This window comes from Litorivita pollutaquae (assembly GCF_003205515.1).
GTDB classification, from domain to species: Bacteria; Pseudomonadota; Alphaproteobacteria; order Rhodobacterales; family Rhodobacteraceae; genus Litorivita; species Litorivita pollutaquae.
Window position 1 is genome coordinate 1 of sequence record NZ_KZ826483.1, and the last position, 113,132, is coordinate 113,132.

At 58.4% G+C, this 113,132-nt stretch carries 114 protein-coding genes and 1 CRISPR repeat array (1 of these 115 running past the window's edge); of the genes, 61 read left to right on the forward strand and 53 right to left on the reverse strand.

The features are described 5' to 3' along the window. Positions 1-139 precede the first annotated feature (139 nt). Complete coding sequence (locus tag DI396_RS06565; protein WP_110795416.1) at positions 140-781, forward strand: hypothetical protein; 642 nt, start codon at positions 140-142, stop codon at positions 779-781. A 77-nt stretch (positions 782-858) separates the two neighbouring features. Here DI396_RS06565 and DI396_RS06570 read toward each other — a convergent pair whose 3' ends face one another. The 7 genes from DI396_RS06570 to DI396_RS06600 all read right to left on the reverse strand — a co-directional run bounded on the left by DI396_RS06570 (position 859) and on the right by DI396_RS06600 (position 6,491). Continuing rightward, positions 859-1,962 carry an AAA family ATPase gene (locus DI396_RS06570; RefSeq protein WP_110795417.1) on the reverse strand — a complete coding sequence of 368 codons (1,104 nt, stop codon included), beginning with the start codon at positions 1,960-1,962 and terminating at the stop codon, positions 859-861. Next, positions 1,959-2,489, reverse strand: a complete 531-nt coding sequence (locus DI396_RS06575) for a hypothetical protein (protein ID WP_162617171.1) — start codon at positions 2,487-2,489, stop codon at positions 1,959-1,961. The genes DI396_RS06570 and DI396_RS06575 overlap by 4 nt, the downstream gene beginning before the upstream one ends. Before the next feature lie 100 nt (positions 2,490-2,589). Next, positions 2,590-3,531, reverse strand: a complete 942-nt coding sequence (locus DI396_RS06580) for a tyrosine-type recombinase/integrase (RefSeq protein WP_162617172.1) — start codon at positions 3,529-3,531, stop codon at positions 2,590-2,592. Positions 3,532-3,728: 197 nt separating this feature from the next. Beyond that, positions 3,729-4,154 (reverse strand): helix-turn-helix domain-containing protein, encoded by a 426-nt coding sequence (locus DI396_RS06585; protein ID WP_110795420.1) that lies wholly within the window; start codon positions 4,152-4,154, stop codon positions 3,729-3,731. Between the two features lie 6 nt (positions 4,155-4,160). After that, positions 4,161-4,370: a helix-turn-helix domain-containing protein gene (locus DI396_RS06590; protein ID WP_110795421.1), complete on the reverse strand. Its 210-nt coding sequence runs from the start codon at positions 4,368-4,370 to the stop codon at positions 4,161-4,163. 81 nt (positions 4,371-4,451) lie between these two features. Next, the gene (locus DI396_RS06595) at positions 4,452-5,270 is read right to left on the reverse strand and encodes a hypothetical protein (protein WP_110795422.1); all 819 of its coding nucleotides are present in this window, start codon (positions 5,268-5,270) and stop codon (positions 4,452-4,454) included. Continuing rightward, entirely contained in the window at positions 5,271-6,491 is a 1,221-nt protein-coding gene (locus DI396_RS06600; protein WP_110795423.1) for a hypothetical protein, read from the reverse strand. It lies immediately after the preceding gene. Between the two features lie 750 nt (positions 6,492-7,241). Between DI396_RS06600 and cas9 the strand changes: the two genes are divergently transcribed. The 3 genes from cas9 to cas2 all read left to right on the forward strand — a co-directional run bounded on the left by cas9 (position 7,242) and on the right by cas2 (position 11,811). After that, the gene (cas9, locus tag DI396_RS06605; RefSeq protein WP_110795424.1) at positions 7,242-10,496 is read left to right on the forward strand and encodes a type II CRISPR RNA-guided endonuclease Cas9; all 3,255 of its coding nucleotides are present in this window, start codon (positions 7,242-7,244) and stop codon (positions 10,494-10,496) included. Positions 10,497-10,558: 62 nt separating this feature from the next. Beyond that, positions 10,559-11,470: a type II CRISPR-associated endonuclease Cas1 gene (gene cas1, locus DI396_RS06610; protein ID WP_110795425.1), complete on the forward strand. Its 912-nt coding sequence runs from the start codon at positions 10,559-10,561 to the stop codon at positions 11,468-11,470. Next, positions 11,467-11,811 (forward strand): CRISPR-associated endonuclease Cas2, encoded by a 345-nt coding sequence (gene cas2, locus DI396_RS06615; protein WP_235851772.1) that lies wholly within the window; start codon positions 11,467-11,469, stop codon positions 11,809-11,811. Before cas1 ends, cas2 begins: the two co-directional genes overlap by 4 nt. Positions 11,812-11,884: 73 nt before the next feature. Beyond that, positions 11,885-12,250: a CRISPR direct-repeat array (repeat unit 36 nt; unit sequence ATTGTAGCTGTTCAAAATTCGCGGTCCAGCCGCAAC). An 84-nt stretch (positions 12,251-12,334) separates the two neighbouring features. On the opposite strand, the gene DI396_RS06620 is transcribed toward cas2, so the two are convergent. The 4 genes from DI396_RS06620 to DI396_RS16875 form a co-directional block, all read right to left on the reverse strand. Beyond that, complete coding sequence (locus DI396_RS06620) at positions 12,335-13,510, reverse strand: tyrosine-type recombinase/integrase (RefSeq protein WP_110795426.1); 1,176 nt, start codon at positions 13,508-13,510, stop codon at positions 12,335-12,337. Positions 13,511-14,179: 669 nt separating this feature from the next. Then, positions 14,180-14,359, reverse strand: a complete 180-nt coding sequence (locus tag DI396_RS16865) for a CBS domain-containing protein (protein ID WP_328588334.1) — start codon at positions 14,357-14,359, stop codon at positions 14,180-14,182. A gap of 22 nt (positions 14,360-14,381) precedes the next feature. Further along, positions 14,382-15,101: an HPP family protein gene (locus DI396_RS16870; RefSeq protein WP_328588335.1), complete on the reverse strand. Its 720-nt coding sequence runs from the start codon at positions 15,099-15,101 to the stop codon at positions 14,382-14,384. After that, on the reverse strand, positions 15,061-15,342 hold the full coding sequence (locus DI396_RS16875) for an HPP family protein (RefSeq protein ID WP_328588336.1): 282 nt from the start codon (positions 15,340-15,342) through the stop codon (positions 15,061-15,063). The genes DI396_RS16870 and DI396_RS16875 overlap by 41 nt, the downstream gene beginning before the upstream one ends. A 352-nt stretch (positions 15,343-15,694) precedes the next feature. Here DI396_RS16875 and DI396_RS06630 point away from each other — a divergent pair, with 352 nt between their 5' ends. The 11 genes from DI396_RS06630 to DI396_RS06680 all read left to right on the forward strand — a co-directional run bounded on the left by DI396_RS06630 (position 15,695) and on the right by DI396_RS06680 (position 24,791). Beyond that, entirely contained in the window at positions 15,695-16,225 is a 531-nt protein-coding gene (locus DI396_RS06630) for an SRPBCC family protein (protein WP_110795427.1), read from the forward strand. Positions 16,226-16,421: 196 nt separating this feature from the next. Next, positions 16,422-17,354, forward strand: coding sequence for an ABC transporter ATP-binding protein (locus DI396_RS06635; RefSeq protein ID WP_110795759.1), 933 nt, complete (start codon positions 16,422-16,424; stop codon positions 17,352-17,354). After that, positions 17,351-18,112, forward strand: a complete 762-nt coding sequence (locus DI396_RS06640) for an ABC transporter permease (protein ID WP_110795428.1) — start codon at positions 17,351-17,353, stop codon at positions 18,110-18,112. Before DI396_RS06635 ends, DI396_RS06640 begins: the two co-directional genes overlap by 4 nt. 92 nt (positions 18,113-18,204) lie before the next feature. Beyond that, positions 18,205-19,002 carry a S49 family peptidase gene (locus DI396_RS06645; RefSeq protein ID WP_110795760.1) on the forward strand — a complete coding sequence of 266 codons (798 nt, stop codon included), beginning with the start codon at positions 18,205-18,207 and terminating at the stop codon, positions 19,000-19,002. Between the two features lies 1 nt (position 19,003). Continuing rightward, positions 19,004-19,171, forward strand: coding sequence for a hypothetical protein (locus DI396_RS06650; RefSeq protein ID WP_204362808.1), 168 nt, complete (start codon positions 19,004-19,006; stop codon positions 19,169-19,171). A 2-nt stretch (positions 19,172-19,173) separates the two neighbouring features. Continuing rightward, complete coding sequence (locus tag DI396_RS06655) at positions 19,174-20,136, forward strand: calcium/sodium antiporter (RefSeq protein ID WP_110795430.1); 963 nt, start codon at positions 19,174-19,176, stop codon at positions 20,134-20,136. A gap of 20 nt (positions 20,137-20,156) precedes the next feature. Further along, the gene (locus DI396_RS06660) at positions 20,157-20,951 is read left to right on the forward strand and encodes an SDR family oxidoreductase (protein ID WP_110795431.1); all 795 of its coding nucleotides are present in this window, start codon (positions 20,157-20,159) and stop codon (positions 20,949-20,951) included. A 301-nt stretch (positions 20,952-21,252) separates the two neighbouring features. Then, positions 21,253-23,127 carry an excinuclease ABC subunit UvrC gene (gene uvrC / locus DI396_RS06665; protein ID WP_110795432.1) on the forward strand — a complete coding sequence of 625 codons (1,875 nt, stop codon included), beginning with the start codon at positions 21,253-21,255 and terminating at the stop codon, positions 23,125-23,127. Positions 23,128-23,425: 298 nt separating this feature from the next. Beyond that, positions 23,426-24,085 carry a CDP-diacylglycerol--glycerol-3-phosphate 3-phosphatidyltransferase gene (gene pgsA, locus DI396_RS06670; protein ID WP_110795433.1) on the forward strand — a complete coding sequence of 220 codons (660 nt, stop codon included), beginning with the start codon at positions 23,426-23,428 and terminating at the stop codon, positions 24,083-24,085. Between the two features lie 4 nt (positions 24,086-24,089). Then, entirely contained in the window at positions 24,090-24,335 is a 246-nt protein-coding gene (gene moaD, locus DI396_RS06675; protein ID WP_110795434.1) for a molybdopterin converting factor subunit 1, read from the forward strand. 3 nt (positions 24,336-24,338) lie between these two features. Next, a complete protein-coding gene (locus DI396_RS06680; protein WP_235851773.1) occupies positions 24,339-24,791 on the forward strand; it encodes a molybdenum cofactor biosynthesis protein MoaE in 453 nt (150 codons plus the stop codon). A gap of 158 nt (positions 24,792-24,949) precedes the next feature. On the opposite strand, the gene DI396_RS06685 is transcribed toward DI396_RS06680, so the two are convergent. The 3 genes from DI396_RS06685 to ubiA form a co-directional block, all read right to left on the reverse strand. Next, positions 24,950-25,276, reverse strand: a complete 327-nt coding sequence (locus DI396_RS06685; protein ID WP_110795435.1) for a hypothetical protein — start codon at positions 25,274-25,276, stop codon at positions 24,950-24,952. 96 nt (positions 25,277-25,372) lie between these two features. Further along, the gene (locus tag DI396_RS06690) at positions 25,373-27,355 is read right to left on the reverse strand and encodes an OmpA family protein (RefSeq protein WP_110795436.1); all 1,983 of its coding nucleotides are present in this window, start codon (positions 27,353-27,355) and stop codon (positions 25,373-25,375) included. A 60-nt stretch (positions 27,356-27,415) separates the two neighbouring features. Beyond that, positions 27,416-28,429 carry a 4-hydroxybenzoate octaprenyltransferase gene (gene ubiA / locus DI396_RS06695; RefSeq protein WP_235851774.1) on the reverse strand — a complete coding sequence of 338 codons (1,014 nt, stop codon included), beginning with the start codon at positions 28,427-28,429 and terminating at the stop codon, positions 27,416-27,418. A 30-nt stretch (positions 28,430-28,459) separates the two neighbouring features. On the opposite strand from ubiA, the gene DI396_RS06700 reads away from it, so the two are divergent. The 3 genes from DI396_RS06700 (at position 28,460) to DI396_RS06710 (ending at position 31,305) form a co-directional block, all read left to right on the forward strand. Then, a complete protein-coding gene (locus DI396_RS06700) occupies positions 28,460-29,191 on the forward strand; it encodes a 16S rRNA (uracil(1498)-N(3))-methyltransferase (protein WP_110795763.1) in 732 nt (243 codons plus the stop codon). Next, positions 29,188-29,763, forward strand: coding sequence for a hypothetical protein (locus DI396_RS06705; RefSeq protein WP_110795437.1), 576 nt, complete (start codon positions 29,188-29,190; stop codon positions 29,761-29,763). The genes DI396_RS06700 and DI396_RS06705 overlap by 4 nt, the downstream gene beginning before the upstream one ends. Before the next feature lie 171 nt (positions 29,764-29,934). Then, the gene (locus tag DI396_RS06710; protein WP_110795438.1) at positions 29,935-31,305 is read left to right on the forward strand and encodes a glutamate--cysteine ligase; all 1,371 of its coding nucleotides are present in this window, start codon (positions 29,935-29,937) and stop codon (positions 31,303-31,305) included. 153 nt (positions 31,306-31,458) lie between these two features. On the opposite strand, the gene plsY is transcribed toward DI396_RS06710, so the two are convergent. The 4 genes from plsY to DI396_RS06730 form a co-directional block, all read right to left on the reverse strand. Beyond that, entirely contained in the window at positions 31,459-32,067 is a 609-nt protein-coding gene (plsY, locus tag DI396_RS06715) for a glycerol-3-phosphate 1-O-acyltransferase PlsY (RefSeq protein ID WP_407936299.1), read from the reverse strand. Next, positions 32,067-33,356: a dihydroorotase gene (pyrC, locus tag DI396_RS06720; RefSeq protein WP_110795439.1), complete on the reverse strand. Its 1,290-nt coding sequence runs from the start codon at positions 33,354-33,356 to the stop codon at positions 32,067-32,069. Before pyrC ends, plsY begins: the two co-directional genes overlap by 1 nt. 61 nt (positions 33,357-33,417) lie before the next feature. After that, positions 33,418-33,981, reverse strand: coding sequence for a hypothetical protein (locus DI396_RS06725; RefSeq protein WP_110795440.1), 564 nt, complete (start codon positions 33,979-33,981; stop codon positions 33,418-33,420). After that, positions 33,981-34,949 carry an aspartate carbamoyltransferase catalytic subunit gene (locus DI396_RS06730; protein ID WP_110795441.1) on the reverse strand — a complete coding sequence of 323 codons (969 nt, stop codon included), beginning with the start codon at positions 34,947-34,949 and terminating at the stop codon, positions 33,981-33,983. The genes DI396_RS06725 and DI396_RS06730 overlap by 1 nt, the downstream gene beginning before the upstream one ends. Positions 34,950-35,085: 136 nt before the next feature. On the opposite strand from DI396_RS06730, the gene DI396_RS06735 reads away from it, so the two are divergent. The 5 genes from DI396_RS06735 to DI396_RS06755 all read left to right on the forward strand — a co-directional run bounded on the left by DI396_RS06735 (position 35,086) and on the right by DI396_RS06755 (position 42,154). Further along, positions 35,086-35,901, forward strand: a complete 816-nt coding sequence (locus tag DI396_RS06735; RefSeq protein ID WP_110795765.1) for a uracil-DNA glycosylase — start codon at positions 35,086-35,088, stop codon at positions 35,899-35,901. 17 nt (positions 35,902-35,918) lie between these two features. Next, positions 35,919-36,488: a hypothetical protein gene (locus DI396_RS06740; RefSeq protein ID WP_162617173.1), complete on the forward strand. Its 570-nt coding sequence runs from the start codon at positions 35,919-35,921 to the stop codon at positions 36,486-36,488. Between the two features lie 74 nt (positions 36,489-36,562). Then, the gene (moaB, locus tag DI396_RS06745) at positions 36,563-37,105 is read left to right on the forward strand and encodes a molybdenum cofactor biosynthesis protein B (RefSeq protein ID WP_110795443.1); all 543 of its coding nucleotides are present in this window, start codon (positions 36,563-36,565) and stop codon (positions 37,103-37,105) included. Positions 37,106-37,288: 183 nt separating this feature from the next. Further along, positions 37,289-38,761, forward strand: a complete 1,473-nt coding sequence (locus DI396_RS06750; RefSeq protein ID WP_110795444.1) for an efflux RND transporter periplasmic adaptor subunit — start codon at positions 37,289-37,291, stop codon at positions 38,759-38,761. A gap of 3 nt (positions 38,762-38,764) precedes the next feature. Then, positions 38,765-42,154, forward strand: a complete 3,390-nt coding sequence (locus tag DI396_RS06755) for an efflux RND transporter permease subunit (RefSeq protein WP_110795445.1) — start codon at positions 38,765-38,767, stop codon at positions 42,152-42,154. A 61-nt stretch (positions 42,155-42,215) separates the two neighbouring features. Here DI396_RS06755 and DI396_RS06760 read toward each other — a convergent pair whose 3' ends face one another. After that, the gene (locus DI396_RS06760) at positions 42,216-43,034 is read right to left on the reverse strand and encodes a protein-disulfide reductase DsbD domain-containing protein (RefSeq protein WP_110795446.1); all 819 of its coding nucleotides are present in this window, start codon (positions 43,032-43,034) and stop codon (positions 42,216-42,218) included. A gap of 238 nt (positions 43,035-43,272) precedes the next feature. Here DI396_RS06760 and DI396_RS06765 point away from each other — a divergent pair, with 238 nt between their 5' ends. Then, the gene (locus DI396_RS06765) at positions 43,273-43,860 is read left to right on the forward strand and encodes a YqgE/AlgH family protein (protein WP_110795447.1); all 588 of its coding nucleotides are present in this window, start codon (positions 43,273-43,275) and stop codon (positions 43,858-43,860) included. Between the two features lie 91 nt (positions 43,861-43,951). Here DI396_RS06765 and DI396_RS06770 read toward each other — a convergent pair whose 3' ends face one another. Beyond that, positions 43,952-44,920 carry an L-threonylcarbamoyladenylate synthase gene (locus tag DI396_RS06770; RefSeq protein ID WP_110795448.1) on the reverse strand — a complete coding sequence of 323 codons (969 nt, stop codon included), beginning with the start codon at positions 44,918-44,920 and terminating at the stop codon, positions 43,952-43,954. Positions 44,921-45,040: 120 nt separating this feature from the next. Between DI396_RS06770 and DI396_RS06775 the strand changes: the two genes are divergently transcribed. The 5 genes from DI396_RS06775 to DI396_RS06795 all read left to right on the forward strand — a co-directional run bounded on the left by DI396_RS06775 (position 45,041) and on the right by DI396_RS06795 (position 49,317). Then, positions 45,041-46,759, forward strand: coding sequence for an acyl-CoA dehydrogenase (locus DI396_RS06775; protein WP_110795449.1), 1,719 nt, complete (start codon positions 45,041-45,043; stop codon positions 46,757-46,759). A gap of 20 nt (positions 46,760-46,779) precedes the next feature. Then, positions 46,780-47,802: an MBL fold metallo-hydrolase gene (locus DI396_RS06780; protein ID WP_110795450.1), complete on the forward strand. Its 1,023-nt coding sequence runs from the start codon at positions 46,780-46,782 to the stop codon at positions 47,800-47,802. Between the two features lie 70 nt (positions 47,803-47,872). Then, positions 47,873-48,325 carry a DUF6173 family protein gene (locus DI396_RS06785; protein ID WP_110795451.1) on the forward strand — a complete coding sequence of 151 codons (453 nt, stop codon included), beginning with the start codon at positions 47,873-47,875 and terminating at the stop codon, positions 48,323-48,325. A gap of 126 nt (positions 48,326-48,451) precedes the next feature. Further along, a complete protein-coding gene (locus tag DI396_RS06790; protein ID WP_110795452.1) occupies positions 48,452-48,586 on the forward strand; it encodes an aa3-type cytochrome c oxidase subunit IV in 135 nt (44 codons plus the stop codon). 68 nt (positions 48,587-48,654) lie between these two features. Continuing rightward, positions 48,655-49,317: a hypothetical protein gene (locus DI396_RS06795; RefSeq protein ID WP_235851775.1), complete on the forward strand. Its 663-nt coding sequence runs from the start codon at positions 48,655-48,657 to the stop codon at positions 49,315-49,317. A gap of 4 nt (positions 49,318-49,321) precedes the next feature. Here DI396_RS06795 and DI396_RS06800 read toward each other — a convergent pair whose 3' ends face one another. Beyond that, on the reverse strand, positions 49,322-49,675 hold the full coding sequence (locus DI396_RS06800) for an AzlD domain-containing protein (protein ID WP_110795453.1): 354 nt from the start codon (positions 49,673-49,675) through the stop codon (positions 49,322-49,324). Beyond that, positions 49,672-50,400 carry an AzlC family ABC transporter permease gene (locus DI396_RS06805; RefSeq protein ID WP_110795454.1) on the reverse strand — a complete coding sequence of 243 codons (729 nt, stop codon included), beginning with the start codon at positions 50,398-50,400 and terminating at the stop codon, positions 49,672-49,674. The genes DI396_RS06800 and DI396_RS06805 overlap by 4 nt, the downstream gene beginning before the upstream one ends. Positions 50,401-50,548: 148 nt before the next feature. On the opposite strand from DI396_RS06805, the gene mobA reads away from it, so the two are divergent. Continuing rightward, positions 50,549-51,160, forward strand: a complete 612-nt coding sequence (gene mobA, locus DI396_RS06810) for a molybdenum cofactor guanylyltransferase MobA (RefSeq protein WP_235851776.1) — start codon at positions 50,549-50,551, stop codon at positions 51,158-51,160. Positions 51,161-51,239: 79 nt separating this feature from the next. Here mobA and DI396_RS06815 read toward each other — a convergent pair whose 3' ends face one another. Beyond that, positions 51,240-52,274 (reverse strand): hypothetical protein, encoded by a 1,035-nt coding sequence (locus tag DI396_RS06815; RefSeq protein WP_110795455.1) that lies wholly within the window; start codon positions 52,272-52,274, stop codon positions 51,240-51,242. A 52-nt stretch (positions 52,275-52,326) separates the two neighbouring features. Further along, complete coding sequence (greA, locus tag DI396_RS06820; protein ID WP_110795456.1) at positions 52,327-52,797, reverse strand: transcription elongation factor GreA; 471 nt, start codon at positions 52,795-52,797, stop codon at positions 52,327-52,329. A gap of 278 nt (positions 52,798-53,075) precedes the next feature. Here greA and DI396_RS06825 point away from each other — a divergent pair, with 278 nt between their 5' ends. From DI396_RS06825 to DI396_RS06835, 3 genes are all read left to right on the forward strand, one after another. Beyond that, the gene (locus DI396_RS06825; RefSeq protein WP_110795457.1) at positions 53,076-54,725 is read left to right on the forward strand and encodes an electron transfer flavoprotein-ubiquinone oxidoreductase; all 1,650 of its coding nucleotides are present in this window, start codon (positions 53,076-53,078) and stop codon (positions 54,723-54,725) included. 351 nt (positions 54,726-55,076) lie between these two features. Further along, positions 55,077-56,753 (forward strand): tetratricopeptide repeat protein, encoded by a 1,677-nt coding sequence (locus DI396_RS06830; protein ID WP_235851791.1) that lies wholly within the window; start codon positions 55,077-55,079, stop codon positions 56,751-56,753. After that, positions 56,740-57,633, forward strand: coding sequence for a 4-(cytidine 5'-diphospho)-2-C-methyl-D-erythritol kinase (locus DI396_RS06835; RefSeq protein ID WP_110795458.1), 894 nt, complete (start codon positions 56,740-56,742; stop codon positions 57,631-57,633). Before DI396_RS06830 ends, DI396_RS06835 begins: the two co-directional genes overlap by 14 nt. On the opposite strand, the gene DI396_RS06840 is transcribed toward DI396_RS06835, so the two are convergent. Beyond that, positions 57,609-58,607 (reverse strand): polyprenyl synthetase family protein, encoded by a 999-nt coding sequence (locus DI396_RS06840; protein ID WP_110795459.1) that lies wholly within the window; start codon positions 58,605-58,607, stop codon positions 57,609-57,611. The genes DI396_RS06835 and DI396_RS06840 overlap by 25 nt on opposite strands. An 83-nt stretch (positions 58,608-58,690) precedes the next feature. Between DI396_RS06840 and DI396_RS06845 the strand changes: the two genes are divergently transcribed. The 3 genes from DI396_RS06845 (at position 58,691) to DI396_RS06855 (ending at position 59,990) form a co-directional block, all read left to right on the forward strand. Beyond that, positions 58,691-58,909, forward strand: a complete 219-nt coding sequence (locus DI396_RS06845) for a putative signal transducing protein (RefSeq protein WP_110795769.1) — start codon at positions 58,691-58,693, stop codon at positions 58,907-58,909. A gap of 10 nt (positions 58,910-58,919) precedes the next feature. After that, entirely contained in the window at positions 58,920-59,711 is a 792-nt protein-coding gene (locus DI396_RS06850) for a tRNA1(Val) (adenine(37)-N6)-methyltransferase (protein ID WP_204362809.1), read from the forward strand. 108 nt (positions 59,712-59,819) lie between these two features. After that, positions 59,820-59,990, forward strand: a complete 171-nt coding sequence (locus tag DI396_RS06855; protein ID WP_110795460.1) for a YdcH family protein — start codon at positions 59,820-59,822, stop codon at positions 59,988-59,990. Here the strand turns inward: DI396_RS06855 and yddG are convergent. The 4 genes from yddG to DI396_RS06875 form a co-directional block, all read right to left on the reverse strand. Further along, complete coding sequence (gene yddG, locus DI396_RS06860; protein WP_110795771.1) at positions 59,987-60,874, reverse strand: aromatic amino acid exporter YddG; 888 nt, start codon at positions 60,872-60,874, stop codon at positions 59,987-59,989. The two genes, DI396_RS06855 and yddG, sit on opposite strands and share 4 nt — an antisense overlap. Positions 60,875-60,989: 115 nt before the next feature. Continuing rightward, positions 60,990-61,712, reverse strand: a complete 723-nt coding sequence (gene phbB / locus DI396_RS06865; protein ID WP_110795461.1) for an acetoacetyl-CoA reductase — start codon at positions 61,710-61,712, stop codon at positions 60,990-60,992. Between the two features lie 217 nt (positions 61,713-61,929). Further along, positions 61,930-63,105: an acetyl-CoA C-acetyltransferase gene (locus tag DI396_RS06870; protein WP_110795772.1), complete on the reverse strand. Its 1,176-nt coding sequence runs from the start codon at positions 63,103-63,105 to the stop codon at positions 61,930-61,932. A gap of 174 nt (positions 63,106-63,279) precedes the next feature. Further along, complete coding sequence (locus DI396_RS06875; RefSeq protein WP_110795462.1) at positions 63,280-64,179, reverse strand: EAL domain-containing protein; 900 nt, start codon at positions 64,177-64,179, stop codon at positions 63,280-63,282. A 119-nt stretch (positions 64,180-64,298) separates the two neighbouring features. Here DI396_RS06875 and DI396_RS06880 point away from each other — a divergent pair, with 119 nt between their 5' ends. Then, a complete protein-coding gene (locus DI396_RS06880; RefSeq protein ID WP_110795463.1) occupies positions 64,299-64,895 on the forward strand; it encodes a DNA-3-methyladenine glycosylase I in 597 nt (198 codons plus the stop codon). A gap of 5 nt (positions 64,896-64,900) precedes the next feature. Here the strand turns inward: DI396_RS06880 and DI396_RS06885 are convergent, their stop codons facing one another. After that, positions 64,901-65,506 carry a TlpA family protein disulfide reductase gene (locus DI396_RS06885; protein WP_110795464.1) on the reverse strand — a complete coding sequence of 202 codons (606 nt, stop codon included), beginning with the start codon at positions 65,504-65,506 and terminating at the stop codon, positions 64,901-64,903. Positions 65,507-65,532: 26 nt separating this feature from the next. Here DI396_RS06885 and argH point away from each other — a divergent pair, with 26 nt between their 5' ends. The 5 genes from argH (at position 65,533) to DI396_RS06905 (ending at position 71,420) form a co-directional block, all read left to right on the forward strand. Further along, on the forward strand, positions 65,533-66,924 hold the full coding sequence (gene argH, locus DI396_RS06890; protein WP_110795465.1) for an argininosuccinate lyase: 1,392 nt from the start codon (positions 65,533-65,535) through the stop codon (positions 66,922-66,924). Next, positions 66,921-67,097, forward strand: coding sequence for a hypothetical protein (locus DI396_RS16595; RefSeq protein WP_204362810.1), 177 nt, complete (start codon positions 66,921-66,923; stop codon positions 67,095-67,097). Before argH ends, DI396_RS16595 begins: the two co-directional genes overlap by 4 nt. Next, positions 67,098-67,412: a DUF2834 domain-containing protein gene (locus DI396_RS06895; RefSeq protein ID WP_110795466.1), complete on the forward strand. Its 315-nt coding sequence runs from the start codon at positions 67,098-67,100 to the stop codon at positions 67,410-67,412. A gap of 32 nt (positions 67,413-67,444) precedes the next feature. Next, the gene (lysA, locus tag DI396_RS06900; protein ID WP_110795467.1) at positions 67,445-68,710 is read left to right on the forward strand and encodes a diaminopimelate decarboxylase; all 1,266 of its coding nucleotides are present in this window, start codon (positions 67,445-67,447) and stop codon (positions 68,708-68,710) included. Positions 68,711-68,819: 109 nt separating this feature from the next. Then, positions 68,820-71,420, forward strand: coding sequence for a TIGR02302 family protein (locus DI396_RS06905; RefSeq protein WP_110795468.1), 2,601 nt, complete (start codon positions 68,820-68,822; stop codon positions 71,418-71,420). A gap of 217 nt (positions 71,421-71,637) precedes the next feature. Here DI396_RS06905 and DI396_RS16695 read toward each other — a convergent pair whose 3' ends face one another. After that, entirely contained in the window at positions 71,638-72,792 is a 1,155-nt protein-coding gene (locus DI396_RS16695) for a zinc-ribbon domain-containing protein (RefSeq protein ID WP_235851777.1), read from the reverse strand. Between the two features lie 203 nt (positions 72,793-72,995). Between DI396_RS16695 and DI396_RS06915 the strand changes: the two genes are divergently transcribed. The 4 genes from DI396_RS06915 to DI396_RS06930 are packed head-to-tail and all read left to right on the forward strand — an operon-like array spanning position 72,996 to position 75,906. Beyond that, the gene (locus tag DI396_RS06915; protein ID WP_110795773.1) at positions 72,996-73,673 is read left to right on the forward strand and encodes a cell division ATP-binding protein FtsE; all 678 of its coding nucleotides are present in this window, start codon (positions 72,996-72,998) and stop codon (positions 73,671-73,673) included. A gap of 2 nt (positions 73,674-73,675) precedes the next feature. Further along, entirely contained in the window at positions 73,676-74,572 is an 897-nt protein-coding gene (locus DI396_RS06920; RefSeq protein WP_110795469.1) for a cell division protein FtsX, read from the forward strand. Between the two features lies 1 nt (position 74,573). Beyond that, positions 74,574-75,317, forward strand: coding sequence for a lysophospholipid acyltransferase family protein (locus DI396_RS06925; protein WP_110795470.1), 744 nt, complete (start codon positions 74,574-74,576; stop codon positions 75,315-75,317). Next, a complete protein-coding gene (locus DI396_RS06930) occupies positions 75,304-75,906 on the forward strand; it encodes a pyridoxamine 5'-phosphate oxidase family protein (protein WP_110795471.1) in 603 nt (200 codons plus the stop codon). The genes DI396_RS06925 and DI396_RS06930 overlap by 14 nt, the downstream gene beginning before the upstream one ends. Before the next feature lie 92 nt (positions 75,907-75,998). Here the strand turns inward: DI396_RS06930 and lpdA are convergent, their stop codons facing one another. The 10 genes from lpdA to DI396_RS06975 form a co-directional block, all read right to left on the reverse strand. Next, complete coding sequence (lpdA, locus tag DI396_RS06935; RefSeq protein ID WP_110795472.1) at positions 75,999-77,387, reverse strand: dihydrolipoyl dehydrogenase; 1,389 nt, start codon at positions 77,385-77,387, stop codon at positions 75,999-76,001. A 110-nt stretch (positions 77,388-77,497) separates the two neighbouring features. Next, the gene (locus DI396_RS06940) at positions 77,498-77,893 is read right to left on the reverse strand and encodes an MAPEG family protein (RefSeq protein ID WP_110795473.1); all 396 of its coding nucleotides are present in this window, start codon (positions 77,891-77,893) and stop codon (positions 77,498-77,500) included. Next, positions 77,890-78,741 carry a class I SAM-dependent methyltransferase gene (locus DI396_RS06945; protein ID WP_110795474.1) on the reverse strand — a complete coding sequence of 284 codons (852 nt, stop codon included), beginning with the start codon at positions 78,739-78,741 and terminating at the stop codon, positions 77,890-77,892. The genes DI396_RS06940 and DI396_RS06945 overlap by 4 nt, the downstream gene beginning before the upstream one ends. Beyond that, on the reverse strand, positions 78,738-79,142 hold the full coding sequence (locus tag DI396_RS16415) for a hypothetical protein (RefSeq protein ID WP_162617174.1): 405 nt from the start codon (positions 79,140-79,142) through the stop codon (positions 78,738-78,740). Before DI396_RS16415 ends, DI396_RS06945 begins: the two co-directional genes overlap by 4 nt. A gap of 116 nt (positions 79,143-79,258) precedes the next feature. Continuing rightward, positions 79,259-80,764 (reverse strand): 2-oxoglutarate dehydrogenase complex dihydrolipoyllysine-residue succinyltransferase, encoded by a 1,506-nt coding sequence (odhB, locus tag DI396_RS06950; RefSeq protein ID WP_110795475.1) that lies wholly within the window; start codon positions 80,762-80,764, stop codon positions 79,259-79,261. 3 nt (positions 80,765-80,767) lie between these two features. Beyond that, positions 80,768-83,728, reverse strand: a complete 2,961-nt coding sequence (locus tag DI396_RS06955; protein ID WP_110795476.1) for a 2-oxoglutarate dehydrogenase E1 component — start codon at positions 83,726-83,728, stop codon at positions 80,768-80,770. Positions 83,729-83,878: 150 nt separating this feature from the next. Then, a complete protein-coding gene (gene sucD / locus DI396_RS06960; RefSeq protein ID WP_110795477.1) occupies positions 83,879-84,766 on the reverse strand; it encodes a succinate--CoA ligase subunit alpha in 888 nt (295 codons plus the stop codon). A gap of 4 nt (positions 84,767-84,770) precedes the next feature. Further along, entirely contained in the window at positions 84,771-85,967 is a 1,197-nt protein-coding gene (gene sucC / locus DI396_RS06965) for an ADP-forming succinate--CoA ligase subunit beta (RefSeq protein ID WP_110795478.1), read from the reverse strand. Between the two features lie 291 nt (positions 85,968-86,258). Then, a complete protein-coding gene (mdh, locus tag DI396_RS06970) occupies positions 86,259-87,221 on the reverse strand; it encodes a malate dehydrogenase (protein ID WP_110795479.1) in 963 nt (320 codons plus the stop codon). A gap of 496 nt (positions 87,222-87,717) precedes the next feature. Beyond that, positions 87,718-88,029 carry a hypothetical protein gene (locus DI396_RS06975; protein ID WP_204362811.1) on the reverse strand — a complete coding sequence of 104 codons (312 nt, stop codon included), beginning with the start codon at positions 88,027-88,029 and terminating at the stop codon, positions 87,718-87,720. A 363-nt stretch (positions 88,030-88,392) separates the two neighbouring features. On the opposite strand from DI396_RS06975, the gene DI396_RS06980 reads away from it, so the two are divergent. The 10 genes from DI396_RS06980 to DI396_RS07025 all read left to right on the forward strand — a co-directional run bounded on the left by DI396_RS06980 (position 88,393) and on the right by DI396_RS07025 (position 95,722). Further along, the gene (locus DI396_RS06980) at positions 88,393-89,250 is read left to right on the forward strand and encodes an HpcH/HpaI aldolase/citrate lyase family protein (RefSeq protein ID WP_110795480.1); all 858 of its coding nucleotides are present in this window, start codon (positions 88,393-88,395) and stop codon (positions 89,248-89,250) included. Between the two features lie 77 nt (positions 89,251-89,327). Beyond that, positions 89,328-89,873 carry an NnrU family protein gene (locus tag DI396_RS06985; RefSeq protein WP_110795481.1) on the forward strand — a complete coding sequence of 182 codons (546 nt, stop codon included), beginning with the start codon at positions 89,328-89,330 and terminating at the stop codon, positions 89,871-89,873. 27 nt (positions 89,874-89,900) lie between these two features. Continuing rightward, the gene (locus DI396_RS06990) at positions 89,901-90,107 is read left to right on the forward strand and encodes a DUF1737 domain-containing protein (protein WP_110795482.1); all 207 of its coding nucleotides are present in this window, start codon (positions 89,901-89,903) and stop codon (positions 90,105-90,107) included. Further along, positions 90,107-91,138 (forward strand): MaoC family dehydratase, encoded by a 1,032-nt coding sequence (locus DI396_RS06995; protein ID WP_110795483.1) that lies wholly within the window; start codon positions 90,107-90,109, stop codon positions 91,136-91,138. The genes DI396_RS06990 and DI396_RS06995 overlap by 1 nt, the downstream gene beginning before the upstream one ends. Positions 91,139-91,428: 290 nt before the next feature. Next, complete coding sequence (sdhC, locus tag DI396_RS07000; RefSeq protein ID WP_110795775.1) at positions 91,429-91,812, forward strand: succinate dehydrogenase, cytochrome b556 subunit; 384 nt, start codon at positions 91,429-91,431, stop codon at positions 91,810-91,812. Positions 91,813-91,823: 11 nt separating this feature from the next. After that, entirely contained in the window at positions 91,824-92,195 is a 372-nt protein-coding gene (gene sdhD, locus DI396_RS07005) for a succinate dehydrogenase, hydrophobic membrane anchor protein (protein ID WP_110795484.1), read from the forward strand. A 16-nt stretch (positions 92,196-92,211) separates the two neighbouring features. Then, positions 92,212-94,017 carry a succinate dehydrogenase flavoprotein subunit gene (gene sdhA / locus DI396_RS07010; RefSeq protein ID WP_110795485.1) on the forward strand — a complete coding sequence of 602 codons (1,806 nt, stop codon included), beginning with the start codon at positions 92,212-92,214 and terminating at the stop codon, positions 94,015-94,017. 23 nt (positions 94,018-94,040) lie between these two features. Continuing rightward, complete coding sequence (locus DI396_RS07015; RefSeq protein WP_110795486.1) at positions 94,041-94,424, forward strand: hypothetical protein; 384 nt, start codon at positions 94,041-94,043, stop codon at positions 94,422-94,424. 91 nt (positions 94,425-94,515) lie between these two features. Continuing rightward, the gene (locus DI396_RS07020) at positions 94,516-95,295 is read left to right on the forward strand and encodes a succinate dehydrogenase iron-sulfur subunit (protein ID WP_110795487.1); all 780 of its coding nucleotides are present in this window, start codon (positions 94,516-94,518) and stop codon (positions 95,293-95,295) included. Positions 95,296-95,527: 232 nt separating this feature from the next. After that, entirely contained in the window at positions 95,528-95,722 is a 195-nt protein-coding gene (locus DI396_RS07025) for a hypothetical protein (RefSeq protein WP_110795488.1), read from the forward strand. A gap of 537 nt (positions 95,723-96,259) precedes the next feature. Here the strand turns inward: DI396_RS07025 and DI396_RS07030 are convergent. The 5 genes from DI396_RS07030 to DI396_RS07050 all read right to left on the reverse strand — a co-directional run bounded on the left by DI396_RS07030 (position 96,260) and on the right by DI396_RS07050 (position 101,077). Then, positions 96,260-97,249 (reverse strand): aldo/keto reductase, encoded by a 990-nt coding sequence (locus tag DI396_RS07030; RefSeq protein ID WP_110795776.1) that lies wholly within the window; start codon positions 97,247-97,249, stop codon positions 96,260-96,262. A gap of 44 nt (positions 97,250-97,293) precedes the next feature. Further along, positions 97,294-97,755 (reverse strand): hypothetical protein, encoded by a 462-nt coding sequence (locus tag DI396_RS07035; protein WP_162617175.1) that lies wholly within the window; start codon positions 97,753-97,755, stop codon positions 97,294-97,296. Between the two features lie 58 nt (positions 97,756-97,813). Beyond that, entirely contained in the window at positions 97,814-98,518 is a 705-nt protein-coding gene (gene deoD / locus DI396_RS07040; protein WP_110795490.1) for a purine-nucleoside phosphorylase, read from the reverse strand. 33 nt (positions 98,519-98,551) lie between these two features. Further along, on the reverse strand, positions 98,552-98,992 hold the full coding sequence (locus tag DI396_RS07045) for a GNAT family N-acetyltransferase (RefSeq protein WP_110795491.1): 441 nt from the start codon (positions 98,990-98,992) through the stop codon (positions 98,552-98,554). A gap of 108 nt (positions 98,993-99,100) precedes the next feature. Beyond that, entirely contained in the window at positions 99,101-101,077 is a 1,977-nt protein-coding gene (locus DI396_RS07050; RefSeq protein WP_110795492.1) for a protein meaA, read from the reverse strand. 335 nt (positions 101,078-101,412) lie between these two features. On the opposite strand from DI396_RS07050, the gene ccrA reads away from it, so the two are divergent. The 5 genes from ccrA to DI396_RS16845 all read left to right on the forward strand — a co-directional run bounded on the left by ccrA (position 101,413) and on the right by DI396_RS16845 (position 106,476). After that, entirely contained in the window at positions 101,413-102,684 is a 1,272-nt protein-coding gene (ccrA, locus tag DI396_RS07055; RefSeq protein WP_110795493.1) for a crotonyl-CoA carboxylase/reductase, read from the forward strand. Positions 102,685-103,069: 385 nt separating this feature from the next. Next, entirely contained in the window at positions 103,070-103,795 is a 726-nt protein-coding gene (locus DI396_RS07065; RefSeq protein ID WP_110795495.1) for a helix-turn-helix transcriptional regulator, read from the forward strand. 161 nt (positions 103,796-103,956) lie between these two features. Then, positions 103,957-104,595 carry an acyl-homoserine-lactone synthase gene (locus DI396_RS07070; RefSeq protein ID WP_110795496.1) on the forward strand — a complete coding sequence of 213 codons (639 nt, stop codon included), beginning with the start codon at positions 103,957-103,959 and terminating at the stop codon, positions 104,593-104,595. 95 nt (positions 104,596-104,690) lie between these two features. After that, a complete protein-coding gene (locus DI396_RS07075; RefSeq protein WP_110795497.1) occupies positions 104,691-106,229 on the forward strand; it encodes an AAA family ATPase in 1,539 nt (512 codons plus the stop codon). Between the two features lie 112 nt (positions 106,230-106,341). Then, entirely contained in the window at positions 106,342-106,476 is a 135-nt protein-coding gene (locus tag DI396_RS16845) for a hypothetical protein (RefSeq protein ID WP_268876836.1), read from the forward strand. Positions 106,477-106,835: 359 nt separating this feature from the next. On the opposite strand, the gene DI396_RS07085 is transcribed toward DI396_RS16845, so the two are convergent. The 7 genes from DI396_RS07085 to DI396_RS07115 all read right to left on the reverse strand — a co-directional run. Next, the gene (locus tag DI396_RS07085) at positions 106,836-107,615 is read right to left on the reverse strand and encodes a TIGR02186 family protein (protein ID WP_110795499.1); all 780 of its coding nucleotides are present in this window, start codon (positions 107,613-107,615) and stop codon (positions 106,836-106,838) included. Further along, the gene (locus tag DI396_RS07090) at positions 107,612-108,526 is read right to left on the reverse strand and encodes a sulfite exporter TauE/SafE family protein (RefSeq protein ID WP_110795500.1); all 915 of its coding nucleotides are present in this window, start codon (positions 108,524-108,526) and stop codon (positions 107,612-107,614) included. The genes DI396_RS07085 and DI396_RS07090 overlap by 4 nt, the downstream gene beginning before the upstream one ends. A 115-nt stretch (positions 108,527-108,641) precedes the next feature. After that, complete coding sequence (locus tag DI396_RS07095) at positions 108,642-109,649, reverse strand: ABC transporter permease (protein WP_110795501.1); 1,008 nt, start codon at positions 109,647-109,649, stop codon at positions 108,642-108,644. Between the two features lie 4 nt (positions 109,650-109,653). Then, on the reverse strand, positions 109,654-110,283 hold the full coding sequence (locus DI396_RS07100; RefSeq protein ID WP_110795502.1) for a LysE family translocator: 630 nt from the start codon (positions 110,281-110,283) through the stop codon (positions 109,654-109,656). A gap of 1 nt (position 110,284) precedes the next feature. After that, positions 110,285-111,379 carry an ABC transporter permease gene (locus tag DI396_RS07105; RefSeq protein WP_110795503.1) on the reverse strand — a complete coding sequence of 365 codons (1,095 nt, stop codon included), beginning with the start codon at positions 111,377-111,379 and terminating at the stop codon, positions 110,285-110,287. Beyond that, positions 111,380-113,032, reverse strand: coding sequence for an ABC transporter ATP-binding protein (locus DI396_RS07110; RefSeq protein ID WP_110795504.1), 1,653 nt, complete (start codon positions 113,030-113,032; stop codon positions 111,380-111,382). Between the two features lie 3 nt (positions 113,033-113,035). Further along, positions 113,036-113,132: the final stretch of a BMP family lipoprotein gene (locus tag DI396_RS07115; RefSeq protein ID WP_110795505.1), read on the reverse strand. The gene runs 893 nt beyond the window's last position; 97 of the gene's 990 nt are visible here — the last part of the coding sequence; its start codon lies off the right edge, out of view; the stop codon is at positions 113,036-113,038.

A 113,132-nucleotide genomic window follows, 5' to 3' on the forward strand; every position in this document is an offset into this window, starting at 1 on the left:
GAAGCGCCTCAAGCGCTACCGTGGCCTTAAAATTATCTGAAAAACTGCGTCTCTTGGTCATTTGTGTATCCTGTCTTCAAGGTTGGATACATCTTAGCACGCTGTCCTGTTTTGCCGGACCACTTCACATAGGTTTGGTGTGAGAGAACTGGATGAGCTTTACCTTGAAAAATTCGTAGACCTCCGCCTCAAGCTAAAATCTTCAGCGCAGAAGGAAGGTCTGGCAGCAAAATCATTGGTAGGTGCGCTGAGTGTGTCTGTGCCATTTGGAGAAAGCGAAGCATTCTCGAGCGAGCGCGCGGGTGAGGTCGCATCGAAAATCGTTGAACAAAGCGGCATCACATTCCGGCAGGTCAAGAGGACAGTAGAGCATATCGACCTAACGCTACGGTGCTATCGTGATCAGCCGATAGACCTACCTCTACTAACCTATGTAGCATTCTCGCGAGTGGCAATAGATGCTGAGGGGAGATTTAGGTTTGACGAAAGCGTGTTACCTCGCGCGGCACTTTCTCATGAGATTGCGGCAAGTCTTCTTTCTAGCAGAGAAAAAAGCCCAGTAAGCATCGCTGATGAGGAAAGGGCGGCAAGGTCTTGCATCGAGTTTGTTCGAGATAATTGTCATGAGCTGATAGAGCTCCCAGAAGACAGGTACAATCTAGATCCGCCGATGAATAATCGAAAATACTACGACTGGTATAAGGTGTTGGCTGGGTTAGGCCCGACATATATTTCGTCACATGAAAAAATGCTTAATGGTAGCCATCAACTGCTGGAATAGGAACTTGGTATAATGATTGTGGTGCCCTTGCTCCGGAACACTCTTAGCTTCACTGCGACGTAAAGCTTGAGTGTCAGCTATTGACTGGGTTGCCGGAGGAGCCAAACTAAGCCGTTTCTAACCGAGATCAGCCCGCCATTTTTTAAATTCTCCACTTCCCGATTGAATACCCTACGATGGCTTTCGCGCTTATTGGAACTCGATAGGCGATCCGTGGCGATACTTCTTTCCATCCATTCCTTTTGGTCAACGCAAGGAGTGTTTGGATAGCGAGGGTCATGCAGACATTTCCCGCATTCTTGGAGTAATGCTTCCAAGGTTGAAAGAGCGATGGACGTTGGGCCAGTAATTTTTTCCGGCATGTCTGCAGCGGTATCGACGGGTTCAACTAGGCAAGTCGTGACGGGATCATCGTCCTGATCGCGCCCCAACTCGACCTGCCGCAAGGCGTAGATGAACTTGTATCCGGTTGGCCCGTCTCTTTGTTTGGTCACTTCCGCTGAGATCACCCCAAACTCATCCCGGGTTAGCTCAATTTCAGTGTCTATTGCGGCCCGAAGTGATGAGTGCCCACGCGCGCCGCGCGCAACATCCTTGCCGGAATGGTGGATCAACATAATGTTCGAACCAGTCCCTCGACGCAGAACATCAAGATTTTTGACGAGATCGGCAATATCCGGTGCCGTATTTTCATCTCCGTCCCCCATGACCCGCGAAAGGGTATCGACGACGATGAGATCGAAACGGCCTGTTTGAGAGGCTAGATGTTGCACCATTTCGACAATAGCGGGTGCATCTGTGGCCTTGCCTGCAAATGTAACCGGTGCCGCGATGACCCAGAACTGAGGATCATCCAACGCAGAGACACGGTTCGGGAAGGAGCTGCCACCTTCAGCGGCTATGTAGAGAACATTTCCCTTAGTCACCCGGCGATTTCCCCATTTCTCGCCCTTAGAGATATGGTGGGCCAGATCGAGAGCAAAAAACGATTTCCCGACATTGGAGGGCCCGAAAACAACCGCAAGTGTTCCCTTGTCGAGCCAGCCTTTCACCAGATACTCCCGATCCAGAGCGGCTTCAAAATTCCCCGCCCATGTTGCCGCCGCTAACAGTTCCTTTGCCTTCGGCCTTAATAGTGCCGGGTCACTCCGGATCGGCGTGACTTTGTCGAAATCATTCATATTGCATTCTGCCTAAAAGCACCGTTTGGGTCGATGCGGGACAAAAATGCCCTTTGATCATCTGTCGTGAAGCTTTCCCACAAACGGATAAACAGTCGCTTCCGATCCGGAGTTGAAGCGCTATCGGTGTGAAGTTTGACCAAGAAATCCGGATCATCAAAATCAGGAAGATCGCACTCCAATTCCGGATGCGTATCAATCGAATGACTGCGGCGATACTCTTCTGCAACCTCTGCAAACAGTGATCCGGTGCCATAGACCTCTTGGACAATAATAGCTTGGTCACTAAGCTTTTGCGCGAGTTCGGGGTCTACTTCTCTTGAAATTTCATTGGCAAGTTCTGCTATCTCGTACTCATCTAGGGCAGCGATACATTTCAGAATGAATTCCACCGCATCCGAGAGCAGGGAAACTTGGTTCGACAAGGCTGTGTTTTCTGTTGATTGCTCAATGGCTGTTTTGTGTGGGGTTCGACAGGTTAACTCGTTGGTAGGAAATACAATACCTTCTCCTCCCCAGTCCGCCACTAACGACCTGTAAGTGTATGATTTTACACGATAAATCTGCGTTGTTCAGTTTTCGATCCCACATTTGTTCCCACACTTGCGGTTCGGTTGAATTATACATTCAGTCTAAATCAGACGTGTTTCCGGTAATCAGCCTACGTTGTTCATCGCGGCTGATTTGCCCGTAGCTACGCAATGTCGTCAAAACGTCGGTGTGGCCAAGGTTTTGCGATGTGGCCACCAGTTCAGCAACTGACGTGCAATGCTTGGCGGCGTGACGCGCGAGCATATGCCGGAATGCGTGGGGGCCGTAGTTGGGAACGCCCGCAGCCTCAAACGCGATGCGAACAATCTTGCGCACGGGTTCGGTTGTTTTCCAATGCTGCCGCGTGAATCCGTTCGCTGTAAAGCCTGAGTTGGAATTTGCTGTGATCGCGGTTGCGGGGAACAATGGATCATCGGGGCCATAGAGCACGATGTCGTCACAATAGGCGATCCACTCGGTTAGCGCGGCCTCGGCTTCCTCGAATCCTTTTGCAAAGAACGTATCAATCGCCTTACCAAACTTGGTTGCCACTTCGCGCGGGTTTTGCGTCACGGACTGCTCGTGCAAATCGACGTGCTTAATTTTGAGCGAAACCAAAGCGGCCACCCGAATACCTGTGAGGCAAAGAAGGGCAAAGACGGCCTTGTCGCGCTTTTGCTGGGGCGTGGTGCTTGGCATACGCGCTAAGGCGTGTTTGGCTTGCTTTAGGCTAGGTGCAGGACGTGGCGGGGCCGCGCGTGCCTCTGCCTCATCGCGTCGAGACAAGTTGAAATAATCTGCATCCGCCGCTTTTATCCGGCTGCGAAATCCGTCTTGCTGGGAAAGCCACAGAACAAACTCACGCAAGGTTGCCAAGATAGACCGCATTGTTGATTTGCCCAAGGGTGTTCCCGCCGTCGTTTTGCTGTCTTCCAAGTGAGTGCGAAACCCCATCGCCTGTTCAATATGAAAACGTGCAAAGTCCTTGCGCCCGTTCCAGGCGTCGAACCGTTCAAGTGCTGCGATTTCGCGATCCAACGTCTTTTCAGAAAGTTGGCGGGCGAATTTGCGATATTCCAGAAAGCGGCGTTTCAGGCGTTCGTTCTTTTCATTGGGTCGTTTGGTCATCTTTATATCCTGTATTTATGAGGGTTGTCGGGATGGTTTTCAGGTGCGTTTGAAGGCAACGCGATGCAGGGTCTGAGGTGGAAATACAGGGGGGATTGTGTCCACCATTATAATGCCAACTCATCCCGTTTTATTGTGAGGTCGAGTTTGGCGCGGATCGCGGAAAGGCTGGTCAAAGAGACGGGCTTGCACATGAGCGTTTCGCAGACGTCACAAATCGCTGTGAGCATCGCTTTGTTGCCCGTGATCTCGTAATCGGCCATCGCGCCAGCGGGGCCACGACACGCACGGCATCGCAGGCAATAAAACTCACACAGACCTGTTTTCACTTTACGACCTTCGCGCTGGGCGTTGATGTGGGCGCGTAGATCATCACCACGAATAAGCGGGGGGTATGACGCATCCAAAAGCTGCAACCCATCTCGGATCCAGTTTCGTATCGTGCGAGGGGAAACGCCGACAAGTGCCGCCGCTTCCTTTAGTGTATAACAGCGATAGGATTTGATCCCGCTTAGACGGGCCTGTTTGGGCACGGCGAATTACTCCGTGCCTGATTGATGCGTTGCCAGCCATTCGTGAATGGCTTCAATCTTGATCAGGCGGCGCGTGCCGATCTTGATGCTTTTTAGGTCACCTTTGGCTAACGCGGCGTAGAGAGTTGTCCGGCCAATGCCAGCAAGTCGTGCAGCCTCGTCTGGCGAAACGGCAATTGGGGGTGTTGGTTGGGTCGTTTTCGGCGAATGTACCATCGTTCATACTCCATCATTTGACGATGAATGAACTTTGGCGGACGCAGGGTGGATCAAAACAGATCGTGCGTTTCGATCCAGTTATGATCCACGTCTAGCCTCTGAAACATAACGGTTTATTGAGGATAGTGCAGGCGATGTCTTGTTTGGAAAATTGGCCTTGTAGACAGCAAGGACCGCCTTGGCTTCTTCGTTCCGTCCTTTTAGAGCAGTTCCGTTCTCGGCGCGGTTCGCAATGATTTGGGTCAACGCCTCTTTGTAGGCACTCGGTCGCCCGCCCGTCCGATTCACGGGAACGCCAGCAAGCGCATGAAGGTCGGCATTTACAGCCAATGTGCCAGATTTTGGGTCAAAGCGAAGAACGTCTTGCAGTTGAATAGTGACATAGGGCGGCACAGACAAAGTGCCTGTCGATGTCAGGATAATCCCAAAAGTAGACCTCATTTCACCGATCATAGCGCCTTTAAAATCTTTGATATCATTTTCACCTTGCATCATCGGTTGGAAATACAATGCAATGTCACCCGCAGGGCTATCCAAGGCCCCAATTCGCCATGTTTCGCCATTTAGGGGTGTTGATTTCCTCCGTTTGCAATTCAGCTGGTCTGCCATCTGTGCGGTGAAGGCAATCAGGTTTGGTTGTGTCGAGATGAGGTCCAACCGGGCTTTCGTGACAAATCCTACATCAGGGCAATAGTACCCATATGATCCGGTCTCATAGACGATTGCGGCGTCATGGGGTTGGTCACACGCATCGCAAACAAGCGAAGAAACGACGCCTGTTTCTTCGATCACCCCAGCTTTTAGAAGAAGATCATATGCCGGATATTTGGAATACTTGTTCGCCAAGACGCTGCAGCGCTGGGCGATGAGTGAGGCGAAGAGGTTTACCGTTTCCACTTAGACTGCCTCGATAACGTCAAACCGTTCAGGGCGCTTTGCCAGTAACTTCCATCGTTCCAAGAGATTGATCACAAACTGCCGTTCCGCTTCGGTCTTGTTTGGGATGGTTGTCGTATTGGGGGTGCGCAATGTAACCGTAAGGGTCTTGGCGCGTTTGCCAACTTGCGGTGCGAGCGCGATCCGCAAGGTTGTGCCGATAATCGTCCAGCCTGCTGCATGGATCGGGGAGCGTTCACCGAACTGACGTTCAAGAAACTGATAGATGGTTTCATCATCCCCCCGCCGTTCAAATCGCGCAAAACCGCCACCCGTGGAATAAAACTCAAGAGAAGATACTTCGACGCTGGCCACCCCATCGGCAGGTTCGGTGGGAAAGCTGGGATTTGACGCTATATTGCCCAACAAAACGTCGCGGCGCGGTGTCTCAATAGGTGGTGCGGATTGCGGAGCAAAATGCTGGGAAAAGGATGTTGCGTATTCGTCGCGTATCTTTTTGCCGCCACGGGCGCAAATTTCTACGATCCGTTCTTTGGCATTGCATGCAATTCCGACTTCAAGAACCCTTTGCACAACTTGTCGTTCCAACCCCTCAGATGATCCAAAGGTAAGTTCGCTTTCTGCGTTGGATTCGACGTAGATCGTCGCCTGTAAAATTTCCGTTTCTTCCGCCGTGATGGGGTGAACCCGAATTGACGTGTACCAGTCAGCTTCGCGCTTGCGGTGTTCCGGCAGATCAAGAATGGCAATCGCGTCGGCGACAAAGCCTGCACGGGCTACCTCGTCGCCTAGCGCCCAAGGTTTGCCATCGTCGTCGAATTGGAAGGCAGACCAGTTTTTTCCACCAGTGCGTTGCATCAAAGAGGCCTGCACCGAAACCCGTTCCAGCGTCTTTGGATGATCTATGGCCAGCATCAGGAGAACGTCCTGGATGCCCTGCAACCCTTCTAAATCAATGCGCTGGGCACTGCAGATTTGCTCAGCAGCGGTCATGCCTTGCGGGGTAGCCAAACTGGCAAGGTGATCAAGTTCGGCTTTGACCTTATCTTGTCGCAGGTCAGGTAAATCGGCGATTAGCGTGGCAATGTCATTCACAAGCGCTGTCCCGCGCCCTTGGCCTTGCCAATTAAAATCATCAGGGGCATCCACCCCGAACGCCTTTAGGAAAGCTGCCAATCTCTCGTCGGGGGATTTACGGATAAAGCCGCTAAATGAAGCCATGAATAGTGCCTTCGGTTGTTACAAAGGCTATATTTGGTGTTCACGGGAGTGTGATACAAGCCGTGGTTGCGTAAAAATATCAGTGCAGGGGGCTATGGCGCGGCAGCTGGTTTGTGGTGCGATGGGAGAGGGGTGACGGAATGGGTGTTGGGGAGCAGGTGCTGGAGTTATGTGTCCATTCAGGATGTGGCTCCGCCTTAGAATTTGCGTAAATGCATTCAGTGTGTTGGACGAGTGGGGCTCGTCCAAAGTCAAGCTGAGGCTGTCTTGGTTGGCCTTTATAAATCTGTATTCCCCGCCTTCGTGCGTCGTCTTCAGCGGTTTACTGCTGGGGTCTAAGCGGATGCTGAAACTAGCGCGTGGTTAACGGGCCTTGGATCCCGCTCAGGAAGGGCGTGGCCAAGCGCAGGGCGCAGATCCACGTTCGAGGCGTTGCTACCCTAACTCAGATTTTGGCGCGACATGATGCGGGCAAGTGGACGTCGTAGTCTGCGATCTGCAAACCACAGGGAACTGGATATTTGAAGTTTGGTAAAATAGTTTGGTTTTGCCGCCAGGCATTTGAAAGAGAAAAAGGCACAGGCCGTAGCCTGTGCCTCAATGTGGTGCAATCGAATGCTTGTTAACGGCTCGACCGCGAATTTTGAACGCCCCCATTTTTCACGGGTTGTTCGCAAAGGTCAAGTGCCCTTTATGGTTGAAATGAACTAGGCTCGATGCGATCTTGGCGCACTACTTGGAGGTTGAGTGATGCGGTTGGGATTGGACGTTGGGACGAATTCGATTGGTTGGTGGTTATATGCGAGCGAGAACAATACGATTACCGATGTGATCGACGGCGGCGTGAGGATTTTTTCAGACGGGCGGGACCCCAAATCCAAAAAGTCGCTTGCGGTGGATCGGCGCGCGGCGCGCGCGCAGCGGCGGCGGCGGGACCGCTATCTGCGTCGTAAGGCGGCGTTGATGAAACATATGGCCACAGCGGGGCTGATGCCATCGGATCCCACCGAGGCAAAGGCGCTTGAAGTGCTGGATCCCTACCGACTTCGCTCCGAGGGGCTGGATCGGGAACTCCCAATTGCCCATTTCGGGCGGGCCTTGTTTCACCTGAACCAACGACGAGGTTTCAAATCCAATCGCAAGACTGATCGCGGTGACAATGAAAACGGCAAGATAAAAGACGCGACCAAGCGTCTGGATGAGGAAATGGCAATTAAGCAGGCCCGCACTTATGGCGAGTTTTTGCATATGCGTCGTTCGGAAAAATGCGAGAAACCCGCGTCGGAGCCGGCTCTGAACATGGACGGCACTCGCAACGATGACCGGCGGACCAAACCTGTCCGCACGCGCTTGTCGGTTGCGCGCCGTGACAACGCTGAAAAAGCCGAGGCGGGGTATGATTTTTATCCCGACCGACGACACTTATCCGATGAATTTGAACAGCTCTGGGCCGCGCAAGCGCAATTTGCGCCCGAAGTCTTGACCGATGATTTGCGCGATGAAATTGCGATGATCATCTTTCATCAGCGCCCCCTGAAAACGCCAGAAGTCGGTTTGTGCCTGTTTACTAACGAGCGGCGTATCGCAAGCGCCCACCCGCTGAACCAAAGGCGGATCCTTGTAGAGACAATCAATGGGTTGCGTATTGCGGCACGGGGAGAGGCGGCTCGCGGGTTGACCCGCGAGGAGCGCGATCAAATTCTCCATGCGCTTGACAATAAAGCGCATACAAAATCTATGTCGGGCATGGCCATGACGCTCAAGGCGCTCGGCAAGACGATCAAGCTGCGCCCAGATCAATCCTTTACTTTGGAGACTGCGAACCGCGACGCCATTGCCTGCGATCCGGTGCGGGCCAGCCTGTCGCATCCGGATCGTTTCGGCCCGCGTTGGTCAATGTTGGATTGCGACCGCCAATGGCACGTGATTGAGCGCTTGCGCGCGGTGCAGAGTGAAGCGGAATATGTCGAATTGGTGAACTGGTTGATTTCGGCGCATGGTTTGGATCGAGACCATGCGGAGGCGGTTGCCAATGCACCGCTGCCGGAGGGGTATGGGCGGCTTGGCCTGACAGCGACGCGCAATATTCTTGCGGCTCTAGAGGCTGACGTGATCCCGTATAGCGCCGCAGTGGCAGCCTGCGGGTGGCACCATTCCGACGGCAGAACCGGTGAGGTTTTGACCGAACTTCCTTATTATGGGCAGATCCTTGATCGCCATGTGATCCCCGGCACCTACGCAGAGACCGACGATGATGTGACCCGCTACGGTCGCATCACTAATCCGACCGTCCATATCGGGTTGAACCAGTTGCGGCGGTTGGTGAACCGGATCATCACGGTTTACGGCCGCCCTGACGAAATAGTCGTCGAACTGGCCCGTGATCTCAAGCTGTCGGAAGATCAAAAGCGCGAGGTGCAGCGGGACATCAAAAAGAATACTGATGCGGCGATTGCGCGCGGGAAAAAGCTCGAAGAGATGGGCGTGCGGAACACAGGCGCAAATCGGATGAAGTTTCGACTGTGGGAGGAGCTTGGCCCGACGATCGGCCCGCGATGCTGCCCGTATTCGGGTGAGGTGATCAGCGCGGCGATGATCTTTGACGGCTCTTGCGATATCGATCACATCCTCCCCTATTCGCGCACCCTTGATGACGGCTTTGCCAATCGCACGCTTTGCTTGACGGCCTTCAATCGCGCCAAATCGAACAAGACCCCTTGGGAGGCGTGGGGCGGCACTCCCGCTTGGGAAAATATTGCCGCCAACCTCAAAAATTTGAAGGACAACAAGGCATGGCGTTTCGCGCCGGATGCGATGGAGCGGTTTGAAGGGGAAAAGGATTTCACTGAGCGCGCCCTGAAAGACACGCAATATCTGGCGCGCATAGCTTGTAGGTATCTCGAGGCATTGTATGATGGTGGCGATGAGCGTCGCCATGTCTATGCGGTGCCTGGGCGAATGACCGAAATGCTGCGGCGACACTGGGGTCTGAATAGGCTGCTGCCTGATCGGGACGGTGCCGTGAAGGCCAAAAACCGTACCGACCATCGCCATCATGCAATCGATGCTGCCGTTGTGGCGGCGACCGATCATGCGCTTATCAATCGTATCAGTAAGGCCGCAGGCCGCGATGAAGAGGGCGGGAAGGGCGCGGAAGACGTCGCCCGAACTACATTGCCGCCTTGGGAGGGGTTCCGCGATGATATTGCAAGGCAGGTTGACACGATCATAGTCTCGCACCGTGCAGATCATGGGCGTATAGACCGCGAAGGGCGAAAAAGCGGCCAAGACAGCACCGCCGGACAGCTTCACAATGATACCGCCTACGGCATTATTGATGATCACACTGTGGTCAGCCGTGCGCCGTTGTTATCGCTTAAGCCCGCCGATATTGCCGTGACGACTAAAGGCAAGAACATTCGCGATCCGCAGTTGCAGCACGCTTTGGCTGTCGCGACTAAAGGCTGCGAGGGCAAAGCACTCGAAGAGGCGCTTATAGCATTCTCTGCCAAGCCCGGCCCCTATCAGGGGATCAGCCGGCTCCGGTTGACCGAAAGCCTACAGTCCTCGGCGAGGGTGGAAATCACAGGCCCATCGGGACAACCACTGAAAGCTTATAAGGGAGACAGCAACCACTGCTATGAGATCTGGCGCATGCCCGATGGCAAACCCAAGGCGCAGGTGATTACTACCTTCGAGGCGCATGGCGAAGCGATTCGCCGCCCGCATCCGGCGGCCAAACGTCTGTTGCGCGTGTTCAAACGGGATATGGTTGCGATAGAGAGGGAAGGGGAGCGGTTGATTTGTTATGTGCAGAGGTTTGATCCCGCCAATGGTATTTTTCTTGCGCCGCATGTCGAAGCAAATGCCGATGCAAGGTCGCGTGCAAAGGGCGACCCTTTTCGAATTCTGCAAATGGGTCTTGGCCCAGCTATCAAAGCCAGAATACGCCGAGTTCACGTCGATGAAATGGGCCGTCTTCGCGATCCCGGACCGGTGGGATAAGCTGCGGATTCGCGCGAATCGGAAAAATATGTCACACTTCCAAGGGTGTAGGAGTGTGATGAGTGGATCAAATTATAGACATCGCGACCGATGGGCGGCATTTGTCCCGCGATCGCGGTTTTCTCAAAGTGTCGGAAAACGGTTTGGAAAACGGCCGAACGCCGCTCGATCAGATCGCAGGCGTCATCGTTCATGCACATGGGACAACGTGGTCCACATCGCTTTTGACTGAACTGGCTGATCGCGGCGCACCTGTGGTGCTTTGCGCTTCCAATCATGCTCCTAAATCTGTGCTGATGCCGCTTCAAGGCCACCATGCACAAGGTGCGCGCATGCGGGCGCAATGGCAGGCAAGGTCATCGCTGACCAAACAAGCATGGAAGCAGGTCGTGGGGGCGAAACTCCATATGCAGGCGGCAGTGCTCGCAGCCCATGGCAAAGCTCCTGCGCCGCTTTTGATGATGGTCCGGAAAATCACATCGGGTGATAGCACCAACATAGAGGCGCAGGCGGCGCGCCATTATTGGCCGCGCATGATGGGCCGTGATTTTCGCCGAGACAGCGCTGCGACAGATGCAAATGCTTTATTAAACTATGGCTATACTGTCCTGCGTGCTGCTGCCGCCCGTGCTGTTGTTGCCGCAGGGCTGCACCCGACAATCGGATTGTTTCACTCGAATCGAGGTAATGCTTTTGCACTCGCAGACGATTTGATGGAGCCGTTCCGCCCCTTGGTGGATTGCGCCGTGCGGTCGTTGATAGCGCAGCAAGGCACAGACGTGGACACATCAGCGAAACAAGTATTGGCCGGATTGATCGCTCTCGACCTACCGCTCGGCGAGGGGATCACGCCGGTTTCCGTCGCACTGTCGAAGCTTGCAATCTCGCTTGGACAAAGTTTCGAAGCAGGAAAGCTGTCGCTGGCCCTTCCTGCTCCGCCCGATCCCTTGACACTTAAGGGGCTCGGAAAATGACAAAAACTGTGACCCAACTATCGGGATATCGCCTCATGTGGATTCTTGTGATGTTCGACCTGCCGACCGATACCAAGCGCCAACGCAAAGACGCGGGATCTTTTCGAAACTTCTTGCTTGATGAAGGCTTTGAGCGCAGCCAATTCTCGGTCTACGCCCGTTTCGTGAATGGGAAAGAGGCATTCGCGACGCGAATCGCCAGAATTGAGCGACATCTTCCGGAAGCAGGTGATGTGCAGATCTTGAATTTTACTGATCGGCAATATCGTGATATTGTTCATTTTTCAGATCAAGGCCGTAGGCAGAGACGTGAAAACCCGCAGCAACTGGTGATGTTTTGATGCGATTCGTTTTGAAAATTCGCGATAGAGTTCTGGAAAAGCCTTTGCGTTACATAGGCTTAACCAGATATCTATTGTAGCTGTTCAAAATTCGCGGTCCAGCCGCAACCTTGCTGAATATCCACCAGCGCGGGCATGGATTGTAGCTGTTCAAAATTCGCGGTCCAGCCGCAACCTTGTAAAAAAGGCTTTCAACGTCGGGCGTATTGTAGCTGTTCAAAATTCGCGGTCCAGCCGCAACCGGCTCGCGAGGTATGACCGTTGCGGAGGCATTGTAGCTGTTCAAAATTCGCGGTCCAGCCGCAACGCCGATATATGACGGCCGCTTGTGACGCTGATTGTAGCTGTTCAAAATTCGCGGTCCAGCCGCAACAGCAATTGCCGCGTTGACGGCAGAGGCCTTATTGTAGCTGTTCAAAATTCGCGGTCCAGCCGCAACGATGGGGGGCTAGGGGCTAAGTATTCCCACTATCTTGTTGGCATCTGCATTTGGATCAAGCGGTTCGCGTTTGAAAACGCAAATTCAGGAAAGCGCAATCACATTTTCGCCCAAGGTTTCGGGGGTCGTAACCTGTGCCCATGTTGCCATAAGATCACGGCGCTTTTCGAAAAGATCAGACCGCGCATAGGCCGCTTCGGCCTTGTCTTTGATCCCGTGCGCCAGCGCCGCCTCGATCACTTCGCGCGGGAAGCTGGTGGTCTCGCCCGCCCAATCGCGGAACGTGGACCGGAACCCGTGAACAGTGATGTCGTTGTAGTCCATCCGGCGCAAAAGCGCGGTCATGCTCATATCGGATATGGGTTTGCCCGCTTTTGTTTCGCTGCCAAAGATCAGGTCAGTGTCTCGGCCGCGCGGTCCAAGTTGGGCAATGGCGGCGGGTGCCAGGGGGACACGGTGTTCCTTGGCCGCTTTCATGCGCTGGGCGGGAATGGTCCACACGCCGTTTGCAAGATCAACCTCTGCCCACGTCATGCCACGGGTTTCCCCAGATCGTGCCGCCGTGAGAATGGTAAAGGTCAACGCACGCGCTGAAACGCCACTGCGGCTTGAAAGGGCGTTCATAAAGTCAGCGATATCGGCATGAGGCAGGGCAGGGTGATGTTTGACGGCCCTTACCTTTGTCGGCTTAGGTAAGAGGTTGTCCAAGTGCCCACGCCACCGCGCGGGGTTGTCACCTTCTCGAATGCCCAGCGCCGATGCATAGTCCAGAACCGCTTCGATCCGTTGGCGAACACGGTTTGCGGTTTCGGGTTTCTGGGACCATATCGGTTTGAGCGCCCCGATCACGTCGGCGGTGGCAATCTTGGTAACTTGCATGGTGCCAAGGCTGGGGAAGACATACGCCTCTAGCGTGGACGTCCATTGCGCGGCGTGTTTCGCGTTCTTCCAGCCGGATCGTTTGTTTTCGATCAGTTCTAGGGCGGCGTCCTTGAATGTCTTGGGTTGAGATTGCCGACGTTTGGCTATCGGATCATCCCCGGCTAAGATCAAACGCCTTGCCTCTGTCGCTTTATCCCGCGCCATTGCCAAGGTCACATCTGGATAAGCGCCCAATCCCAGGTCGTGGCGGCGTCCTTGGACCTGATACCTCAGAACCCAAGAACGCGCCCCCGTCGGTTTTACATACAGAAAAAGCCCGCGCCCGTCGCCATGACGTCCAGTCCCTGCCGTTTCAACTTTTCGAGCGCTTAACTTCATGTCGTTCCCACATTTGTTCCCACACTTGATCTAGGTTTAGGGCGAACGGATTTGAACGTCAATGGCGGGGAGTGAATTTAAGGTATTGAAAGTAAACGGTTAAGATGGGTGGTGGCGAATGTGGGTGAACCCCTGAAAACAGGGGGTATACGGTTCCCCAGTCCGCCACTTCTGCCTTAAAGGCGTTGTTCCCCTTATAAAACTCACTCATTTTGACGAACCTTTCGTGTGTGTTAGCACTTTGAGCCCGTTTGGTTCTTAAAAAGCTTGGCAAAACCTCGATCTGCCATGAGGCCATGCCTCGCTTTTCCTGCATGAAAATGAACTATTTGCGGTGACGCATGGCCCGGCATCGTCATGATCTCACGCTCAGATGCCCTTGCCTCTGCCAACTGAGTTGCCAGACCTTTCTCAATCCGTGCGAGGTGCCGTGCGGCGGCGCCGCTTCATTGCACCGCTAACCTAGCGCATTGCATTGCCCGATCCGTTCGGAGAGCGGCCGCGATCTCCAGCGGTTTCAGGAAACGTCATTTTGACGATGGTAGCAGCTCAAGGACTTCTTGGAGGTTGCGGGTGTCTTAGGGCGGGAACTGGAAACCGAAGTTGTTCATGGAACAAACATAGCCGATAGACTGTCGGATGTATCTTTCAGGGGTGCGAGTGGGGCGGCTAGGTGTCGTGATGTAAGATGCGCTGCGCGAGGGCTGCAATGATGTCGGTTTGAGTGACGATGCCCGTCACGTTACCATTCTCTAGAACAGGCAGGGCTTCTGTGCCGCCGCCGACCATCATCGGAAGCAAAGCCCCGATGGGGGTCGTGATCGTGGCACGTGGACCGGCGACACTCATAATGTTCTCGGCACATACGGTTTTATCCCGATTGCGATCCAGTAACCGGATCAATGCGGATCGAAAGCCACGGTTGAGGCGCAACGAATCTTCGCGCGCACGGCTGACGCGCACGGCTGATCAGGTCGATTTGAAAGATAATGCCCATGAATTTCGCGTCGCGGCCGGCCACCGGCAAGGAGGTGAAGCGATGGCGTCTGAATAAATCTGCGATCGTGGCCAAAGAGGTGTCTGGCGTCACAGTCACCGGGTTGCGGGACATGATGTCAGCGGCGGTCAATGTGCCGGTATGATGGGTGGCCGCCTGAAGTTCGGCGGCACCGATCAACCGGGCAAGGTCTTCGACCCCGACGTTGAATGATTGCCTGTGGCGCTCCAGCAGATTGGTCAACTCTTCTTCGGAGAGGCCGAGCCGCTCCATCGGATCGGGGCCTTTGCCGCTTTGATGATCGGCATCCTCGAATTGGCGAAAGGGATAACGGCACCCGGTCAGCCGTGCATAGCCTGTCGCAAATATCACCAAAATCACCGTGCCCAACGCGATCGGAGACAGCGCGAACCAAAAGCCAAGATCCTGCACAGCGGCGGGGCTCATCGCGGCGGTCATGGCCACCGCACCGGCTGGTGGATGGATCGCGCGGCACAAGATCGTGACAGAGATCGCGCCGCCGACAGCCACAGCGATACGAAGCGCCGGATCGTCAATCCACAGGCAGGCCGACACCCCGGACCAGGGCCGCAAGCGTGTTGCCCACCACGGCCGACCACGGCTGCGCAAGCGGGCTGTTGGGCACGGCGAACAAAAGCACCGACGTCGCGCCAAAGGGCGCAACGAGATACATTCCGAGCCTGTGATCCATCGATGGAGAAAGTAAAAACAACCCCGTCAGTGCCAAGGCAAGGCACGCGCCAATTCCGGCGCGGGCGGCTTCGATGGACGAGGTTCGGGCGACGGCCGGACCAAGTGAACGCAAGATGTGCAAGATGCGGCTCCCCGATGTGTTCTGCGTAAATTTTCAGCAAAATGTGAAAAGTTCAAGCGGTGTGTCGGGTTTGCCGAACCGCATTTGATTTGAAAATGGTAGTGAGGTTAATTACCTGAAAATGATGACTTAAATTGGTTTGCTGGCAAGGGCGCAGAGCATGCGTCAAAACCCAACTTTCCCCGAGGGTTGCGAAAACGGTGCCGTCGCCGCGCCGCGACCGGAGAATAGGGCATTGCGCCCGGATGTCGCCCGGGCGGGATTTGCGGTGCTCTTCGACCTTTCGGTAGCTATCGCTGCAGGGGCGACTGCAATATGTTTTGGGGAAATATGGGAAGTGAGGACCGATTCCATGCAAATGAATGACCAAAGAGATATCCGTGCCGATCGCGCGACGGTTTGGGCGGCGTTGCTCGACCCCGAAGTTCTGGCGCAATGTGTGCCGGGCACGCAAAGCCTGACCGGATCCCCCGAAGACGGGTTCGAGGCAACCGTTGTGCAAAAGGTCGGTCCCGTGAAGGCAACGTTCAAAGGCGTTGTCAGCCTGTCAGATATGGTGCCATTGGAAAGCCTGACGCTGTCCGGCGAAGGCAAAGGCGGCGCGGCGGGTTTTGCCAAGGGCGGTGCCAATGTCCGTTTGGAGGAAATTCCCGAAGGCACGCGGTTGATCTATGATGTCGAGGCCAAAGTTGGCGGCAAGTTGGCGCAATTGGGCAGCCGTTTGATTGACGGGTTTGCCAAGAAAATGGCCGATCAGTTCTTCAGCGATTTTCAATCTGCCATCGAGGGGGACAGCGCCGTCGATGACAAGGCCGAGGATGATGCCACAGACGACGCAGAAAAAGGCACCAAAAAAGGATGGGTCAAACGCTTGATCAGCTGATGGCCGTATTGCGCAACCGTATCTGAGAGGGCCGCCTTTTGGGGCGGCCTTTTTGTCTTTGCCTGTGCTTTGGGGCTTTTGCGGCGGGCGGCTGGTCCTGTGCGTTGGCGCAGGGCGGGGTGCGCAGTTGATTTTCTGGTGCTCCGGCGCTCTGCGCTGTAGCTTGCGTCTCTGGGAAAAGACAAAAGGCGCGCAGATGACAGCAATTGTATCAGTGAAAGACCTTCGCAAGGTCTATGATGGCGGCTTCGAGGCGCTCAAAGGCGTGACGTTGGAGATTGAAGAGGGCGAGATTCTGGCCCTGCTTGGTCCCAATGGTGCGGGGAAAACCACTTTGATCTCCGCACTATGCGGAATCACTGTGCCGACGGGCGGTTCGGCGACGGTGGGGGGCTATGATATCATAGAAAGCTACCGCGATACGCGGCGGCTCATTGGGTTGGTGCCGCAAGATTTATCTCTGGAACCGTTTGAAAAGGTGATCACTTCGGTGCGGTTGAGCCGCGGGCTGTTTGGTTTGCGGCGCGATGAGGCCTTGATCGAGGATATCCTGCGTAGACTGTCCTTGTGGGACAAGCGGAACGATCAAATCAAAACTCTGTCCGGCGGGATGAAGCGGCGGGTGCTTATCGCCAAGGCGCTGAGCCACGAACCACGGGTTTTGTTTCTTGATGAGCCGACCGCAGGCGTCGATGTCGAATTGCGCCGCGATATGTGGGAGATCGTTGCGGATCTTAAAACTCAAGGCGTGACGATCATTTTGACCACGCATTACATTGAAGAGGCCGAAGCCATTGCCGACCGCATCGGCGTCATCACAGATGGCCAGATTTTGTTGGTGCAAGATACGGCAACCTTGATGCGGCAAATGGGGCGCAAGGAATTGCGCATTGATCTGAAAACGCCGGTGGAGGCGGTACCGCCTGTGCTGGGCGGTTATGATCTGCAACTGACGGCTGACGGCGCGGCGTTGAGCTACAGCTATGACACCAATGCCGATGGCACGGGGATCACCGCGCTGTTGGGGGATCTGGCCAAGGCCGGTTTGGCATTGGCCGATATCCACACCAAACAATCCAGCCTCGAAGAAATTTTCGTCGGCCTCGTTCACAAGGAGGATGCGTCATGAATGTGAACGCCGTCCGCGCAATCTATTTGTATGAAATGTCTCGGTTTTTTCGCACCATTTTACAGAGCTTCATTTCGCCGGTGATCTCGACCTCGTTGTATTTCGTGGTCTTCGGTGCCGCGATTGGCAGTCGCATCGATCAGGTCGAAGGGGTGTCCTACGGGGCCTTTATCGTGCCGGGGTTGATCATGCTTTCGGTGATGACCCAAGCCATATCCAACGCCTCGTTCGGGATCTATTTTCCAAAATTCATCGGCACGATCTATGAGTTGCTCTCCGCGCCGGTGAATTTCCTCGAGATCGTTTTGGGATACGTCGGGGCGGCGGCGACCAAGGCCTTGTTCATTGGGATGGTGATACTTGGCACCGCGAGCCTGTTCGTCGATCTGGAAATTCAGCACCCGATTGCGATGATGGCCTTTATGGTGCTCACTTGCGTCTCCTTTGCACTATTTGGCTTCATCATCGGGATATGGGCGCAGAACTTTGAGCAACTGCAATTGATCCCGCTTTTGGTGATCACGCCGCTGGTTTTCCTCGGGGGCTCGTTCTATTCGATCAAAATGTTGCCGCCGATTTGGCAGACCATCACGCTGTTCAATCCTGTGGTGTATTTGATCTCTGGGTTTCGATGGGCGTTTTTCGGCGTGCAGGACGTCGATGTCGGGCTGAGCCTATTGGCGATCCTCGGCTTCACGTCGATCTGTCTTGGACTGATCTGGTGGATTTTCAAAACCGGCTACCGTATCCGTAGCTAAATGATGCGAATGCGCGATGGGCGGCGGGTTTCTTTGGTCCGCCGCTTGCGCGTGACTTGTTTGTGGCGCAGATGCGCTCTACATCCGATGACATGAAGCGATTTATCCCATTTGTAAAAACACCGCCGACCGTGTCGGTCATGCGCCTGTCCGGGTCCATCGGCACAGGCAACCGCAGCGCTTTGTCGGATGAGGCATTGGCCCCGATGATCGAACGTGCGTTCCGGCGCGGCAAACCCAGCGCTGTGGCCCTGTTGATCAATTCGCCCGGCGGATCGCCGGTGCAATCATCGTTGATCGGCGCACGTATCCGGCGGCTTGCCGAGGAAAAAAAGGTGCCGGTTCTGGCCTTTGTCGAAGATGTCGCGGCGTCGGGCGGGTATTGGCTCGCTGCTGCCGCAGATGAGATTTACGCCGATGACAGCTCGATCCTCGGGTCCATTGGCGTTATCTCCGCCGGTTTTGGCGCGCATGTTTTCTTGGCCCGGCAAGGGGTCGAGCGGCGGGTTTATACGGCAGGGACCAGCAAATCCATGCTAGACCCGTTCCGCCCCGAGAATCCCGAGGATGTCGAACGTCTCAAAGAAATGCTTACGCAGATACACGGCAATTTTATTGCCCAAGTCAAAACGCGCCGTGGCGGGAAACTTCAAGATGGCGTTGATCTGTTTAATGGCGATATTTGGGTTGGAGCCAAAGCGGTCGAGGTCGGATTGGCCGATGGGATCGCCCATATGATGCCGCATCTCAAAGAGCGGTTCGGCAAAGATGTGCGTATTCGCCGGTATGGACCGCGCCGCTCTGTGTTGCAGCGCTTCGGGGCGCGGATCGTTGGGGATGCGCTCGGTGCCGTGGAAGAACGCGCCGATTTTGCGCGCTTCGGTCTGTGACGTGATTTTCAAGATTGTCACTCTGTTTTTGGTGGGCATGGGTGTGTTAGCCATGTTCGGCAAGGCGCGCTTTCCCGGCCAGAAACGGTTGGCGGCGGCACGCTGTTCGAAATGCGGGCGCTACCGGATCGGCAAGGGGCCGTGCGGTTGCGGCAAGAATAAGGGCTGAACGTGATGGAATGGCTTTTGGCCGGTTTAGGTTTGGTGATCTTGCTGCTGGCAGGGGACGCGTTGGTCAAAGGCGCGGTGAACCTTGCATTGCGGGTGGGTATTCCGGCCTTGATTGTCTCTTTGACGATTGTGGCCTTTGGCACGTCGGCGCCGGAGTTGTTGATTGCGATCAGCGCGGTCAGTGAGGGAAAGCCGGGGCTGGCTCTTGGCAATGTGGTCGGATCGAACACCGCCAATATTTTGCTGGTTTTGGGCATTCCCGCATTGCTCGCGGTCATGCATACATCGCAATGCAACACACGAAAATCCTATATTTTCATGATTGTGGCGACGCTTTTGTTCATTGGACTGGCCTTTACGGGGACCTTCACGGCGGTGTCGGGCTTGATCCTTCTGGGGGCTTTGGCTCTGGTTTTAGCCGATGCGTTTCGTGATGCGGGTGCCCACCGCAAGGCGGGGGCGGCGGCGGCTTTGCTGGCCGATCCCGAAGAGGAGGTCGAAGGCGCGGATCCGGATATGCCATGGTGGAAGATCGGCGTTTTTCTCGGGCTCGGGCTGATCGGTTTGCCGTTGGGTGCGGATATCCTGGTTGAAAATGCCTCGATCATCGCGCGCGATTTTGGTGTCTCGGATACGGTGATCGGCCTGACGCTGGTGGCATTGGGGACCTCGTTGCCGGAGCTGGCGACCACGGTGATGGCAGCGCTGCGCAGGCAAGCGGATGTCGCGCTTGGCAACGTCATCGGCTCGAATATGTTCAATCTTCTGGCCATCATCGGCATTGCCAGTTTGGTTGGCCCGATCCCGGTTGATCCGGAATTCTTGCGGTTTGATCTTTGGGTGATGTTGGGTGCGTCCTTGTTGCTCGTGCCCTTTGTGTTCTTGGCGCGCGATATCACCCGCATCTGGGGGATTTTTCTGACGGCGCTTTATTTAGGTTATGTTGTGATTATTCTGATTTAGGCACCAAAACGGAGGCCCATATGATGCAAGAGATCCAACCACGCGCTTTGATTACCGGAGCGGGAAAACGGCTTGGCCGGGCGATGGCGATATATGTGGCGCATCGCGGATTTGATGTGGCCGTGCATTACGCCCGCTCAAAGGCCGAGGCCGAAGATGTGGTGCGCGAAATTCGCGATCTGGGGCGTCATGCTATTGCAATCAAGGCCGATGTTCTTAACGAGGGCGAGGTGCAGCATTTGTTGCCTGCGGCGGCTGCCGCGTTGGGCGGGCCGATCACGTGCCTTGTGAACAATGCGTCGATTTTTGAATATGACAACATCGAAAGCACCACGCGAACCACATGGGACCGGCATTTCGAGAGCAATCTGCGCGCGCCCTTTGTCTTGACGCAGGCGATGGCCGATGCGATCCCCGCGCCGGGTATGGATGCCCATGGCGAACCGGTGGCCCAAGGGTTGGTGATCAACATGGTGGATCAGCGGGTGCGCAAGCTGACGCCGGAATTTATGTCCTATACCTTGGCGAAGGCGGGGCTTTGGACATTGACACAGACGGCGGCGCAGGCGCTGGCGCCGCGTGTGCGGGTGAATGCGATCGGGCCGGGCCCGACCTTGCGGGGCGCGCGGCAAACCAAGGCACATTTCGATGACCAGCGGGCCGCAACGGTGCTACACCGGGGGGCAAATCCGGCGGATATTACGGCGGCTTTGGGCTATTTCCTTGATGCGCCTGCCGTCACGGGGCAGCTGCTGTGCGTCGATGGCGGGCAGCATTTGGGCTGGCAGACGCCTGATGTTTTGGGCGTGGAATAGCCTGCGTCACAGCCCCCCGCGTCAAGTTGTGCACCTAGGCCGGCCGCGTAACGTTAGTGTTACAAAAACTTCAATGTTTTCAGTATTTTGGCAAGAGTATAAAAATATATTTATATATTTCAAATGCTTATCTATCCGCCTGTTTTTTGTGCAATTCCGCAAGGCCGCCTAAAATGAAGGGAAAATTCCACGTCACGCAGGACTACGCACAGAGTTATCCACAGAAAAGGTGGACAGGTTTTCTGTTGCTCTTCTGGTGAGGAGATTGCAGGGGGCGGATAAGAATCATATCTAGGGCCTTATGAGCGAAGCATCTGAACATACGCCTGCGCAGCCTTTGACCGGCCATGCGTTGATTGCGGACTACCTGAAGCGGCTGGACAGTTCGCCGGGGGTTTACCGCATGCTCGATGCGCAGGCGCGGGTGCTTTATGTTGGCAAGGCGCGTAACCTGCGGGCGCGGGTGTCAAGTTACGCGCGGCGGACCGGTCATTCGGCGCGCATTGCGCGGATGATTTCCGAAACCGCGTCGATGATGTTCCTGACCACCAAAACGGAAACCGAGGCGCTTTTGCTTGAGCAGAACCTGATCAAGCAGTTGAAACCGCATTACAATGTGCTGTTGCGCGACGACAAAAGTTTCCCCAATATTATGCTATCGGCGCATGAATATCCGCGGATCAGCAAGCATCGCGGCGCCAAAAAGGGCAAAGGCACGTTTTTCGGACCCTTCGCCAGCGCCGGTGCCGTCAACCGGACCTTGACGCAATTGCAGCGGGTGTTCTTGTTGCGCAATTGTTCTGATAGCGATTTTGCCGGACGGACGCGGCCGTGCTTGCAATATCAAATCAAACGTTGCTCCGGTCCGTGCACCGGGATGATTGCGAACGCCGATTACGCGCAAAGCGTAGCGGATGCGAAAGATTTTTTGTCGGGGCGTTCGACACAGATTCAAAACCGGTTGGCCAAGGATATGCAGGCCGCATCAGAGGCGATGGAATTTGAACGCGCGGCGGCGTTGCGTGATCGGATCAAAGCCTTGACTGCGGTGCAAACGGTGCAGGGAATTAACCCGCGCACCGTCGAAGAGGGTGATATCATCGCGCTGCATATGGAAGGGGGACAGGCCTGCGTGCAAGTGTTCTTCATCCGCGCCCACCAAAATTGGGGCAATCGTGATTTTTACCCGAGAATCGGCATAGATATGGAGGCACCAGAGGTGCTTGAAGCCTTCATCGGCCAATTTTACGACAGCAAAGAACCGCCAAAGCAATTGATCCTGTCGCATCCGATTGAAAATTTGGATCTGATGCAAGCGGCGTTGAGCGAGAGGTTGGGGCGCAGGGTCGAGATATTGGTGCCGCAGCGGGGGGAGAAAGCCGAATTGGTCGATGGGGCGTTACGCAACGCCCGCGAAAGCCTTGCTCGGCGCATGGCCGAAGGTGCAACTCAGATCAAATTATTGAAGGGGCTGGCGGAGGCCTTTGATTTGGAGGGCCCGCCGCAGCGCATCGAGGTCTATGACAACAGCCATATTCAGGGTGCCCATGCGGTGGGCGCGATGATTGTTGCCGGTCCCGAGGGTATGATGAAAAACCAATACCGCAAGTTTGACATTCGCGGCGATGATCTGACACCGGGTGATGATTTCGGCATGATGAAAGAGGTGTTGTCCCGCCGGTTCAAGCGGTTGAAAAAGGAAGACCCCGACCGCACCAATGGCATGTGGCCGGATCTTTTGTTGATTGACGGCGGCGCGGGGCAGGTCTCTGCCGTGGCGCAGATCATGCGCCAGCACGGGGTCGACAATATTGCGATGGTGGGCGTGGCCAAGGGCGTCGACCGGGATCATGGCAAGGAAGAGTTTCACCGCATCGGCGCACGACCCTTCGCGTTGCAACGCAATGATCCGGTGCTTTATTTTGTGCAGCGGCTGCGCGACGAGGCGCACCGGTTTGCCATTGGCACCCATCGCGCCAAACGCAGCAAAGCCATCGGCGCGACGCCCTTGGACGAGGTGCCGGGCGTTGGCGCGGCGCGCAAACGGGCGCTTTTGGCGCATTTCGGATCGGCCAAGGCGGTGAGCCGCGCAGGGCTGGCGGATCTCAAGGCTGTGGACGGCGTGTCAAACGCGTTGGCCGAAACGATTTATGCGTTCTTCCACGAAAAAGGCTGACTGTCATAGGGCGAAACCGCGTCGTTTTAATATGCGGTCCTTATCGCACTCGGGCGCATTCTCTCGCATGCCTACTGACGCGCGATGTGCGCGTGGGGCAGTTTGCATTGCCATGGCGATGCCGGCCAATGCGATCATATCGGGCTTGCCGTTGGCGATAAATGCCTTTGTCCTCCTGCGGCGCGGGGGGCAGCCCGGCGGCCATGGTTGCGAGTTCCTCGCCTCTGCGGAGATTTCTGTTTCCGGCGCTGGCGTGCGCCATCTTCCCTCTGCCTGCAAGACGGGTTAGGAATGGGACATGACATGGAACCTGCCCAATATTCTCACCGTCATCCGGTTGCTGGCCGCACCGGGTGTTGCCGTGATGTTTCTTTATTTCACGAGACCTTATGCCGATTGGTTTGCGCTTTTACTCTTTACGGGGGCGGCGGTTACCGATTGGTTTGACGGATATCTGGCGCGTGCATGGGGTCAAGAAACCAAACTGGGCGCGATGCTCGATCCGATTGCCGACAAGGCGATGGTAGTCATCGCCTTGATGGTGATCATTGGCTATTCGTCTCTGTCGCCTTGGCTTGTATTGCCTGCTACGGTGATCTTGTTTCGCGAGGTGTTTGTCTCGGGGCTGCGCGAATATCTGGGCGACACGGCGGGCACGCTGAAGGTCACGAAATTGGCGAAATGGAAGACCACGACGCAAATGGTTGCGATTGCGGTGATCTTTGCACAAGGCGTGTTCGAGCATTATTTCGGTATGTCGATTTTCGGCATGGATAGCGCCATGGTGCGCGACATTCTGGATGGCCATGAAGAGGATATTCTCGGCTTGAAGTGGAAAATGACGGGGATGGTTTGGGCCGGTCACGCGGGGCTTTGGCTCTTGTGGATTGCGGCGTTTCTCACCTTTGTGACGGGGGTCGACTACCTGCGCAAATCGCTGCCGTATCTAAAGGATTGACGCGATGGACGTTCTCTATTTTGCATGGGTGCGCGAACGGATCGGCCTCCCCAAAGAGCGGGTTGAAACCTCGGCGGAGACGGTGCGGGATCTGGTGGCGGAGCTTGTGGCGCGTGAGGAGCGCTATGAGGCTGCCTTCGCCGATTTGAGCGCCCTGCGTGTGGCGGTCGATCAAGAGCTGTCAGATTTCGACGCGCCGCTCGGTGATGCGCGCGAAGTGGCGTTTTTCCCCCCGATGACGGGCGGTTGAGCGATGACGGACACGGCCATGGTGCAGGTGCAAGAGGCCGCCTTCGATTTGGGGGCCGAGCTTGACAGCTTTGGCACCGGCCTTGCCGATATGGGCGCCATTGTCAGCTTCACCGGTGTCGTGCGCGATGTGGACGGCGGGCTCGAAGCAATGGAAATCGAACATTATCCCGGTATGACGGCCAAAGCTCTCGAAGCCATTGCCGCCGATGCGATGGGGCGCTGGTCCCTCGGCGGGGTTAAGATCATTCACCGATTTGGGCGGCTCGTCCCCGGCGATCAAATCATGATGGTCGCCACGGCGGCCCGCCACCGCAAGGATGCCTTTGAGGCCGCCGAGTTTTTGATGGATTACCTGAAATCGCGCGCGCCATTTTGGAAAAAAGAACATCTCAAGGACGGGGCGCAATGGGTTGCGGCGCGGGGTGAGGATGAAGACGCTTTGCGTCGGTGGTAGGGTATCATCACAGCGGTTTTTGGGACGTTGAGCCACCTCGCTTGCGCGCGGTTTCGGGCCAGCGGCATATGTTTGCGCCCGCATATGTTAGCACCCCGAATGCGGGTCTTGCGCATGGCAGCCCCGGATTTTGATGGTTCGGGGCGCTTGCGGCTGGACTATCCGAGGTTGTTTTTCTCGATCCATGCGCGCAGTTCTTCGGCCTCTTGGCGCGCATCACGTAGACCGTCCATCGCAGCCGAAAGCTCGGCTTCGGTTTGGGCCAATTGATTGCTCAATTCCGCTTCGCGCTGCTGCAAGTAAAGTATCGCCTGATCGCGGGTTTCTTCGGCTTCATGCAGATCCTGCGCCATTTTCTCCAATTCGCCCATGTCGGATTTCGACACGCGGGTGAACCGATGGATCACCCAATAGGCAAACCAGCCCATGCAAAAGGCGACAAAGAGAATGATCGCGGTGGCGATGATGAATTCGGTTCTGTTCATGTCTGGCCCTTGATCTTGCGTAATCTTGTCCTGTGCGCGCTGCCGTTGGCGGGCGAAATATGCGCGAAGGTTGGTTGTCTCTCCCGCGTCACGGGATTAATTGCTGTCGCTTTGTTCTTCGGGCGGCGCCGTGTCGGCGGGCCCGTCTTCGTCGCCGGATCCGGTGTCGCCACCCTCGTCATCGGGCAGGACCGTGGGGGATTCGGCATCGCTGTCTGCTGCTGCCTCCGCCGCCTCAAGCGTGGTTTGTACGGGTTTGACGGGCTCCGGCCGGATCAGACGGAATTCGATCCGGCGGTTTGCTTCGCGGCCATCTTCGGTATCGTTATCTGCAACCGGTGAGGTTTCGCCATAGCCTTTGGCCGTGAAACCGGACGTCAGCAGCCGGCGGCTGCGCAATTCGTTCAAGACCGCTTGCGCCCGATCTTGGGACAGTTGCAAGTTCATGCTTTCGCGACCCTGACTATCTGTGTGGCCGCCAATCTCCATTTTGATCTCGTCGCCGCACCGTTTCAGGACTTCGGCGATGTCTTGCATGATGGCGCTGCCCGAGGCATCCAGAGTTGCGGATCCGGGTTCAAAGTTGAGCTTACGGGTGGCGAGAATGTCTTTGATTTCGGCTTCACATTCATCCGGTGTCGGCAGACCCAGAACCGGATCGAGTTGCTTTTGATATGTCACATTGATCGAAAAATCGCCGCCTTCGCCGATCTTATCGGCCAAGAGCCGCGAGATTTCGTCGCTGGCCGTCGGGTTGCCGGTGTTGCCCGAAACCGTGATGTTTTGCGGCGTGACGGTGACCGCGCCATTGGAGAGTTTCGACAGGGCTTCGATGCCCGCCAGCACGCGCAAGGCCCAGCCGCGTGGCAAGGTGTCGTCGATGCGGGCAGCCGAATAAACCGCGGCAGAACCGAACCGTGCCTTGGCAAAGCTGTCTGCGATGGTGCGGGTTTGCTCATCGGTGACACGGCCGCGCAGTTGCACCAACCCTTCGGGGCTGCGGGTGGCAACGAATTCGGGTGGGCCTTGGTCACCGGCATTGGGCGCCGGTGGCAGGGTTGCGCTCAATGCGAAGACCTCGGGGAGGGCGGCTTCGGTTTCGCCGACGATGCGGTCGAAAGCGGCCTGTGCCGTGCCCTGCGCGGCAATCAACGAGATATCTGCATCTGCCATGGTCAAGCTGCCGCCGCCCAGCTCGGTCAAAGCTTTGATGCCGGTTTCGGCGGCGCGGGCCCAACGGGGCGAGGGCACACCAAGCCCGATGGTGCATTCCGGCGTGGATTTCAATCCGGCGTTTTTGGCGGCGCGCAGGATTCGCTCTTTTGCCTCGGGCGTATCGGCCGAGCAGGCATCAAACCGCGCGCCGGATTCGTCGATCAGGAAACGCAAGGTAAAGGGCGTGATCACAGGACGCGGCGCCGAGATCGCCAATTCCAGCTTTAGATCTCCGGGCAGGCGGCGGCGCAGGTCGGTTTCCAGCTTGCGCTTTTCGGCGGGGCTGTCGGACATGGCGGTGATTGCGACGCGGTTTGCATCGACGGAAATCTTTGCCCGCGGCAGGGTTTTGAGCGCCCGTTCGGCATAGTCGAGCGCATCGCTCCAACCGTCCGGCATCGGATAATCGGCGGTTTCGAGAAGATCTGTCACTGTGCCGCTGCTGCCGGCGAGCGTGGTGATGGTCTTGACCAAAGCCTCGCGGTCGGTGCTGGCCGGGACCAACCCGATCAGCGACACACCGCTGTCATTGCGCAAGATCTCGATGGAGAAATGCGGCGCGGCCAACTTACGGGTGGCGGTCACTTCGATGTTGTTGATCACCCGTGCTGCATCAACCACGGCGGACGCGCTGGTCTGCGCGCTGAGCCGGAGCACTTCGGAAGGCGATGTGCCGGTGAGAAAAACCTGCAACCCGTCCGCATGCACTTCGGCCCACGCCATATTCGCGTCGTCCAAGGCATCGCGCACGCCAATCTCGGAACTGTCTTCGATCAAGGTCACTGCGAAGCTGGCCGCGACGAGGCAGGCGCCGGCGGCGACACCGAAGGCAGAGGCGAAAACAATGATGGAGGACAGGCGCATCAGATTAGAGTTCCCCAGTGGTTTGCCACGCTACTTACGCCCCGAAGGGGCGGGTTTCAATCATACGAAGAGCGCAACGGCGAAAAACAGCAAGGGGATCAAGCCGGTATCGCGGTTCGACCGAAACAGCATGAGCAAGGTCGCGTTGTCTTCGGCGTCGAATTTACGCATCTGCCAAACCATATGCCACCCCATGGCCCAAGGTCCGCCAAGCGCGAGAATCAAGGCCAGCGGGCTGAGGTTGTCGAGACCGGACAGCAAAATGGCCAACCCCATTAAGCCAACGGTCGCCACCAAAAACCGCGCGAGCCATTTCGGCGTGGTGCTGCCAAAGAGGCGTGCGGTGCTTTTGACGCCGATCAAAGCGTCATCCTCGGTGTCTTGATGGGCATAGATCGTGTCATAAAACAGCGTCCACGCCATGCCCGCAAAATAGAGCACCACGGCGGGCCATTGTAAGGATCCGCTATGGGCGGTCCAAGCCAGCAAAGCGCCCCAGTTGAAGGCAAAGCCAAGAAACACTTGCGGCCACCATGTGAAGCGTTTGGCAAAGGGGTAGATCGCCACCGGCACCAGCGCCAGAATGCCAAGCACAATCGCCGCGCCGTTGAATGTCAGCAAAATCGCCAAAGCGATCAAGGCCTGCGCGCCCATATAGGCTGCGGCGGCCTTGGGGCTGACCTGTCCCGAGGGGATCGGGCGCGACCGGGTGCGTTCGACTTTTGCGTCGATATTGCGGTCGGTGATGTCGTTCCATGTGCACCCCGCACCGCGCATCAACCATGCGCCAAGCGCACAGCCAAGCGCGATCCACGCGTCTTCCCACCGGGCTTGCCCGTCATGCAGCATGGCGAGCATCAATCCCCACCAACAGGGCAAAAGCAAAAGCCATGTGCCAATCGGGCGGTCGGCGCGGCTTAATCGCAAATAGGGACGGGCGGCCGCAGGGGCATAGCGGTCGACCCAATTGCCGCGCACGGCATCGGCGACTTGGCCATTTGACCCGTGAGCGGGGACGTCACCTGCGGTCTGTCCTGCGGGATCTGGCGTGGAAGTGTCGTTCGTCTCTGGCATATGGCGGGCCCCGCTCTTACATTGCGCCGTATGAAGGACGCGAAAATCAGGCTCTATGTAGAACATGCCCTCGGCGCGGGGCAATCGGTTCCTTTGACGCGGGAGGCGGCGCATTACCTTTTCGGGGTGATGCGGCGCAGCGTCGGGGACGGGGTGCTGTTGTTTGACGGGCAAAATGGCGAATGGTTGGCCGAGGTGACCGAAGCGGGCAAACGCGGCGGGATGTTGCAGGTTGCCAGCCAAACCAAGCCGCAGCAGATGCCCCCCGATCTGTGGTTGGTTTTTGCGCCAATCAAAAAGGCCCGCACCGATTTCATCGTCGAGAAAGCCGCCGAAATGGGCGCGGCCAAAATCATGCCGGTACAAACGGATCACACCAATTCCGAACGCATCCGCGTTGATCGCCTGCAAGCCCACGCGGTTGAGGCCGCCGAACAATGCGGCGGCACTTATGTGCCCGAGGTGGCGGAATTGACCAAGCTGGGCGCGCTTTTGGATCATTGGCCCGAGGGGCGGCAATTGATGTTTTGCGACGAAGCGATGGCCGGACAGGCAAACGCGCTTGCGGCGCAAACCCATGCCGCTGCGCCATGGGCAATCCTTATCGGCCCCGAAGGCGGGTTTTCAGAGGCCGAGCGCAAGCGCCTGCACGCGTTGCCATTCGCCCATCCGGTCAGCCTCGGCCCCCGCATCCTGCGCGCCGATACGGCAGCGGTGGCGGCAATGGCTTTGTGGCAAAAGGCATTGGGGGATTGGGGATGAGTTTTATTCGCCCCGAAGCCCAAGTTATCGTCGCGCGGTGGCGCGATGTGATCATTGGCGGGGTGATGATGGCATGTGCCTTGGTCATCGGGGCCGGTGCGGCGGGGCTTGTGTGGATCATGGCGGCGCTGTTGTTTTTGCTTGGGGCCGGGCTTGCGGTGACCGGATGGCAAAGGGCGCGGATTGCGTCGCGTGGCGGCGCGGGCGTGGCGCCGGGGTTGGTTGAGTTGGACGAGCGGCAGTTGAGTTACCTCGCCGGCGAGGGCGGCGCGATTGTGGTGCTGTCCGAGGTCAACCGGATCGAGATCGAGATTGCACCGCCCCCGGAAGGCGCTGTGGCGGGCGATATGATTTGGGTGTTCAGGCGCATGGGGCATCCGCCCGCGCGCATTCCGGCCGATGCGTTGGGTGCGGATCGTTTGATCGATGCGCTGGCAGGATTTTCGGGGGCATCATACGAAAATGTGATCCGCGCCTCGCGCAGCCCCGCACCGGAACAGGGCAAGGCGCATTTCCTGATCTGGCAGCGTCCGTTGCCGACCGCGCCTCTTGTCCGCCCGACCTTGCATTGACAGTGGTGAATTTTCGCGGCACCTCTTGAAGGATCAAAGGCTGCGATGCGCGCGACGGTTTGACCAAGCGTGTCGTGGCTGTTTGTCGTGCCCTAGACGTCATTATTTGTCCGCCGCGATTGTTTTCGCATCCGAGACCATCCAACACGCCCCAAGACGGAGACCTGCCCCATGTCCATTCCCCAATCCGGTGGCGGTATTATCGAAGACCGATCGCAGCTTACAGAATATCTTTCCTCTGGGTGCAAACCCAAAGACGATTGGCGCATCGGCACCGAACACGAGAAATTCGGTTACTGCAAAGATAATCTTTTGCCGATCCCCTATGAGGGCACGCGGTCGGTTCTGGCGGTGCTTGAGGGGCTGCGCGACGGGCATGGTTGGGCGCCGGTCGAAGAGGGCGGCAAGCTGATCGGGCTTGAGAAAAACGGTGCCAATGTCAGCCTTGAACCGGGTGGGCAGTTGGAGCTGTCGGGGGCACCTTTGTGCACGATCCACGAGACATGCGACGAGGTGAACGCGCATTTGAAGGATGTTAAAGACATCGCCGACAAGGTCGGTGTCGGGTTTATCGGGCTTGGCGCGGCGCCGGTTTGGACGCATGAGCAAATGCCGCTGATGCCCAAGGGGCGCTATAAATTGATGGACAGCTATATGGGCACCGTCGGCACCATGGGCACCTCGATGATGCGCCGCACCTGCACGGTGCAGGTCAATCTTGATTTCGGCTCCGAGGCCGACATGGTGCAAAAGCTGCGCGTGGCTTTGGCATTGCAACCGGTGGCGACGGCGCTGTTTGCCAATTCGCCGTTTTTCGAGGGCAAACCGAACGGCCATAAATCATGGCGCTCGCGGATTTGGCGCGATCTGGACGACAGCCGCACCGGCACCTTGCCCTTTGTTTTTGATGACGGCTTCGGGTTCGAGCAATACGTTGATTATGCGCTCGATGTGCCGATGTATTTCGTTTACCGCAACGGGCAGTATAACAACGCGCTGGGCCAATCGTTCCGCGATTTCCTGCGCGGCGAATTGCCTGCGATGCCGGGGGAGAAACCGACCCTGAGCGATTGGGCCGATCATCTGACCACCTGTTTCCCCGAAGCGCGGATCAAGAAATACATGGAGATGCGCGGCGCCGATGGCGGTCCGTGGCGGCGGCTTTGTGCGCTGCCTGCGCTTTGGACCGGTTTGATGTATGATCAAAACAGCCTCGATGCGGCATGGGATTTGGCCAAGGGCTGGGATCTGGAAACCCGCGAAGCATTGCGGGTGGCGGCGTCCGTTGACGGATTGCAAGCCGACACACACGGCGTGAAGATGATGGATCTGGCGCGCGAGGTTGTGGCCTTGTCCGACGCGGGTCTAAAAGCACGCGCCAAAGAGGGCGCAGGCGGTTTGATCCCCGACGAGACGCATTTCCTCAACACACTTAAGGAAAGTCTGGACAGCGGCAAGACGCCCGCAGACGAGTTGCTTGATCAATACAATGGCGATTGGGATGGTGATTTAAGCCGGATTTACGCCGAATACTCTTATTGATCCTATCGCACCACAGGTATGAAAAGGCCCCGATCATCGTCGGGGCCTTTTTCGTTTTTGGGGTAGCTACGCGCCGGTCAGTTCCTCACTCTCAGTGGGCTGGATAACTGATAAACGGCCATTCCGGTCGGGCGGCTTTTGCGCGTGGCTGGCTTATTTCTTGCCGATCTTTGGCTCTTCGCCGCTGCGCAGCCGCGCGATATTGGCGCTGTGCCGCCACAGGATCAAGGCGGCCAGAGCCATCACCAAGGCGACGCCCTGCGGCGCGCCCAATAGCCCCATCCAGATCGGTGCGAGAACGGCCGCAACCAAGGCCGACAGCGACGAGATTCGCGTGACAACGGCAGTCGCCAACCATGTGGCGCAGGCGGCCAATCCGGCGGGCCAGAACAGCGCGAGCAACAGGCCAAGGAAGGTCGCAACGCCTTTGCCGCCTTTGAAGCCAAGCCAGACAGGAAAACAATGACCGATAAAGGCCATGAGGCCCGCGATTTGCGCGGCATCCTCACCGGCCAAGGCCCGCGCCAGCAAAACCGCCACCGCGCCTTTGCCTCCATCAAGGATCAACGTCGCGGCGGCGGCCTTTTTTGATCCGGTGCGCAAAACATTGGTCGCGCCGATGTTGCCCGATCCGATGTCGCGCAGATTGCCAAGGCCCATCACACGCGCCAGCACCATGCCAAACGGGATCGCGCCGAGCAGATATCCAAACGCGGCCCATAGGCCAAGCGCGGCGATACTGGTGGTCAGCTGAGGCAGCATCACAATGCTCCGAAGACGGGCATGCCGCCGACCAATGTGGCCCGGACGCGGCCTTGCATTTTTGCACCGTCAAAGGGCGTGTTCTTGGATTTTGAATGCAGCGCGAAGCGGTCCAATATGAAGGGTGCGTCAGGGTCAAAGACGATCAAATCCGCCGGAGCGCCCTTGGCGAGACGCCCTGAGGCGAGGCCCAATCGTTTCGCCGGATTGAGCGCCATGGCGCGGAAAAGCTGTGGCAAGCTGAGCGATCCATCGTGATAAAGCCGCAAAGCGGCGGGCAGGAAGGTTTCCAAAGCCACCGCGCCCGATGCGGCCTCTTCAAACGGCAATCGTTTGCTTTCTTCATCCTGCGGTGTGTGCATCGATGAGATGATGTCGATCAGGCCGCTGCCGACGGCCTCGACCGTGGCAAGCCGGTCTTCTTCTTCGCGCAGCGGCGGTTTGACCTTAAAGAACGTGCGGTAATCCGCGACGTCCAATTCATTCAAGGTCAGGTGATGGATCGAGGTGCCTGCGGTGATGTCGAGGCCGTTGTTTTTAGCGCGCTCCAAGGCGGGCAAGGCGCGGCGCGTGGTGATTTGATCGGCGTGGTAGCGCGCGCGCGTCATCTCAAGCAGGGCAATGTCGCGGTCCAATCCCATGCGTTCGGCCATCGGCGAAACGGCGGGCAAACCGCGCAAAGAGGCGAATTTCCCCGAGGTTACGGCGGCACCTTTCGACAGGATCGGTTCTTGCGGGTGGGCAATGACCAACGCGCCGAGGCTGCGGGCATAGGTCAGGGCGCGGCTGAAGATTTTGGTGTTCGTGGTCACACGGTCACCGTCCGAAAAGGCCACTGCGCCGGCATCCATCAAAAACCCGATTTCAGTCATCTCCTGTCCGGCGCGGCCCTTGGTCAGGGCGGCCATGGAAAAGACCCGCACCGGGGCGGCCTCATTGGCGCGGCGGGTGGCGAACTCCAACACTTCGGGGCTGTCGATCACGGGGGTGGTGTCGGCGCGGGTGACCATCGTGGTGACCCCGCCCGCCGCTGCCGCCATACCTGCGGAGCGAAAGCTTTCCTTATGGCGCTCGCCGGGTTCGCCGACTTTGACGCCGATGTCGATGATGCCGGGGGCAAGACACTTGCCGTCCAGATCAAAGGCTTGGTCGGCCTTGGGCGGCGCGCCCGTCCCCGTCTCCGCGATGGTACCCTCTGCGGTGATCAACAGCCATCCGGTGTGATCGGTTTGTGCCTCGGGATCAATCAGGCGCGCGTTGATCAAAAGCGTGGTTTGGGCGGGCGTCATGTGCAATCCTTTTGCGTGTGGCGTCGAGGGCCAAAAAACCGGAGGCGGTCGCGGGCGGTGGTCACAGCAGGCTCCAGACCACGCCAGCGAGAACCAGCCCGCCGAGCGTTATAAGCCCGAGCCACCGACGCAAGGGGCGCAAGTCGGGCAGGGGCGCGGCCGTGCCGTTTTGTTCTTGCCCCGGCGCGAGGATCCCTTCGCTCGATGATGAGTAGATTTTCTCGAAACTGAGTTGCGGGCGCTCTTCGTGAAGCAGCGCCACAAGGCGCAGCCCGTCAATCGGCGCGAGCCGCGCAGGGCCGGTGACGGCACCCGCGCGCAACAGCAGAACATAGCCCGCAATATTTCCCAAGGGTTCGCGGTGGGCGTTGACGTCGTCACGGTCAATCCCCAAGCCTTCGCTCAAATATTGCCAAAGCCCCAGATCGCCAAGGCTGGCAACATCAAACATTTCGGTGCGATTGGTATCGGTGATGGGCACGCCAAGTGCGCTTTCGCGTTCGGCGGGCGATCCGGCCAGATTCGCGGCCATGGCATCGGGCAGGTTGACGTCGAACACCCGCAAGGTGCCGTGTTCTCCGGCTCGGATATCGAGCGGGTCTATATTTGAAACGGCCGCTGCCATCAGACCAATGTTCCCATTGCCGCGCGGGAATTGAAGCGCCGTGCGCGCAGGTTGCGGGCCAAGGCATCCATCGCGGCCATGCGCACGGCAACACCCATTTCGACCTGTTCTTGAATCACCGACCGATTGATATCATCGGCGATGGTGCCGTCGATTTCGACGCCGCGGTTCATCGGGCCGGGGTGCATGACGATGGCATCCTCTTTGGCATAGGCCAATTTTTCCGCGTCCAATCCATAGCGGTGGTAATATTCGCGCTCTGACGGGATGAAACCGCCGTCCATGCGTTCTTTTTGCAGGCGCAGCATCATCACCACATCGACGCCCTCCAGCCCCTCTTTCATGTCCTCATAGACCTCGACACCAAATTCGGAAATTTGCGACGGCATCAATGTTGGCGGACCGATCAGACGAATGCGGTTCTCCATCTTGCCCAAAAGCATGATGTTGGACCGTGCGACGCGGCTATGGGCGATATCGCCGCAAATCGCGATATTGAGACGGTGAAGGCGGCCTTTGGCGCGCCGGATCGTCAGCGCATCCAGCAAAGCCTGTGTCGGGTGTTCATGACGCCCATCACCGGCATTGAGCACCGCGCAATTGACCTTTTGCGCCAACAGATCCACCGCACCGGAATGCGGGTGGCGCACGACGAGCAAATCGGGATGCATCGCGTTCAGGGTCAGCGCCGTGTCGATCAACGTCTCGCCTTTTTTGATCGATGAAGCCTGCATCGACATATTCATCACATCGGCGCCAAGACGTTTGCCGGCCAATTCAAATGAGGCCTGCGTGCGGGTGGAGTTTTCGAAGAACATGTTGATCTGGGTCAGGCCGGTGAGAGCTTGGGAATGTTTTTCCTCGGAGCGGTTCAGATCAACATATGCTTCGGACAAATCCAGCAGGGCAGTAATATCGGCAGGGCTCAGGGGTTCGATCCCGAGAAGATGCGATTGCGTAAAGCTCATGTGCCGCCCCCTTGTGGTTCGAGCATGCTTATATGAAGGCTGCGCGCGGGGGGCAAGCTGACAGGTGAACGCCGGATGTGTCGCGCGCGTGCAAAGCCGTTTCCCAATGCCGCGTCGGCTGGGTAAAGTGGCGGTTATGGAATCGGCTCTCGAATATGATATCGCCCTCGCGGCGCTGGCTTGGCAGGTGGAACTTGGCTGTGCCGAACTGATTGGCGATGCGCCGGTGGATCGGTTTGCCTTGGAGCACGCCGCGCGCGAGGCGGCGAAGATGCAGGCGGCGGCACCTGCCCAAGCATCTGTTTCCAAATCGAAAAACATACCGGTTCCGAGTGCGGAACCCCGCATTGATGCCGCTGCAGAGGCGCGGCGCGCGGCGCAGGGCTGTGCCGATCTGGGGGCGCTCAAATCCGCGATGGCGGCATTTGAGCATTGTGATTTGCATCGCGGAGCGCGGAATCTTTGCTTTGCTGCGGGCAATCCTGCGGCGCGGGTGATGGTTATCGGCGAGGCGCCGGGCCGCGAAGAAGACCGGAGCGGCGCGGTCTATGTTGGACCTGCGGGGCGGTTGCTGGATAAAATGCTGGGCGCGATTGATCTGTCGCGCGATGCGCAGGAGCCGGCGCAGGCGGCCTATCTGACCTATGCCTTGCCGTGGCGGTTGCCACAGGCTCGCGATGCCTATGCGACCGAAATCGCTGCGATGGCGCCCTTTGTGCAGCGCCATATCGAGATCGTTGCGCCGCAGTTGGTGTTGCTCTTGGGCGAAGTGGCGGTGCATTCGGTGTTGGGCCCAAAGACAGCGGGCGGTATCGGCCAGGGATGGGCGCAGGCGTTTGGCCGGCCGGCCTTGGCGATCACCGCGCCGGACTACTTGCTGTCCCATCCGGCGGGCAAACGCGACGCGTGGCGGGATCTTTTGATGTTCAAATCCAGGTTGGCGGCGCTGTGAGGCGGGCGATCTGTTTTTTGGCCGCATGTATATTTGCCACGGTGGTCAGCGCCCAAGGGCGCAGCGATCTTGCCGGTCGGGGCGTTTTTCATATTGATTTTGCAGGGCTTTTTGAAGCGCACGCCGCCGAGGTTGTGCAGCCCGCGCCGGATCTGCGGATATTGGAGATGGACGGACCGGTGATTGTCGAAGAACGGAGGCGGCCCGACGGGGGGCTGCGCTATGGCGCGGTTGATCAAAGCAGCGGCGGCGCTGTGGGCTGTTTGCTCAGGGTTTTGGCGGAGGCCAACGCTGTGGTGAAATCCTGTCCCGATAGGGTGACAAAGGACGCCGCAATGCGGCTCAACACTTCACTGCGGCGCGCGGCGCAGTTTTACGCCGATAACACCTATCCCAAACGCGAGATTTCGGAGATTGAGGGTGCGCTGTCTACTTTCATCACGGCGCGCGCGTCTTCCGCAGCCTGCGCGGCGTTGGAAGACGGGCAGCTGCAGTTTCTTGAATCGTTGTCGAGCCTGTCGTCGCAGCGCAGTATCGGCAAATCGCTTGCGCAGCCGCGGCTTCCGGTGATGTCTCCGTGCTCGTAACGTGACCATCTGCCCTCTGGACGTTTGCTCTTTGCGCTGGCAGCGTGGCCCTGAATACAAAGGAGACGGGTCAGATGGCCAATATCGACGACAGCAAAGAGTTTATCGCGCTGCGTATCGCGGTTTTGACCGTTTCGGACAGCCGTAGCTTAGCCGAGGATCGCTCTGGCGATACTTTGGCGGGACGTATTGAGGGGGCGGGGCATATTTTGGCGGCGCGGGTGATCCTGCCGGACGAGCGCGGCGAGATCGCAAATCAATTGCGGGCATGGATTGATGATCCGGCGATTGATGTGGTGATTTCCACTGGCGGCACCGGATTGACCGGCCGCGATGTCACCGTCGAGGCGCACCGCGATGTTTATGAGAAAGAGATTGATGCCTTTGGCACGATCTTCACCATGGTTTCGATGCAGAAAATCGGCACCTCTGCGGTGCAAAGCCGCGCCACCGGTGGCGTGGCGGGGGGGACCTATCTGTTTGCGCTGCCCGGAAGCCCCGGCGCATGCAAAGACGCGTGGGACGACATTCTTGCCTATCAATTGGATTACCGTCACCGTCCTTGTAATTTTGCCGAGATCATGCCGCGGCTCGAAGAGCACAAGCGGCGCAAATAAATCCGGCGCGGAGGTTTTTGGCGACGGAAAATCATCGCCCCTGCGTAACATCCCATAACGTCATTGTGGTTTGCTCCTATAATGCGCGCGGATAGAGTATCATCTTGAATATGGCTTTGGGGCACTATGGTCCTGCCTGTGCCGGTTGATGCGGTGTTGGCTGGCCCGAGGGAATGAAAAGATATGCGATTTTTGCGCAGAGGAATGACCGGCCTGTTTTTGATGTCCGTGACGCTGGGGCTGTTGGTCTGGGCGGGGGCGGTTGTGGTATCGGCTGTCCAACAACGCATGGGCCGCGAGGCACCGCAAATGACCGCGCGCGAACGGGTGTTTACCGTCAATGTGTTGCGCGCCGAGAGCGTCGATGTCGCCCCCGTAATGGAAGCCTTTGGCGCGGTCACCAGTCGCATCTCTCTTGAGATTCGCGCCGCAGTGGGCGGGCGGGTGATCGCATTGGATGATGCTTTTGTCGAAGGCGGGCGTGTGCGTGCAGGTCAGGTTTTGGCGCAGATTGATCCGGCGGAGGCGGCGTCGGCACTGGAGCGTGCGAAAAACGATTTACTCGATGCCGAAGCCGAGGCGCGCGATGCGGCGCGTGGATTGGAGTTGGCCATCGATGAAGTGGCTGCGGCGCAGCAACAGGCCGATTTGCGCCGCCGCGCCTTTGAGCGCCAAAAGGATTTGCAAGGGCGCGGCGTTGGCACCGCTGCGGCGGTGGAAGAGGCCGAATTGACGGCGTCGGCGGCGCGGCAATCGGTGCTGTCGCGGCGGCAGGCGCTGGCCGTGGCCGAAGCGCGGGTGGACCAGGCACAGACAGCATTGTCGCGGGTCAACTTGGCTTTGGCACAGGCCGAACGGGATTTGCGTGATACCGAGATTACAGCCGCCTTTGACGGCACGCTCAGCAACGTCACCGTGGCGCGCGGGGGGCTTGTGTCGGTCAATGAACGGCTGGCTGATTTGATTGACCCCGACGCGTTGGAAGTTTCGTTTCGCGTCTCTACGGCGCAATATGCGCGGTTGTTGAACAATGCAGGGCGGTTGCCGGATGTGCCGGTCAAAGTGCAATTGGATCTGGGCACGGCGGTGCTTGAGGCTCGGGGTCATATCGCGCGCGAAAGCGCCGAGGTTGGTGATGGTCAAACCGGCCGCGTGATTTATGCGCAGCTAGAAGGTGCAGTCGGATTGAAGCCGGGCGATTTCGTTTCGGTCCATATCACAGAGCCGGTTTTGACGGGGGTCGTGCAGTTGCCGGCCTCTGCGATGGACGCGACGCACGAAGTGTTGGTGGTCAATGAGGATGAGCGACTTGAGGCGGTGCAGGTTCAGTTGCTGCGCCGTCAGGGCGATGCGATTTTGGTCTCGGCCGAGGGGCTGGAGGGGCGCATCGTGGTGGCAAGACGATCTCCCTTGCTGGGCACGGGGATCAAGGTGCGGCCTTTGCAAATGTCCGAAGAGAGGGCCGCCGCAGAACCGGGTCGGCGGGCAGAACCGATGGTCGAACTGGATGAAATGCGCCGCGCGCGGGTTGTCGCCCTGGTCGAGGGCAGCGAGAGGTTCCCCGACGCTATGAAGGCGCGTTTGTTGAGCAGGTTAAGCCAGCCAAAAGTGCCGGCGAGCATGGTGGCCCGGATCGAAGCACGGATCGGGGGGTAGGGCATGGTGCGCGGCATTCCCCCGACTGCGGGCGGCCTTTTGTCCTATTTTACCCGGCATAGGACGGCGGCGAACCTGCTTCTGGTGGTGCTTTTGGTGCTTGGTTTGGCGGCCGCGCCACAGATGCGGGCCCAGTTTTTCCCCGATGTGATCATCGATACGGTTTCGGTCAGCGTGGTATGGGATGGGGCCGGAGCCGAAGACGTCGATGCGGCGATTGTGCAGCCGCTCGAACCTGCGCTTTTGGCGGTTGAGGGGGTCGAAAATGCCACGGCGACATCGCGCGAAGGGCGCGCCACCATCAATTTGGAATTCGAGCCGAGCTATGACATGAGCCGCGCCGCCGATGATGTGCAATCGGCGGTCGATGCGGTCACCACATTGCCCGAAGAGGCGGAGGAACCTTCCGTCGTGCGCGGGGCTTGGCGTGACCGCGTGACCGATATTGTCATCACCGGTCCCGTGGATGCGGCGCAGTTGGGGCTTTTTGCCGATGAATTGGTCACGCGGCTTTTTGCCGAAGGCGTGACCCGCACCACCATACGCGGCGTGGCCGCCCCGCAAACCATTGTCGAGGTCACCGGTGCCAGTCTGATCAAGCACCGGATTACGATGGCCGAGATCGCCGTTGCCATCGCCGAAGAGGTCGATGCCGATCCGGCCGGGGATATGGAGGGGGCCAATGCGCGGTTGCGTACCGGCGTTGAAAAACGCACGCCCGAAGCCATTGCCAATATCACCCTGCGGGCAGGCACCGATGGGACGCCTTTAACGGTCGGTGATGTGGCGGTGATCCGGTTGGAAGGGATTGATCGCGACCGCAGCTATTTTGTCGGGGATGATCCGGCCATGTCGGTGCGGGTGGACCGTTCGGCGCGCGGGGATGCCATCGGCATCCAGCATACTGTTGAAGAGGTCGCCGCGAAAATGGAGGAAACCCTGCCTGCCGGGGTCAGCATTGATTTGATCCGCACGCGGGCCGAAGCGATTTCGGCGCGGCTCAATATCTTGCTGGATAACGGGTTAATGGGGCTGGGCCTTGTGGTGATGTTGCTGTTTTTGTTCCTCAATGCGCGTACGGCATTTTGGGTGGCAGCAGGCATACCGGTGTCGATGCTGGCGGCGATTGCGGCCATGTATATGATGGGTATGACGATCAACATGATCTCGCTTTTTGCCTTGATCATCACGCTTGGGATCGTGGTGGATGATGCGATCGTCGTGGGCGAACATGCCGATGCGCGGGTGCGCGATTATGGCGAACCGCCGGTTGTGGCCGCCGAAACGGCGGCGAAACGCATGGCCTTGCCGGTGTTTTCTGCCTCGCTGACCACGATTATCGCGTTTTTTGGCCTGACTGCGGTTGGGGGGCGGTTCGGGAATTTGATCGCCGATATTCCGATCACGGTGATTGCGGTGCTGGCCGCCAGCCTTGTGGAATGTTTCCTGATCCTGCCGAACCATATGAGCCATGCTTTGACAGCATCGGGCAAGGATCATTGGTATGATTGGCCCTCGCGCACGGTGAACAAAGGTTTCGAATGGGGACGATCGACGTTGTTCCGTCCGGCGATGCGGGGCGTTGTGACGCTGCGATATCCGGTGATCGCAGTGGTTCTTTTGCTTCTGGCATCACATGTGTCGCTCTTGATTGGCGGTGATGTGAAATGGCGGTTTTTTAATGCGCCTGAACGCGGGTCGGTCACCGGGAATTTCGCCATGCTGTCAGGGGCCACGTCTGACGACACGCGCGCGATGATGCGCGAGATGCAGCGCGCCACGGAACAGGTCGCGGCCGAATATCAGGAAAAATATGGCGTCGATCCGGTTGATTATGTGATCGCAGAGATTGGTGGCAATTCGGGCCGCCCTTTGGCCAGCGCCGACACCAAAGACAATAGCCTGTTGGGCGGCATTGCGATTGAATTGATCGATGCCGATTTGCGGCCTTACTCAAGCTTCGCCTTCGTGGCCGATCTGCAAGAGGCGGTGCGGCATCACCCGTTGGCCGAAGAGGTGAGCTTTCGTGGCTGGCGCTCTGGCCCGGGCGGCGAGGCGTTGGATGTGCAGTTTTACGGTGCCAGCGCCGAGGATTTGAAAAAAGCAGCGGAGGCTTTGAAAGAGGCCTTGTTGCCCTTTCCCGAGGTGTCGGCGGTCGAGGATAACCTTGCCTATGACAAGGAGGAATTGATTCTCGATCTGACCGCGCAAGGGCAGGCATTGGGATTCACCATCGACGGGTTGGGCCGGGTGTTGCGCGCCCGCGTCGGCGGGATCGAGGCGGCGACCTATCCCGAGGGTCCGCGCAGCGCCGCGATTCGTGTCGAATTGCCCGAAGGCGAATTGACGGCGGATTTCCTTGAGCGGATGTATATGCGCACAGGCACCGGCGCATATGTGCCCTTGGCTGATATCGTCAAAGTCACGCGGCGCGACGGGTTCTCGACGGTGCGGCGCGAAAACGGATTGCGGTTGATTTCGGTGACGGGGGACATTTCCGAGGACGATCCGGCCCGCGCCGAAGAAATTCTCTTGACGTTGGAGACCGAAATCCTGCCCAAGATCGCATCGGAATTGCAAGTTGAATGGCGTCTGTCGGGCCTCAGCGAACAAGAGGACGAATTTCTCAATGACGCCATGCTGGGGCTGATCCTCACATTGACGGGGATTTATCTGGTGCTGGCTTGGGTGTTTTCCAGTTGGACACGTCCGGTCGTCGTCATGGCGATCATTCCTTTTGGCCTTGTCGGGATGATTTACGGCCATTGGATTTGGGAGGTGCCTTTGTCGATGTTCTCGGTGGTCGGTGGTCTTGGCATGACGGGGATCATTATCAATGATTCCATCGTTTTGGTGACGACGATTGACGAGTACGCGGAAAAACGCGGGCTCGTGCCTGCGATCATTGACGGGGCGGCGGACCGGCTTCGTCCGGTGATGTTGACGACGATGACCACGGTCTTGGGGCTTGCGCCGCTGCTCTACGAGCAATCGCAACAGGCGCAGTTTCTCAAACCTACGGTGATTACATTGGTCTATGGCCTCGGCTTCGGGATGCTTTTGGTGCTCTTGGTGGTGCCGGCCTTGATGGCGATGCAATTGGATGTGGCGCGGCAAACCGGGACGTTCAAACGTGCCTTGCGGATGCGTGGGCCGCATATCGCCGGGTTGCGTGCGGCGGCGATGGGCGGTTTTGCCGTGATGCTGGCATGGCTAGGCGCGACTATGGGCGCCATGGCGATCGGTGGGGCGTTGGCGGGGCCGCTTGCGCGGCTTGCGCCGGTGTCCTCGCTTGGTGGCGCGTTTTTGGTGTTTGCCGCCGGTCTGGCCGCCTTCTTGACACTCGCCTATGCGGTGATGACGGCGATCATCCACCGCCGTCGACGGGCCTGAGGTGTAGTGTATGGACGGTGGGTCTCACAGGGGCGCATCGGGTGCCCTCCGGGCGAGATGGCTACTCGGCAGAGCAACCTTGGATGTCCACCGCGCGTTCGCTGCCCAAGACAGTAAAGCGAAGCCCCGCGCGGTCCAGCGCAAAGGCCGCGCCGGTCATATGGATCAAATCTGCGGTTGCGGTGAGCGTGCCGCCGCTTCGGCGGCTGACCGCTTCGGAGACCCAGACCTGTGGGTCGCGGCTTTCGATGATGGCATGTTCTACGGCGCCGGTGGACGGCAGCGCCAGACGGGCGGTGACCCGCAGGCCGCCGTCGATCACCTCGACAGCGCAGGTGGCCTTGCCCGCGCCGGCGCGTTTGGCGCTGAGCGGTTGCGCGGCCAAGGCGCGGTGAATGCGTGGATCAGAGGTGCCCGTGGCAGGAATCGGGGCGCGTAGATCAAGGGTGATCGGCACGCAGATATCTTTGCAAATCCCGATGTGTAATGCGCCTTCAAGCTTGCCTGCCTGTGCCGTTTCCATATCGATTCGCAGTGGCAAAATCACGTGACCATGGTAGCCGATCGAGGTCATACCATTTTGGTCGATCACCTCCGGCGTGGGCCAGGAAATCGAAACGCCAGCAATATTATCGGATTGATGCCAGTCCAACACCGGCGGCACGCCCGCGTCTCCGGGCGCGCGCCAATAGGTTTTCCATCCTTCGGCGAGGGTCAATTCCAAGGCCGCCACATGACGCGTTCCGCTTTCACGCCATCCGGTGAGTACCCGCGCATCGACATACGCCGCATAGGGGTTTGCGGTTGACGCGCTGGGGATTGCAGCGACGAGACTGGCCACGAAGAGGGCACGCAGAGGGGATCGGGAGCGTATTGTCATGCGTTAGCTGTGCCTTCTGCGGCGCGGATTGCCAACTCACTTTGTGGCGAGGGGGGTGAAATATCGCTCAAACCTATCGCGCGACACCGGCCGGAGCCGAGAGTTTCCCCCCACGGGTGGGGGCAGGGGTTGCAGTGGGCGGCGCTGCGCTACATTCTGTTAAGTAGGCGGCGCTATGATGCGCAGCATAGGTTTGGGCCAATCGGGCCAAAGGGCAATACAAGAGGCATAGGCGGCGATGAGCATCCGTATGGAAGAGGATCTGACGGGAAAGCTATTGATCGCGATGCCCGGTATGGGGGACACGCGTTTCGATGGCAGCGTCATTTACCTATGTGCGCATTCCAGCGAGGGCGCGATGGGGTTGATCATCAACAAACCGACGCCGGATCTCAAACTTGAAGATTTGCTTGAACAGCTTGAGATTGACGCGCCTGCGGGATCGGCGCGGCCGAAATCTATTCTCATGCCGGTGCATTTTGGCGGGCCAGTGGAACATGCCCGTGGCTTTGTTTTGCATTCTGCTGACTATGGCCGCAGCGACAGCACGCTCGCGGTTAATGATGAATTCGGCATGACCGCGTCCTTGGATATCTTGCACGATATTGCCGCCGGAGACGGGCCGGAACGCGCGGTGATGGCGCTGGGTTATGCCGGGTGGGGACCGGGTCAGTTGGAGGCCGAGATCGCCGCGAATGGCTGGCTGACCTGCGATGCCAGCATTGATTTGGTCTTTGCGCCCGAGAATGGCGGCAAATGGGGCGCGGCGCTCAAAACGCTCGGCGTAAGCGCTTTGGCTTTGTCGAGTACTGCGGGGCACGCGTGATACGCAGGGTTTGGACAGGGTCTTTATTGCACGCGGCTGATTTTGCCGGTGTCCTTGTCGGCAGGTGTGGATTTCGGATCCAGCGATAAGTTTAGGGACGTGGCGCGGCGGCGCGGCGCAGGCGGTCATTGATTGCGGCGCCAAGCCCTTCCGCCGGGATCGGGGCCACGGCAATGCCCGTCGGGGCGGGCGACGTGGTTTTTGACAATGCGTCTAATGCGTGCAGGTGCCTGAAAAGATTGGCGGCGGCTTCACGCAGCTCGCCGGTGTCAGACAGATTTATATCACAGGCCATCGTGCCGAACCCGAGCATTAATTCTCCCGGTTTTGCCGAAGAGGCATTCAATCGCACCGGCAGGGTCGGGGCGTAATGCGACGCCATCTGGCCCGGCGCGGTGATGCCCTTGGCTTCGGGGGCAGTGTGATCGGTCAAGGGCGCGCCCAAAACGGCGTCGATGTCTTCGCGAGGCACCCCACCCGCGCGCAACAGGACCGGCGTGGGGGCGAACCCGATGATGGTTGATTCGAGGCCGACCTCACAGGCACCGCCGTCCAGCACGGCTTCGATTCGATCCCCCAGACCCGCAATGACATGAGCGGTGGTCGTGGGGCTGATTTTTCCGGAGGGGTTGGCCGACGGGGCGGCAATCGGTCCGCCAAAGGCGCGCAAGAGCGCCTGTGCTGCAGGGTGTGCGGGAACGCGGATGCCGACGCTGGGCAATCCAGCGGTGACCAGATCCGATAATCCGTGCCCCGCCCGTAAGGGCAAAACCAAAGTCAAAGGGCCGGGCCAGAAGGCGCGGGCAAGCCGATCTGCTTCGGGCGTCCATTCGGCATATCCTTGGGCCGCCTCGATATCGGCAACATGGACAATCAAGGGATTGAAGGCGGGGCGCGATTTGGCTTCGAAAATACTGGCAACCGCCGGGCCCTGACGGGCATCTGCGCCCAGCCCGAACACTGTTTCGGTCGGAAAGGCCACGCGTCCGCCCGCCGTCAATATGGCGGCCGCTTTGGCAACGCCAGCTGTGTCGAAATTTAGGACCTTAATCGCATTCATTCGTTGTTTTCCGTGACGCGGCGTTCTGGTTGTCCGGCGTAGGGTGCTCTATAGGGTATCGTGCAAAGTCGAATTTAGAGAACCATGCGGCCGCATCGACCGCATCCGTAGGAGATACATATGCCTTACCGCGCCCCCGTTGCCGACTACAAGTTCATCTTCGAACATGTTGTGGGTCTCACGCAGGTCTCTGCGACCGAAAAGTTTGCCGAGGCGACCTCCGATGTCACCGACGCGATTCTGACCGAAGCGGGCCGGATGTGCGAAGAGGTGCTTGCGCCGCTGAACCGCAATGGCGATTTGTTTCCCGCTGCTGTTGAAAATGGCGTGGTGCGCACCTCCAAAGGGTTTGCAGACGGATTCAAGGCGATTGCCGAAGGCGGTTGGGTGGGTATCTCTGCCGATCCGGAATATGGCGGCATGGGCTTGCCGATTGCGATGACGACGGCGCTCAACGACATGATGAGCGCAAGTTGCATGGCGCTGGGCCTTAACCCGTTGCTGACGCAAGGCCAGATCGAGGCGCTTGAGCATCACGCCAGCGACGAGATCAAGGCGATGTATTTGCCCAAGCTGATCAGCGGCGAGTGGACCGGCACGATGAACCTGACCGAACCGCAGGCCGGATCGGATGTCGGCGCGTTGCGGTCCAAGGCCGAACCCAATGGCGATGGCAGCTACGCCGTGTCGGGGCAAAAGATTTTCATCAGCTGGGGTGATCATGATTTTGGCGGCAATGTTTGCCACCTTGTCTTGGCGCGTTTGCCCGACGGAGCCGAAGGCACCCGCGGGATCAGCCTCTTCATGGTGCCGAAATTCATCCCGAACGAGGATGGCTCTTTGGGCGAGGCCAATAGCCTGCGGGTGGTGAGCCTTGAACATAAAATGGGCATTCACGGCTCGCCCACTGCGGTGATGGAATTTGACGGCGCGACCGGCTGGCTTGTTGGCGCAGAGCATAAAGGCATGGCCGCGATGTTCACGATGATGAACAACGCCCGCCTCGCCGTGGGCGCGCAAGGCATCGGCATTGCCGAAGGCGCATACCAACATGCGCTGTCCTATGCGCTCGATCGCAAGCAAGGGCCGACGCCGGTGAATGATAAAAATGGCGCGATTGTCGATCACGCTGATGTGCGCCGGATGCTGCTCGAGATGAAGGCCGATACATTTGCGGCGCGTAGCATCGGTTTGGCCTGCGCCGTGGCGATCGACATGGGCAATGCAACGGGCGATGCGGAGTGGAAAGCCCGGGCGGCCTTCCTGACGCCGATTGCGAAAAGCTTTGGCTCGGACACCGGTATCCGTAGCGCCGAATTGGGCGTGCAGGTGCATGGCGGTATGGGCTTCATCGAGGAAACCGGCGCCGCGCAATATAGCCGCGATGTGCGTGTCACCGCGATTTACGAGGGCACCAACGGCATTCAGGCGATGGACCTTGTGGCGCGTAAAATGATGGATGGCGGCGAGGCTGCATATCGGTTGCTTGATGAAATTCAGGCGGATGTAGAGACGGCGCGCGCGCAGTGTCCCGATCTGGGCGAGAAGGTTTGGAACGCCTGCGAAACGTTGCGCGAAACCACCGAATGGTTGGTTTCACAGGGCGATTTGAACGCGCGCTTTGCGGGTGCTGTGGCTTATCAATCGGGGTTTGCGCGGGTGCTGGGCGGATATTACCATCTCAAGGCGGCATTGGCCGAAACCGGAACCGGCGCGCGCACCAAGCTGGCGCGGTTTTATATCACCCGGCTTTTGCCTGAACATGCCAGCCTTCTGGAGACCGCAATGCAGGGCGCGGAGGATCTTTATGCGCTGAGCCTTGACGAGCTTGGCGCGTGAGCCGCGAAGGGTTTAGCCCTATGCGTATGCCATGGAGTGCTGCGCCGGAGACCGGGCAGGCGACCGAGGTCGCGCCCGGTATCTTGTGGCTGCGGTTGCCGTTGCCGATGGCGCTGGATCATGTGAATGTCTATGTGCTCGACGATGGCGATGGTTGGACCTTGGTGGATACCGGTGTCTATTCGAAAGCCGCCGTGGCCCTTTGGAACGAGATCCTTGATGGGCCTTTGGCCGGCAAACCTGTGACCCGCGTTTTGTTGACCCATCACCATCCGGATCACGTCGGCATGGCCGGCTGGTTCCAGGAGCGCGGGGCGGAGATTATCACCTCTCGCACTGCTTACCTGATGGCGCGGATGTTGATTTTGGACGTGCAAACCGAAGCGACGGAGCCGGCCAAAGATTTTTGGCGCAGCGCGGGGATGAACGCCGAAATCTACGCCACACGTGTCGCCGAACGTCCGTTTAATTTCGCTGATATCGTGCACCCGCTCGGCATCGGATATCGCCGCTTGCAGCAGGGCGATGTGTTTGAGGCCGCAGGGCGCAAATGGGATGTGCATATGGGCAACGGCCACGCGCCGGAGCATATTACTTTATGGAGCCACGAGGGCGATGTTGTTTTGGCCGGCGACCAGATACTCAGCTCGATCAGCCCCAATGTGGGCGTGCATCCGACCGAACCCGGTGCCGATCCGGTTGGCGAATGGTTGGAAAGCTGCGAACGGCTTGAAATTTTGGCAACCGAAGATCGTCTGGTGTTAGGCGGTCACAAGTTGCCCTTTACCGGCCTGCCGATTCGAATGCGGCAATTGATTGAAAACCATCACGGCGCTCTCAAACGATTGGTCAAACATCTTGAGACGCCGCAGACGGCTTGTGATTGTTTCGCGCCACTCTTCAAGCGCAAAATCGATGCGGGCACCTATGGCCTTGCGATGGTCGAAGCCTTTGCCCATCTCAATCATTTGCATCAATTGGGGCAGGTGGAGCGTAGCTTGCGCGATGATGGCGCTTATCTTTGGCGCGCGGTGACGGCATAAAACACGCGCTGCGGCTTGTACTTCGATGGTGTATCGGCATTGTGGGCGCAAACATAGCAAGGGGTCCCGGATGGACGACAAGATTGAAACCACCGCTGAGGCGCATGAGGGGTCGGCATTGCCGCGCCGACATGAGGTGCATTCTGACCCTGATAAAGTTGCCAATACTGAATTGCCAGAAACCCTGAGCGATAAACCCGTCGAGCGTAAAAGCGCGGCGGAATGGGCTTATGAACGGTTGATTCTCTACATCAAGAATTTCGAGGAACAGCTCGATGAGGAGCATGAGGTCGCCATGGGATTCGCCGGCGGCGACGCGGGCGTGTTGCGCATTGAGGGTATGGGCTTTTTTGACCCCGATATCGTGACATTTTATGGCGCGGATGCGACCGGCGCAAAAACCCAGCTTATCCAGCATGTTACGCAGCTCAGTGTTCTGTTGCGCGCCCTGCCGAAAGAGGTCGAGCAAGTCCCGCCGAAACGTATCGGTTTTCGGTTGGCGGCGGATTTGGCCAAGGCATAAATGGCGTGGCGCTCGACGGTGGAATTTTACACCCTGCGCCGCGATTTGCCGCATCTGGCGTGGTGACAGGGCCGGCAAAATGATTTATCGAGACCGCGAAACACGCATGAACGAGGACCGCTACCCATGGCTGATCACAAACACGGCGAAATGAACACCGAAGTTCAGGAAAAAACCTTTGAGGGCTTTCTCAAGGCTACGGCTTGGGTCACGGGTGCTTCGATTTTTGTTTTGATCATCATGGCGCTGTTCAACAGCTAAGGCCGCGACGATTGCGCGGCGGCTATGGGGGAACCCATTGCTCCGTCCTCCCATAGGGCACCCCTCCCATGATCCGTAAATCGCTTCTTCTGTGCGCCGGTTTGGCGTTGTTCGGCTTGTCGGCCTGCGGGCGCCCGCCGGTGCAATATGTGTCGGATGAGGTGGCTGCGCGTTCGGTGTATCGCCATTCCGGTCCGCCGACGCTCACCCTGTTTACGATGATCAATAACGACAGTGGCGCGGGCGCTCATAGCGCTTTGATGATCAACGGCTCACAACGGGTGATCTTTGACCCTGCGGGCACGGTGTCACACCCGCAAATTCCTGAACGCCATGATGTGATCCTTGGCGCGTCGCCGCATTTGGTGGATGCTTATACCCGCGCCCATGCGCGCTCGACCTATCATGTGGTGCTGCAAGAGGTGGAGGTCGCGCCTGAAGTGGCCGAATTGGCGTTGCAAAAGGCATTCGCAAATGGTCCGGCCAATAGCGGCACCTGCACATTGACCACCTCCGGGTTGCTCGCCAGCCTTCCGGGAATGCAGAATATTCGCCAAACGTGGTTCCCCAAGGCCTTGATGAAGGACTTCGGCGCCTTGCCCGAGGTCAAGACCCGCGAATTGTTCGAATATGATGACCCGGACAAGGCCGTGGCGCTACGCGCTTACGAGCCTGAAGCCGTCGCGGCATCACGGGCCCGCAAAGCCGCCATGAAGGTCGCCGCCGAATAATAGCTCAGCCCAGTAGGTAAAGCGCCAGATACAACGATCCTGCGCCGCCCACAATCGCCCAGAGCACATTGCGGGTGGTCACGCCGATGGCGATGGTGGTGGCGGCTGCAATTAAGCGTGCGGGATCGGGCACGCCGCCGGTTGCGGTGGGAAAAAACACCGCAGAGGCGATCAAGCCGGGCAAGACCGCGACCGAGGTATAGCGCAGATGGCGCAGCACCCATTCGGGCATCGCGCGGTTGCCGACCAATCCGGTGAACATGAAACGCAATCCGAAGCTGCCCAATCCCAAAAGGATGATCACGGTCCAAAGCGTGGTGCGGTCGATGTGCGCGGTGGTTTGAGAAAGCGCGTTCATGCGGCGGCTCCTGCGCGGCGGTTGAGAATCAATTCAAGCCGCGCACCGACCAGCATCGCCGCAATCGCCGCGATCAACAGGCCGAGATTATACGGCAAGAAGGCAAAGGTCAGCGCCAAAACCACCGAGATCAGCGCCGCCGCCATATGGGGCAGGGACCGCAAAGCCGGTGCCACGATTGCCAAAAACGTAATCGGGACGGCGAAATCCAAGGCCCAACTGTCGGGGATAGACTCGCCCGCCCATGCGCCGATCACCGTGGCCAGATACCACAGCGGGCAAATGGGCACGATTACCCCTGCAAAGTAGCGTAGTTTTTGATCCAATCCCCAGTCGCGATGTTTTTGATAGGCGACATCGGCGCAGGCGAAACTTTGATCGATCGTGAAATAGGCGATCAAGGCGCGCTGCCATAGAGGGGCCATGCCAATATGCGGGGTTAGGGCCGCCGAATACATTGCCATGCGCAGGTTCACCGCCAAGGCCGAAATCAGCACAATCACCGTTGGCGTGTTGTCCACCATCAATTGCAGGGCGGTGAACTGCGCCGCACCGGCGATCACCACCACGGAAAAGGTCAGCGCCTCAAAGACATTGAGCCCGGCTTCGGTGGCCACCACGCCAAAGACCACGCCGAAGGGGATGATCACCAAGACAAATGGCAAGGCGTCGCGTATGCCTTGCCCGAAGGGCGAGATGGAAGATTTGCCGATGGAGAAAGCCATGGAACCCCGGTATCATGATGTGAGCGTTGGAAGACCCGCGTGGATAATACGGGTGACAACAGGCCTAACGAGGTTGCGCCAGGGATGCAATTGAACGCCCCATCAATTCGAGTGATCACTGCCCGAATCGCGGTGCGGTGGGGGGCGCATGATGTCCTTTGACCGGACCTTTGCAGGCCCGCAGCCGGCTGGGTTGATTCTTGCCGGCGGCGCGGGGCGGCGCATGGGCGGTGTTGATAAGGCCGGGCTCAGGCTCAACGATGAAACATTGCTGGCCCGTGCGCTGCGCCGGATTGCGCCGCAAGTTGACCTGATCGCTTTATCTGTGGGAGGCGATATGGCTCGCGGGGCGGGGCATCACATTGCGGCGTTGCCTGATCCGCAGGCATATCTTGGGGATGGACCGTTATCCGGTGTGCTCGCCGGATTGATTTGGGCTCAGGCCAATGATGCGGCGGGGGTGGTGAGCCTTGCGGTGGATACACCGTTCTTTCCCGATGACCTCGCCGCGCGGCTGTCGCGAAACGGTGATTTTACCGTCGCCTTTGCCGGCGGGCGATTGCATCCGACCTTCGGCTATTGGCCGTGTCGTTTGCGCGGGCCACTTGAAGACGCCCTCGCGTCTGGGCACCGCAGGCTCGGTGATTTTGCCGCTGCACAAGGGGCGGCAAAGGTCGAGTTTCCCGATGCGGCGGCTTTTTTCAACATCAATACGCCGGACGATCTGGCACAGGCGCGGAACCGTGAGGCGGGTTTGTGAATATTAGGGCGTTACAGATGGGCGCGCGCCGCAAGGCGCCGTGACATCGGCATGGGGCTGCGCGCTCTGCTGGTGCGGATCAATCGAAGGTGCCTGCCACCCGGCCCAAAAGCATAAAGGCCCGCGCCGTTCGGGTATCGGACAGAGCAGAGATTTCCGAATCGGATGCACCATCGGCGAATTCGGCAACGGCCTGATCAAAACGGCGCAGGAAGTGATGCGCCACGTCGCGAAAAATCGGATCCTGCCGCATCCGCCCTGCCGTCAGCGCAAGCGACGACCGATCCCGAATCCCGCCCAGTGGCGCAACCGAACGCCCGCGCTCGCCGCTGGCGAATTTGCGCCAGATCTCGGGGCGCGCCATATCCGGGCGCAGATCGTCCATATAGATGCCGTCCTGGCTGAGCAGGGTCAAAATATCCTGCGCGGCCTGAATCAATTGTTTGGCCTGCCGGTCTGCGAGCGCACGGCGCAAGGCGTCGAACCCGGCCTTGTCTTCGGCGGTTTCGGGGAAATTGATCGCGCGGATGAAATCGGCGCGCTCCAAGGGCGGCGCCATGTCTTCGGAGGGGGTGCCAAGCGGCAATGACACTTGCTCGGCTTTATCGCCCTCGGGCTCCTGCGTGGGCGTGGGTTTGCGATTGGCGGTATCCTCGCGGTCGCGGTTGCCCGATAGCGCCGCCAATGTGGTCTCTGTCTTGCGTTGCGCTTCGGCGATTTGGTCTAATTTACGGGCCACTGTGCTGACATCCGGGGCGTTTTGGCGACCGGCCTGAGATTGCGCAACATAGCTATGGCGGATGGCGTCGATGGCGGCCTGCAACCGCTGGCTTTCCTCGCGCATCACGCGGCTTGAGCGGGCGGCGGTGGCCGCGACCCAAATCATTGCCACCGGCATGAAAATGGCGAGCATGGTGATGAGAAACCGCAACCCGCCCATATTGCCCGCTTCGACCGCTCTGGCGCTGCCGGCGGTGAGGAAAAAAATCACTGCGGCAAGCAACCAGACAAGCGACAGCGCCAGCGCGATGATCTCGATGCCGGTGATCGCCTTGCCCTTGGGCTTGTCGTATATGCCGAGCGGCGTGGGCCGCGTGGTCGGTGTTTCAGCCATTTCGGTCTGCCAGTCCAATCATCTCGGGACAAAGGGCACCATGGCCCCCTGCTTAGATATAGGCGATTTTAAGAATTTCGTAAGCCTTCTCGCCGCCCGGCGTGCGCACTTCGACGCTGTCGCCTTCTTCCTTACCAATCAGGGCGCGGGCGATGGGCGATTTGATGTTCAACAGGCCTTTTTCGATGTTGGCTTCGTGTTCGCCGACGATCTGCCATGTTTTCTCTTCATCGGTGTCCTCGTCAACGACCGTTACCGTGGCGCTGAACTTGATCGGGCCGGAGAGGGTTTTGGGGTCGATGACCTCGGCCAACGAGATCACCGCTTCCAATTCCTTGATGCGGCCCTCGATGAAGGAATGCTTTTCGCGTGCCGAATGGTATTCGGCATTTTCCGACAAATCGCCATGCTCGCGTGCTTCCGCAATCGCGGCAATGATTGCGGGGCGCTCAACGGACTTGAGCTGTTTCAATTCGGCTTCCAGCGCGGTGTGCCCGGCGCGGGTCATTGGGATCTTTTCCATGAACTCTTTCCAGAACGGTCGAGGAGCAGCCTCTCGCTGCTCGGGGAATTTCGGGTTGAGATACCTGACCTAAAGGAGGAGGGTAATGCAAGCTATCTGTGAGGGATATGGCAAGATTTCTCTTGTCCATGCGTGCTCGCGCGGTGGCAAGTGTGCATTATAACGCATCGAAGCGATTGACGGGCGATGCTGCACTGCGGTATCCACGGCGAAATATTATTACGCGCAAGGCTTGCGCAGGGCAACATCGCCCTTGACCAACGGGAGGAGCCACCCAAATGAGCGAGATCGAACGGGAAGCAATGGAATACGACGTGGTCATCGTCGGTGCGGGTCCGGCGGGCCTGTCAGCGGCGATCCGTCTTAAGCAACTCGATGCGGATATCAATGTCGTGGTTTTGGAAAAAGGCTCGGAAGTGGGCGCGCATATCCTGTCGGGTGCGGTTTTGGATCCTTGCGGTTTGAACGCATTGATCCCCGATTGGAAAGAAAAAGGCGCGCCGTTGAACACGCCTGTGAAGGTCGATAATTTCTACATGCTGGGTGAGGCGGGCAAAATCCGCGTGCCGAATTTCCCAATGCCACCGCTCATGAGCAACCACGGCAATTATATCGTGTCCATGGGCAACGTGTGCCGCTGGATGGCGGAGCAAGCCGAAGAAATGGGCGTCGAGATTTTCCCGGGCATGGCGTGCTCGGAATTGGTTTACGGTGAAAACGGCGAAGTCAAAGGCGTTGTCGCGGGCGAATTTGGCCGTAATCCTGACGGCACTCCGGGCGACGGATATGAGCCGGGCATGGAATTGCATGGCAAATATGTATTCCTCTCCGAAGGCGTGCGCGGGTCCTTGTCGAAACAGGTGATCGCGAAATACGACCTGTCCAAAGGTCATGATCCGCAAAAATTCGGCCTTGGCATGAAAGAGATTTGGGAGATCGATCCCGCCAAGCATAAAGAAGGCACCGTGACCCACACGATGGGCTGGCCTTTGAATGGCAATGCCGGTGGCGGTAGCTTCATCTACCACATTGAAAACAATCAGGTGTATGTCGGGTTTGTGGTGCACTTGAACTACAAGAACCCGCATCTTTTCCCCTATATGGAATTCCAGCGGTTCAAACATCACCCGGTGGTGGCGGACCTTTTGGAGGGCGGTAAACGCGTGGCCTATGGCGCGCGGGCGATTTCCGAGGGCGGCTATCAATCGATGCCGAAAATGACCTTCCCCGGCGGTGCGATGCTCGGCTGTTCGGTGGGTATGGTCAACGTGCCGCGCATTAAGGGGAACCACAATGCGATGCTGTCGGGCAAGGCCGCCGCAGAGGCCGCTTTCGAGGCGATCCAAGCAGGCCGCAGCGGCGACGAATTGCCCGCGTATGAGGATGAAGTACGCACAGGCGCCATCGGCAAGGATTTGAAAAAAGTCCGCAACGTCAAACCTTTGTGGTCCAAGTATGGGCTTATGGCGTCACTCGCGGTTGGTGGGTTCGATATGTGGACCAACACCTTTGGCTTCTCGCTTTTGGGGACGCTCAAGCATGGCAAGAACGATGCCGACGCCACGGAAGAGGCCAGCAAGCACAAGCCGATCGACTATCCGAAACCTGATGGCAAGCTGAGCTTTGACCGGCTTACCAACGTCAGCTTTTCGATGACCAACCACGAAGAGCAGCAACCGTGTCACCTGCGTTTGACGAATGATGCGGTGCCTGTGACCGTCGATCTGGCGAAATATGCGGGTCCTTCGGCACGGTATTGCCCTGCGGGCGTTTATGAATTTGTCGAGGAAGAGGGCAAGGAGCCGCGCTTCGTCATCAACTTCCAAAACTGCGTGCATTGCAAAACCTGCGATATCAAAGACCCCGCGCAGAACATCACATGGACCACGCCCCAAGGCGGCGATGGGCCGAATTACCCGAACATGTGATCCGCAGGCCGGATATAGCCGGATATATAAGTGAACGAGAAGGGGGGCCGATTGGTGCCCCTTTTTTGTTAGGCAAACCGCTTCCTGGCGCGCATATGGTCGGGCGCGATATGCATATCCGGTTGGCGGCCGCGGGCCGGAGGAGGCCCCGGCGCCGTTTTTATGAAAATGCGGGGCATAACCGGCAGCAAACTGCCCGCCCCCATTGCGCTTGACGCGCTCGTGCATTGCCTCTGCGCGGCGGGGCGATTAGGCTTTGGAAAAAGCGGCGCGATGCTTTCGCCCGTATCCAAAACAAGGGGCCGAGCCGTGATCTTGAGCAAACTGCGTATCTGGACATCTACAGTTGCAATGGCAGCAGGGTTGGCGGCGGCGATGCCGGTGGCTCCGGCTTTGGCCGAGAGCCTGTCGGGGGCCTATCTGGCCTCACGTCAGGCGCGGTATGGGTCGGATTTTGCCGCAGCGGCGCAATATCTGTCGATGGCTTTGGCGCGCGATCCATCACATCCTTTGTTGCTCGACAGTGCCATACAGGCCTTTGTTTCCGTTGGTAAAATCGACTTGGCCCTGCCGATTGCCCGCAAGGCCGAAGCCGACGGGGTCGGCAGTCAAGCCGGACGGATGATTTTGGCCGCCAACGAGGCGAAAACAGGCCAGTTCGAGGCGTTGATCGCCCGTGCCGAAAGCGAAAAAGGCTCGGGCCCCTTGGTGGATGGGTTGATGATCGCATGGGCGCAGGTGGGGCTTGGCGATATGTCGGCGGCGCTCAAGGCATTTGATGCCGTGGGCAAAGAACGCGGCTTGGCCAGTTTTGCTCAATATCACAAGGCCTTGGCTTTGGCCTCGGTCGGGGATTTCGAGGCGGCCGAAAAGATCTTTGTCGCGGACGGAGCCGGCGCCTTGCAGGGCACCCGACGCGGTATGATCGCGCGCCTGCAAATCATGAGCCAGGTGGAAAAAACCACCGAGGCGGTGGCGTTGATGGATCAGGTTTTCGGCTCGGATCTGGATCCTGAATTGCGCGAAATGCGTGGTGATCTGGAGGCGGGAAAACCGTTGCCCTTCTCCTTGGCGCGGGGCGCGGCGGATGGCACCGCAGAGGTGTTTTATTCCATTGCCGGGGCGCTGAGCGACGAGGCGAACCCTGATTATACGTTGCTCTATACTCGCGCGGCGCTGTATCTGCGGCCCGGTCATACAGATGCGGCGTTGTTGGCGGCGGGGCTGCTTGAGGATCTCGAACAGCATGAATTGGCGGTCGAGGTTTATCGGTCGGTGCCACAGGATGATCCGGCCTTTCATGCAGCAGAATTGGGCCGTGCTGCGGCCCTGCGCGCGGCGGGCAAGGATGAAGCCGCCATGGAAGTGCTTGAACAATTGGCCCGTACCAGCCCCGATTTGCCCGCTGTGCATGTGACCATCGGGGATTATCTGCGCGCCAAGGATGATTTCAAAGGTGCAGTGGCCGCCTATGATCGTGCCTTGGCGCTTTATGGTGACTCGCAACCATCGCTATGGTTCTTGTTCTATGCGCGCGGCATTGCCCACGAGCAAATGAAGGATTGGCAGGCATCAGAGGCGGATTTTCGCAAGGCGCTTGAATTGAACCCGAACCAGCCGCAGGTGCTCAACTATCTTGGCTATTCCTTGGTCGAGCGCGGCGAGAGCCTTGATGAGGCGCTTGACATGATCGAACGCGCGGTCGCCTCCCGCCCCGATAGCGGTTATATCGTCGACAGCCTCGGTTGGGTGTTGTTCCGGCTTGGCCGCTATGACGAGGCCGTGGGTCATATGGAACGCGCCGCCGAATTGGTGGCGGTCGATCCGATCATCAATGATCATCTGGGGGATGTCTATTGGTCCGTGGGGCGTAAATTGGAGGCCGAATTCCAATGGCAACGCGCCCTGTCGTTCGAGCCCGAGGAAAAAGACGCGGCGCGTATTCGTCGCAAGCTGGAGGTGGGGCTTGATGCGGTTTTGGCCGAAGAGGGCGCGGCACCGTTGAAAGTGGCTAATGACGACAATTGAGGTCTTTGCCCCCGCGAAGGTTAATCTGACGCTCCATATCACCGGACAGCGGGCGGATGGCTATCACCTGCTCGACAGCCTCGTGGGGTTCGCAGGTGTAGGCGATGTGCTGCGGATCACGCCGGATGGCGCGGGCGATTTCACCGTGACAGGCCCAGAGGCGGGCGATGTGCCGATTGGCGGCGCGAATTTTGTGTCGGACGTGGCAGATGTCTTTTGGACCGGCGCGCCTTTGTCTTTTTCGTTGGAAAAAAACCTGCCGGTGGCGGCGGGAATAGGCGGCGGATCGGCGGATGCAGCCGCCTGTTTTCGCGGTCTGGAATATTTGAACGGGGATGACACAGCGCCCTCGGCGCAGGCCATGGCGCAATTGCTGGCGATCGGGGCGGATGTGCCGATGTGTGCCGCGTCCGACACCGCCCGCGTGCAAGGTATTGGCGAGGCAATCACGCCCTTGGACGTATGGCCCGAACTGCCGATCCTCTTGGTCAACCCGCGCGTTGCGGTGCCGACGGGGCCGGTGTTCAAAGCTTTGACGAAAAAAGACAATCCACCGATGGAGGCCTTGCCGGCAGATATGGCGGATTTGCCTGCGGTGTTTGATTGGCTCGCCCGCCAGCGCAATGATCTGGAGCCGCCCGCGCAGGCAATTGCACCGCAAATCGCGAGGGTGCTTGATGCAATTGCTCAGACCTCGGGGTGCCGCGCCGCGCGAATGTCGGGGTCGGGCGCAACCTGTTTCGGATTATATGAAAGCGATGCGATGGCCGCTGCGGCTGCCGCTCATCTCCGGGCGGAGCATCCTCATTGGTGGGTGCAGGCAACGCGTTTGAACGGCGCGCGCCGCGCCGCGCCTCAGCTGATCCGTGCGACGACGTAATCGGCGATGTCGCGTAGCATTGTCTTGATCGGATGGTCCGGCAGCGGGTCGAGCGCTTCTTTGGCCTTGGAGGACCATGCCAGCGCCTCTGCGCGGGTCTCCTCCATCGCGCCATGTTTGGCCAGCAATCTCAACGCCTCGTCCAGATCGCCGTCGTCCTGGCGGCCTTTCTGTATCGTACGCGTCCAAAAGGCGCGCTCGTCCGCAGCGGCTTTGGCCACGGCTTTGATCACCGGTAGGGTCAATTTGCGTTCGCGGAAATCATCGCCGATGTTCTTGCCGGTGGCCGTCGCGTCGCCGCTGTAATCAAGCAGATCATCCACGATTTGAAAGGCCACGCCAAGTGCGTCACCATAATCATAAAGCGCCTGAATTTGTGCCGGGTCTGCTGCCGCGATGACCCCGCCGACCTCGCAGGCGGCAGAAAAAAGCGCGGCGGTTTTGCCGCGCACAACTTGTAGATAAATCTCTTCGGTGGTGGCCAAATCCTGTGCCGCGGTAAGCTGCAATACTTCGCCCTCGGCAATCGTGGCAGAGGCATTGGAAAGGATTTCGAGCACCCGCATATTGCCGGTTTCGGTCATCAACTGGAAACTGCGGGCAAAGAGATAATCGCCGACCAAAACGCTGGACTGGTTGTCCCAAAGAAGGTTCGCGGTCGGGCGGCCGCGCCGTTGTTCGCTTTCGTCGACGACGTCATCATGCAACAGCGTCGCAGTGTGAATAAATTCGACCGTGGCGGCCAGATGGATATGATATGCGCCCGCATATCCGCACAGACGCGCGGCCGCCAGTGTCAGCATCGGGCGCAGCCGTTTGCCGCCTGCCTCAACCAGATGCGCGGTGACTTCGGGGATGCGGGGGGCGTGTTTCGAGGCCATGCGGGCGCGGATCAGCGTGTTCACATCGGCAAGGTCGCCCTCAAGGTGAGCGGCAAGTGCTTCGTGCGGTTTGGTCGGGTTGTCCAAGCTCATGGCCTCATTTGTCTCTTTGCTTGACTGGCGCGGCGTCGCATTTGCCTCGACAGCCCCGCATGGATGGCATTAACTGCGCTGATATGAAACATCTTTTGCGAACCACCGATCCGACCGAGATCGCCTTTGCCCGCGCATTGCTTTCTGGCGAGGGTATAGACTGCTTTGAATTAGACGTAAATATGAGCATCCTTGACGGTGGCATCGGAGCATTGCCGCGTCGGCTTATGGTGGCGGACCGTGATCATAAAGCGGCCTACCGCACGCTCCGGGACAACGGGTTGAATCCCGTGGATGAATAGGGCGCGATGGATGACGCCCGAGAATGATATCGCCGGTTGGGATGCTGAAAATCTCAGTGATGATAAATACTTAAATGGCCGTTTGCAGATCTGGCAACCACGGGTGGGGTATCGTGCGGGGGTGGATCCGGTTCTTTTGGCGGCGGCGGTGAATGCACGGGCAGGGCAACATGTTTTGGAGCTTGGCTGCGGGGTGGGGACCGCGTCGCTTTGTCTCGGGACGCGGGTGCCGGATCTGCGTTTGACGGGACTTGAAATTCAAGCAGATCACGCGGCATTGGCGATGGCAAACGGGCGACGAAATAGCGCGGATTTTGAGGTGGTCACGGGCGATTTGATGGCCATGCCCGCCTGCCTCAAAGCGCGGCAGTTTGATCATGTAATCGCTAATCCTCCCTATTTTGACCGTGGCGCTTCGACCGTGTCGCCACATCCGGCGCGTGAGATGGCGATGGGAATCGCGGCGCCGCTGGAGGCATGGATCACAGCAGCAGCCAAACGCTGTGCGCCTAAGGGGTATGTCCATGTGATTCACCGGGCCGAGCGGTTGCCAGATTTGATCGCGGCGGCGGCGGGCGTTTTGGGCAGTATCGAGGTTTTGCCGCTGATCCCCCGGGTGGGCCGCGCGGCGCAATTGGTGGTTTTTCGCGCACGGCGCGGCGGACGTGCTGATTTCCGCCTTTGGGATGGCGTGGTGATGCACAAGGGGGCGCGTCATCAGAAAGACGAAGAAAGCTATACAGATCAATTGGTTAATATCCTGCGCCATGGGGCGGCGCTGGAGTTTTCCGGAACCGGTTAAGAATTTCTAAACAGTTTCCTCTTCACTCTTTGTATCAGTCGCGTGACAGACGCTGAAATTTGTGCTGCACTGATACCGCCTATTTCAACCACAGAGAGGAGACTACCCATGAGTTTGACGTCCCATGTCGAGGAGCTGAAAAAGCGACACGCCACTCTCTCGCAGAAGGTCGAAGCCGAGCAACGATCTCCTGGCTCCAACCACTTGGTGATTGCGGAGTTAAAGAAGCAAAAACTCCGTCTGAAGGAAGAAATTTCGCGTCTGTCGGTCACGGCCTAGGCCAAAGGATCGGCTTTCGATTTCATTGCAAAGCTGGCGCGCGCGGCAAGCCCCGCGCCGCCGGTTATCAACAAGGCAGCTACGGCGAGATTGACGCTTGGGGTGGCCACGCCTGCGATAACCAGGATCAGCGTCGATAAAAGCGGCGCAGCGTAGGAGGCGACACCCAACAATTGGATGTCGCCTTTTTTGATCCCGATGTCCCAGACATAAAATGCAAGACCAACGGGGCCGAGGCCCAAGCCGATCACGGCACCCCATCCCCATGCGCCGACCGGCCAAACGGTCTCCTCCAGCGCAAGATGGAGCAATGCCGAAAGCAGTGCCGTGGCGAGGCAAAAGACCGCCACGCTTTCGGTGGGGGCCGCGCCCAAGCGCCGCGAGAGCACCGAATAACCCGACCATGTAAGGGCACAGGCGATGGCGAGCAGATACCCCATAGCGTGATCCGCGTTCAGCCCTGATCCGTCCGTGATCAACAAAGCGGCACCGAGAAACCCGAGGCCGCCGCCGAGAATATGGCCAAGGCGTAGCCGTTCACCCGGCAGCAGGCCGGACATCAGCACGATCAGCAATGGCCACAGATAGGCGATCAATCCCGCTTGTGCGGGAGGGGCAAGGCGCAAGGCGGTGAAATACAACGCGTGATATCCAAAAAGTCCAAGCGTACCAAAGAGGTAGATGCGCCAGTTGACCGTGCGCAAGTGGTGAAGGCGACCGGTCACTCGCGCCCATATAAGGCCAAGCGTGCCCCCAACTGCAAAACAGATCGCGTTGAGAAGCAAGGGCGGGGTGGGGGCGGTGGCGACGGTGAGCAATGCCAACAACGCCCAAAGCAGGATCGCGATGAAACCGATGAAGGTGGCGGTGCGTGTGTTGATCATATCGGCGACGCTATCTTGTTGGTCGCATGGTGAACAGTCGATTGCGCGACGCATCGCGCAAAAAAGGCCGGCGCTTTGCCGCGCCGGCCCCTTCAATACGTGATCCGGTTGCGGATCAGGTCATATATTGACCGCCGTTCGCTGTGAGCGTTGCGCCGGTGATGAAACCTGCGTCATCGGAGGCGAGGAAAACCACCGCGCGGGCGATGTCTTCGGGTTCACCCAAACGACCAACGGGGATCGTCGCAATGATCGATTCGCGGACTTTTTCCGGCACCGCCATCACCATATCGGTCGCAACATAACCGGGGCAGATGGCGTTTACGGTGATGCCCGCGCGCGCGCCTTCTTGCGCCAAGGCTTTTGTGAAGCCGATGTCGCCGGCTTTGGCCGCGGAATAGTTGGCTTGGGCGAATTGGCCTTTTTGGCCGTTGATCGACGAAATCGAAATCACACGGCCGAATTTGCGGTCGCGCATGCCAGGCCAGATCGGGTGCGTCATGTTGAACAGGCCGGACAGATTGGTATCCATCACCTGAGTCCACTGTTCGCGGGTCATTTTATGGAAGGGCGCGTCGCGGGTAATGCCGGCATTGTTCACAAGCACGTCGACCGGGCCAAGATCTGCTTCGACCGAGGCAATGCCTGCGACGCATTCGTCGTAATCGGCCACGTTCCATTTGTAGGTCTTGATGCCAGTTTCGGCGGTGAATTTTGCGGCGGCTTCATCATTGCCCGCGTAGGTCGCGGCGACGTCATAACCGGCCTCTTTCAGAGCGATGGAAATGGCCGCGCCAATGCCGCGCGATCCGCCTGTGACGAGTGCTGTTCGTGCCATGGTGTCCTCCCAATTGGCAAATTTCTCTTGGTAATGGTGTTACCCATATTCACGTTGTTGCGCAACATTGTTGCGCAAAAGATTTCTCATATTCCGCAGCCTTCTTTGCAGTTTGGTCACTTAGTCGCACGAAATACAAAGAAAAAGGGGCGCTTTGGGGCGCCCCTTGTTGAAAAAGGTGATTTTTCTGCGACAGCAAAGAATCGCTGCCTATAGATTAGGGCCGCTCAAGGCACATGGCCACGCCCATGCCACCGCCAATGCAAAGCGTTGCGAGGCCTTTCTTGGCGCCGCGGCGCTGCATTTCAAACAGCAAGGTGTTGAGGATACGCGCGCCCGAGGCCCCGATCGGGTGGCCAATGGCAATTGCGCCGCCGTTGACGTTCACAACGGCCGGATCCCAACCCATTTCTTTGTTCACGGCGCAGGCCTGTGCGGCAAAGGCTTCGTTGGCTTCGACAAGGTCAAGGTCTTCGGCTTTCCAACCGGCCTTTTCCAAAGCTTTGCGCGAGGCATGGATCGGGCCGACGCCCATGATCGACGGGTCAAGGCCGGCGGTGGCATAGGATGCGATGCGCGCCAGCGGGGTGATGCCGCGTTTCTCGGCTTCATCGGCGCTCATCAGGAGCGCGCCCGCCGCGCCATCATTGATGCCGGAGGCATTGGCCGCCGTGACCGATCCATCTTTGGTAAAGGCCGGGCGCAGCTTTTGCATGGCATCCATGGTTGCGCCGTGCCGGATATATTCATCGGAATCGACAACGGTTTCGCCCTTGCGGGTTTTGATGACAAAGGGGACGATTTCATCGGCGAATTTGCCGGCTTTCTGGGCGGCTTCGGCTTTGTTTTGCGAGGCCACAGCGAACTCGTCTTGCTGGTCGCGGCTGATCTGCCATTGCTCGGCGACGTTCTCGGCGGTTTGCCCCATGTGGTAGCCGTTGAAGGCATCCCAAAGACCATCACGAATCATCGTGTCGATGTATTTTGTGTCGCCCATTTTATGGCCTGCGCGCAGGTTGGCGGCATGGGGGCTCATGGTCATATTCTCTTGGCCGCCAGCGGCGACAATATTGGCGTCACCCAATTGGATGTGCTGGGCGGCCAAGGCCACGGCGCGTAGGCCGGAACCACAAACTTGGTTGATCGACCATGCGGCGGACTCGATGGGAAGGCCGGCGTTGATATGGGCTTGGCGGGCGGGGTTTTGGCCCTGAGCAGCGGTCAAAACCTGACCCAGAATGGTTTCGGATACTTCCGAGGGATCAATGCCGGCGCGTTTGACAATTTCGGTAAGAACGGCCGCGCCAAGATCATGTGCGGGCGTGTTGGCAAATGATCCGCCAAAAGAGCCGACACCCGTGCGGGCTGCGGATGCGATAACTACGTTGGTCATGTGATTTTCTCCACCTGATTGCGCGGCGTTTGCACGTCCATGATATGGTTTCACATACCACCGGCGCGCGCCGGATAGAAAAGAGATAGAGGATTTGCCGCGCTGCGGCAAGGTCATCACCTTGCGACGGAATGCATCAACCCATTGGTCTTTGGTCGAAGAACCACGCCGCGGTTAGGCGGAGGAGCGCATCGCCATAGGTTGCAACCATGATGGGTTGGTGGTCGGCGCGCCAAAGAAATACCCTTGGAGACAATCAACGCCGAGCGAGGTCAGGTAGGCAGCATCGGGAGCACGCTCGACGCATTCGGCGACCGTGAACATATCGAATTGTTGCGCAATCGACAAAAGTGCTCTGGTGATCACTTGATTGTCGGCATCTTCACTGATGCCTCGAATGAACTGCCCGTCGACTTTCAGGATGTCGAAGTAGAAATCCTTGAGGTAGCGGAAGGATGTGAAGCCTGCGCCGAAATCGTCCAAAGCAAAGGAAATGCCGCGATTTTGCAGGTTGGACATGAAGCCGACCACCAATTCGGGCACCAGCATAGCGCTGCTTTCGGTGATTTCGAGGATCAACCGTTCGCCAATTGTGGGATCACGGTCGAGGCCTCGTTTGAGGGTGCGGGTCCATTTTTGGTAGCCGATGGACCGCGCAGACATATTGATCGAAAGGCGGATCTGCGGTTGCTCGTGCAGGGTGCGCAGGCCTTTTTCGAGCGCAAGGCAGTCAATGAGACGGCCGGTTTCCGTGGTTTCAATGGAGTCGATGAAATCGGCGGCCGGGATCACACGCCCGGTCTCATCCAGCACCCGGATCAACCCTTCGTAGAAGGCCGGTCTGTCTTGTTGCAGGGATTGAACGACGGGTTGATAGGCGAGCATGACCTGATTGTGTTCGACCGCCTCTTGCACCATTTGCAGGGTCGAGCGATCACGGGACGTCACCGCATAGTCGAGCGGATTGTGGTGTCCCTGAGGAATGTTGGCGCGGATGCGTTTGATATTTGCGCGGCGCGCATCGGCTTGCGGGGTGTTTGCCCCGGCTCCGCTAAAAATAGTAGGCTTTTTCATGATCTACCTTCCCAGTTCACCCGTCCTAGATTTGCGCATGAATGGCTAACAACCTCTTAATCCTGCCCGAAAAACGGTTCTGTGGTTAATAGGGGGTGAACGGCAATCGGAGAGAGCAAATGACAAAACGATGTGGATGGGTCGGCGCCGAAGACATCTATCGCGACTACCATGATTATGAATGGGGCGTGCCGGAATATGACAGTCGTGCGCTTTGGGAAAAGCTGATCCTCGACGGGTTCCAAGCGGGGCTGAGTTGGATCACCATTCTTAAGAAGCGTGAGGGATTTAGGCAGGCTTTTGAAGGGTTTGACCCGAATATTATCGCCATGTGGGGGGCGGAAGACGTGGCGCGATTGGTGCAAGATACGCGCATCATACGGCATCGCGGCAAGATCGAGGCAACCATCGGAAACGCGCGTGCCTGGCAGGCCATCGAAGCCGAGGAGGGCTTTGCCAAATGGGTGTGGTCCTACGTCGGCGGCGCGCCTATACAGAGCCGCTTTGCCACGGCGGCAGATGTGCCCACCAGCACAGAAATCTCTCTAAAACTTTCAAAAGATTTGAAGAAACGTGGATTTAAATTTTGCGGGCCGACGATTGTTTATGCCTTCATGGAGGCTGTCGGTATGGTCAATGATCATGTGCTCACCTGCTCGGCCCATGATCGCACCGCTGCGATGGCAGTAGATGCGCCCGATTGGAGCAAGATCTAGGGGTATTAGGGGTATTGCTCCGGATCGGCCAATGCGGCGAGGATCGCCTTGGCGCTGCCTGAGGCCCAATCGGCGTCGCCGGTCAGGCGGGCGATTTCCATGCCGTTGGCGTCGAGTATCACCGTGATCGGCAGGCCCAAAACCGCCATATCGCGCGCAATCGCGCTCTTGGGGTCGCGGTGGCGCGGCAAGTTCACTGCGCCAACCTCGGTTAGGAAGGCATCAATCGCGGGCGGTGGATTGCGCCCCGTGGCCAATGTCACCACGTTGATTTGGTCGCCCATCTGCGATTGCAGCGCGGCGAGGCTTGGCATTTCCTTGCGGCAGGGCGCGCACCATGTGGCCCAAAAGTTCAATACCGTCACCTTCCCTTGATACTCTGCCAACGTGCCTGTCGATCCGTCCTTGCGGGTGAAGGCTTGGGTCGAGACGGCTTTGGGCGCGGGCGCAAAGGCCAGTTTTTTCATCTCACCGGCGCGCAAGGCTTCAAGCGCGCTGTAATCTGCGGGGGCGGAGTTGCTTGCGGGGTCTTGCAGCGCGACAAAGCCGATTGCTGCAATTGCACCCAAGGCGAGGGCCGTATAAACCACTGCGGACCGATTGAATTTCATTTTGCCTCCCAAGGGTGCTGCGCGCTATGACCGAAAAAACCTCGAACCAGATGTGGGGCGGCCGTTTTGCCGCTGGACCCGATGCGATCATGGAGGCCATCAATGCCTCGATCTCATATGATCAACGAATGGCCCCCCAAGATATCGCCGGCTCTCGGGCCCATGCCGCGATGTTGGCGGCGACGGGCATTGTCACTGATAAAGACGCCGAGACGATGAGGGAAGGCCTGCTCACGGTCTTGTCAGAAATCGAAGGCGGCACGTTCGAATTTTCCACCGCGCTTGAAGACATTCATATGAATGTCGAAGCGCGTTTGAAAGAGATCATCGGCGAACCGGCGGGGCGTTTGCACACCGGCCGTTCGCGCAATGATCAGGTGGCGACCGATTTCAAATTGTGGGTCCGCGACCAGATGGATGCGGCCATAGAAGGCATCGACGCCTTGATCCGCGCGCTTTTGGCTCAAGCCGAAGCAGGTGCCGATTGGGTTATGCCCGGATTCACCCATCTGCAAACCGCGCAGCCGGTGACGTGGGGCCACCATATGATGGCCTATGTGGAGATGTTGGGCCGTGATATGTCGCGGTTCAAGGATGCACGGGCGCGGATGAACGAATCTCCCCTTGGGGCGGCGGCCTTGGCGGGCACGTCTTTTCCGATTGACCGCGAGATGACCGCCAAGGCGCTGGGCTTTGACCGTCCGGCGGCGAATTCTTTGGATGCGGTGTCGGACCGCGATTTTGCGTTGGAATTCCTGTCCTGCGCGTCGATCTGCGCCATGCATCTGTCGCGCTTTGCCGAAGAATTGGTGATCTGGTCCTCGGCGCAATTCCGGTTTGTGACGCTTTCTGATCGGTTTTCCACCGGTTCGTCGATCATGCCGCAAAAGAAAAACCCCGATGCGGCGGAATTGATCCGTGCCAAAATTGGCCGGATTTTCGGGGCGCATGTCGCCTTGATGATGGTGATGAAGGGGCTGCCGCTCGCCTATTCCAAGGATATGCAAGAAGACAAAGAGCAAGTCTTCGATGCTGCTGACAATCTGATGCTGGCGCTGGCGGCGATGACCGGCATGGTTGCCGATATGTCCGCCAACCGGCCCAGCCTTGAAGCCGCTGCCGGATCGGGGTTCTCGACGGCGACGGATTTGGCCGATTGGCTGGTGCGCGAATTGAACCTGCCGTTCCGTGATGCGCATCACGTCACCGGCGCATTGGTGGCGATGGCCGAAGGCGCGGGCGTGGATTTGCCCGATCTGACTTTGGCGCAAATGCAATCGGTCCACGGCGGCATTACCGAAGCGGTGTTCGGCGTGCTTGGGGTGCATAATTCCGTCGCCTCGCGCATGTCCTACGGTGGCACGGCCCCGGCGCAGGTGCGTGCGCAAGTGGCGCGTTGGAAAGAGATTTTGGCATGAGAACCGTGATCGTTCTTTTGGCTTTGACGGCGCTGGGCGCTTGCGGTGTCGATGGCCCGCCAATTCGCCCGTCGCTCAATACCGGCGTTAGCGTCGGCGCAGGCGGGGTGCACACCCATAGCAGCGTCAACGTCGGCATCGGCACCCGCGTCAATGTCGGGATCGGCCTGTAAATGAGCGTGTTGCGGATGCTTTACCTCGGGTTGGCGATCTGGGGCGCGGTGCATCCGATGGCCTATTTTGCCGCGTGGTTGGGCCGCAACGGTTTTGATATTACCGCGATGATCACGGCATGGCACGCCAATGCCGCCACATCCGGCCTTGTGTGGGATCTGACCATTGCGGCCATTGCCTTGACGGTTTGGATCATTGCCGAGGTTTCGGTGCGGCGGAATTTTCTGGCACTTATTGCCCTTCCCGCCACCTTCCTTATTGGCGTCAGCTGCGGCTTGCCGCTTTATCTGTTTTTGCGCACACGGCCGGTTTAACCGCCTCTGCCCGACTTCTCAGGAGCCTTCTCATGGATCATTTTCTATACCGCGACGGCACGCTTTTTGCCGAAGACGTTCCCGTGGCCGAGATTGCCGCCACTGTTGGCACGCCGTTTTATCTCTATTCCACCGCGACGTTTGAACGGCATTTCCGCCTGTTTGACGAGGCTTTGGAAGGGATGGATCATCTGGTGTGCTACGCGATGAAAGCCGCCTCGAACCAAGCGATCCTCAAGACATTGGGCGATTTGGGCGCGGGGATGGATGTGGTGTCGGGCGGCGAATATGCCCGCGCGCGCGCCGCCGGTATCCCCGGTGACCGCATCGTGTTTTCCGGCGTCGGCAAAACCCGCGACGAGATGCGCATGGCGCTGACCGGCGGCATCCGCCAGTTCAACGTCGAGAGCGAACCGGAGATGGAGGCGCTCAACGCGGTGGCCTTGGAGCTTGGCGTCATTGCCCCGATCACGGTGCGGGTGAACCCCGATGTGGATGCGAAAACCCATGCGAAAATCGCCACGGGAAAATCGGAAAACAAATTTGGCATTCCGATCAGCCGCGCCCGCGACGTCTACGCTCATGCCGCGTCTTTGACGGGGTTGAAAGTCATTGGGATCGACGTGCATATCGGTAGCCAGTTGACCGACCTTGAGCCGTTTCGCCTTGCCTATCAAAAGGTTGCGGAATTGACCGAAGCCCTGCGCAGCGATGGTCATACGATCACGCGCCTCGATCTGGGCGGTGGTTTGGGTATACCTTATGAGCGCTCAAATACGGCGCCGCCGCTGCCTGTCGAATACGGCGCGATGGTCAAGGAAACTCTCGGGCATCTGGGGTGTGAGATCGAGATCGAGCCGGGGCGTTTGGTGGCGGGGAACGCGGGAATTCTGGTCAGCGAAGTGATCTATGTGAAGCAAGGTGAGGATCGCGAATTTCTAATCATCGATGGCGCGATGAACGATTTGATCCGCCCGGCGATGTATGAGGCTTATCACGATATCATACCGGTTGTTGAACCGGCTCCGGGGCTTGAGGGCGCGACATATGACATCGTCGGTCCGGTGTGCGAAAGCGGCGATACCTTTGCCAAGGGCCGCGATATGCCGACCCTTGCGGCGGGGGACTTGATCGCATTCCGCTCGGCGGGGGCGTATGGTGCCGTGATGTCGAGCGAATATAACACCCGCCCCCTGATCCCCGAGGTCTTGGTCAAGGGGGATCAATTTGCCGTCATCCGCCCACGTCCAACCTATGAAGAGATCATAAATCGCGATACGCTCCCTGCGTGGCTCTAGCCGGATCGGAAACGGGCGCATAAGCTCGGGGGGAACCCCGCGTCGCCGTTTGATTCTTCCTCGGGTGGGTGCTGCGGGATGCTCCGTTTTGAGGGGCTGAAAGGACGGCATGAGCGGAGCGAAACCTCCTTTGGATACGGCGCTCAAGGCGCTTCGGTGGCCTTTGGCCCTCACCCGTGCGGGCTTGTTTGCCGAGCGCGGGGCCAAGGCGTTTTGGCCACTTTGGTCAGTTCTGGTCGCGGCGCTTGGGGCGCTGATGCTTGGGCTGCACGAGGTGCTGCCGGTCGAAGTGGTTTGGGCTCTGACGGTATTGGCGGTGCTTGGGGCCTTGTGGTTTGCGGGGCGCGGGGCGCTGCGTTTTCGGTTTCCGACGCGGGCCGAGGCGCTGGCGCGGTTGGATGCCAGTTTGGCCGGGCGTCCATTGCAGGCGCTTGCCGACCGGCCCGCGATGGCCGCAGATGCCGCCAGTGCGGCGCTTTGGGCCGCGCATCAATCGCGGATGGCCGAGCGTACTAAAGGCGTGAAACCGGTGCCGGGCGATGTGCGCTTGTCGCGGCGCGATCCTTTCGGGTTGCGCTATGTGGCTTTGTTGTTGCTCCTTCTCGGGTTGCTGTTTGGATCGTTCTGGCGGGTCCGATCGGTGGCGGGCATGGGGCCGGGAGGCGGCGCAGCTCTGGCCTCTGGGCCGACATGGGAGGGCTGGCTCGCGCCGCCGCCCTATACCGGATTGCCGGTGCTGTATTTGCCGGACATCCCCGCCGGCACGATGAAAGCGCCACAAGGTAGCCGCATCACCTTGCGGTTCTATGGCGAGGTCGGCGCGTTGAGCCTGTCGGAAACCGTATCGAAGCGCCGCGATGCTGTGCCGGCGGCCTCAGATCCGGCGCAGGAATTTACCGTCGGACAAAGCGGAGAATTGGCAATCAACGGCGCCGGCGGACGGATTTGGGATATTGATGTGACGCCGGATACTGCGCCGCAGGTGCGCATAACCGCCCCTGCCGATGTGTCGATGCGCGGCGAAACCACGCTGCCGTTCGAGGCGGCGGACGACTATGGCGTGATCTCGGGCCGCGCGGTGATCGCGCTGGATCTGGAGGCGCTGAACCGGCGGTATGGTCTGGCCGCCACGCCGGAGCCGCGCGCGCCAATTGAGGCACAGTTGCCAATGCCGATCACGGGCAACCGGGCAGCGTTCGAAGAAAACCTGATCGAGAATTATTCGAAACACGCTTGGGCCAATTTGCCGGTGCGGGTGACGCTTTATGCCACCGATGCGGTAGGCCAAGAGGGCGCGAGTGATGCGGCGGCGATGCGGCTTTCGGCGCGGCGGTTCTTTGATCCTTTGGCGGCTGCCGTGATTGAGTTGCGGCGTGATCTTTTGTGGACGCGGGTGAATGCACCGCGCACGGCACAGCTTTTGCGCGCCATGTCTTACGAGCCTGAAGGGTTGTTTCGCGATGATGGTGATTATTTGCAATTGCGCATGATTTTACGGCGACTTGAGGCGGCGCTTGTGGCGGGTGAACTGGAAGACGACGCCCGCGACGAGATTGCCGAGGCGATGTGGGCCTTGGCCCTACAGCTGGAAGAGGGGGATTTGGAAGATGCGCGGGCGCGGATGAAGCGTGCGCAAGACCGTTTGTCCGAAGCGATGAAGCGCGGTGCCAGCGAGAATGAAATCGCAGAGTTGATGCAAGAGTTGCGCGATGCCACCGCCGATTATATGCGCCAATTGGCCCGTGAGCAGAACGAGCAATCCGAAGCGCCGCAAAGCGCACAAAACGGTGGCAGCATGCAGATGACGCAAAACGATCTGCAAAAAATGATGGACCGGATTCAGGAGTTGATGGAGCAGGGCCGCATGGCGGAAGCGCAGCAGGCTTTGGCCGAACTGCAAGAGCTGCTTGAGAATATGCGGATTGCGCAGGGTCAGGGACAAGGCATGCAATCGCCGGGCGCACAGGCCATGGACGGCCTGTCGGATACATTGCGCGATCAACAATCCTTGTCCGATCAAGCGTTCCGCGATTTGCAAGATCAATTCAACCCGGGTCAACAACAGGGCCAGCAAGGTCAAACGGGCGAGTCAGGACAATCAGATCAGCCGGGGGAAAACGGACAGGGCGGAGAAGGCCAATCCGGTCAGGCGGGCAATGGTGGCTCCGGCGGAATGGGTCAGGAGGGGCAGGGTGGTTCGCAGGATTTGGCGGAAAACCTGTCCGACCGGCAACGCAGCTTGCGTCAGGAGCTGAGCCGCCAACGTAGCAATTTACCGCAAGCGGGCACCGAAGGCGGGGAGGCGGCGCGCGAGGCTCTAGACCGTGCAGGCGAGGCGATGGAGGGGGCGGAAGAGGCGCTGCGTGAAGGCGATCTGGCCGAGGCCATCAACCGCCAAGCCGAGGCCATGGATGGGCTGCGGGATGGAATACGTAATCTGGGGGAGGCAATGGCCGAGTCCTCTGGGGCGGGCGAACGCGGGCAACAACAGGCCCAAGGCGAAGGCCAAGGAGGGCAAAGCGGCGGCCGTGATCCTTTGGGCCGGATGCAGGGGAGCACCTCGTCTGACGCCGATGGCGGGCGTGGCTATGATCCTGATGCCTACGGACAAGCGCTTGAGTTGCTGGACGACTTAAGGCGGCGCGCCGGAGAGTTGTCCCGACCGGAAAAAGAACGCGACTATTTCAAACGGTTGCTCGAGCGGTTTTAGATGCGCTGCTGCCGTGCAGGGGGTGCGTGGCGATGGCGGCGCGGTGTGAGAGACGGCGCGGTCTAAGCGGGCGCAGTCCGTCCATGCGGGCGGCCGGATGTCCACAGTCCTGAAGAAAGGCGCGGCGATATGGGGCACCACCCTCTTCTATGGGATGCTGCCATTGCTGCGCGCGGCGGAGCTTCTGCGGGTCCAGATGGGCGCGGGGCGCACGGCGTCAGTTTTTGGTTTCGCGAACGGCAGGTTGCGGTGCGCCTGCCATACCATCCATACTTGTCATCATGGCGACCATTTTGTCGTCCAACCACGCGCGGGCGTCGTCAACTTTGGCGGCATATCCGTTGACCACGGGGGCCAAGACCGGAAGAGCGGCGGAAATCCGTCCTGCATTGGCATAGATCACGATCAGCACCACCGTAATGAGCAGCGTCATCCCAAAGCCGGAGAGGAATCCGCGTTTTTGGGATGGTTGTGTCAGCGCGCCTTCCTGATCATCGGCGGACGCTGGGCGGCGGTCCCGTGAAGAGCGAAGCGTCGAGTTGATCTCTTCGATGTCGGGGAGCAGATCTCGGCGAGACCCGCCCACGGCGCTCACGGTGGCCGCGTGTTCAGGTGCGGGTTCGGGTTCGCCGCGCATTCGCGCCATGCGCAATTGTGCTTCGCGTTCGCGGCGGCCGGTTTCACCGGAGGGCTCTTCGAGACCGAGATCGCCCTGGCTTTCGAAATCGCTGCCATTTTCGGCGGCACGGGCCCGGGTTTCCCGGGCGGCTTCTTCACGTAAAAGCTCGGCGACCGAGGGATCGAGTTCACGGCGCGGTGGCGCGGGAGGGTCTTGCAGCGGCGGGTGGCCTTGGCCTTCGTCGGCGCCGGTCTCATCTTCGTAATAGTCGTCTTCGGGCGGCACCCAAGTGATGATTTCTTCCTCGGTGTGACCGGTGGCTTCCTCGTCGGTGTGATCTTCCGCAGGGAGCGCAGTGTCAGTCTCAGCCTCGGTGGCGTTCGGCGCCTCGGCGGGGAGCGTGTCGTCGGCGATTTCGATGAAGGGCGCTTGCTCTTCTTGCGCGCTGTCGTCTTGGGAATCCTCGCTCACCTCGTAATCGGGGGCATTGTCTTCCAAAGTTTCGATGCCCTCACCGGTCCAATCGTCTTGATCCTCTTGGGTGTCATCGGGCGTCGTCACCTCGACGGGATCGACGAAGCTTGCGCGCTCGGCGGCCTGCGCGGCCTCTTCGGCGGCGGCATTGATTTGATCGGGGTGTTGTTGGAACCATGTATCGCCGCAGCTCGAGCATTGCACATCGCGGCCGTTTTCCGGAATAACATCCTCCGGAACTTCATATTGTGCCCCACAATTCGGGCATACTAACCGCATTTCGCCCCCACGCCGCGTTCTCCGGCTCTACCTGCTGCTGTAACGTTAACCTTAGAGCGTTTCACTGCAACGGAAAAGAGCAAAGGAAATGCAACACCTGTGGATTGAATATATGGCGTGTCTGAGGCACAACAGGCGCGGATACTGCGAGACGCAGAGATTGGGAGCCGCGCGTGCAATGGCGGGGCGAGGGGACGCGCGGCGTGATTGAGCTAGAGAATGTGGCCTATAGCTATGGCGGCGGCGAGTTGTTGACCGACATTTCGTTGAAATTGGCCCCCGGATCGTTTCATTTTCTGACTGGTCCCAGCGGTGCGGGCAAAACTACGTTTTTGAAATTGTGTTATGGCGCATTGATCCCGACGGCAGGTCACGCGCGTTTGTTCGACACCGATGTGCGCGCCATGACCCGTGATGACGCCGCCTTGGCGCGGCGGCGCATTGGCGTGGTGCATCAGGATTGCCAGTTTCTCGATCACTTGCCTCTGGCCGATAATGTCGCGCTGCCGCTTACTGTATCGGGGCGCGATACATTGGCCGAGGCCGCGAACCTCAAAGAACTGTTGGGCTGGGTTGGCTTGACCTCGCGCAGCGCCGCCCTGCCGCCGGAATTGTCGGGCGGGGAACGTCAACGCGCCGCTTTGGCACGGGCGGTGATTATGTCACCGGATGTGGTTTTGGCCGATGAACCGACCGGGAACGTCGATTGGGAAATGTCGCAAAGACTCCTCAAGCTGTTGATAGAGCTTAATAAGATGGGGAAAACGATCATGATCGCGACTCATGATATGAACCTGATCCGCGCCGCCAAAAGCCAAGTGCAGGCGCGGGTGTTGCGGATCGCCCAGCGGCGATTGCAATTGGCCGGAGCGGATTTGTGAACATGGTTTCGGCGCTATTGGCCTTTGCGGCGGGGGACCGGCAAGCCGACCGCGTGGTGCCGCCAACCGGATTTACCGCGCGGTTGACCCTGTTTGCGGCGGCGGCAATGGCGTTTTTGGCGGTCTTTGCTTTGGCGCTTTCACTGGCGACAGGGCGGCTTGCGGATCGCTGGGGCGAAGAATTGACCCGATCCTCGACGCTGCGGATTTCCGCCCCCGCCGATCAAATCCAAGCCCAAACCGAAGCCGCATTGCGGGTCTTGCAAACCACCCCGGGTGTTGCCTCGGCGCGGCCACTGAGCGATGAGGAGCAGCGCGCCTTGCTGGAGCCATGGTTTGGTCCCGATATGCCGGTGGATCAATTGCCGATCCCGCAACTCATCGACATCACAGAGACCGCAGACGGATACGATGCGCAGGGGCTTCGGTTGCGGCTTGCGGGGGAAGTGCCCGGTGCGGTTCTGGACGATCACACCCGTTGGCGGGTGCCGATGGTGCGGGCGGCGTCAAGGTTGCGGCTCTTGGGGTGGGTGTCGATCCTGTTGATCGGCGGCGCGATGGCGGCAATGATCACATTGGCGGCGAATGCGGCTTTGGCAGCAAATGCCCAGGTGATCGCCGTGATGCGGCTTGTCGGGGCGCGTGACGGGTATATCGCGCAGGCCTTCGTGCGCCGGTTCACCCTGCGCGCGTTGGGCGGCGCAGCAGCGGGCACCGCAGCAGGGATCCTCGCGGTGATGCTTTTACCCTCGGCCCAAACGGACGGCGGGTTCTTGACCGGCCTCGGGTTTCAGGGTCTGCATTGGTTTACCCCGTTGATGATCCCGCCGGCGGCAGCTTTGGTCGGGTTTCTGGCCACCCGCGCGGCAGCCACCAAGACACTTAAGGAGCTTCCCTAATATGCGCTACGCTTTGCAATGGCTCCGCTCTCTGATCTTCGAGATCAACCTATATCTGTCGATGTTGGTGTTGGGGATTGTGTTCCTGCCGTGGACTTTGTTCAGCGCCCGCGGCGCTTTCCTTGCGTGCAAATCCTATTGCCGTTGGATCCGGTGGAGCGCAGCGTGGATGGTCGGATTGCGCAGCGAAGTGCGCGGCACACCGCCCACGGGTGAGGTCATGGTCGCAGCCAAGCATCAATCGTTCTTTGATATTCTGATGATCTTTGACGCTGTGCCGGCGGCCAAATTTATCATGAAAAAGGAAATCCTCTATACGCCGATCATTGGGCAATATGCCTATCGTATTGGCTGTGTGCCCGTGAGCCGTGGCAAACGCGGCGCGGCGATCAAGAAGATGGTTGCGGATGTGGCGGCGGGGCTCACCAATCCGGGGCAATTGGTCATTTACCCGCAGGGCACCCGCGTCGCACCGGGGGCAGATGTGCCCTATAAGGTCGGCACGGCGGTGCTTTATACGGATTTGGATCAAGATGTGGTGCCCGTCGCCACCAATGCCGGTGTGTTTTGGCCACGGCGCGGGATTTATCGCAAACCGGGTCTGGCGGTGGTCGATTTTCTGCCAGCAATCCCGAAGGGGCTGGAGCGGCGCGCGTTTATGCAGCAGCTCGAGCAAACGATCGAAACCCGTTCCGATGCCTTGATGGCCGAGGCGCGGCAAGGACGGCCCGATGCCAAAGATTGAGACAATCGCGGCGTTGGAGGCGCTCTATGGCGTCCCTTCGCAAGCGGCGGTGCGCAAGGTCGCCAAACGGCTGACACCGATGTATCGCAGATGGATCGAGGCGGCGCGTTTTTGTGTCTTGGCCACGGTCGGGCCACAGGGCACCGATGCCAGCCCGCGCGGCGATGATGGCCCCGTGGTATTGGAATTGGACCCCGGTCATGTAGCGATTCCCGATTGGCGCGGCAACAACCGTTTGGATTCATTGCGTAATATCGTTTTGGATGGGCGGGTGTCGTTGATGTTTATGGTGCCGGGTGAAAACACGGTGGTGCGGATCAATGGCCGCGCATGGGTCAGCGATGATATGGCTCTGCGCGAAAAGTTTACCCAACGCGCCACCCATCCGGCGACCGTCACGGTGGTTGAGATTGCCGAAGTCTACTCGCAATGCCCGAAAGCCCTGATGCGGTCCGGGCTTTGGGCGCGCAACGACAAAGCGTTGGTGCCGACCCTTGGGCAAATCCTGTCGGAAATGACTGACGGTGAAATCGGCGCCGAGGATTGGGATAAGAATTATCCCAAACGCGCCGGCGAGACGCTTTGGTAACGTACTGGGCACCATGGGCCGCAAAATGACGCGCCCGAAATAGAAAAGGCCGGAGGGATGCTCCGGCCTTTTGCATATGTGTGGGAGTGAATTCAGGCGTGGATCGCCCCGTCACCGCAGGCCAGAGCGGCTTCGCGCACGGCTTCGGAAAACGTCGGGTGGGCGTGGCAGGTCAAGGCCACATCCTGTGCCGAAGCGCCAAATTCCATCGCAACGCAAATCTCGTGGATCAAATCGCCGGCGCCGGGGCCAATGATATGACATCCAAGCACGCGGTCGGTGTCCTTGTCGGCCAGAAGTTTTACAAAACCGTCACCGGCGAACACGGCTTTGGCGCGGGCGTTGCCCATGAAGGGGAATTTGCCAACCTTATAAGCGCGGCCCGCTTCTTTGAGTTGCTCTTCGGTGGCACCAACCGAGGCGACCTCAGGATGGGTGTAGATCACGCCGGGGATGACGCCGTAATTCACATGGCCATGGTTGCCGGCCAGAACTTCGGCGCAGGCCATGCCCTCGTCTTCGGCTTTGTGGGCCAACATCGGACCCTCGATCACATCGCCAATGGCATAGAGGCCTTTGACGTTGGTGGCCCAGTGGTCATCAGTCTTGATCTGGCCGCGCTGGGTCATTTCAACGCCGAGTGCCTCAAGCCCAAGGCCGTCCACGTAAGGGCGGCGGCCGGTGGCAACGAGAACGACATCGGCGTCGACCGTTGTTTCACTGTCGTCTTTCTTCAGCTTGTAGGTGACTTTGGCTTTGGTTTTCGTGGCCTCGACGCCCTGGACCGCCGCGCCCATGATGAACTCAAGCCCTTGCTTTTTCAGCATGCGTTGGAAGGTTTTTTGCACCTCGCCGTCCATGCCGGGGGTGACGACATCCATGTATTCGATCACCGTCACGTCGGAGCCGAGGCGTTTGTAAACCGAGCCAAGTTCGAGCCCGATAACACCGGCGCCGATCACGACCATTTTTTTCGGCACCTTGGGCAGTTCAAGCGCGCCGGTGGAGGAAATTACGATTTTCTCGTCGATCTCGACACCGGGCAGGGACGAGGCTTCGGATCCGGTGGCAACGATGATGTTCTTGGCGTTGTGCACCTCTTCGCCGACCTTGACCTGACCTGCGGCGGGAATGGTTGCCCACCCTTTGATCCAATCGACTTTGTTCTTTTTGAACAAGAACTCGATGCCCTTGGTGTTGCCCTCGACGGTTTCGTCTTTGTAGGCGAGCATCTGTTTGAAATCGACGGAAGGGGATTTTCCCTTGAGGCCCATTTTCGCAAAATTATGCTCGGCTTCGTGCAACATATGGCTGGCATGAAGCATCGCCTTGGAGGGGATGCAGCCGACGTTCAGGCAGGTACCGCCAAGGGTTTCGCGCCCCTCGACACAGGCCACCTTGAGGCCAAGCTGTGCGCAGCGGATGGCCGCGACATAGCCGCCGGGGCCTGCACCAATGATGATCGCATCGTAATTCGCCATGGGGTTCTCCTTGGGTCAGAATAGCATGTGTTGATCCGGGGTCTCGGGGGCGATGCCCCCGAAAAAACAGGCCGTGCCTGCCCCTGGATCAGTATCGGAAATATAAAGCATTAGAACAATGCCGCGAAGTAGAGCAGGGCGCAGCAGGCCAATGCCACGATCCAAATTACGCTGCGCCAGGGTTGCCAGCCAAGCGCATAGGCCGGCGTATAAAGCACGCGCGCCGCGAGGTAGATGGCGGCGGCGGATTTGGTCACCATCGTGGATTGATCGGTCACCGCGATGAGCATCATGGCCAGGCCAAAAAGCGGCAGCATCACCGCGCTGTTGTCATAGGCGCGCATCAAACGGGCGGTGGCCGGGCGCATTTGCTGCGTGGGCATGTGGTCGCGGGGGCCGAGGCTATATTCGGTTCCGACATCGACATTGGCCCGGTAGGAGGCGAAGGCAAATTGCCCGATATGCAAAAGGCCCGCGAGGGCGAGGATGGTGAGTTCGAAGGTCATGGGTTGGTTCCTTTTCGAGGGCGCAGCAGGTAGCTGATCTGGATCGCACTGCGTTTGTTCATCGCACTGCCAGTGGTGTCGCGATCAAGGTCGGTGCCATACCAACGGTCGCCAAACCGCGCACCCAGACGGGGCGAGATCATCCCAAGGATAAGCGCGTATTTGGCGCGTTGGAACAGTCCGATGGAGCGTTCGGCAATGAAGCGCTTCTCGATCTGGCGCAGCGTGGCGGCATCAAAGGGAAATTCCCATGCGGCATCGGTTTGAAACGGGCGAAAGGCCGCACGAAAGGCGCGGGCGGGCAGCCAGCTTTGCAGCGGGTCGAGGGTGATGATTTTGGCGTTCCGTGCCGCGAGCGCGTCAATCCGGTCGAACAGCACCTCGATATGGCGGAAATGATGAAACACCGAATGGGCGTAGATCACATCAAAACCGGTTTCGGTGAGCGTGTCATCCAAAATGTCGCCGCTGTGGAAATAGGTGTTCTGCCGCGCCCCGAGGCGGGTTTTCAACTCTTCTACCTGCATCGGGCTCAGATCAATCGCGTGGTATTCACCGGCATGATCGGCGAGGTATTCAGATAAGGCCGTGCCGGTGCCGCAACCCAGCTCCAATACCTTCTTGCCGGAAAGATCCCCGATCCAGTCGCGGTGTTTGGCATAAAACTCTGCCCGCATATCATCTGAAACCGCCGCGCTGGCCCGCGCCCGCAGCCAACGCCACAGGTTGGTTGCGGGGCTGTTGATCTCGGAAATTGCGCCGCCGTCGGTTTGGTCATAATAGGCCCGCTGCGCCAGATTGGTCCGGAGCATTTCGTCACGAGGGTCGCTGGGGCGGGGTGATATCATGATCCGATCGACCTCGCGAAACCGCCAAGAAGGCCGCCGGTAAAACGGCCTGCATTGGAGTAATTCTCGGCACTCTGACTGTCCGTTTGGACGGGTTCTGAGAGGCTTCTTTCTGCGTCACCCAAATGTCTTTGGCGACCAAGTGGAGAAAACCCAAAAGAGGTTGAAACAGGCCGTGAAACGATACCGGATGCTGATCCACTGACCTCACGGCGGACACTATCTGTTCTGATTATGCCTTCGCGTGCGAGCCGATTGATGCAAGGGGAAAAGAATGAAACAAACTTTTCGGGGTCTAGTTCAAGTTCATCAAAACTCATTTGTGGGTCTTGGATTCCCCATTCGATCAATGGTGCGATGATCTTCGCAATGACGACTTCACTTATCTCAATATCTGTCATTGCCGCCAATTCCTTGTACAGAACCTATGTGTTCTCGGTACATCGGGAAGAAATTACCCGACCTCATTTATCACGCTGATACCAGAGGTCGAGTAATGCGATCGTCGCTATGGACCTTACAGATCCATCAACAACCGGCGCGGATCTTCGAGCGCTTCTTTGACGCGCACGAGGAAGGTCACCGCGCCTTTGCCGTCAACGATGCGGTGGTCATAGGAGAGCGCCAGATACATCATCGGGCGGATCACGACCTCGCCGTTGATGGCCATGGGGCGGTCTTGGATTTTGTGCATGCCGAGGATGCCCGATTGCGGCGGGTTGAGGATCGGCGAGGACATCAGCGACCCGTAGACGCCGCCGTTGGAGATGGTGAAGGTGCCGCCCTGCATTTCGGCCATGGACAGTTTGCCATCACGGGCACGGGCGCCTTTTTCGGCGATGGCTTTCTCGATCTCGGCAAAGGACATCGCATCGGCGTCACGGATCACCGGCACCACAAGGCCCGTGGGCGTGCCCGCAGCGATCCCCATATGGACAAAGTTTTTATAGACCACATCGGTGCCGTCGATTTCGGCGTTCACTTCCGGCACCTCTTTGAGGGCATGCACGCAGGCCTTGGTGAAGAAGGACATGAAGCCGAGTTTGACGCCGTGCTTTTTCAAGAACAGATCTTTGTATTCGTTGCGCAGGGCCATCACCTCGGTCATGTCCACCTCATTAAAGGTGGTGAGCATGGCGGCGGTGTTTTGGCTGTCCTTGAGGCGGCGCGCGATGGTTTGGCGCAGACGCGTCATCTTCACGCGCTCTTCGCGTGCGGCATCATCGGAGGACACCGGCGCACGCGGCGCGGCGGCGGCAGGGGCAGGCGCGGCATTGGCACCGGCGGCGATGGCCTTGGCGACGTCTTCTTTCATCACGCGGCCATCACGGCCCGATCCGGTCACCGCGTCGCGGTTGATGCCGGCTTCGGCCATGGCTTTCTTGGCTGCCGGAGCATCCTCGATGTCCTTGCCGCCCGACGCCACCGCAGGGGTCGCCGTCGCGGGGGCCGCTGCCGGGGCCGATGCCGCCGCACCGGCAGAACCGGAAATCACGCCGAGCTTTGCCGCCGCATCGACAGTCGCGCCTTCCGCAGCGGTGATTTCGGTCAAAACACCCGCAGCAGGCGCGGGCACTTCGACCGAGACTTTATCCGTTTCGAGTTCGCAGAGCATTTCGTCCTGCGCCACGGTGTCGCCGACCTTTTTAAACCATGTGGAGACGGTCGCTTCGGTGACGCTTTCGCCCAAGGTGGGGACCATCACATCCACGGCCTCATCGGAGGCTTCGGCGGCGGGTGCTGCGGCTTTGCTGTCGGATTTGGCGGGGGCAGGGGCCGCGCCTTCGCCTTCGGTGATCGTGGCCAAAAGCGCATCTACGCCAACGGTTTCGCCTTCGGCGGCGACAATTTCGCCCATGGTGCCTGCAGCGGGCGCGGGCACTTCGACGGTCACCTTATCGGTTTCCAACTCGCACAGCATCTCATCTGCAGCGACCGGATCGCCGGGTTTCTTGAACCAAGTGGCCACAGTGGCTTCGGTCACGGATTCGCCAAGTGTGGGGACGCGGACTTCGGTGGTCATGGTTTATTTCCCTTCGATGGTCAGCGCAGCGTCGATCAGCGCTGCTTGTTGTTTCTTGTGTTGCGTGGCAAGGCCGGTGGCCGGCGAGGCAGAGGCCGGACGGCCCGCATAGGAGGGGCGGCCATGCTTGGCTTTGATCCGGCCAAGCGCCCATTCGATATTCGGCTCGATGAAGGTCCATGCGCCTTGGTTTTTCGGCTCTTCCTGACACCACACCATTTCGGCGCCTTTGAAGCGTTCCAATTCATGCACGAGAGACATGGCGGGGAAGGGATAGAATTGCTCGATCCGCAGCAGGTAGACATCGTCGATCCCACGGGCATCGCGTTCCTCAAGCAGGTCATAGTAGACCTTGCCCGAACACATGACGACCCGTTTGATGTCTTTGTCCTTGACCAGTTTGGTGTCCGAGCTGCCCTTTTCGGCATCATCCCAAAGCACGCGGTGGAAGCTGCTTCCGGTGGTGAAGTCATCTGCCGTTGAGACGGCCAATTTGTGGCGCAGCAAGGATTTCGGCGTCATCAGGACGAGCGGCTTGCGATAGCTGCGGTGCAATTGGCGGCGCAGGATGTGGAAGTAGTTCGCAGGTGTGGTGCAATTGGCCACGATCCAGTTGTCACCGCCGCACATTTGCAAGAACCGTTCGAGGCGCGCGGACGAATGTTCTGGCCCCTGTCCTTCGAACCCGTGCGGGAGCAGCATCACAAGGCCCGACATGCGCAGCCATTTGCTTTCGCCGGACGAGATGAATTGGTCAAACATGATCTGCGCGCCATTGGCGAAATCGCCGAACTGCGCTTCCCACATCACCAAGGCGTTGGGTTCCGACAGAGAATAGCCGTATTCAAAGCCCAGAACCGCATATTCCGACAGCATCGAATCGATGACTTCATAACGCGCCTGACCTTCGCGGATCGCGTTGAGCGGATAGTAGCGCTCTTCGGTCTCTTGGTTGATAAAGGCAGAGTGGCGTTGGCTGAATGTGCCGCGGGTGCTGTCCTGACCGGAAAGGCGTACGGGGTAGCCTTCGGTCAAAAGCGAGCCAAAGGCCAAAGCTTCGCCGGTGGCCCAATCAAAGCCTTTGCCGCTGTCGAACATGGCCTTTTTGGCGTCGAGCAAACGGCCCACGGTTTTGTGGACCGGGAACCCATCGGGAACGGAGGTCAGCCCGTTGCCCACTTCGGCCAAAGTTTCGGGCGAAATGGACGTTTCGCCGCGTTGATATTCTTCGCCCTCGCGATTGAGATGCGACCAGCGCCCGTCAAGCCAATCGGCCTTGTTGGGTTTGTATTCCTTGCCGGCCTCGAATTCGTCGTTGAGATAGGCTTGGAAGGCCGCCTTCATGTCTTCGATCTCGCCCTCGGGGATGAGGCCGTCAGCGACAAGGCGCTCGGTGTAAAGCGACAGCGTGGTTTTGTGGCGCTTGATCTGGTTGTACATGATCGGGTTGGTGAACATGGGCTCGTCGCCCTCGTTATGCCCGAACCGGCGATAACAGAAGATATCCAGAACCACATCTTTGTGGAATTTCTGGCGGAACTCGGTGGCGACGCGCGCGGCATGCACCACGGCTTCGGGATCGTCGCCGTTGACATGGAAAATCGGCGCTTCGACCATCAATGCAATATCGGTCGGATAGGGGGACGAACGCGAGAAATGCGGCGCGGTGGTAAATCCGATCTGGTTGTTCACAACGATATGGATGGTGCCGCCGGTGCGGTGTCCGACAAGGCCCGAAAGACCAAAGCATTCGGCCACAACGCCCTGCCCCGCAAAGGCCGCATCGCCATGCAACAGGATCGGCAACACAGCCGTGCGGTCGGCATCTTGCAATTGCGCTTGTTTGGCGCGGACCTTGCCCAGAACAACGGGGTTCACGGCCTCAAGATGCGACGGGTTTGCCGTCAGCGACAGGTGCACGGTGTTGCCGTCAAATTCGCGGTCGGACGAGGCGCCGAGGTGGTATTTCACATCGCCCGAGCCGTCGACGTCTTCGGGTTTGAAGCTGCCGCCCTGAAATTCGTTGAAGATCGCGCGGTAAGGTTTGCCCATAACATTGGCCAGAACCGACAAACGCCCGCGGTGGGGCATGCCGACGACGATGTCCTGAACGCCCAGATTGCCGCCGCGTTTGATGATCTGCTCCATCGCGGGGATGAGGCTTTCGCCACCATCAAGACCAAAGCGTTTGGTGCCCATGTATTTGACATGGAGGAATTTCTCAAAGCCTTCGGCCTCGACCAATTTGTTCAAAATCGCCTTGCGGCCCTCGCGGGTGAACTGGATCTCTTTGCCATAGCCTTCGATCCGCTCTTTGAGCCAACCGGCCTCTTCAGGGTTCGAAATATGCATGTACTGCAATGCAAACGTGCCGCAATAAGTGCGTTTGACGATATCCATGATCTGGCGCAGCGAGGCGATTTGCAGGCCGAGCACCTGATCAATAAAGATGGGGCGGTCCATGTCCGCTTCGCTGAAACCATAGGCTTTGGGATCCAGCTCGGGATGCGCATCCCGCCCGTGCAGGCCAAGCGGATCGAGATCGGCCGCAAGGTGGCCGCGAATACGGTATGCGCGGATGATCATCAATGCGCGGATGCTGTCTAACACGGCGCGCTTGACCGCGTCATCTGACAGTTCGACACCTTTTTCCGATGCTTTGGCTTTGATCTTGTCGCCTGCGCCTTTGGCCTCGGCAGGTACGGCCCATTCGCCGGTCAACGCAGAAGTCAGATCGTCATTGGGGACGGGAGGCCAATCGTTGCGCCCCCAAGAGGGGCCGGAGGCCTCGGCCTTAACGTCTAGGTCCGCATCACCAAGTGCGCGGAAAAACTCTTGCCACGCTTCATCGACCGCATTGGGATCATTGGCGTACCGGGCATACATCTGCTCTAGATATTCCGCATTATGCCCCTGCATGAAGGAAGAGGCATGGAAAGTGTCGTTAGGGCTTTGGTCGTTCATGTGACGGGCTCCCGAGACCAGGTGTGAAAAGCTGCGTGAGAGAGACCCGCTTGGCAGGTCCCCGTCACGGGGCTTTTGGCTTTGCTCAGGACCAAGGTAGGTCCTGAGCATTGGTTTGCGAGGGGGCGCAAAATCTGTGCCCCGACGGGATTAGCCGTTCTTGATCGCTTCCATGACCGCTTCGCCCAATGTGGCGGGGCTGTCGGCAACGACGATGCCGGCGGCTTTCATCGCTTCGATCTTGCTTTCCGCATCGCCCTTGCCGCCCGCGACAATCGCGCCGGCGTGGCCCATGCGGCGTCCGGGAGGGGCGGTGCGACCCGCGATGAAACCAGCCGTCGGTTTCCAGCGGCCTTTCTTTTTCTCATCGGCCAGGAATTGCGCGGCTTCTTCTTCGGCAGAGCCACCAATTTCACCGATCATGATGATCGATGTGGTTTCCGGATCGGCGAGGAACATCTCGAGCACGTCGATATGTTCGGTGCCTTTGATCGGATCGCCGCCGATACCCACAGCCGAAGATTGGCCAAGGCCCATGTCTGTGGTCTGCTTCACGGCTTCATAGGTCAAGGTGCCCGAGCGCGACACAACACCGACCGAACCACGTTTGTGGATATGGCCGGGCATGATGCCGATTTTGCAGGCATCCGGCGTGATGACACCGGGGCAGTTCGGGCCGATCAGGCGCGATTTGGAGTTCTCCAAGGCACGTTTCACCTTCATCATGTCGAGCACCGGAATGCCTTCGGTGATGCAAACGATCAATTCCATTTCGGCGTCGATCGCCTCAAGGATACTGTCGGCCGCGAAGGGAGGCGGGACATAGATCACGGAGGCGTTTGCTTCGGTGCGTTCCATGGCTTCGTGGACGCTGTCAAAGACCGGCAGGTCCAGGTGGCTTGTGCCGCCTTTTCCAGGTGTCACGCCGCCAACCATTTTGGTGCCATATGCGATGGCTTGTTCCGAGTGGAATGTGCCCTGCGAGCCGGTGAGGCCCTGACAGATCACTTTGGTGTTTTCGTCGATAAGGACTGCCATTGGATTAACCTTTCACCGCTTTCACGATCTTCTGAGCGCCGTCTTTCAAGTCGTCCGCCGCGATCACGTCGAGGCCGGAGTTGTTGATGATGGCTTTGCCTTCTTCCACGTTGGTGCCTTCGAGGCGGACAACCAACGGAACCTTGAGGCCGACTTCCTTGACCGCAGCGACAACGCCTTCGGCGATGACGTCACAGCGCATGATGCCGCCGAAGATGTTCACGAGGATGCCTTTGACCTGTGGGTCCGAGGTGATGATTTTGAACGCTTCGGTCACCTTCTCTTTGGTCGCGCCGCCACCTACGTCAAGGAAGTTGGCAGGCTCTGCGCCGTAGAGTTTGATGATATCCATTGTCGCCATGGCAAGACCGGCGCCGTTGACCATGCAACCGATTTCGCCGTCGAGGGCGATGTAGTTGAGGTCGTATTTCGAGGCTTCAAGCTCTTTGCTGTCTTCTTCGGTCTCGTCGCGCAGCGACAGGACATCGGAATGACGATAGAGCGCGTTGCCGTCAAAGCTGACTTTGGCGTCGAGCACTTTGAGGTCGCCGGAGCCTTCGAGAACGATCAACGGGTTGATCTCGAGCATCTCCATGTCTTTGTCGAGGAAGGCACGGTAGAGGTTGCCCATCAAGGCGACACATTGTTTGACCTGCGCGCCCTTGAGGCCGAGCGAGAAGGCGATACGGCGGCCGTGGAAGGCTTGATAGCCGGTGGCCGGATCAACCGAGAAGGACAGGATTTTTTCGGGGGTCGACGCGGCGACCTCTTCGATGTCCATGCCGCCTTCGGTGGAGCAAACGAAGGAGACGCGCGATGTTTGGCGATCTACGAGCAATGCGAGGTAAAGCTCGTTCTCGATGTCCGAACCGTCTTCGATGTAGATACGGTTGACCTGTTTGCCCGCGGGGCCGGTCTGATGGGTCACAAGGGTGCGGCCCAGCATCTTCTTGGCTTCTTCAGCCGCCTCTTCAACGGAGAAAGCAAGGCGCACGCCGCCTTTTTCGCCGGCTTCGGCTTCTTTGAAAGAACCCTTTCCGCGGCCGCCTGCATGGATTTGCGCTTTGACAACCCAAAGTGGGCCGCCCAATTCGCCAGCAGCGGCTTTGGCGTTCTCGGCCTTCAGGACGGCACGTCCCTCGGAGACCGGAGCGCCGTATTCGCGAAGCAGTGCTTTCGCCTGATACTCGTGGATGTTCATAAGACTGTCCCGTGTTGCTACGATTGCATCGGTATAGGCATAAGGTTACCCCCCGTTTAAGGGATTTTTTGGCTAAGGCAGCGATTTTGGGGTGTTTTCTGCATTTTGTGATCACAGCTTTTAATCGTGTGATCACAAAAGGGTGGCACTTGAGAATGCGCTGCCCCGCCGAGTCGTCACATGTGTTGGCGCTGCGGCGTGGGGCGGTATGTGCTTTGGTGGGAGCGAAAGGCGCAAAAGGCGCCCCCTAGGGGACGCCCTCTTTTGAAATCTCGATACAACGCGCTGCGATTAAGCGAGCGAAGGATCGATCTCTTTACACGCAGCCACCAAACCTTTGACCGCGTCGACGGATTTGTCGAACATGGCTTGCTCGTCTTTGTTCATCTTGATGTCGATGACTTTTTCGATGCCGTTCGCGCCGATCACTGTGGGCACGCCAACATAGAAGCCGTCGAGGCCAAGCGCACCGTCTACATAGGCGGCGCAAGGCAGAACGCGCTTTTGGTCCTTGAGGAACGACTCGGCCATTTCGATCGCCGAGGTTGCGGGCGCGTAGAAGGCAGAACCGGTTTTCAGCAGGCCAACGATTTCGGCGCCGCCATCACGGGTGCGCTGGATAATCGCGTCGAGCTTGTCTTGCGTGGTCCAGCCCATTTCGACCAGATCGGGCAAAGGAATGCCGCCAACGGTCGAGTAACGCGCCAAAGGCACCATCGTGTCGCCGTGACCGCCCAGAACGAATGCGGTGACGTCTTTCATCGACACGCCGAATTCAACCGAGAGGAAATGCCGGAAACGCGCGCTATCGAGAACACCCGCCATGCCGCATACTTTTTCATGGGGCAGACCGGAGAATTCGCGCAAGGCCCAAACCATCGCGTCGAGCGGGTTGGTGATGCAGATAACGAAAGCGTTCGGGGCGTGGGCGGCAATGCCTTCGCCGACCGACTTCATCACTTTGAGGTTGATGCCGAGCAAATCGTCGCGGCTCATGCCGGGCTTGCGCGGCACACCGGCGGTCACGATGCAGACATCGGCGCCTGCGATATCTTCGTAGGATTGTGTGCCCGACAAGGTCGCATCGAAGCCCTCGGAGGGGCCGGATTCTGCGATGTCGAGCGCTTTGCCTTCGGGGGTGCCTTCGGCAATGTCAAAGAGAACAACGTCGCCGAGTTCTTTCAGCGCTGCGAGGTGGGCAAGGGTGCCACCGATCTGTCCTGCGCCGATGAGGGCAATCTTGGGTCTGGCCATGGATCTATCTCCGGTCCGTTTGAAATCGCGCATGGCGTAGTGCGGAATTGCTGCCCGCGCAAGGGTGCCGCGCTGCGGCGGGACGGTGAAACGACCGGTTTCGGATTGAGGTGTCTGGCGTAAAGTTGTTTTAAATCAATTTTTTAAGTGCGTCGATCGGCAGCCGTCTGCTGCTTCAGCTTTTTTGCAAGTGCAGGGCCTGTTGTGCGGTTTACGGGGGGCTTCAAGGATGATTTGGGCTTTTGCACATCCTGTGCCTCTTCCACGATTCTGGTGTTGCAAGATGCTCTGGGTCAAAGGCTTGCCGGGATATTTCGCTTTGCATTCCCAAGGGTACGGATCAGTGAACGCTGGTCTGGGTCACAAACGCTATCTTGCTAATAATAATGTGAAGTCTGCTTTGAGCCTATCGCGTCCCGGCTCATAAAGTGTTCACACAAAAATGGCGCACCCGAAGGACGGGTACGCCGCAGTGTGCTGGGTCGTTTAAGAGGGCTTAGGCGTCATTGCCTTCTGCGGGCAGAGCCTCGGCCAGTTCCTCAAAGGCTTGGCCCGAGGCGACAAGGCAGGTTATGCCCGAAGGCATCGTCACGGTGATGGTCCATGTGCCGCTTTCGTCAGAGGCAAACACCTCAACCAGCTGATTGTTGGTGCCAAGCCCGATGGATTGACGGGTTTCGCCGTAGCCGGAGGCGAGGCGTTCAACCACGACTTCGCGGGGACCGCAGGATTGTCGGGTCTGCGCCGCGGCGCCATTGGCCGCAAGCGCGGCGATCAGGAAGGGAATACTTTTTATAAGCAGTTTCATAGCGTTAACCTTTTGCCCAATGGGGAAACCGCTTGTGAGGGCTGCATATGTTCAGGGAACCACGTTCCTGCGGCCGGTCTGGCTTCCGTTTTCTCATCCTGCGCAGGTTGCGTTTTCGCGGTATCTGGCTGCATCGCCCGACGGGCCGCCATGTTATCTTGCGCATGAGAGAAGACTGCGCCTTGGCCCTGAAGTTAAGGTTAATCCGCCGCCCGTTCGGTCGAATTGTAGTTATTTCAAGCGGTGAACCGGGCCTGCTAGCCTTGTCTGGCTGGGTTTTTTCTGCATTGCGGCGCAAACCCACTTGAATATTTGTGCAAAAAAGTGCCAGTTGCAGCGCAACATTATTACCGGAGAGTTAAAATGGACCAGACCGACCGCCCCTACCGTTCCGTGCTGTATATTCCCGGCTCCAAGGAGCGCGCACTGGATAAAGCGCGCAGCTTGCCGGTGGATGCGATTATCTTTGACCTTGAGGACGCCGTGACGCCCGATGCCAAAGTCGAGGCGCGCACCACCTTGAAGGCCGCACTTGATCAGGACGGCTATGGCGGCCGGGCCAAGATCATCCGTATCAACGGGCTGGATACCGAATGGGGCGCTGGTGATGTCGCGGCGCTGAAGGATTGCGATGTTGATGCGTTTCTTTTGCCCAAGGTGAATAGCGTGGCGGATATCAATGCGCTTTCGGATTTGCTCGGCAACGGCAAGGCCATTTGGGCGATGATGGAAACGCCTTTGGGCATTCTGAATGCGCTTGAAGTGGCCGCGCATCCGCAATTGACCGGTTTTGTCGCGGGAACGAATGATCTGGCCAAAGAGCTTAATTGCCGGGCGCGCGCCGACCGGTTGCCGATGATGATGGCGCTTCAGCAGATCTTGCTTGCTGCGCGCGCCCATAACGTCATCGCGATTGACGGGGTTTACAACCAATATAAAGACGAAGAAGGCCTGAAGGTAGAATGCGATCAGGGCCGCGATCTTGGCTATGACGGCAAGACCTTGATCCACCCTGCGCAGGTCGCCGTCACCAATGACGCCTTCGCGCCGTCCGAAGCCGATATCGACCTTGCGCGTCGCCAGATTGCCGCGCTTAACGAGGCCGAGGCCGCAGGCCAGGGCGTTGCCGTGGTTGACGGCAAAATCGTCGAAAACCTGCACGTCGAAACTGCGAAGAAGCTGCTCGCCAAGGCGGCGGCTATTGCCGCCTTGGCAGAATAAGCGCACCCTTAGGCGAATACGGATAGGCAGGGCGTCTCAGTATAAGGGATGCCCGCCCAACAACAGGGACGACAGCCATGACATTATTAGTTCTCGGAATCGCACTTTGGATTGGTGCGCATTTACTCAAACGCCTTGCGCCCGATCTGCGCACCAGCATGGGCGAGAAGCGCGGGCGGGGGATCATTGCATTGGTGATCTTTGCGTCGCTGGTGATGATGGTTGTCGGGTTTCGCGCCGCACCGCATATTGATGTCTGGTATCCGCCGAGCTTTTTCACCCATATCAACAACCTGTTGATGCTTTTGGCGGTGTTCCTCTTTGCCATTTCCGAATCCAAAGGCGCCTTGCGGGCGAAAATCAAACACCCGCAGCTCTATGCGGTGAAGACATGGGCCGTGGCGCATTTGCTGGTGAATGGGGATCTCGCCTCAATCGTGCTATTTGGCGGCATGCTGTTCTGGGCTGTGATGTCGGTCGTATTGATCAACCGTAGCGGTGAATTCGTGCCCAAAGAGGCCGGCCCAGCCAAACGCGATATCATCACTGTGATCGCGACGCTCGTCGCCTTTGTGGTGATTTCTGCTATTCATTCCTGGCTTGGCTATTCCCCCTTCGCTTGAGGCCAACCCCGATAAGGTTACACAATTATGCCAGACATTTACCGCCTGCTGACCGAAGACGATACCTCGGCCTTTTGCCATAAAGTGAGCGAGGCGCTGGGCAAGGGATGGGGGCTTTATGGCGATCCGACCTATGCCTTCGATGCGGCGCGCGGCGTGATGCGCTGTGCCCAAGCGGTCGTGAAGACGATCGACACGCCCTATACCCCCGATATGAAATTAGGAGAGCAATAATGGCCAAGACGAATGCCGGTCGTTTTTTTGAGGATTACAAACTTGGCGATGTGATCGAACACGCGGTGCCGCGTACCGTCTCGGGGGGCGAGCGCGCGCTTTACCACGCGCTTTATCCGGCGCGCCATGCGCTCTATTCCTCTGACGAGTTCGCCCGTGCCAGCGGCCTGCCGACCGCACCGATTGATGATCTGGCGGCGTTTCACGTGGTATTTGGCAAGACCGTGCCGGATGTGTCGCTCAACGCGGTGGCCAACCTTGGCTATGCCGAAGGGCGCTGGCTCTTGCCGGTCTACGCGGGCGATACCCTGCGCGCGACCTCCGAAGTGATCGGCCTTAAGCAAAACTCCAACGGCAAGACCGGTGTTGTTTACGTGCGCACACGGGGCCTCAATCAACGCGATGAGGTGGTGATGGAATATGTGCGCTGGGTTATGGTGCGTAAAAACAACCTTGATGCACCCGCGCCGGACCCGGTTGTGCCTGAATTGACAAAGGTATTGTCGGTTGAGGATCTGGCCATCCCCGCTGGCCTGGATTTCACCAATTACGACTTCACCCTCGCGGGCGAGGCACACCGCTGGGGCGATTATGAGCTGGGCGAGCAAATCGACCATGTTGATGGCGTCACCATCGAAGAAGCCGAACATATGATCGCGACCCGCCTTTGGCAAAACACCGCCAAAGTGCATTTCGACGCGACCTTCCGTCCTGACGGTCAGCGCCTGATCTATGGCGGCCATGTGATCTCGATGGCGCGCGCGCTGTCGTTCAACGGTCTGGCCAATGCGCAGATGATCGTCGGCCTTAACGGCGGGGCCCATGCCAATCCGTGCTTTAGCGGGCTGACCGTCAAAGCATGGTCAGAAGTGCTCGACAAACGAGAGACCTCCGCGCCGGGTGTCGGTGCGATTCGCCTGCGCCTTGTGGCGACCTCGGGCGGCGCACCCTTTGCGCTCAAAGGCGAGGACGGCAAATATTTACCTGAGGTTCTGCTCGATCTCGATTATTGGGCTTTGATGCCAGTCTAAAGAATTTTGCCTCCGGCGGGGATATTTAGGGAAAATAGAACGCGGCACAGGCTTCTTCTTTCTAAAAATATCCTCGCCGAAGGCACAAGAGTCGCGCGCAGCGCGTTATTCGGCGCGGGCAGATAAAAATTTCGCATTTTGTGATCACGCAGTTATTCCCTGTGATCACAAGATGTGCAAAATCTTCACTTTTGCAGTATTTTCTCCGGCCTAGCCCGCGCCAGAGAGGTGACATGGCTGAAAAATCCGCTATGACAGGGGGCAGCAAGGGAACCCTGAAAGGATTTGATATGGCCGATGTGAATCGTGGCAACCGCCCGCTCTCGCCGCATCTTTCGATTTATCGCCCCCAGCTGACCTCTATCACGTCGATTTTGACGCGGATCACCGGCAATGCGCTGTTGATCTCGGCGCTTTTCATCGTTTGGTGGTTTCTGGCTGCGGCAACATCAGAAGAGTATTTCAATGTCGCCAATGGCGTGATCACAAGCTGGTTCGGCGATCTGGTGATGTTCTTTTCGGTTTTGGGCCTGTGGTATCATACATTGGCCGGTATCCGGCATTTGATCTGGGACAATGCTATCGGGCTTGACCTGCCGACCGCCTATAAGATGGGCTATGCGGTTTTGATCGGTTCTGTTGTTCTGACGGTTTTGACCGTCGTGATTTTGTAAGGGGGGCGAATATGCGTTATTTGACAGACCGCAAGAAAGCCGTCGGTATGGGATCGGCAAAGACCGGGACCGCGCATTTTTGGGCCATGAAGGTATCCTCTGTGGCACTGCTGCTCCTGGTGCCGTTGTTCGTGTTCACCTTCGGATGTGCGCTTGGCGGCACGTATGAAGAGGTGATGGCCTATTACAGCCGCCCGTTCCCTGCGATTGTTGCGGCACTGACCTTTATCATCGGCTTTAAGCATTTCAACGACGGCGCGCAGGTGCTGATCGAGGACTATGTTCATGGCATGGCGCAGAAGATCTCGCTGATCCTGCTCACCTGTATTTCCTATGCCGCAATGGCGACCGGCGTGTTCGCCATCGCCAAAATCGCGCTTTAAGACCGGAGTTCTAGCAATGGCTGCTTATGAATACGAAACGCACGAATATGACGTGGTTGTCGTTGGCGCCGGCGGGGCCGGTTTGCGTGCAACGCTTGGTATGGCGGAACAGGGGCTGCGCACTGCCTGCGTGACCAAGGTTTTCCCGACTCGTTCCCACACGGTTGCAGCGCAGGGCGGTATCGCGGCCTCGCTGTCCAATATGGGGCCTGATAACTGGCAGTGGCATATGTATGACACGGTCAAAGGCTCTGATTGGCTGGGTGATACGGATGCGATGGAATATCTCGCCCGCGAAGCCCCCAAGGCGGTTTACGAATTGGAGCATTACGGCGTTCCTTTCTCGCGCACCGAAGAGGGTAAAATTTACCAACGTCCCTTTGGCGGTCACACCACTGAATTTGGTGATGGTCCCCCCGTGCAGCGGACCTGCGCGGCGGCCGACCGGACCGGCCATGCGATCCTGCACACGCTTTATGGTCAATCCCTGAAGAACAACGCCGAGTTCTACGTCGAATATTTCGCCGTTGATTTGATCATGTCCGATGACGGTGTGTGTCAGGGTGTTGTTTGCTGGAAGCTCGATGACGGGACGTTCCACATTTTCAACGCCAAAATGGTGGTATTGGCCACGGGCGGTTATGGCCGTGCGTTTTTCTCTGCCACGTCTGCGCACACTTGCACCGGCGATGGTGGCGGTATGGTGGCGCGTGCGGGTCTTGCGTTGCAGGATATGGAATTCGTGCAATTCCACCCGACCGGCATCTATGGCTCCGGCTGTTTGATCACCGAGGGCGCGCGCGGCGAGGGGGGCTATTTGACCAACTCCGAAGGCGAGCGGTTTATGGAGCGCTATGCGCCCCAATATAAAGATCTCGCACCGCGCGATTACGTATCGCGGTCGATGACAATGGAAATCCGTGAAGGCCGCGGCGTTGGCGAGCATGGGGATCACATCCACCTGAACCTGTCGCATCTGCCACCCGAAGCTTTGGCCGAACGGCTTCCGGGGATTTCCGAAAGCGCCAAGATTTTCGCCGGTGTCGATGTCACCAAAGAGCCGATTCCGGTTTTGCCGACGGTGCATTACAACATGGGCGGCATTCCTACCAACTATTGGGGTGAGGTTCTCAACCCCACTGCTGAAGAGCCGAACGCCGTTGTGCCGGGCTTGATGGCCGTGGGCGAGGCGGGCTGTGCTTCTGTGCATGGTGCGAACCGTTTGGGTTCGAACTCTCTCATTGACCTTGTGGTCTTTGGCCGCGCCGCCGCGATCCGCGCCGGTAAGGTCGTCGATGCCGAAGGCGCGAACCCCGTGCTGAACCAAGCTTCGATTGACAGCGCTTTCGACCGTTTCGACGGGTTGCGTAATGCCAACGGTGGCACGCCGACGGCGGAGTTGCGACTCGAGATGCAGCGCACCATGCAATCGGATGCCGCTGTGTTCCGGACCGCCGAAACCATGAAAGAGGGCGTCGACAAGATGACCGAAATCGCTGCCAAATTGGGCGATTTGAAAGTCACCGACCGCAGCCTTGTGTGGAACTCGGATCTGATGGAAACGCTGGAGCTGACCAACCTGATGCCGAACGCTTTGGCGACCATTGTTGGCGCCGAAGCGCGTGAAGAAAGCCGCGGCGCTCATGCGCATGAGGATTTCGCCACACGTGACGATGAAAAATGGCGGGTTCACACGATCAGCCGCGTCACCGGTAACAAGGTAGACCTTGCCTACCGCCCCGTGGTTACCGAACCGCTCAGCACCGAAGCCGAAGGCGGTATCAGCCTCAAGAAGATCGCGCCGAAAGCGCGGACCTTCTGATGCGGGCGGGTGGTGTCATAAGTATGACTGCGGTGGTTTTGGCCGCTTTGGCAGGCTGTACGCCACAGCGCCAAGACGTTGTGACCAGTTGCATGTTCGATGTGTCCCCCCAAGGCAGTTATACTTATGAGGCTGGGGTTGCGGTGCCGGTCGTAACGCCGGCCGAAGGCGGAACGCCCGAAGGTGCCGCTTTGCTTAATGCCTGTATTTCCGGTCGCTTGGCCGGGCAGGGACCGCAGGGCATGGTCGCCTCTGATCGCTATGTCGCCTCTGGCACCACGACGCCGCAAGCGTCTTCGGCGGATATCTTGCGCCATCGCAAACCGTACAACGCCTATGATCAAAGCGCCTGCCCGGGTGGCATGTCCGGCATGTATGGCGGCGTCTCTTATTGCACAGGGGATTAAGGCATGACCGCTTTGACCACCTGCACTGAAACTTTCGCTCTTCGCCCGCCTCGGGCGCAGATGTCCTAGCCTTAGCCAAGGAGATCGTCCCATGGTCCAACTGACGCTACCGAAAAATAGCCGCATCAAAACCGGTAAAACATGGCCCAAGCCCGAGGGTGCCACGAATGTGCGCAAATTCTCGATCTACCGTTTTGATCCCGACGCGGGCGAGAACCCGCGTGTCGATACCTATTTTCTCGACATGGACAAATGCGGTCCGATGGTTTTGGACGCGCTGATCAAGATCAAGAACGAGATTGACCCGACGCTGACCTTCCGTCGGTCCTGCCGCGAAGGCATTTGCGGCTCTTGCGCGATGAACATCGACGGCATCAACACGCTGGCCTGCATCTACGGGATGGACGAGATTTCGGGCGATGTGAAAATCTATCCGCTGCCGCATATGCCGGTGGTCAAGGATTTGATCCCCGACCTGACGCATTTCTATGCGCAGCACGCCTCGATCATGCCGTGGTTGGAGACCAAAACCAATCGCCCCGCCAAAGAGTGGCGCCAATCGATTGAAGACCGCAAGAAATTGGACGGTCTTTATGAGTGCGTGATGTGTGCCTCCTGCTCGGCGTCTTGCCCGTCCTATTGGTGGAATGGCGATCGGTATCTAGGACCAGCAGCCTTGCTGCACGCCTACCGTTGGATCATCGACAGCCGCGACGAGGCGACCGGCGAGCGTTTGGACGATTTGGAAGATCCGTTTAAATTGTATCGCTGCCATACGATCATGAACTGCGCCCAAACCTGCCCCAAGGGGTTGAACCCCGCCAAGGCGATTGCAGAAATCAAAAAGATGATGGTCGAGCGCAGGGTTTAAGCCCACGCCAGACCCGATTTGGATTTAGTAAAAAGGGCGCCCCATTGATTGGGGCGCTCTTTTTCTGTTTGGCGTTCGGCACGCAGGGTATGCATTGGCACAGCTTGCCGGACGCTGGGTCAGCTTTGCAATTTCGACATAGCGTGTTTGATGTTTTGTTGGATGTGCTGGTTGCTGCGTTGCGGCATAATGCAGTCAGGGAGAGGCAAAATCTTTCACTATGAGGCCTAAAATGGCACTGAACACACAGAAATCCGCATCAACTCCGACATCTGAAGAGCTTCGCATTGCGCAGGCTGCGTTGGATGCATTGAATGTGGCCTATGAATATTTCACGCCCGCTCCATGGGTGGCGGCCTCTTCGAATGCCCCCGCTGCAGAAACGCCGGTTGCAGCAGACTATATTCCCTACGGCAACGCGGCGTGACACTGCGGCGCAGCGGCAGTCGCGTTCAATGGATGTCACCGGATTGAGTTGAACGATGTCGGTGCATCAACCTCTTTAGATGACGGTCGGACCGGCCATGAATTGCCAACAGGGTCCGTAGGTGATGTGGCGTTATACGCGGCCACTGGGGTCGATTGTGACCGTTCTAAAATGGCGGGTAGACTTTGCCACCGGCCATTTTTCATGTCCCGTTGCGCAAAAGAAACAGCCCCACTCGCGCCGAATGCCAATGGTCGCCGTCGTATCGCTTTCGTGATGCTGATATTCTGCCGCCGCGTGTTTGCCCGTTATGGCGGTGCGCAAACGTGGGGGCAAAGCGACGCCGTAAGATGACTGATGGTGCCGCCGGTGATTCAGCGGCGTCTTGTGATGAGGTCGCTGGCGCACCGCGCCGGATGTGGGCGCGCCGGTTTTCTATCCGGCTTGGATGAGATCCCCTACAAGAGCGGATTACAAAAACCTTCGCGCCACCATGGAGGAATGTCCGTGACGGGGCGGCAATGACCTTTTCGCGCGCTAACAGTAGCGTTCAACCCCGCGCATTTGCGCGTCTGAATATCTGTCTCCCGCGGCGAAACCGGCGGGCAACAGGCGCGCAATCTCGGTGCGGTCTGCGTCGGTCAGGTGAATATCGGTCGCGCCCAGCCATTCGCTCAAATGCGCGGCTGTGCGGGTGCCGGGGATCGGGATGAGATGGTAGCCTCGATCCAGAACCCACGCCAAGGCCCCCGCCGCAGTGGTCCATCCTTTGCTCTGACAAAAGCTGCGAAACCCGTCGATCTGCCGGCGATTATAGCTGTAATTCGGCTCGGTAAAGCGCGGCGAGACAGCGCGCCAGTCATTTTGGTCCATCGTTTCTGGCGCAACCGAGGTTTCGCCAAACATGCCGCGTGCCAGAGGGGAAAACGGGATGAACGCGGTGCCAAGCGCGGTGCAGGTGTCAATCAACCCCAGTTCCGGTAGGCGGGTCCAGAGCGAGTATTCGTTTTGCACGGCGGCGCAGGGGGCGACCGCATGAGCACGGCGCAGGGTCGAGGGGGCAACTTCAGACAAACCATAGGCGTCGATCATCCCTTCGCTTTTGAATTTCATCAAGGTTTCGACCACATCCTCAATTGCGATGCTCTGATCCCGCCGGTGGATGTAATAGAGTTCGACCTTATCGCGGTTTAACCGGGTAAGGCTTTTCTCCAACTCTGCGCGCAGGTGGTCTTCGGTGTTGTCAAAGCGGCGTTCGGGTTTGACGACGATGCCCCCTTTGGTTGCGACGGTTACCTTGGCTCCGGTCTGTTTTAGATATGTCCCGATCACGGATTCAGAACGACCAAACCCGTAAAGATTGGATGTATCCCAAAAATCGATCCCGGCCGCATCGGCCGCAGCGAGGCATTCCATTGATGTTTCGTCGTCGGTAGCGCCGAAGAAACCCGCGAAGCTCATACAGCCAAGGCCGATGCTGGAAACCATCGGGCCATGGCTGCCAAGCTGGCGTTTGGGGAGGGGCATTGCGATATCCTTGGTTGTGTTTGGCTTGGGCGGGTCGCGCGGCGCTAGCGGGTCCAAAGAACGTGCGCTTGCTGTGTGGTCCGATCAATGGCGTAACGGGTTTCCCCCGACGGGCAACAGCGCGGTTCGCCGTCTTTGAGCGTGGTCATGGTCAGCTCGATCCGGTCGGGTAAAAATTGCGGATCGCGCGGGCTATGCCCAAATAGGTTAGAGACATGGCCGCGAAAGGTGAACTGCAGCGGCGGGTGGTCCAATGTATAGTGGCCGACCACGATACGGGTGCTGCCGGCCGAGCCTTGGATCCATTCATACACAATCGCTATGGCCTCGCGGGCCTGCGATGGTGTGGGGCGATCGGGTAAAAAGAACGCGGCTTCCACCACGCCGGATCCTTGCGCGAGCTGCGGAAAAAGCACCGCATCCAAGTCCGGCCAGTTATCTTGCGCGGCGGCGCAGAGCGGAGCCACTGAAAGTAGCAGTGAAAACAGCAGTGGGCGAAACGACATGGGCACCTCACACATGACCTTCAAACAGAGTGCCTTGGCCCGCACCGACATTCAAGTGCTACGCGAATGCCGCTTTAAGCGCGATATCGACCATATCGCCAAAACTGCGCTCGCGGTCTGCCGAGGGAAGCGCGTCCTGCGTCAAAAGGTGGTCCGACACCGTCAAGACTGCCAAGGCGCGCACGCCGTGGCGCAGGGCGAGATTATAGAGCTCAGCGGCTTCCATTTCGACGCCAAGAATCCCATGGCGGGTCATTTGTTCGGTCAGGTCGGGGCGCTCGTCATAGAAGACATCCGATGAGTAGATACCGCCGATATGGGTGGCGACATCCAATGATTTGGCGGCGGCCGCGGCGGCAGACAAAAGCCCATAGTCACAGCAGGGCGCAAAGTTCAGCTCTTTGAAAATACCGCTCGATGGGGTCGAAAGCGTGCTGGCCGTCATGGCGAGGATGATGTCGCGGACCTTGACGCGGTGTTGCATCGCGCCGCATGACCCGATGCGGATCAGAGTTTTCGCGCCATAATCACGGATCAATTCATTGGCGTAGATCGACAGCGACGGCATGCCCATGCCGGACCCTTGGATGCTGACGCGGTGACCGTTCCATGTGCCCGTATATCCGAGCATCCCGCGGGTTTCATTGACCAATTTGGCATCGGTAAGGAATGTCTCTGCGGCCCATTTCGCACGATAGGGATCGCCGGGCATAAGAACGGTTTCTGCGATCTGGCCTTTTTCGGCTCCGATATGGATGGTCATGAGATGTCTCCTGGCTGGACGGCGTTGAACGGCCTAGCGTTGATATTTGACGAAGGGGGTCAGCGTGGCGATGCGGTCATAGAGTTTGCGCGCATTTGCGTTGAACTCTTGCGTCATCCAATAGACGGAGGGCGTGCCATTGGCATCGGCTTCGGCGTAAACGGCCTCGATCAAGGCGCGCCCGATGCCTTTGCCGCGCACGGCGGGGTCGGCATAAAGATCCCCGAGATAGCAGACATCCTCAATGCGCCAATTGTGGACATGAAAAACATAGTGGACAAGACCCACGGGGGTTCCGTCCAGAGCCGCGAGGCGCGCGTTTTGGTTGGGGTGCTCTGGTGACAGCAGCCGTTTGAAGGTGGTGGCGTAGACTTCCTCGGGCACCGTGCTTTCGTAGAATTCGAGGTAGGCGGTCCAAAGGCGGCGCCAGTCCGCTTCGTCGTCGGCGGTGAGAGGGCGAATGTCGAAGGTCATGGGCGGCTCCGGTCTGTGTTCCGCCCAAGCCTATTCGCGTGCACCAAAATAGAAAAGGCCCGCCGCGACGATTGTCGGGCGGGCCGTTTTCAATTTTTGTGATGGGCCTTATTCAGCGGCGACAGATTGCGGATCGACCAGCGTGACGATGTCCATCATGATGGTGTTCAATTCGAAATCTTTGGGCGTGTAGACGCTGGCCACGCCCATTGCGAGCAAACGTTCGGCATCGTCGTCAGGGATGATGCCGCCGACGACAACGGGGATGTGGGACAATCCCGCCGCGTGCATGCGTTCCATCATGTCCTTGACCAATGGAATATGCGAGCCGGACAGGATCGACAGGCCGACGACATGCGCCTCGCCGTTTTGCGCAGCTTTGACCAATTGCTCGGGGGTCAGGCGGATACCCTCATAATCAATATCCATTCCGCAATCGCGGGCCCGAAACGCGATTTGTTCGGCGCCGTTGGAATGGCCGTCCAGGCCGGGCTTGCCGACAAGGAATTTCAACCGACGGCCCAGTTTATCGGACACGGTGTTGACCGCATCACGGATGTGATCAAGACCCTCGGTCTTGTTCGACACCGACCCCGATACGCCAGTCGGGCCACGGTATTCGCCAAAGACGCTGCGCATTTGCGCGGCCCATTCGCCGGTGGTCACGCCGACCTTGGCCGCCGCAATCGAGGGTTCCATGACGTTGTCGCCGGCTGCTGCTGCTGCGCGCAGATCGGCAAGGGCTTTTTCCACCGCATCGCTGTCACGACTGGCGCGCCAGTCGTTCAACCGGTTGATTTGCTCGTTCTCAACGGCAGGATCGACGACCATGATGCCGCCATCGCCGGTCATCAAGGGCGAAGGCTCGCCTTGTTGCCATTTGTTGACGCCAACCACGATGGTTTCGTTATTTTCGATGCGGCCCAAACGGTCGGCATTGCTCTCGACCAGACGCGATTTCATATATTCGATCGAGGAGATCGCACCGCCCATGCTGTCGAGGTTTGCCAATTCCGCGCGCGCGCCTTCTTTGAGCGCCGCAACCTTGGCATCGACGGCGGGGTTGCCGTCAAAGAGATCTTCGTATTCCAGAAGGTCGGTTTCATAGGCCATGATCTGTTGCATCCGCATCGACCATTGTTGATCCCACGGGCGGGGCAGGCCGAGCGCTTCGTTCCATGCGGGCAATTGCACGGCGCGGGCGCGGGCATTCTTCGACAAGGTCACGGCCAGCATTTCGATGAGGATACGGTAGACGTTGTTTTCCGGCTGCTGCTCGGTCAAGCCAAGGCTGTTGACCTGCACGCCGTAACGGAAGCGGCGGAATTTCGGATCGGTGATGCCGTAGCGTTCGGCGGTGATCTCGTCCCACAGCTCGACAAAGGCGCGCATTTTGCACATTTCGGTGACAAAACGGATGCCCGCGTTCACAAAGAAAGAGATGCGGCCCACGAGGGTGGGGAAGTCTTCGGCGGGCACTTTGTCTTTCAATTCGTCGAGAACCGCGATGGCGGTGGCGAGGGCAAAGGAAAGCTCTTGCTCGGGCGTCGCACCGGCCTCTTGCAGGTGATAGGAACACACGTTCATCGGGTTCCATTTCGGCACATTCGTATAGCAATACTCGGCCACATCCGCGATCAACTTGAGCGAAGGTTTCGGCGGCAGGATATAGGTGCCGCGGCTGAGGTACTCTTTGATGATGTCGTTTTGCACCGTGCCTTGCAGTTTGGCTATATCGGCGCCTTGTTCTTCGGCGGCGGCGATATACAGGGCGAGCAGCCAAGGCGCGGTCGCGTTGATCGTCATCGAGGTGTTCATTTGCTCAAGCGGGATCTGGTCGAACAATGTGCGCATGTCGCCGATATGGCAGATCGGCACGCCGACTTTGCCCACTTCGCCGCGGCTCAGGACGTGATCGCTGTCATATCCGGTTTGGGTCGGCAAATCGAAGGCGACCGACAGGCCGGTTTGACCTTTTTCAAGGTTGCCGCGATAGAGCGCGTTTGAGGCCTTGGCGGTTGAGTGACCCGAATAGGTGCGGATCAGCCAAGGGCGGTCTTTTTTTACGTGCGTTGCATCAGTCATGGCGGGTCTCCGTCGGCGGGTCAGGATGAATCGTTTGAGCAATATTGTTGCGCTGCACGATAGATAGCCGGAATTTCGTGTCCACGTCAATTCGCCGCAATGCGGCATCTAGGTGGGAGGGGCAACAATGTCGCGTTGCAGGTGTCCGTTACTTGTATCACCGCCGCAGGGGATTGGATATGAGGGGAGGTCCTGCAATTTTTCTGCAGTTGCGAGGTTATAAAATTTCAAAATTCGTATAAATAGGATTGCATTGTTGCGTGGGGGTTAATATCTCTATCCGCGACGGGCCGCGATTCTGCATCGCGGCATGGTGACAGGAACAGGAGGCTACTATGGCTGATTTCGCGCAATATGACGCACCTAAAAAAGACCTTTATGAGATCGGTGAAATGCCGCCTCTCGGCCATGTGCCAAAACAGATGTACGCATGGGCGATCCGCCGGGAACGCCACGGTGATCCGGATAAGTCCTTTGAGGTCGAAGTGGTCGACACTTGGCAGGTCGACAGCCACGAGGTTCTGGTTCTCGTGATGGCGGCTGGCGTCAACTATAACGGTGTTTGGGCCGGCCTCGGTGTGCCGATCTCGCCGTTTGATGGTCATAAACAGCCCTATCACATTGCTGGCTCCGACGCGTCTGGCATTGTCTGGGCGGTGGGCGACAAGGTGAAAACATGGAAGGTCGGCGACGAGGTCGTCATCCATTGTAACCAAGATGACGGTGACGACGAAGAGTGTAACGGCGGCGATCCGATGTTCTCTCCGACACAGCGCATTTGGGGCTACGAAACCAACGATGGATCCTTTGCGCAGTTCACCCGCGTGCAGGCGCAGCAATTGCTGCCGCGCCCCAAGCATCTCACTTGGGAAGAAAGCGCGTGCTACACGCTGACTCTGGCGACGGCTTACCGCATGTTGTTTGGTCACCATCCGCATGAATTGAAGCCGGGACAGAACGTGCTGGTTTGGGGCGCCTCGGGTGGTCTTGGATCGTTTGCGATCCAGTTGATCAACGCGGCGGGCGGCAACGCCATCGGTGTGATTTCGGACGAAGACAAGCGCGAGTTTGTGATGGGGCTTGGCGCCAAGGGCGTGATCAACCGCAAGGATTTCAAATGCTGGGGCCAATTGCCCACGGTCAACACCCCCGAATATAACGAATGGTTCACCGAGGCGCGTAAATTCGGCAAAGCCATCTGGGACATTACCGGCAAGGGCAACAATGTCGACATCGTGTTCGAACACCCCGGCGAGGCCACCTTCCCGGTCTCGACGCTTGTGTGCAAAAAAGGCGGCATGGTTGTGATTTGCGCCGGCACGTCCGGCTTCAACTGCACATTTGACGTGCGCTATATGTGGATGCACCAGAAGCGGTTGCAAGGGTCTCACTTTGCCCACCTCAAGCAAGCCGCATCTGCCAACCGTTTGATGGTAGAGCGTCGCATTGATCCATGCATGTCCGAAGTCTTCCCGTGGGATGAGATCCCCACTGCGCATATGAAGATGCTGCGCAACGAGCATAAGCCGGGCAACATGGCCGTGCTGGTTCAGGCGCCGAAAACCGGACTGCGCACTGTTGAGGATGTGCTCGAAGCGGGTAAGTAAGCCCGTTCCAGTAGAGATTAACCCTGTCTTTAACCCGTCGGGGTCATTCTAGGCCTGCGAATCGTCGTTTCGGTTCGCAGGTCTTCTAAATTCTGCAGGTGATTTTTTGTAAAACAACACCTTAGGATTTCGGGCCTCACTATTTTTGGGGAGTGGAATTATGCGAATTTCGCAATTTTAGTTCCCGTGTTACGATAATGTTAACCTTTCGTTAACTACTTACGGGCGAGATTCACCATGCAGAATGACTGGATACTGGACGTACTCTCTGACTTGAAAACATTTGCCTCTGGCAACGGTTTGACAGCCTTGGCCGAACAGCTGGATGACGCCACGCTGGTCGCCGCCGCAGAGCTCGCGTCGCATGGAAAGGGGCCGCGTCAACATGCCTGCAACGAGGCAACAGCGATTGGAAGCTATATTGGAGGAGCTCGAGCAGGCCTCCGAGCTTGAGAATATGCAAGGCATCAGCGAAGCCCTTCGCGATGTCTTCAAAGTAGATCATTTGGTCTATCACTGGGTGAGCAGCAACGGAGAGCAATACGGCTGCGGCACCTATGATCCGGAATGGGTCCAACATTACCTCGATAAAGATTACTTGCGCGTCGATCCCGTGGTGGTCGGTTGCTACCAACGCTTTCATCCGGTGGATTGGAAGCGATTGGACTGGAGCAGCAAAGCCGCCCGCGCTTTTCAAGCCGATGCCATTGCAAATGGGGTCGGCAATCAGGGCTACTCGGTACCCATTCGTGGACCTAACGGGCAATTCGCCTTGTTTACCGTCTCGCACAATTGCGATGATGCGACATGGGCAAGATTCACAGAATCCAATCGCCGTGATTTGATTCTGATTGCGCATTACTTCAACCAGAAGGCATTGGATTTCGAACCCGAGCGTGCGCCGGAACCGGCACAGCCGTTGTCTCCGCGTGAGGTGGATGCGATGACGCTTTTGGCGATTGGATACAGCCGCGCACAGGTGGCTGATACCCTATCGATTTCCGAACATACGCTACGGGTCTATATTGAAGCGGCGCGTTTCAAATTGGGCGCGATGAACACGACTCACGCGGTCGCCCGAGCTTTGTCGCGGGGCTTGATTGTTGTTTAGCTTGGATTAATCTTTTCGGAATTCCAATGGATTTTTGCAGGCCGCAGCTATATTTATAAGCAATATGGTATGGGCTGTTACCCCTGCGCGCGCTGGTGGGGCAACATTAACTATTGGTCGCTATTCTCCTTTTGTTCTTATCGGAAAAAAGGGGCTACCACATGATTCGCTATCTCTATGCAAACGAGCTGCACTCCTACCCAAAATTGGCGCGCTCGATGTTTTTGGACCGTGCCGACCAATTTAAAACCCGACTCGGGTGGGAGGTCACGGTGGATGAAAATGGCGAGGAGCGTGATGAATACGATGCGCTCAACCCGCTTTATGTGATTTGGGAAAAGGCCGATGGCAGCCACGGCGGGTCGATGCGGCTTTTGCCAACTACGGGACCGGTGATGGTCAACGACCATTTCAGCCATCTGGCCGATGGTGTGCATATTGAAAGCCCGTTGATTTGGGAATGCACGCGGTTCTGTCTAGCACGCGAGACGGATCCGAATACGGCAGCTGCTTTGATGCTGGCGGGTGGCGAGGTCATGACCGGATTTGGCGTCAAGCACTACGCCGGCGTGTTCGATGCACGGATGGTGCGGATTTACCGGATGATTGGTTCCTCCCCCGACATACTGGGATCTGAAGGAACCGGGCGTGAGAAAATTTCCGTTGGCCTGTGGGAGTTTACCCCGGATGCTCAGGCCCGGATTGCGCAGCGTGCCGGGATATCGCCGCAGCTCTCGCGGTTGTGGTTCGAGCGGGCGTTTGGGCGCAGCTCTTCGCCAAGTCTGGCCCAAACCGGCTGATCACCACAAAAACAATCCTGATAAAATACGTATATGGGATAGCATCTTGAGGATGGTCTCTGGCCCTTGGCGGCGGGGTGATTTATCCTCGACCCATGTCACAAGATGCCCCCACGCTGCGCGTTACATTTTCCCACGACCAGGCGGAGGCTTTTGATAGCGTCGCCGGGGCGCTGCGCAACACTGGCGTTGATTTGGAAAATGGGCAGCTGACCGCGCCACATACCGGTGGCGCGGGGCAGGTATTGGCCGTGATCGGTAAGGCGGGGTCAGGGAAAACTCTTTTGCTCGCGGAGCTTTACCGCGCGATGGATGACGCGGGCGTGCAACTCGTGTCCGGCGATTTCGAAAGCCGCAAGACCCGTGACCGGCGCAGTCTTGCAATTCTCGCGCCGACCAACAAAGCCGCCAGCGTATTGCGGATGCGCGGTGTGCCGGCGACCACGATCCACCGTATTCTGTATACGCCGGTTTATGATCCCGAATACGAGCGTATCGCCGAATGGCTGGCGGGGAATGGCGAGCGGCCTGAAATTGACGGGCTGACCGACATCGCTCTGGATCGCGCCTTTGCCTTTTATCAAAGCAATAAATCCATTCCCGGTGCGATGGCGGCGGCGGGATTGCGCGGGTCGGATTTCATCACCGGATGGAAGCGACGTGAAGAAGGGTTGGATATCGGGTTTGTCGATGAAAGCTCGATGCTTGACGAGAAACAATTCAACGACCTTAAAGAAATTTTTCCGACGCTGGTGCTGTTCGGTGATCCCGCACAGCTTGCACCGGTGGGGCAATCCGGCTCGATGGTCTTTGACACTTTACCGGCTCCTGCAAAATTGGAGTTGAGCCGGATTCACCGGCAGGAAGCGGATAATCCGATTTTGGATTTGGCGCATGCTTTGGCCGATCCGGCGCTTGAATTTCATCATTTCGAGCGAATGATCGAAGAAAAAGCAAAGCAGGATGACCGCATCGTCTGGGCCAGCCGTGTCGAAGTTGATTTGATGGCGCGCAGCCCGGTTCTGGTGTGGCGCAATGCGACGCGAATCCGGTTGATCAACGCCTTCCGTGCCGTTCATGGCGCGCCCGAGGATGCGCTTTTGGCGGGGGAGCCGTTGATATGCGATGGGATCGAATTGCCGCTCAAGCATCGCAAGAAACGCCTTGATCTGGAGGCGCGCGGGCTGATCAAAGGCGCACAGGTGGTGTATTTGGGCGAGGGGCGCAAACCGGGGTTTTCTAAACTGCATGTGATGGGTGCAGAAGATCCGAGGCTCTCGGCAGCCTCAATCGTCAAGATCGAAAAACCCGACGAAGAAGAACCGTTTATCCCCTTCGCTGCACGTATGGGGGCGACGTTTTTGCACGGTGCGGCTGTAACGATCCACAAGGCGCAGGGTAGCCAGTGGGAGGATGTGCAAGTCTTCGCGCCGGATCTCTACGTGGCCGCGAAAATGGGCCGTGTGGAGGCCGGGCAACCTTTGTGGAAGCGCTTGGCCTATGTGGCGATCACCCGCGCGCAAACGCGGTTGCTATGGGTGGTGCGCAATCGTTTGGCAAAGCCTTCGCATGCGCTGACAGTTGAGGATTTGGCGGCGGCCCCGGCGGCGCTGACCTTGGAAATGGAAACATAGGCCGGCGCTTGAAAACCGATCCGACCACCGGTGCCCAGCAGCGGCGTTGGCGCGGTGGAAGGAGGCTTTGTCTATACTGGCCGCCGCATTGCCATAGTGATGGACGACCGATGTGACCAGTGAAGCGCAGCTTGCGGATTTTGACAAAGATCTTGGGCAATTGGATGTTTTGCTCATCAATGCTGGCATGTTCGACACGTTGATTAGGATTGACGATCTGACCCGTTCCGAGTGGTTTTCGGTTTGAATGTAACGGGGGCTTTTGGCTGCCCATGCAGCATTTCGGCGATGCGGGTAAACCGCCACTGGGCGAGCGGCTTATCCGCAATGAAAAGGTTTCGGCACATATAGGGCGCGCGGGCGGATCTACCCGCGATACAACGACCAGGTATACGGCAACGGGTTTGACCAAAACGCAATCTCTGGATGGGCGGGCGTTGAATGCTGCCTGCGGGCAGAGGGGCATCGGCAATGCGCGCATCGCATTTTTAAAGGGGAGTATTGCAGAAACCTTGAGGCCGCGCCGTTGACGATGGATATTGCAGATGTGGTCAAAGAGGACTTCTCAGTGGCGATCACGGCCCCGGCTATTCCGCATGCCGGGGGTTAACGTTCGCGAATCAAGCGGAACAGAGCCGAGGCCCCCCAACCGGCCAGAATCGCCAGAGCCAAAGACAACAGCCCGTAAACCAAGGGCTGGCGGTGCGACAGGTTGAATAAGAATTGCTCCAACCCGACTTTTCTTACAACGATATCGGTCTCGTGGCTGGTGATGACTTCGCCCTGGCGGGCAAGGAAAATTCGCACGTTATAGGTGCCTTCGGTGAGGTTCGCCGGAAGGGAAATTGCGGTGTTGAAGAGGGTGTTTTCAGTGACGTCGACCGCGCCATCAAGCAATTTGAACGCGCCTTCAGCGGTGCGGATGCGGATCACCGCATCGGCGAAATCCTTGCCGCGGGGGTTGAGTAATCGTGCTGTATAGGCCCGCACCGCACGCGGAATGGAAATGCGCTCCCGCAGATCGTCTTTGGCCGAAATCACAGTTTCCAAGGGGGCAGAGGTGGCAATGGCATAGAACGATGGTGCGGCATCGATCACTTCGGATTCGGTGTTGATCCAGATGCCATAGCGGCGCTCTTTGCGGCGCACGACCAGTGGCGTGAGCGGCCCCGCCACGGTGATCACCACTTCGAGAGGGGCTGCGGGGATCGGGGTTTCGCGCTTTATTGCGCCGAAAATCAACAAGTCTGAGCCGGAGAAATCCGCCGTGATCGATATTGATTCCTGAGACAGGCCAAGAACGATGTCTTCTTGCGCCTGCGCAGGGGGCATAGGGGCGCACAGCCCTATCAGCGCGGCAACAAGCACCAGCCGGGGGGCGATCATTGCGCGCCTGCCGGTGCCACGGAGAAGATTTCACTGGGCGGCAGGAGTAGTTCCAATCCCAGTTTGGCACAGACCAGAAGCACCAAGGCAGCGAGCAGAACCCGCAAGGATTCGGGGCGCATTTTTGCCCCAATGCTGGTGCCGAATTGGGCGCCAATGACGCCGCCAAGGATGAGCAGAACCGCCAAAGCGATGTCGACCGTTTGGTTGGTTGTTGCGTGTAGCAGCGTGGTGAATGCTGTGACGAAAAGAATTTGGTAAAGCGAGGTGCCGATCACGACTTTGGTCGGCATGCCAAGCAGATAGATCATCGCGGGGACCATGATAAACCCGCCTCCGACGCCCATGATGGCCGACAGAACGCCAACAAACAGCCCGACCAGAACCGGCGGGATCACCGAAATATAGAGCCCCGAGGTGCGAAAGCGCATTTTGAATGGCAAAGTGCTTACCCAGCCTCTTTGGCGACGGGGTTTGGGGGCGTTGATTTTATTGCGGCGCATGGCGCGCAGGCTTTCGACAAGCATCAAAGTCCCGACGATGCCGAGAAAGACAACATAGCACAGGTTGACCATCAAATCGACTTGGCCGAGCGCTTTGAGGTAGTTGAACAGCATCACGCCAAAGCCTGATCCGATCAAACCGCCGATCAAAAGAACCGTTCCCATGCGCAGATCTACCGTTTTGCGCCGTAGATGCGCGAGCAGGGCGGAGAAGGACGACGCGACGATCTGGTTTGCGGAGGTGGCCACCGCCACAGCAGGCGAGATGCCCACGAAAAACAACAGCGGCGTGATCAGGAAGCCACCGCCGACACCGAACATGCCCGACAGAACGCCGACAAGCCCGCCCAACCCCAAGAGCAGGAACATATTGACCGAGACTTCCGCAATGGGCAGGTAGACTTGCATGTGCACTCCTAACGCGGCGTTGCAGCAAAAAGCAATTGGTGCGCGCCGCGCGGTATGAAAAAACTATGCCTCCGCGCGCGAATGGAAGGATGCCGACGCGGCGTTCGGGATGACCCTAACGCTCCTTCACATAGGGTTCGCCGCCGGCGCGGGGCGGGATCGCCTTGCCGACAAATCCGGCGAGGATCACCACCGTCAGGATATAGGGTAGGGCATCCATGAATTGAACCGGCACCGGAATGCCCGCGATGTCGATGCTTTGGAACCGCAAAGCGACGGCCTGTAGCAGACCAAACAGCAAGGTCGCGCCCAAAGCATACCATGGCCGCCATTTCGCAAAAATCAGCGCGGCCAAGGCGATGTATCCGCGTCCGGCGCTCATTTCTCTGACAAACCCCGCTTGCAATGCTGTCGCAAGATAGGCGCCAGCAAGCCCGCAGAGCACCCCGCAAATGGCCACGGCTGCAAACCGGATACCAACCACCGAAACACCGGCGGTGTCGACGGCGGCGGGGTTCTCGCCCACCGCACGCAGCCGCAGGCCAAAGCGGGTGCGATACAAAAGCCAGGAGGTCGCGGGCACGCAAAGCAGCGCGAAATAGACGAGGATGGTCTGTCCAGAGATCACTTCGGAATAGATTTGTTGCAGCGGTCCTGCCTGAGCAATCAGCTTGGACAGCGGCAGGCCCGCCGCCTCGGCATCCATGGGGCCGAGGGCAAAGGGGAGGGTGATCTGTTCGAATCGTGCTCCGCCGATCAGCGAGGGCGTGCGGCCGCCTTGATGGAACCATGCCTGGGCGATCAACACAGTCAGACCGGAGGCGAGAAAGTTGATCGCCACGCCGGAGATCAACTGATTGCCGCGAAAGGTGATCGAGGCAAGACCATGCAACGCCGAAAGCGCCATTGATGCGGCGATCCCTGCCAGCAGCCCGAGCCAGACAGAACCCGTCATAAAGGCCATGGCGGCCGAGAAAAACGCGGCCGCGAGCATTTTGCCCTCAAGTCCGATATCGAAAATCCCTGCGCGCTCAGAGAACAGCCCCGCGAGGCAGGTCAAAAGCAAGGGCGTGGCAAGGCGGATGGTGCTGTCGAGCACTTGCAGAAGGGTTAAAAAATCCATCTCATCATACCTTTGTGGTCGCAAGTTTGGCTGCAAAGCCGAGGAAGAATATCCCGAGGGCCGCCTCGATAGGGCGGCGCGCGCGGGCATATCCGGCGCGGATTGGTGACGATGATAACAGAACGGCCCAAATCACGTGGCCCAAAAGTGAATTGACAAAGGCCCCTGCAATGAACAGCGCCATAATCGGCAAAGGCGCGCCCGCGATACCGCCCACTGCGGCGATGGCGACCCAAAACAGGATCGCTTTGGGATTGGAGATCTGCATCGTGAAACCGGCCAGCAATAGGCGCGCCCGGCTGGGAGCGGGGATTTGTGATGCGGTGACCATCTGCGGCGGGTTCGCGGCTTTTCGGAATGCACTATAGGCCATCCAAAGCAGGTAGCCCGCGCCGATGAATTTCACGGCGGTCATCAAAATCGCGGTTTTTGCGAGCAGTGCGGCAAGACCCAAGACCGTGGCAAGCGCCAATAGGATTGCGGCCAATCCGATGCCAAGCGCCGTGAGCAATGCCGCGCCGCGTCCGCTTGTGGTGGCGACGGAAAGGATCAACATCACGCCGGGGCCGGGGGACATGATTCCGGCCCATTGGATCGACCAAGCGTGAAGCAGTTGTGGCAGATACTCCCCCATATTATGGCTCCGTTCGCCGCAAGGACAGGAACAACCGTTCCAACGGCATACGGACCATATTATCGAGCGCGCCGGTGAAGAGGATCACAAGAGCCTGGATCACGACGATGAGCTCTGACGGGATACTGGTCCATAGGGCGAGCTCTGCGCCGCCTTGGTAGAGGAACCCGAACAGGATCGCGGCGAGCAGCACGCCAAAGGGATGATTGCGCCCCATGAGCGCCACGGCGATACCGATAAATCCTGCGCCCTCGACCGAATTCATCACAAGGCGTTCGGCCTCTCCCATGACATTGTTGATGGCCATGCCGCCGGCAAGCGCACCAGAAATGAGCATAGAGATAATCGCCACTTTCGGTGCAGAAATACCGGCATAGATCGCGCCGCTTTCCGAATGACCCAAGGCGCGGATTTCATACCCCAGACGGGTGCGCCAGATTAGCAACCAGACAAAGACACAGGCCAGCAGTGCCATGATCAACGACACATTCGCAGGGGCGGATTTGGAAAACTGGATGCCAAGGGGCAAAAGCATATCGTGCAGCGTCGGCAAATGCGTGGGTTCGGGGAACTTGGCGGTGGCGGGGTCCATGCCGCCCGTGGGGCGCAAGACGTTTACGAGAAGATAGTTGAGCACCGCAGCCGCAATGAAATTGAACATGATCGTGGTGATGACGATGTGACTGCCACGTTTGGCTTGAAGATACGCGGGAATAAACGCCCATGCCGCGCCAAATAGCATCGCCGCACCAAATCCGCCGAGCAAGGCAAATGTCCAATGTGGAAAGGGCACAAAGAGGCAAACAAGCGCCGCGCCAAGCCCGCCGATCATCGCCTGACCTTCGCCGCCGATGTTGAACATCGCCGCATGAAAGGCGACCGCGACCGCAAGGCCGGTGAAGATAAAACTGGTGGCGTAATACAGCGTATAACCCCACCCATTGGTCGTGCCAAAGGCCCCCTGAACCATGATTTTGACGGCTTCATAGGGGCTTTCGCCGATGGCCAGAATGACGAGGGCCGAGAGCGCACCCGCGAGGATCAACGAGATCAGCGGCACGAGAATCACATCGGCCCATTGAGGCATTTTTTGCATCTAGTGGCTCCCTGCGGCTTGAGCGGGCTCTTGGGCGGGGTCGGCCTTGGCGGCGGCCGAGATATGCCAGCCTTGCATTTGCTGCGTGTCGGCGCCGCCCATCCCCGCCATAAGACAGCCCAAACCAATGTGGTCGGCGCTTGCGGCGGGGCCTTGCCCCATGATTTGCCCGTCACACATGACAGCGATCCGGTCGGAAAGTGCCATGATTTCATCAAGCTCGACCGAGACCAAGAGAACCGCTTTGCCTGCGTCGCGCAGGGCGATAATCTGATTGTGAATGAATTCAATCGCGCCGATATCGACCCCGCGCGTCGGTTGTCCGATCAGGAGGACGTCAGGCGATTGTTCGATTTCGCGGGCCACAACGATCTTTTGTTGATTGCCGCCAGAGAAGTTTTTCGCCGCCAGCTTCGGGTTCGGCGGGCGCACGTCGAAGCGCTCCATCTTGGCCTTGGCTTCGGTTTGGATCGCGGCGTTGTTCATCAGCGGGCCGCGCGCCCATTTAGGATCGCGGTGATATCCGAAAACGGTGTTCTCCCATGCGGTGAAGTCCATGATGAGCCCCTCGCTTTGGCGGTCTTCGGGGACATGGGCAATGCCGCGCGCCCGGCGTGAGCGGCCGCCCGAATGACGTCCTGTGAGGTCGAGCGCGTCGCCGTTCATCTTGATCGATCCGGTGGCGGATTGGATACCGCCGAGGACTTCGAGTAATGCAGTTTGGCCATTGCCTGCAACCCCGGCGATGCCCAATACCTCACCCGCATGCAGGTCAAGATCAATGGAACGCAGCCGTTCAATCCCATCCGCGTCGATGACGCGCAATGCTTTGATTTCAAGAACTTTCTTTCCCGGAGTGGCGGGCGCTTTTTCAATCTGTAGCAAGACTTTGCGCCCCACCATCAATTCGGCCAACTCTTCGGGGGAGCTTTGCGCTGTGGTCACGGTTGCGGTCATTTCGCCGCGACGCATGACGGACACGGTGTCGGTGATGTCCATGATTTCGCGCAGTTTGTGGGTGATCAAGATGATGGTTTTACCCTCGGACCGCAACCGATCGAGGATGCGGAACAATTGATCGGCTTCGGCGGGGGTCAATACGCCGGTCGGTTCGTCGAGGATCAAAATGTCAGCATGGCGGTAGAGCGCTTTGAGGATCTCGACCCGTTGCTGCATGCCGACGCCGATGTCTTCGATCAAGGCGTCAGGGTCGACATCCAAGCCGTATTCGGCCGCCAGAGATTGCAATTCGCGTCGCGCTTTGGCGAGGCTGGGGCGCAAAAGCCGCCCGTCCTCTGCACCGAGGATCACGTTTTCGAGGACGGTGAAATTTTCAACCAGTTTAAAGTGCTGGAACACCATGCCGATGCCCGCCGCGATGGCGGCTTGGCTGTCGGGGATACGGGTTTTGCGACCGGCAATGAAAATCTCGCCAGCGTCGGCCTTATAAAACCCGTAGAGGATCGACATCAGCGTCGATTTGCCCGCGCCGTTTTCGCCAATGATGCCGTGGATCGTGCCGGGCATCACGCGGATCGAAATGTCTTTGTTGGCTTTCACCGGCCCAAAGGATTTGGAAATGCCTTTGAGTTCAATCGCGGGCGTAGGCGGAGCGGCCATTGTCGGCCGCTCCAATTCGGTATGACCGCTCATGGGTTATTCAACCGGGCAGGTGTTGTCCGACATATAGTCGTGAACGGTAATCGTGCCGTTGCTGATCTCTGCTTTGGCGCCGTCGACCAATGCGGCCATG

Excerpts from the sequence above, each read along its gene's own strand:
- DI396_RS06570 (WP_110795417.1), bottom strand. The coding sequence starts at position 1,962 with ATGAATGATTTCGACAAAGTCACGCCGATCCGGAGTGACCCGGCACTA.
- DI396_RS06590 (WP_110795421.1), bottom strand. The coding sequence starts at position 4,370 with ATGGTACATTCGCCGAAAACGACCCAACCAACACCCCCAATTGCCGTT.
- DI396_RS06600 (WP_110795423.1), bottom strand. The coding sequence starts at position 6,491 with ATGGCTTCATTTAGCGGCTTTATCCGTAAATCCCCCGACGAGAGATTG.
- cas9 (WP_110795424.1), top strand. The coding sequence starts at position 7,242 with ATGCGGTTGGGATTGGACGTTGGGACGAATTCGATTGGTTGGTGGTTA.
- cas2 (WP_235851772.1), top strand. The coding sequence starts at position 11,467 with ATGACAAAAACTGTGACCCAACTATCGGGATATCGCCTCATGTGGATT.
- DI396_RS06620 (WP_110795426.1), bottom strand. The coding sequence starts at position 13,510 with ATGAAGTTAAGCGCTCGAAAAGTTGAAACGGCAGGGACTGGACGTCAT.
- DI396_RS16865 (WP_328588334.1), bottom strand. The coding sequence starts at position 14,359 with ATGAGTGTCGCCGGTCCACGTGCCACGATCACGACCCCCATCGGGGCT.
- DI396_RS06630 (WP_110795427.1), top strand. The coding sequence starts at position 15,695 with ATGCAAATGAATGACCAAAGAGATATCCGTGCCGATCGCGCGACGGTT.
- DI396_RS06635 (WP_110795759.1), top strand. The coding sequence starts at position 16,422 with ATGACAGCAATTGTATCAGTGAAAGACCTTCGCAAGGTCTATGATGGC.
- DI396_RS06640 (WP_110795428.1), top strand. The coding sequence starts at position 17,351 with ATGAATGTGAACGCCGTCCGCGCAATCTATTTGTATGAAATGTCTCGG.
- DI396_RS06645 (WP_110795760.1), top strand. The coding sequence starts at position 18,205 with ATGAAGCGATTTATCCCATTTGTAAAAACACCGCCGACCGTGTCGGTC.
- DI396_RS06660 (WP_110795431.1), top strand. The coding sequence starts at position 20,157 with ATGATGCAAGAGATCCAACCACGCGCTTTGATTACCGGAGCGGGAAAA.
- uvrC (WP_110795432.1), top strand. The coding sequence starts at position 21,253 with ATGAGCGAAGCATCTGAACATACGCCTGCGCAGCCTTTGACCGGCCAT.
- pgsA (WP_110795433.1), top strand. The coding sequence starts at position 23,426 with ATGACATGGAACCTGCCCAATATTCTCACCGTCATCCGGTTGCTGGCC.
- moaD (WP_110795434.1), top strand. The coding sequence starts at position 24,090 with ATGGACGTTCTCTATTTTGCATGGGTGCGCGAACGGATCGGCCTCCCC.
- DI396_RS06680 (WP_235851773.1), top strand. The coding sequence starts at position 24,339 with ATGACGGACACGGCCATGGTGCAGGTGCAAGAGGCCGCCTTCGATTTG.
- DI396_RS06685 (WP_110795435.1), bottom strand. The coding sequence starts at position 25,276 with ATGAACAGAACCGAATTCATCATCGCCACCGCGATCATTCTCTTTGTC.
- DI396_RS06690 (WP_110795436.1), bottom strand. The coding sequence starts at position 27,355 with ATGCGCCTGTCCTCCATCATTGTTTTCGCCTCTGCCTTCGGTGTCGCC.
- ubiA (WP_235851774.1), bottom strand. The coding sequence starts at position 28,429 with ATGCCAGAGACGAACGACACTTCCACGCCAGATCCCGCAGGACAGACC.
- DI396_RS06700 (WP_110795763.1), top strand. The coding sequence starts at position 28,460 with ATGAAGGACGCGAAAATCAGGCTCTATGTAGAACATGCCCTCGGCGCG.
- DI396_RS06705 (WP_110795437.1), top strand. The coding sequence starts at position 29,188 with ATGAGTTTTATTCGCCCCGAAGCCCAAGTTATCGTCGCGCGGTGGCGC.
- DI396_RS06710 (WP_110795438.1), top strand. The coding sequence starts at position 29,935 with ATGTCCATTCCCCAATCCGGTGGCGGTATTATCGAAGACCGATCGCAG.
- plsY (WP_407936299.1), bottom strand. The coding sequence starts at position 32,067 with ATGCTGCCTCAGCTGACCACCAGTATCGCCGCGCTTGGCCTATGGGCC.
- pyrC (WP_110795439.1), bottom strand. The coding sequence starts at position 33,356 with ATGACGCCCGCCCAAACCACGCTTTTGATCAACGCGCGCCTGATTGAT.
- DI396_RS06725 (WP_110795440.1), bottom strand. The coding sequence starts at position 33,981 with ATGGCAGCGGCCGTTTCAAATATAGACCCGCTCGATATCCGAGCCGGA.
- DI396_RS06730 (WP_110795441.1), bottom strand. The coding sequence starts at position 34,949 with ATGAGCTTTACGCAATCGCATCTTCTCGGGATCGAACCCCTGAGCCCT.
- DI396_RS06735 (WP_110795765.1), top strand. The coding sequence starts at position 35,086 with ATGGAATCGGCTCTCGAATATGATATCGCCCTCGCGGCGCTGGCTTGG.
- moaB (WP_110795443.1), top strand. The coding sequence starts at position 36,563 with ATGGCCAATATCGACGACAGCAAAGAGTTTATCGCGCTGCGTATCGCG.
- DI396_RS06750 (WP_110795444.1), top strand. The coding sequence starts at position 37,289 with ATGCGATTTTTGCGCAGAGGAATGACCGGCCTGTTTTTGATGTCCGTG.
- DI396_RS06755 (WP_110795445.1), top strand. The coding sequence starts at position 38,765 with ATGGTGCGCGGCATTCCCCCGACTGCGGGCGGCCTTTTGTCCTATTTT.
- DI396_RS06760 (WP_110795446.1), bottom strand. The coding sequence starts at position 43,034 with ATGACAATACGCTCCCGATCCCCTCTGCGTGCCCTCTTCGTGGCCAGT.
- DI396_RS06765 (WP_110795447.1), top strand. The coding sequence starts at position 43,273 with ATGAGCATCCGTATGGAAGAGGATCTGACGGGAAAGCTATTGATCGCG.
- DI396_RS06770 (WP_110795448.1), bottom strand. The coding sequence starts at position 44,920 with ATGAATGCGATTAAGGTCCTAAATTTCGACACAGCTGGCGTTGCCAAA.
- DI396_RS06775 (WP_110795449.1), top strand. The coding sequence starts at position 45,041 with ATGCCTTACCGCGCCCCCGTTGCCGACTACAAGTTCATCTTCGAACAT.
- DI396_RS06780 (WP_110795450.1), top strand. The coding sequence starts at position 46,780 with ATGCGTATGCCATGGAGTGCTGCGCCGGAGACCGGGCAGGCGACCGAG.
- DI396_RS06785 (WP_110795451.1), top strand. The coding sequence starts at position 47,873 with ATGGACGACAAGATTGAAACCACCGCTGAGGCGCATGAGGGGTCGGCA.
- DI396_RS06790 (WP_110795452.1), top strand. The coding sequence starts at position 48,452 with ATGGCTGATCACAAACACGGCGAAATGAACACCGAAGTTCAGGAAAAA.
- DI396_RS06795 (WP_235851775.1), top strand. The coding sequence starts at position 48,655 with ATGATCCGTAAATCGCTTCTTCTGTGCGCCGGTTTGGCGTTGTTCGGC.
- DI396_RS06800 (WP_110795453.1), bottom strand. The coding sequence starts at position 49,675 with ATGAACGCGCTTTCTCAAACCACCGCGCACATCGACCGCACCACGCTT.
- DI396_RS06805 (WP_110795454.1), bottom strand. The coding sequence starts at position 50,400 with ATGGCTTTCTCCATCGGCAAATCTTCCATCTCGCCCTTCGGGCAAGGC.
- mobA (WP_235851776.1), top strand. The coding sequence starts at position 50,549 with ATGATGTCCTTTGACCGGACCTTTGCAGGCCCGCAGCCGGCTGGGTTG.
- DI396_RS06815 (WP_110795455.1), bottom strand. The coding sequence starts at position 52,274 with ATGGCTGAAACACCGACCACGCGGCCCACGCCGCTCGGCATATACGAC.
- greA (WP_110795456.1), bottom strand. The coding sequence starts at position 52,797 with ATGGAAAAGATCCCAATGACCCGCGCCGGGCACACCGCGCTGGAAGCC.
- DI396_RS06825 (WP_110795457.1), top strand. The coding sequence starts at position 53,076 with ATGAGCGAGATCGAACGGGAAGCAATGGAATACGACGTGGTCATCGTC.
- DI396_RS06830 (WP_235851791.1), top strand. The coding sequence starts at position 55,077 with ATGGCAGCAGGGTTGGCGGCGGCGATGCCGGTGGCTCCGGCTTTGGCC.
- DI396_RS06835 (WP_110795458.1), top strand. The coding sequence starts at position 56,740 with ATGACGACAATTGAGGTCTTTGCCCCCGCGAAGGTTAATCTGACGCTC.
- DI396_RS06840 (WP_110795459.1), bottom strand. The coding sequence starts at position 58,607 with ATGAGCTTGGACAACCCGACCAAACCGCACGAAGCACTTGCCGCTCAC.
- DI396_RS06845 (WP_110795769.1), top strand. The coding sequence starts at position 58,691 with ATGAAACATCTTTTGCGAACCACCGATCCGACCGAGATCGCCTTTGCC.
- DI396_RS06850 (WP_204362809.1), top strand. The coding sequence starts at position 58,920 with ATGACGCCCGAGAATGATATCGCCGGTTGGGATGCTGAAAATCTCAGT.
- DI396_RS06855 (WP_110795460.1), top strand. The coding sequence starts at position 59,820 with ATGAGTTTGACGTCCCATGTCGAGGAGCTGAAAAAGCGACACGCCACT.
- yddG (WP_110795771.1), bottom strand. The coding sequence starts at position 60,874 with ATGATCAACACACGCACCGCCACCTTCATCGGTTTCATCGCGATCCTG.
- phbB (WP_110795461.1), bottom strand. The coding sequence starts at position 61,712 with ATGGCACGAACAGCACTCGTCACAGGCGGATCGCGCGGCATTGGCGCG.
- DI396_RS06870 (WP_110795772.1), bottom strand. The coding sequence starts at position 63,105 with ATGACCAACGTAGTTATCGCATCCGCAGCCCGCACGGGTGTCGGCTCT.
- DI396_RS06875 (WP_110795462.1), bottom strand. The coding sequence starts at position 64,179 with ATGAAAAAGCCTACTATTTTTAGCGGAGCCGGGGCAAACACCCCGCAA.
- DI396_RS06880 (WP_110795463.1), top strand. The coding sequence starts at position 64,299 with ATGACAAAACGATGTGGATGGGTCGGCGCCGAAGACATCTATCGCGAC.
- DI396_RS06885 (WP_110795464.1), bottom strand. The coding sequence starts at position 65,506 with ATGAAATTCAATCGGTCCGCAGTGGTTTATACGGCCCTCGCCTTGGGT.
- argH (WP_110795465.1), top strand. The coding sequence starts at position 65,533 with ATGACCGAAAAAACCTCGAACCAGATGTGGGGCGGCCGTTTTGCCGCT.
- DI396_RS16595 (WP_204362810.1), top strand. The coding sequence starts at position 66,921 with ATGAGAACCGTGATCGTTCTTTTGGCTTTGACGGCGCTGGGCGCTTGC.
- DI396_RS06895 (WP_110795466.1), top strand. The coding sequence starts at position 67,098 with ATGAGCGTGTTGCGGATGCTTTACCTCGGGTTGGCGATCTGGGGCGCG.
- lysA (WP_110795467.1), top strand. The coding sequence starts at position 67,445 with ATGGATCATTTTCTATACCGCGACGGCACGCTTTTTGCCGAAGACGTT.
- DI396_RS06905 (WP_110795468.1), top strand. The coding sequence starts at position 68,820 with ATGAGCGGAGCGAAACCTCCTTTGGATACGGCGCTCAAGGCGCTTCGG.
- DI396_RS16695 (WP_235851777.1), bottom strand. The coding sequence starts at position 72,792 with ATGCGGTTAGTATGCCCGAATTGTGGGGCACAATATGAAGTTCCGGAG.
- DI396_RS06920 (WP_110795469.1), top strand. The coding sequence starts at position 73,676 with ATGGTTTCGGCGCTATTGGCCTTTGCGGCGGGGGACCGGCAAGCCGAC.
- DI396_RS06925 (WP_110795470.1), top strand. The coding sequence starts at position 74,574 with ATGCGCTACGCTTTGCAATGGCTCCGCTCTCTGATCTTCGAGATCAAC.
- DI396_RS06930 (WP_110795471.1), top strand. The coding sequence starts at position 75,304 with ATGCCAAAGATTGAGACAATCGCGGCGTTGGAGGCGCTCTATGGCGTC.
- lpdA (WP_110795472.1), bottom strand. The coding sequence starts at position 77,387 with ATGGCGAATTACGATGCGATCATCATTGGTGCAGGCCCCGGCGGCTAT.
- DI396_RS06940 (WP_110795473.1), bottom strand. The coding sequence starts at position 77,893 with ATGACCTTCGAACTCACCATCCTCGCCCTCGCGGGCCTTTTGCATATC.
- DI396_RS06945 (WP_110795474.1), bottom strand. The coding sequence starts at position 78,741 with ATGATATCACCCCGCCCCAGCGACCCTCGTGACGAAATGCTCCGGACC.
- DI396_RS16415 (WP_162617174.1), bottom strand. The coding sequence starts at position 79,142 with ATGACAGATATTGAGATAAGTGAAGTCGTCATTGCGAAGATCATCGCA.
- odhB (WP_110795475.1), bottom strand. The coding sequence starts at position 80,764 with ATGACCACCGAAGTCCGCGTCCCCACACTTGGCGAATCCGTGACCGAA.
- DI396_RS06955 (WP_110795476.1), bottom strand. The coding sequence starts at position 83,728 with ATGAACGACCAAAGCCCTAACGACACTTTCCATGCCTCTTCCTTCATG.
- sucD (WP_110795477.1), bottom strand. The coding sequence starts at position 84,766 with ATGGCAGTCCTTATCGACGAAAACACCAAAGTGATCTGTCAGGGCCTC.
- sucC (WP_110795478.1), bottom strand. The coding sequence starts at position 85,967 with ATGAACATCCACGAGTATCAGGCGAAAGCACTGCTTCGCGAATACGGC.
- mdh (WP_110795479.1), bottom strand. The coding sequence starts at position 87,221 with ATGGCCAGACCCAAGATTGCCCTCATCGGCGCAGGACAGATCGGTGGC.
- DI396_RS06975 (WP_204362811.1), bottom strand. The coding sequence starts at position 88,029 with ATGAAACTGCTTATAAAAAGTATTCCCTTCCTGATCGCCGCGCTTGCG.
- DI396_RS06980 (WP_110795480.1), top strand. The coding sequence starts at position 88,393 with ATGGACCAGACCGACCGCCCCTACCGTTCCGTGCTGTATATTCCCGGC.
- DI396_RS06985 (WP_110795481.1), top strand. The coding sequence starts at position 89,328 with ATGACATTATTAGTTCTCGGAATCGCACTTTGGATTGGTGCGCATTTA.
- DI396_RS06990 (WP_110795482.1), top strand. The coding sequence starts at position 89,901 with ATGCCAGACATTTACCGCCTGCTGACCGAAGACGATACCTCGGCCTTT.
- DI396_RS06995 (WP_110795483.1), top strand. The coding sequence starts at position 90,107 with ATGGCCAAGACGAATGCCGGTCGTTTTTTTGAGGATTACAAACTTGGC.
- sdhC (WP_110795775.1), top strand. The coding sequence starts at position 91,429 with ATGGCCGATGTGAATCGTGGCAACCGCCCGCTCTCGCCGCATCTTTCG.
- sdhD (WP_110795484.1), top strand. The coding sequence starts at position 91,824 with ATGCGTTATTTGACAGACCGCAAGAAAGCCGTCGGTATGGGATCGGCA.
- sdhA (WP_110795485.1), top strand. The coding sequence starts at position 92,212 with ATGGCTGCTTATGAATACGAAACGCACGAATATGACGTGGTTGTCGTT.
- DI396_RS07015 (WP_110795486.1), top strand. The coding sequence starts at position 94,041 with ATGACTGCGGTGGTTTTGGCCGCTTTGGCAGGCTGTACGCCACAGCGC.
- DI396_RS07020 (WP_110795487.1), top strand. The coding sequence starts at position 94,516 with ATGGTCCAACTGACGCTACCGAAAAATAGCCGCATCAAAACCGGTAAA.
- DI396_RS07025 (WP_110795488.1), top strand. The coding sequence starts at position 95,528 with ATGGCACTGAACACACAGAAATCCGCATCAACTCCGACATCTGAAGAG.
- DI396_RS07030 (WP_110795776.1), bottom strand. The coding sequence starts at position 97,249 with ATGCCCCTCCCCAAACGCCAGCTTGGCAGCCATGGCCCGATGGTTTCC.
- DI396_RS07035 (WP_162617175.1), bottom strand. The coding sequence starts at position 97,755 with ATGTCGTTTCGCCCACTGCTGTTTTCACTGCTACTTTCAGTGGCTCCG.
- deoD (WP_110795490.1), bottom strand. The coding sequence starts at position 98,518 with ATGACCATCCATATCGGAGCCGAAAAAGGCCAGATCGCAGAAACCGTT.
- DI396_RS07045 (WP_110795491.1), bottom strand. The coding sequence starts at position 98,992 with ATGACCTTCGACATTCGCCCTCTCACCGCCGACGACGAAGCGGACTGG.
- DI396_RS07050 (WP_110795492.1), bottom strand. The coding sequence starts at position 101,077 with ATGACTGATGCAACGCACGTAAAAAAAGACCGCCCTTGGCTGATCCGC.
- ccrA (WP_110795493.1), top strand. The coding sequence starts at position 101,413 with ATGGCTGATTTCGCGCAATATGACGCACCTAAAAAAGACCTTTATGAG.
- DI396_RS07065 (WP_110795495.1), top strand. The coding sequence starts at position 103,070 with ATGCCTGCAACGAGGCAACAGCGATTGGAAGCTATATTGGAGGAGCTC.
- DI396_RS07070 (WP_110795496.1), top strand. The coding sequence starts at position 103,957 with ATGATTCGCTATCTCTATGCAAACGAGCTGCACTCCTACCCAAAATTG.
- DI396_RS07075 (WP_110795497.1), top strand. The coding sequence starts at position 104,691 with ATGTCACAAGATGCCCCCACGCTGCGCGTTACATTTTCCCACGACCAG.
- DI396_RS07085 (WP_110795499.1), bottom strand. The coding sequence starts at position 107,615 with ATGATCGCCCCCCGGCTGGTGCTTGTTGCCGCGCTGATAGGGCTGTGC.
- DI396_RS07090 (WP_110795500.1), bottom strand. The coding sequence starts at position 108,526 with ATGCAAGTCTACCTGCCCATTGCGGAAGTCTCGGTCAATATGTTCCTG.
- DI396_RS07095 (WP_110795501.1), bottom strand. The coding sequence starts at position 109,649 with ATGGATTTTTTAACCCTTCTGCAAGTGCTCGACAGCACCATCCGCCTT.
- DI396_RS07100 (WP_110795502.1), bottom strand. The coding sequence starts at position 110,283 with ATGGGGGAGTATCTGCCACAACTGCTTCACGCTTGGTCGATCCAATGG.
- DI396_RS07105 (WP_110795503.1), bottom strand. The coding sequence starts at position 111,379 with ATGCAAAAAATGCCTCAATGGGCCGATGTGATTCTCGTGCCGCTGATC.
- DI396_RS07110 (WP_110795504.1), bottom strand. The coding sequence starts at position 113,032 with ATGAGCGGTCATACCGAATTGGAGCGGCCGACAATGGCCGCTCCGCCT.